Genomic DNA, 104,182 nt, shown 5'->3' with positions numbered 1-104,182 from the left:
GGTCAGACATTTTACCGCTCGTTTTTCGAACGGTGAATCACGCCACCCGGCGGAAATCAATGGGTCCTGACCCTAAGCGCCTGAAGAAGCAGGCGCGTGCGCAAATGAAACATGGGCGCGCGCATCGGGGGGCAAGGCCTGCTGCGGCCACTCGCGCTCGCTTCGGAAGGGCTGTTTTCCTGAACTGAACCGCGAGCACGGCGGGGCCATCGGTCCCGCCGTGCTTGTGTCTTGGATGGGGGCAGGCGTTGGGCTGGGTTGGTTCTGAACTCGGATCGTTGCCGCAGCGTCGCTGACGCCCGCCGGTGGAAGGCTTCGCTTTGCGCGTCGCTTTCTTTTTTCAGGCGTACGCTTGATCTTTTTTCGTTTCGCTGAAAATTTGCGCGCACAGAGCAAAGGGGTGGGTATTTTGCACTTTTTCCGTTCACTTGGGCCTGCCGTCGCGCGCGTGTCGCCGCTGGAAGCAATCCGGGCAGGCGTCGGAGCTCTTGTCGGATTGGGCATTGCCGGACTGTTTCTTCTTTCGCCAAGCATTGATCTGAAAATGGGGCTCTTTCTCGTTGCCCCTTTCGGCGCGAGCTCGGTTCTCCTTTTCGCGGTTCCGAACAGCCCGCTCGCCCAGCCTTGGTCCGCGATAGTCGGGAACACCGTTGCCGCGCTCGTCGGCGTGGCGGTATGTATGCTGGTCGAAGATGCGGCGCTTCGAATTGCGCTCGCCGTTGGGCTGGCGATCACCGCCACGATTCTTTGCCGTGCGGTTCATCCTCCCGCAGGTGCGGTTGCCATGACCGCAGCGATGAGCCCGGAAGCGATAGATCAAATGGGCTTCTGGTTCGCGCTGGCCCCAATTGCTGTTGGCACCATGATCCTTGTCGTTTTCGCCGCGATCTACGCACGGTTGACCGGCCGGCATTATCCGTTCCGCCAGTTCGATGACCCCAGCAAGCACGGCACGGCAGACCCTGACCCTACCGAGCGATTGGGATTGACCGAAGAAGAGCTGACCGGAATCCTTGAAAGCTACCGCCAATCCTTCAACCTGGGGGTGGAGGACCTTGCCCGCCTTATCGGGGCGGCGGAGCTTCAAGCCGCGACGCACAGCACCGGACCCCTGACCGCCGGGGATATCATGTCCCGCAATCTCATTACCGTTCGCCCGGAAACTGGGCTTGCCAAGGTGGCTGATCTCTTCAAGCGTCACCGTTTCAAGTCTCTTCCCGTCGTCGGGCCGAACGCGAAGTTCCTCGGGATCATTTTCCAGATACATCTCATCAGCCAGGCCAGAGATGACGCACTGCGGCTGAACCGCGGCTTTTCGTCGGCGTTCAAGCGCCTGTTGGACCGCGAAAGAGACAATTCCGTTCAGGCTGGCGACATCATGATGGTGGCAGGGCCGCGAGCCACCCCGAACACCCCGATTGGCGCCTTGCTCCCCTTGATGGCGGACGGGGAAGTCGACGCCGTGCCTGTTCTTGAACAAGGATGCGTCACTGGCATCGTTACGCGGACGGATCTCATATCGGCATTGGCGCGTGGGGCAGTGCGCAACGACTGATGGAAAGGGCGTCTGAACAGGCGTGTCGCCCAGTGTCGTGTTCGAGTTCGAAACGCGGCTTGGGGTCGCCCGGCAGCCGCAGCTCTGCCCCGCCTGAGCGATCCTGCCCAAGTGTTCGTGCATGACTGCCGCCAGCCCCGGAGACCATCGTCGCGATGGACCAAGGGCCGGACATGGACTAACACTCGAACCGGACCATTCAAGAGGGGGCTGATCACCCGGTCGGAAAAAACATGGCATTTACACTCAAGCAGCTTCGCTATTTCATCGCGGTGGCCGAAAACGGCACGGTGTCGGGGGCCGCGCAGGCGCTGGCGATTTCGCAATCGGCGGTGACCGAGGCGATCCGGGAGCTTGAGGCCGATCTGGGCGTGCCGCTGTTCATTCGCCAGCCGCGCGGGCTGGACATCACCCATAAGGGGCATCAATTCCTGCGCCACGCAAAGGGTATCCTGGCTGGCGTTTCCGATGCGCGGCATGCGCTTACGCATGACAGCGAAGACCTGACCGGGTCGCTTCACATCGGGGTGACCTCCCTGGTGGCGGGCTATGTCCTGTCCGACATTCTTGCCCGTTTCCGCCGGGCAAACCCCAAGGTCGAAGTGACCGCGCTCGAAGACAGCGGCGATTATCTCGAGCACCTGCTTGTCGGGGGCGAACTTGACGTGGCGGTGATGGTCACGACCAACATGCGCGACCGCATGGCGCTTCAGACCGAGATCATCGACGTTTCGCCCTATCAGCTTTGGCTACCGAATGGGCACGAACTGGCGACGCGGCCTTCGGTTTCGATCGAGGACCTGGTGGGCGAACCGATGATCATGCTGCGGATAGACGAGATCGAGGAAGCCACCCGCAAGCTGCTTTCCGCCTTCGGCGCCCGCCCGCGCGTCGCGTTTCGCACACGCTCGGTGGAGGCTGTGCGGTCCCTGGTGGCGACCGGAGCTGGGATCGCCCTGCTGCCCGAAATGGTCTACCGGCGCTGGTCGCTCGAAGGCGATCGGATCGTGTCCAGGGATGTGTCGGGCAGCCTGCCGGTTGTGCAGGTTGGCACCGTCTGGCGCAAAGGGGCGCCCCTGCCGCGCGTGGCGCGTGAATTTGTTGCGGCGGCGCAAGTCCATAAGAGCAATAAATAAAATTGCGGTATCTGTTTTTCCGATACCTACGACCTGATAATTGAATTTGTGAAGGCACGGGTTTTTGAACAGGCTTGTGCGCAAGGGAGTCCGAACTCCCGTTGCAACAGGGAAAAGCCAAGATGAAACAGATTTTCAATGGTTGTGTTTCGGGCCTCGCGCTCGTCGCGGCCACCGCGCTTCCGCTTTCCGCTGCCGATATGCTCACCGAACTCGGTGATGGCGAAGGCACCGTCTCCATCGTCGCATGGCCGGGGTATATCGAACGCGGCGAAACCGATAAGGCCTTCGACTGGGTGACCAAGTTCGAAGCGGCCACAAGCTGTAAGGTCGAGGTCAAGACCGCCAACACGTCCGACGAAATGGTCGCGCTCATGAACGAGGGCGGGTTCGACATGGTGACCGCGTCCGGCGACGCCTCTCTGCGGCTGATCGCGGGCGGGCGCGTGCAGCCGGTCAACACCGACCTGATCCCGAGCTGGGCGCGCGTTGACGACCGCCTGAAGGACGCGCCGTGGCACACGGTCGACGGATCGCATTTCGGTACGCCCTTCATGTGGGGGCCGAACGTGTTGATGTACAACACCGAAGTCTTTGCCGAGGCGCCGACGAGCTGGAACGTCGTGTTCGAGGAAATGACGCTGCCCGACGGGTCCAGCAACAAGGGGCGCGTGCAGGCCTATGACGGCCCGATCTATGTCGCCGATGCCGCGATGTACCTGATGGCGCACCAGCCGGACCTGGGAATCGAAAGCCCCTATGAGCTGAACGACGAACAATATGCCGCCGCGCTCGATCTGCTCCGCACCCAGCGGACGCTGGTGTCACGCTACTGGCATGACGCCTTCATCCAGATCGACGACTTCAAGAACGAGGGCGTGGTCGCTTCGTCTTCCTGGCCGTTCCAGGTCAATCTCTTGCAGGCAGGAGGGGCGCCGGTCGCCTCGACCATTCCGGAAGAGGGTGCCACCGGGTGGGCCGATACGCTGATGTTGCACGCCGATGCCGAGCATCCGAACTGCGCCTACAAGTTCATGGAGCATTCTCTGAATTCGAACCTGCAATCGGACCTGTCTGTCTGGTTCGGCGCCGTGCCCTCGGTTCCCTCGGCCTGTACCGACGGATCGGGCATGCAGACCGCCGAGGGCTGTTCGCTCAACGGTCTGGATGACTTCGACCGGATCAAGTTCTGGCGCACGCCCGTTTCCAAATGCGAAAGCCAAGGCACTTGTGTGCCCTACTACCGCTGGGTGTCCGACTACATCGGTGTGATCGGCGGACGCTGATTCATCCCAACAGCCCGGACCGGCGGTTTGGCCGGTCCGGGTTTCCTCCCCAGAAAGACAAACAATGACTGATGCCGTAACATTCCGGGGCGTTTCGCGCCATTTCGGATCCGTGAAAGCCGTGGACGAGGTCGATCTGGCCATTCAAGATGGTGAGTTCTTTGCGATGCTCGGTCCCTCCGGCTCGGGGAAAACCACCTGCCTGCGCCTGATCGCGGGGTTCGAACAGCCGACTGCGGGCCACATCGAAATCTTCGGTGAACGCGCCGATGGCGTGCCGCCGTATCTGCGCAACGTGAATACGGTGTTCCAGAACTATGCGCTTTTCCCGCATATGAACGTCCGCGAAAACGTGGCCTTCAGCCTGCGGGTCAAAGGCATGGGGAGGGCCGAACGCCACCGCGCCGCCGAAGAGGCCCTGGAACTGGTCGAGCTTGCCGGCTACGGCAACCGCCGCGCCGGGGAACTGTCGGGCGGCCAGCGCCAGCGGGTCGCGCTTGCGCGTGCGCTGGTGAACAAGCCGCGTGTGGTGCTGTTGGACGAACCGCTGGGGGCGCTTGACCTTAAGCTGCGCGAACAGATGCAGGAAGAATTACGCAGTCTTCAGCGCTCGCTTGGCCTGACCTTCGTCTTCGTGACGCATGATCAGGACGAAGCCCTCTCGATGGCCGACCGTGTCGCCGTTTTCGCCGATGGCAAGATCCAGCAGATCGGCACCTCCGAGGATATTTACCGGCGTCCATGTTCGCGTTTCGTTGCGGATTTCGTCGGGTCCTCGAACGTCATTCCCGCCGATCTGGTCGGTGCCGGTGCCGCCGGAAAATGGGCCTCCTTGCGGCCAGAAGACATCGTTCTCGATCCTGCCGGGCAGGAAGTGAAGGTGACCGGGCGGTTCTTCCACGGTCGCGTCACCAAGCTCTCTCTCGATTTCGCGGGACAGAACCTCACCGCGCTTGTGCCTGCCCACGCGGACGCGCCGGACGTAGGCGAAACCGCCCTGATCGGATGGGACCCAAGCCGCGTCCACATCATGGAGGAGGATACATGAGCGGCACGGATTTCTCTTCCACGGCGCCGGCGATCTTTGCCCCGCGCCCCGGAATTCTGGCCGGCACTGTGGACTGGATCATTCGCCATCCGCGCATGTTCGTTTTCCTTCTGGTGCTGCCGATCACGCTTTGGCTTGGCATCGTCTATATCGGCGCGCTGATCGCGCTCCTGATCCAGAGCTTCTTTTCGATCGACGAATTCTCGGGCATCGTGGTTCACGAATTCACGCTGAAAACCTACGGCGAACTGTTCCGGCCCTACAACCTCGACATCATCCTGCGCACGGTCAGCATGGCCGCCGCCGTTTCCGTCGCGGCCGCGATCCTGGCCTTTCCCATCGCCTATTTCGCGGCGCGCTACGCAAAGGGGAAATGGAAGGCGCTTTTCTACATCGGCGTGATGCTGCCCCTGTGGTCGAGCTACCTCGTCAAGGTCTATGCGTGGAAGCTGGTGCTCGCAAAAGAAGGTATTCTGAACTGGATCTTCGCCAAGCTGCATCTGACGTGGCTGCTCGATGCCGTTCTCGCGATCCCGGTGATCGGGGGCAATTCGCTTTCCGTCAGCTACATCGGGACGTTTCTAGTATTCCTCTATATCTGGCTGCCCTACATGATCATACCTGTTCAGGCCTCTCTGGAACGTGTTCCGGGGTCGCTGGTCGAAGCCGCCGCCGATCTGGGGGCCACCCCCGGACAGAGCTTCCGGTTCGTGCTTCTTCCGCTTGCGCTTCCGGGGGTCATCGCCGGGTCGATCTTCACCTTTTCCCTGACGCTCGGCGATTACATCGTGCCGCAGATCGTCGGCAATTCGCGCCTTTTCATCGGTCAGGCGGTCTACACCCAGCAAGGCACCGCAGGGAATATCCCGCTTGCCGCCGCTTTCACCGTGGTCCCGATCGTCATAATGGGGATTTACCTGTGGGGCGCACGCAAAATGGGGGCGTTCGATGCACTCTGATACCCGTGCCCCTCTGGGCCTCAAGCTCGCGGCCATCGGCGGCCTGTTTTTCCTCCTCGCCCCGATCGCGCTTATCTTCCTCTACGCCTTCTCCACGGAAGAGAAGAGCTTCCAATGGCCGCCGCCAGGCTTCACGACGCGATGGATCGGTGTCACGTTGAACCGCCCGGACGTGTGGGAAGCACTCGCCCTGTCGCTCAAGGTGGCCGCGATTTCCACCATACTCGCCTTGATCCTCGGCACGCTCACAGCCGCCGCCGTGGCGCGGTCACGCTTCTTCGGGCGGGAAACGATTTCGCTGTTGGTGATCCTTCCGATCGCCCTGCCGGGTATCATCACGGGGATTTCGCTGCGCTCGGCCTTTTCGCTGCTCGATATACCGTTCTCCACATGGACCATCGTCCTGGGGCACGCGACCTTCTGCACCGTGATCGTCTACAACAACGCGGTGGCCCGGTTCCGCCGCACATCCGAAGCGCTGATCGACGCGGCGATGGACCTTGGCGCGGACGGGTTGCAGACCTTCCGCCTGGTGATCCTGCCGAATATCGCGACGGCGCTGCTGGCCGGTGGAATGCTGGCCTTCGCGCTGAGCTTCGACGAGGTGATCGTCACCACCTTCACCGCCGGGAACCAGACCACCTTGCCGATCTGGATGCTCGAAGAACTCGTCCGCCCGCGCCAGCGTCCGGTGACCAACGTGGTCGCCATGGCCGTGGTGATCGTGACGATCCTTCCGATCCTTGCGGCCTATTACCTTACACGAGACGGCGAGCACACAGCCGGTTCAGAGAAATAACAAAGACAGGGAGACTGTTTATGGATACCCAAATGCTGATCGGCGCCAATCTCGTCAGCGGCAGCGAGAGCGAGGAGGAAATCCTCAATCCGCGCACGGGCGAGATCATCACGACGCTGCCCGAGGCCTCTCTTTCGCAGGTCGAAGAGGCAGTCACCGCTGCCGAAAAAGCGTTCGAAGGCTGGGCGCGCACGACGCCGGCGGAACGTTCGGGCTACCTGTTGAAAATCGCCGACCGGATCGAGGCGGAGGCGGAATCCCTCGCCGCGCTCGAGGCGCTCAACTGCGGCAAACCCGCACCGCTCGCCCTGGGGGATGAACTTCCGGCGATCATCGATTGCTTCCGCTTTTTCGCGGGGGCGGTGCGTTGCATGACCGGCCCGGTGGCGGGGGAATACCTTGAAGGGCATACCTCGATGATCCGCCGCGATCCGATCGGTGTCGTCGCTTCCATCGCGCCGTGGAACTATCCGCTGATGATGATGGCGTGGAAAATCGCGCCCGCGATCGGGGCAGGGAACACCGTGGTCTTCAAACCGTCCGAGCAAACCCCGCTCACGGCGCTGGCGGTGGCCAGGATCTTCGCCGACGTACTGCCCGAAGGTGTGGTGAACATCATTCTGGGCCGGGGCGAAACCGTCGGTTCCGCCCTCATCAACCACCCGAAAGTGGCAATGATTTCGCTCACCGGCGACATCGCGACCGGGCGCAAGATCCTGGATGCGGCGAACAAGACGATCAAGCGTACCCATCTGGAACTTGGCGGCAAGGCGCCGGTCATCGTTTTCGACGACGCGGATATTCCCGCGACCGTCGAAGGGCTGCGTGCCTTCGGTTATTACAACGCCGGTCAGGATTGCACCGCCGCGTGCCGCATCTATGCGCATGCTTCGGTCTACGACAAATTCGTGGCGGACCTCACCGGCGCCGTGTCCGACATTCCCTATGGCCTTGAGGATGACAGCCAGAACGAGATCGGGCCTCTCATTTCCCTGCGGCAGCGCGACCGCGTGGCGAGCTTTGTCGCACGCGCACGCGAGGCCAACCACATCGAGGTCACGACGGGCGGGGAAATTCCCGACGGGCCGGGGTTCTTCTACCAGCCGACGGTGGTGGCCGGGGCGCTCCAGACCGACGAAATCGTGCGTCGCGAGGTTTTCGGCCCGGTGGTTTCCGTCACCCGCTTCGACGACCCGGAGCAGGCAATCCAATGGGCCAATGACAGCGACTACGGTCTCGCCTCTTCGGTCTGGACCAAGGACATCTCGAAAGGCATGCAGGTCGCGGCGAAGCTGCAATACGGCTGCACATGGGTGAATACCCATTTCATGCTGACAAGCGAAATGCCGCACGGTGGCATGAAGCAGTCGGGCTATGGCAAGGATATGTCCAGCTATGCGCTCGAGGATTACTCTGCCGTGCGTCATGTCATGGTGGCGCACTGACGGAATTTGAACGACCCCGTACCCTTGATCGGTCGCCTTGTGCGACCGATCCTTTTAACTGGGCTACTGCAAGTTGCGCCCTTTCGAGACGGGCGCAGATATTTTTCACGCTTGCCCGCAAGCTGGCGCGGAAACCTGTCGTGAAAGCGTGATCCGCTATTCCCGGTCGTCTTCGAACCGTTCCCGCCCGATCCGCCCGAGATGGGTGAACTTGAACCCCTGTTCGGATTTCAGGCCGTAGCCAAGCAGCCGGTCGATACCGATATGGGCGACCCAGACCGCCGCCACCGGAAGAAGTGCTGGCTCGGAGAGCCAGGCGATCAGGCCGAAGAAAAACGGTGTGACATAGCTGTGGGCAATGTTGTAGGCGCGGGCGCCGACACGCGGGCCGGCCAGATAGCCAGCGGCTGATACGTCCGGCAACAATGCGGTGATCGCGTAGAGCCACCATCCCTCCGCCAGAGCGGCATATGCGGCGGTGGCCACGATGAAGGCGGCCCCGCCTTCAAGGCGGAGCGCGATGATGATGGAGCGGTCTTCTGTCGGGGTCACTGTGACCTCCATTTTCGGGTCTGTCCGGAACATGGACCCGAAAGCCGACAAGTGAAATTGTTGAAATCCCTATACCCTCTATAGAAATTTCTATGGCAGCCGGATGGCTGGCCCGGGCGCGACCGGCCGTCAGAGGCCGCCGCCCGGACCTGGTCCTGCAATGCTAGGCGGGAAGGGCGCCGCTTGGCAGGGATCGGAACTGCCGGTTCCAGTAGGTCAACGCCCCGGCATCCTGGGTTTCGACCACGGCGCGCACCCGGCCGATGACGATCGAGTGGCTTGCCCGGTCGATCATTTCGGTCACCTCGCAGTCGAGCGCCACCGCGGCGCCCTTGAGCAAAGGCACGCCGGTTTTCGCGGTGACCCATTCGGCCCCGTGATAGCGTTCGGCCCCGGCGATCCCGCCGAAACCCGCGAACCGTTCCGCGGTGTCCTGATGATCCGCCCCGAGAGACGACCACCCGAAACAGCGGTGCTTGTCGATGAGCGGCCAGGTCGAGGAATCGCGGTTCAGGCAGAACAGAACCTGCGGCGGTTCCGCGCTGAGCGACACGCCCGAGGTCACCACCAGCCCCGAGCGTTCCACCCCCTGGCCGGCGGTGATCACCGTGCAATGGCCGATCTGCTGGCGCATTGCACGGGTGAAGGCCTCGGTAGGATCGGCCATGCCCATCTCAGCGAATCCCGGCCTCTGCCAGCAGCGGCAGAACCTCGTCGCGGAAATAGGGGAATTCCTCGACGTAATCGACGAAGGACAGGGTGGTGCCGGCAAATCCGGTTTCGTGCAGCTTGATGATGCCGTCGGCCACCTGCCGCGGCGTGCCGACCAGGGGGAAACCTCCATGGCCAAGCGCCATCAGGTTGCGGATCTGCGCCAGCAGGTCATGCGGGAAGGATTGCGCATGGGCGAATTGCAGGTTCACCAGGTTGTCCACCGCGTCCCAGTCGATCTGGCTCATGATGTGATCGTGATAGGCCAGTGCTTCTTCCTCGGTCGGGCGGCAGATCACGTGGCTGAAGGTCAGCACGCCGACATCGCGGCCCTTGCCTGCAGCCTGTTCGCGCAATTCCTTGATCTCGTCGACGGACCGGGTCAGGTCGATCGCGGGGGTGAACAGGTAATTGGCGTTCTGGGTGGCGAATTCGCGGCCCAGTCCTGACCCCGCCGCGTTCAGGATCGGCACCTCGCCGTTGACCGGCCAGGGGTCACCCTTGATCCCTTTAAGGTTGAAGTACTTGCCGTCCCAGTCGAAATGCTCCTTACTGCTCCAGAGCTTTTCGATGACGTCGAACCATTCCTGGGCATAGCCGTAGCGGGTTTCGTGGTCCTCGGGCAGGGTCAGGCCCAGGGCTTCGTATTCCGGCTTGTTCCAGCCAGCCACGATGTTGAGTCCCGCGCGACCCTGGCCGATCTGGTCCATGGTCGCGATCTGCTTGGCGACGACGGCCGGGTGGTTGGCGGCGGTGTGGATGGTGGCAAACACCGAAATGTCCTTGGTGTTGGCCAGAAGCGCCGTTGCCCAGGTGATGGTTTCCAGAACCCCGCCGTGGAAATCGGTTTCCCCGCCATAGCCGATCCAGCGGGCGATCGGCAGCATGAAGTCGATACCGGCCTCGTCCAGCATCTTGCCCAGTTTGAGATTGTTGTCCCAGCTGTTGACCCAACGTTCGGGCAGCTTGCTCACGGTCATGCCGGAGGAGCAGTTGGACGAGAAGGTTCCGAGTTTGAAGCCCTCTTTCTTGAGCATTTTGTTCTGTGTCATGTGGTCGTCTCCCTTTGGATAGAATTTTAGATTGATTATTTATTTAAAACCTAAAGAAACTTTCTTGCTTGTGTCAAGAAAGATTGAACGCGATCATTGGCGCGGCCCCGAAACGGTCAAAAAGGAGGCGGAAGGTGAGCGAAGGTCCGGCAAAAAGCGATGAGATGGATTTCAAGTGGCACCTGGCCGCCGACGATCCCGAAATCGCGACCACGGAGATGGAATTCGCCCTGATGCGCACGTTCGAAAGCTTCGGGCGCTGGCAGGCGGAATGCCTGATCGCCGTGTCGGGGCTGACGCTGAGCGGGCCGGAAAACGCACTGTTGCACATCATCCGGATGAATGACCGCGCCAAGTCGGTCAAGGAACTGGCCCGGCTGACAAACCGTGATGACATTCCCAACATCCAGTATTCGCTCAGGAAAATGCTGTCGGAAGGGTTGATCACCAAACAGGGAACCAGCCGCACGGGTGTGACCTATGAAGCCACGGACAAGGGGCGCGAAGTCACCGATGTCTATGCGACGGTCCGGCGCCGGTTGCTGGTCGAGAAGATCGACGATATCCCGGATTTCGTTCAGCGGCTGCAAGAGGTCACGCGCACGCTCAACATCCTGTCGGGGCTTTACGAAGAAGCATCGCGCGTGGCGGCCACCCATCGGCGTTGATCGGCGGGGGCGCGCGTTTGTCCCGCGGCATCGGTGGCAGTTGACGGCAGGTTCGTCGCAGCATGTGGTCGGGTCGGCCAGCCAAGGTTTTGGTCGACTTGGCGATCGACCGGCACACCCGGCGAATCGCATCGGATGAACATCCCGCCGCGGATTTCCGAAAACATCATGCATTGTTGGGGCTTTGCCGTGGTGCGCCTTGACCGGTGTCAAGGTGAACGCCGGCCCGGGATGCCAAGCTGCAGGAAACCAACCCGCAGACAGAGGACATCCCTTGGCCCATCACCGTTTCAAACAGCTGCGCGACCTTGCAAGCGCCATGCGCCTGCATCTGCATTTCCGCGCGATCGAAAATGGGACGCGCGAAGGCCTCGCCGCCTATCAGGATGAACAGCTCAAGAAGGTAGTGCGCCACGCGCTGACCCATTCGCGCGCCTATGCGAAACTGTGCGAAGGCATCGACCTGTCGGGGGGTTTCACGCTTTCCGACCTGCCCATCACCGACAAGCGCGTGATGATGGACAATTTCGACGACTGGGTCACCGATCCGCGGCTGAAGCTGGCCGAGATCGAGCGCCAGATCATCGAAGATCCCGACGACCAGTATTACCTCGGTGAATACCGGATCGTGGCGACCAGCGGGTCAAGCGGATTGCGCGGCATATTCGTCTATGACCGGCCCGAATGGCGGGTGGTGATCGCGGGGGCACTTCGCTGGGCAGAAATGTTCGGGGTTTCGCCCATTGGGCTTTCGACCAAGAAGCTCGCCTCGGTCAAGGCCGGAAGCACCACGCACGCGACGTCGCGCCTGGGCCAGAGCATGGAACTGGGGATGCCGAACCTGCTGATGCTGGACGCCACCAAGCCTCTTGAACAGCTGGTCGAGGAACTGAATGAATTCCAGCCCAAGCTGTTCATGGGATATGCCTCGCTGATCAGCCTGCTGGCGATCGAGCAGATCGAGGGCCGGCTGAACATCGCGCCGGAAATGGTGGCCAGCTTCAGCGAGATGCTGGGACCCGACCGGGTTGCGCGCGCGCAGGAGGCGTGGGGGATCACCCCGTTCAATCACTACGGCGCCGCCGAACAGGTGATGATCGCCGCCGATTGCGACCGGCATATGGGGCTGCATCATTTTTCCGACATGTCACTGATCGAGATCGTGGACGAGAACATGAACCCCGTGCCGCCGGGCACGCCCGGGCATAAGGTCCTGCTGACCAATCTGCACCGCTACGTGCAGCCGGTGATCCGGTACGAACTGACCGACCTGGTGACCGCCAAGGCCGAAAGCTGCGATTGCGGGCGGGTTTTCCCGCTGTTGTCCGAAATCGGCGGTCGGACTGAGGATGTCATCCGACTGCCCGCCGCGGCCGGCGGCGAGGTGTCGGTTTCGCCCTTCCTGGTCGCCAACTGCCTGATCGGCGAGGCGGACGCGGCCGAATATCAGTATAATGTCGAGGGCAACCGGATGAACCTGCGCGTGGTGCCACGGCGCGGCGCCGACCGGGCGCGTCTCGAGGCGGCGTTGCGTACCAGCCTGAGCGATGCGCTGAATGTGCAGGGCGTGGGCGAGATCGAGATCGCCATCAGCTTCCACGACGCCTTCGTGCGGACCGGGGCGACGATGGGCAAGCTGAAGCTGACCGGCGCGCCAAGCTGATCAGGACGGTACCCGATCTGCCCCGGCGTCATCGCAGGGCTCAGGCCTCCATCCAGATCGTCACCGGCCCGTCGTTCAGCAATTCGACCTTCATGTCGGCGCCGAATTCGCCGGTTTCCACCGGCACGCCCGTTTCGGCCAGCTTCGCCGCGAAATATTCGTAGAGCGCCCGGCCCTCGTCCGGCGCGGCGGCGGCGGAAAAGCCGGGGCGGTTGCCGCGCGAGGTATCGGCGGCCAAGGTGAATTGCGACACCACAAGGGCCGAGCCGCCGATATCCACGACCGAACGGTTCATCTTGCCCGCCTCGTCCTTGAAGATCCGCAGCTTGGAAACCTTCGCGGCCAGCTGATCGGCCTGGGCTTCGCCATCGCCCTGCACGGCGCAGATCAGGATCAGCAGCCCGGGGCCGGTCCGTCCGATCACGTCGCCGTCTACCGTCACCGACGCGTGGCTTACCCGTTGCAGCAATGCGCGCATTTGTCCGTCCTCATCTTGTCCGCCTCATAGGTCGGCCAATCCGCGCCGGGCTGCAAGCGGATTTGACACGAGTCAAAGCGGGCAGGGGGCGATTGGGGAAAATGACGGGCATAGATGAAGAGGAGATTACCCTATGGTCGAAAAATCCCATACCGCCGGATCCTGGCCGCAATTCTACGAACCGTTCCGCAATTTCGGGCAGAAGGTGGCCGATTGGCTGGCCCCGGCATCCGAGGCGTCGTCGACCGACAACAGTTACAAGATTTCACTGGAACTGCCCGGGGTCGAGGAAAAGGACATCGACGTTTCGGTGCATGACGGTGTCGTGACCGTGAAGGGTGAAAAAAGCTCGCAACGCGAAGAGAAGGGCGAAACTTGGTTCTTTTCCGAACGGCAATACGGGTCGTTCAGCCGGTCCTTCCGCCTGCCCGAGGACGCCGATGGTGACAAGGTCGAGGCGCATCTGAAGGACGGCGTTCTGCAGGTGATCGTGCCCAAGGCCGGGCCGGAGGCCAAGCAGGGCGTCAAGGTCAAGATCAACAAGGCCTGAGCGACCGGCGCGGCATCAGCCGCGCCAATCCGCCACCTCGTCCAGGTCCGCCCGTTCGGTGCGGAAATTGTTGGCAGGGTGATCCTCGTCCTCATAGCCGAACGAAATCGCGCAAAGGATCAGCCGGTCCTCGGGTATGCCGAAATGGTCGCGCAGGGTCGGGGCAAAGGCCGCAACCGCCGCCTGCGGGATGGTCGCGATGCCCAAGGCCTGCGCCGCCAGCGTGAAGGCCGCGACGAAGCCGCCGCAATCCATCGCGCCGTAAGGTCCAAGATCGCGGTCGCTGGTCACGATCGCCACATGCGGCGCGCCGAAGAATTTGTAATTTTCCAGCATCTGCTGCCCCGACGCGGCGCGATCGCCACGCATCACCCCCACCGCATCGTAAAGCTGCAAACCGCAGGTGCGACGGCGATCCTTGTAGACACCGACATATTGGCGCGGCCATTCGAGGTCGGGCTGTGGCGTCGTGGTGGTGGCGTCGGCATAAAGGACCTCGCGGAACCGGTCGGTTTCGGCACCGCTGGTGACGATCACCTGCCAGGGCTGGGCATTGCACCAACTGGGCACCCGCTGCGCGGCGCGCAGGATCCGTTCGATGGTTTCGCGCGGCACCGGATCGGGCAGGAAGCCGCGGCAGCTGTGACGGTCGTTCAGCAGGCGGGTCAGGGTGTCGTAGTCGGTCGTCATGCTTTCCATTCCGTTCAAATCTGGCCTTCGTTCAGCGCGATCAGATACCCGATGCCGCCCGCCACGATCAGCCCGAGGATGACGGCGATGGCGATCTTCCACACCGACCAGGGCCGTTCACCGCGCACCTGTCCGGTGCGCCCGTTGACCACGAAGCGATAGGTCTTGCCCCGGTATTTATAGGCGGCGAGCCAGACAGGCAGCAGGATATGCTTGAAGGTAACATCGCTGATCTGGGTCTGGATATCGTGGATACGCTGCCGGTCGCCGCCGATATCGAAGCGCACGTCGCGTTCGATCACCCGGTCCATCTTGCGCCGCGCCTCGTCATAGCCTTCGTCGAGTTCCACCGTATACCCTTCGGCCCGGAACCCGGCGAGGTATTCGGACCGGTAGGGTTCCAGCGCCGCCAGGTCCCAGGGTTCCAACGCGTCGGTATAGGATTTCGGCAACGACCGCGACGCCAGCACCAGCACGTCGTCGAAGAACCGCGCGACCTTGCCCGAGGCGGGGTACCAGCGCACCTTCTGCACCTGTTCCTGCACCCGCTTTCCGTCGCGCATCACCGTGCGGGTTTCATAATAGACCACGCCGCGTTCGCCGCGATAGCGGCTCTTGGTGTCGGCGTCGAAGGTCCAATAGGGCACGTAGATGCCCTGCATCTTGCGGCCCTTGCGGGCGTATTCCTGCAAGCCGTTCGGCGCGAACCACAACCGGCCCAGCCAATCGGTCATCGATTTGCGCGCTTGGGTTTCGGTCAGCGCGAAAGGCAACACGCCGCGCGGCTTGATATGGCGATGCGCGCCGGTATCGGTCACCACCGGCGTGGCGCAGAACGGGCATTCGGCGGCATGGGTGGCCTCGTCCAGTTCCACCTGCGCGCCGCAGTTGGGGCATTTGCTGACCCGGGTTTCCTCTATTTCCTGGCTGGGCAGCAGGTCGTCCAGCGCACGTTTGAAATCCAGCTCGCGAATGCCGCCTTCCCACGGGCTGTCCGGGGCCAGTTCGGCCCGGTTGCCGCAATGATCGCAGACCAGCTGCCCGGCCTCGGGGTCAAAGCGGAAATCCGCGCCGCACTGGTCGCAGGGAAAACGATGTTCGGTCCGGGGCATGGTCTGGGTCCTGGCTATTTGAGGCAGATCAAGGAGTTTGGTTTCTAGGACTTTAGTACAGTCCAAATGCTCAGTTCTGTTACGATTCACACTATCCGTTCCGGCGACTATACTTTCCCGTCTTCTGCGATGGGTAGCACCCATTCGCCGGTTGCTTGCGTTATGAGGCAATCATGATGCAGATGCAGATGGCAATCACCCTGTGGAAGGAGCTGGACGTGGCCCTGCAGGAGCATGGCGCATGGAAAAAGCGCCTGCGAGACGTGGCCGTGCGCAGGGAAACCGATTTGCCGGTTGCCGACATCAGGAGCCCCGCCTGCTGCCGTTTCGGCGAATGGCTGAACGCGCTGCCGCCGATTCTGCGCATTTCGCGCGACGCCCGGAAAGTGGAGCGGCTGCATGCGGCGTTTCACGCCTGCGCCGGTGATATCGCCGAGCAGATTTCCAAAGGTGAATTCAACAAGGCCTTTGCCGCGCTGAGCGGCGAGGAATACAACGCGCTTTCGGCGGACCTGAGCAGGGCGATATCGCGCTGGCAGCTGGCCGCGGCATAATCCCCGCATTGCATCAGATCGTCCGGCAACGATGGGCCCTTGCCGGGCGGTTGGTTCCACGGGATGAAAAAGGGCATCTCAGACTCGCTATTTTGATATCTTGCTTGCCGGTAAAGTCCCGTGATTTCGGGACGTTAGTCAGAATGTAGGCTTCTTGGAAGCTGAAAGGACAACATTCATAATCAGGGTCCCGATAAAATGAATAATCAAGTTATGCGTGCCGAATTGAACGATGCACTTGGCCGTCACGCGGCGTGGAAACTGCGCCTGCGTGAAGCCGCGATCAACGGTGAAACAGATTTGCCGGTCGACATGATCAAGCGCGATGATTGCTGCAAGTTCGGCAAATGGCTGCGCTCGCTTCCGGCCGAGGCCCGCAACTCGGACGCGGCGAAGGAAGTCCATGAGTTGCACGCCAATTTCCATATCATCGTGGGTGGCGTGGCGGCCCAGATTGCCGGTGGCCAGACTGACGGGGCGCTGGCCGCGCTGGACGGGCAGGATTACAAGGACAGCACCGATCGTCTGGCCCACGCAGTGACCCGCTGGCGGATGTCGCTGTCCTGACCATTTCCCCAACACGGATCGAAAAGCCCGGCCCCTTGGCCGGGCTTTTTCGTTTTCTTGGCCGTTTTCCGGCATGGTCCGGGCCCTGGTTGCGGCAAACGCCGGGGAAGGGCGCGGCCTTCCAACGCGAGCCCGCCGGATCGGCGCGCGGCTTGCGACGTCGTCCCAGGGCGCCATTTCGCGCCTCTGCGCGTCTGTATGGGGCTCGTTTTCTATAGTTTGGGTCGAAATACATACTTAATAGTGCGAAAACAGAACTTAAGGATAGTTTCGTCCTAAAATGATTGGCGATACTGACGTAAGTGTATTCAGCACCACACGACAGCATGTAGACGGCGACCGCGAAAGGATATCGAGATGACACAACGGAATGTGACCCTGAACGTCCGTGAGATCCTCAAGCAGGCGCATGTCGCCCATTACGCCCTGGGCCTGCAGCTGCGCGCCGCCGCTTATGACGAAAACCGCGCCATTGCCGTTCGGCAGGTTCGCGATCGCAGCCAGACGCCGCTGGCGCAGCTGCTGAAATCGCTGGTGGAACGTGGCCACATCACCCCGAAGATGCGCGAAGTCGACATGCTGCACGCCGAATTTCACGACGCCGCCGGCGCCGTTGCCACGCTGATCAATGCCGGCCTGTTTGATGAGGCCATCGACGAACTGGCCACCGGGTATTTCGCAGAAACCGCGTCCGAACTGTCGCGCGCGCTGTGCTACTTCGGGGTCGAAATCGCTTGATCGCTTGATCGGCTGTGGTGAAGAAAAACGGCGCCCCGGGGGAAGGCGCCGTTTTTTTGTTCGTTTGATTGTCCCGTGTCGAGGGATCACGCGCCCGGCGGTGGCGGCGGCATGACGGTGAACAGCTGCGCCAGTTCCATCACCTCGCCTGCTTTCTTCCAGCCGTCCTGCCCGGCGGTCCAGACATAGGTGTCGCGGGTGATGCCGCCCGCCGCGGCCATCCGGCCCAGCGACGCCTTGGAAAACGGCCCCTTGGTTTCGCCGTTCTCGGCCACGTGCCAGACATGTTCGACTGGCGGCGGTGGTGGGGGCGCAGCGGCCTGCGCGGCGGGTTGCGGACGCGCCCCCCACGGACCTTGGCTGGCCATCTGCTGTGCCATCGCCATACCCATCCCCATGCCAAGCCCGGCCCCCATGCCGGACCCTCCGGAATGCTGCGCGGCCGCCGTCATCGCCTCGGCCGCGGAATACTGGGTGAATTTGCCCAGGTCGCCCGCCAGCCCCATCGAGGTGCGCTTGTCCAGCGCCGCTTCGACCGCCGGGGGCAGCGAGATGTTCTCGATGTAGAGCTCGGGCATTTCCAGCCCGTATTCGGCCAGCGTGCCGCTGATTTCCGCCGCGATCAGCTTGCCCAGATCGGCGGTATTGGCCGCCATGTCCAGCACCGGAATGCCGGACCCGGCCACCACGCGGGAAAATTCCTGCACGATGATGTTGCGGATCTGGAAGCTGATTTCATCCATGGTGAATTCGCCGTCGGTGCCGACGATTTCGGTCAGGAAGCGCGCCGGATCGGTGACCCGCACCGCATAGGTGCCATAGGCACGGATCCGCACCGGACCGAATTCCGGGTCGCGGCAGATGATCGGATTCTTGGTGCCCCATTTCAGATCGCTGAACCGGGTGGTGTTGACGAAGTAGATTTCAGACTTGAACGGCGACTGGAACGCGTGGTCCCAGTGCTGCAGCGTCGTCATCACCGGCATGTTGTTGGTTTCCAGCATGTACAGCCCGGGGGTGAAGACATCGGCCAACTGGCCTTCGTGCACGAACACGGCGGCCTGGCCTTCGCGCACGGTCAGCTTGGCGCCGTACTTGATTTCATGGCCTTCCCGTTCGAACCGCCACACCATCGTGTCGCGGGTGTCGTCGACCCAGTGAATGACGTCGATGAATTCGCCGGTGAGGAAATCGAAAATTCCCATGCAAACCTCCTTTACGAAAGGGCGACGTGCCTCGCCCGAAATGAGTGTCGGGTCCCTTGCTGGCCCCTTGTATCAATGGCCTCAACTGGGGCCGCCGGCCAGTTCCTCGGCAATTTCCCGGATCACCGGACCGGCCTCGTCCAGTGGCATGCCGGCGCGCAGGCGCCGATCATAGAGCATTTTCAGCAGCATTTCGTCATGCGAGGTCAGCAGCGCGAATTCGTCGTCGTCGTTGAAGATGGACGGCCGCGCATGCGGGCTGTCATTGGCCAGGCCCAGCCCCTGCGCCAGTTCTTCGTGAATACAGGATTTGCGCAACAGGCCGGGGTGTTCGGCCCGCACCAAGGCGATCGCTTCGCGGTAATCGCTGTCATTGCCGGTGGCCGAAAAGGCGATCACCAGGCAATGGATCGAACGGGGTATGTCGCGCAGGATGTTCAACGAGGCGGGGTTGATATTGGGCACGATCTGCCGCACCCGGGTCAGCATCTGCGCGCGGTCGTCCTCTCCCATGAACAGAACGTGGAAGTTGGGATTGCTCTCCGACACCGAAATCGGGTGGCCGGTCACCCGCGCCAGCCGCCGCGAATAGGCGCGCACGTTGGCCCGGTCGATGCGGCGCTGATCCTCGGGCACCGAAGCGCCGAATTCCACCCCGAACCGCACCGGCACGCCCCAGCGGCGCAGGAACCCCGGCCCGCCATGGGCGCCGCGCAACCCCATGCCGCGTTCGTATTCGTCGTAAAAGGCGATCATTTCGAAATTGCGCGCCAGGTCGGTCGCGGTGAAGGGCGTGTCTGGCCCGCCGCCATCGGTCCTGAGCAGCCCCTGCGACAGCAGGTCCGACTGCACCCGGTTGAAATAGGTGCTCAGCGCCTTGCTGCGACCGGAAATCCCGACCGGGGCGGGTTTGGCCATCCCGACGGGCTTGGGCTGGGGGCGGACCTGTTCCTGTTGCCCAAGGGGCGCGCATGCGGCCAGGATACTCAAACCGCCGGCCAGAACCGGTCCGATATGTCGCTTCAATCGCAAGCCCCGCCTCAGCTTTCCGGCACCGAAGTGCCAGCGGTGTCGCCAAGGCCCGTCTTGCGCGCCTTGGCCGCGGCCAGCGTGTCGCGCAACTCTGTTTCCATCTTCTTCAGCTCTTCCTCGGCGGCGGCGCGGCGCGCCTTGCCCTCATCGGCGATGGCAAGGCTTTCCTCGATGGTGGCGACCAGATCGGCATTGGCCTTTTTCACCGCCTCGATATCGAACACGCCGCGTTCCATTTCTTCGCGGATCGCCTTGTTCGACTGGCGCAGGTTTTCCGCGTTGGCTGTCAGCAGTTCGTTGGTCAGGTCACTGGCTTCGCGTACCGCCGCCGCCGCTTCGGCGCTGCGCTGAATGGTCAGCGCCTGCGCCAGCTGGGTTTCCCAAAGCGGCACGGTGTTGACCATGGTCGAATTGATCTTGGTAACCAGCGACTTGTCGTTTTCCTGCACCAGCCGGATCGAGGGCAGCGATTGCATCGTCACCTGCCGGGTCAGTTTCAGGTCGTGCACCCGGCGTTCCAGGTCGTCGCGCGCGGCGCGCAGGTCGCGCAATTCCTGCGCCGCCATCACCTGATCTTCCTCGGCCGCGGCCTTGACCGCCGCTTCCTTGGCGGGGATGTCGTTGCCATCGAGATCGGTCAGCTTGGCCGAGCCGGCGGCGATGTAGAGCGCCAGCTCGTCGTAGAAATTCAGCGTCTTTTCATAGAGCATGTCGAGCGATTTGATGTCCTTCAACAGCGTGTGTTCGTGCTTCAGAAGGTTGTCGGTGATCCGGTCGATCTGGCCCTGCACGGTTTCATAACGCGCGGTGAACTTGGCGAAGGGCGCGGCGCGGCCCAGCAGCTTTTCGAAGAAACTGCGCTTGCGCCGCACATCCAGTTCGCTGACCGAAAAGCCGCGGATTGTGGTGACGATTTCGCGTAAAGAGTCGCCCGCAGGCCCCACATCCTTGTTGCGCACGTCCGACAGCATCGCCTGGCTGATTTCCTGCAGTTCGGCCTGCGCGGCCGACCCGAAGGACACGATGGAATTGGTGTCGCCCATGTCCAGTTCGCCCATCCGCGACCGGATTTCCGCGCTCAGCGGCGCATCGGCTTGCTCCAATGATACGATGTCGTCGGCCTTGCCCGGTTCGGGCAGGGCCACGGCGGTGACTTCTTCCACCATCGCCAGGTCGGCGGCGGCTTTCTGCTGAATGGTTTGCGACATGACGTTCCCCTTGAATACAATGGCTTGCGGCGGTCAGCCCGCCCTAATACCTTCCCGTTTCAGCCGGTCGCGCAGCACCTCTATCTCGATATTCAGATCGCTGCGGTCATCCAGCAACATCTTTTGCGTGCGGGCGGCGAAGTTCTGCTCAAGATCGTCAAGTAGCGCCGCGTAATCGGCCTTGGCCTTCTCGTCATGCGACCGGCCGTAGATATCGGCGAACTTCACCGTCGCGTCGCGCGCGCCCATCAGATAGACCGACAGGTACTTGCGCGCCGCCGTCAGGTCGCGCGGGTCCTCCTCGACGGTGCGGAACAGGTCGCGGGCGGTGGCCTGAAAGGCTTCCAGCCGCACCATCATCTGCCGGTCGCCGGCGCGTTTCATCGCCTCGGTCATCGCGGTCAGGTGCTTTTCCGCTTCGTCCACCGCGCGGGCGACGCGGTCGGTCTGGAAGGTGTCGACGCCGTCCATTCCCTTGTCCTTCAGCGGGTCGATTCCGAAGGCCATCGCATGCAGCGCCGCGCCCAGCACCGCGAAGATCGCCGCCTCGATTACGCCGAAACCGGCAAACCCGGCAATCCCCAGCCCCAGCCCGGTGAGGATCGATCCGACGATCTTGCGCGGCAGGGCGGGGCGGCGGGCCACCTTGCGCGCCTCGTAGGCCTCCTGCGCCAGCAGCCCCTCGCGGGTCAGCCAGGCGGCGAGGATCAGCGCGCCGAGCGCGACCAGATATTGCGCCATGCCGACCGGGTCGGAGGTGAAGGCCTTCCAGATCAGCGGCAGCGGGATGATGAACAGAAGGTTGACGCGTCCGCCCACGCGGGTGCGTTTGGCGCCGCGATAGGCGCCTTTGACCGGTTTGCCCTCGGGGCTGAATTTGCCGCCATAGCGTTGTGCCATCACGCGCCTCCTGCGAGGACCACATAGAGGGTCAGTATGACAAGCAGGAGAAAGGCCAGTTTTTGCAATCCGGTGCCAGACATCGGGGCCTCGCGTGAAGAATACCTGTTGGGAACCGTAAGCGGGCAGGGGCGGAATGGCTAGGGGGAAGATCGCGGCAATTGCGCCAGCGCGGGCTGGCGCGGGGGTAGGGGGAGGGAAGGCCCGGTTCAACAGGAACCCCGGCCCGGAACAAGCACGCAGGCCACCGGGCCAGCGCCGGTCCGCCCTGACGGGCTGGCGCTTTGGTTCGGCTTGTCCTGTGACTGATGGGGAGCACATAGGCGGCCGGTATAAACTGCCATGCTGAGAGGTATGCGGCGCCACCCCGCGGACTGGCGCTGGCCCGGCTTTCGCCCGGTTCGTGTCGTCAGCGTTTGCGTGCCGGTCCGCCCGGCTTGCCGCCGCGCGGCGGTTTCGGCCGGTCCGCCGGACCGCGCTTGTCCCCGGGGCCGCGCTTGCCTGCCGGGCCGCGCTTGCCTTCCGGGGCCGGTCCACGCTTGCCTGCCAGCCCGCGTGTGCCTTCCGTCCCGCGCTTGTCCGTCGGGCTGCGCTTGCGCTTGCCTTCCGGGCCGCGCTTGTCGTCCGGCTTGCGCCGGACCTGCGGGCCGCGGCCGCGCGGCGTTTCCTCGCCGTCCAGCCCCAATTGATCGCGTATCACCTTGCGGCGCAGTTCCTCGACCTCGCCCGATTTCAGCTGGCCCAGCTGGAACGGCCCGTAGGACACCCGGATCAGCCGGTTCACCGTCAGGCCGATGGCCTCCATCGCGCGGCGGATTTCACGGTTCTTGCCCTCGCGCAGCCCCACGGTCAGCCAGGCGTTGGCGCCCTGCTGCCGGTCGAAGCTGACGATCATCGGCTGGAACCTCTCGCCCTCGACGGTGATGCCCTGGCGCAGCGGTTCCAGCATCTCGTCCTTCACCGCGCCCTTCACCCGCACCCGGTATTTGCGCAGCCAGCCGGTCGAGGGCAGTTCCAGCTGCCGCTTCACCGCGCCATCGTTGGTCAGCAGCAGCAAGCCTTCGGAATTGAGGTCGAGCCGGCCGATGCTCATCACCCGGGGCATGTCCTCGGGCAGGTTGTCATAGATCGTCGGGCGGCCCTGTTCATCCTTATGCGTGGTCACCAGTCCGGTGGGCTTGTGATAGAGCCAGATGCGCGCCGGTTCCGGCGCCTCCAGCGGCTTGCCGTCCACCACCACCTTGTCGGTGGGGGTGACGTTCAGCGCCGGGCTGTCGATCTTCTTGCCGTTGACGCTCACCCGCCCGGCTTCGATCAGCTTCTCGGCCTCGCGGCGGCTGGCCAGCCCTGCGCGGGCGATGACCTTGGCGATGCGTTCTCCTGCGGGTGTTTCGGGCATGGGGGAACCTTTTGGGTTTGGAGGGCCGAGGCTTAGCGCAAATTTCGCCATTGCGAAAGCGCTGATCGCAGGGCAAGGAAGAGCATGGTTTTTCGCAGCTACATGCAGATCGCGCTGGACGAAGCGCGCGCGGCGGGCGACCGCGGCGAGGTGCCGGTGGGCGCGGTGATCGTGGCCCCCGACGGCACCGTGGCGGCGCGGGCGGGCAACCGTACGCGCGAATTGAACGACCCCACCGCGCATGCCGAGATCCTTGCGATCCGCGCCGCCTGCGCCGCCCTGGGCAGCGAAAGGCTGCCCGGGCACGACCTCTACGTGACGCTGGAACCCTGTCCGATGTGCGCTACCGCGATTTCCGCCGCTCGGATCGCGCGGCTTTACTATGGCGCGGCGGACCCGAAAAGCGGCGGCGTGGCGCATGGCGCGCGCATTTTCAGCCATCCGCAATGCCACCACGTGCCCGAGGTGTACGATCATATCGACGCCAAGCCGTCCGAGGATCTGCTGAAAGCGTTCTTCGCCGGGCGGCGGTGAGGCGGTCCTTGCGGCAGCAGGTACCGTCCTGTCGTACCGTGTCCTGACCACGCCCTTCTTCTTTTCTCAAATATCCCGGGGGAGTCGCGGCTTGCCGCGGCGGGGGCAGCGCCCCCATCCCTCCTCGCCGGGGGCAGCGCCTTAAACCGTGATCGCTTCCATTACCTGCGGCTCGATCACGTCGACGCCGGCAAGCGCGTCCTTCAGCGCCTCGGCCGATTGTTCCAGCAACGGGAAGGTGCGGTAATGGCAGGGGATCACCGTCTTGAAGTCGAAGAAGGTCTTTGCGGCATAGGCCGCCCGTTTCATGTCCATGGTGAAATGCCCGCCGGCGCACAGAATCCCGATATCGGGCGCGTGCAGGTCGTTGAACACCTTCATGTCCGCCATCACGTCGGTATCGCCGGTGAAATAGATCGTGTGACCTTCGCCCGCGATCATGAAGCCCGACTCGGTGCCGGCATAGACCGGCCCGTCCTTGCCGCCAATCGACGACGAATGCACCGCATTCACCATGGTCACCGCGACATCGCCCACGCGCACCGTGCCGCCCTTGTTGAAACCGATGACCTTGGCGCCTTCGCTGGCTTCCCAGAAGCTCATCAGGTCGTAGATGCCGAGCACGGGGATATCGAGCTCCTTCGATATCGCCAGCGCGTCGGCGGAATGGTCGCCATGGCCGTGGCTGACCAGAATCGCGGTGGCGCCTGCGATCGCGGCGGCGCGGCTGTCTTCGGGGAACATCGGGTTGCCGGTCAGCCACGGATCGACCAGCAGCACCTGATCGCCGATTTCGATGCGGAAGCCGGAATGGCCAAGCCAGATGATTTTCATGATACTCCTCCTATGTGTCTTGGTGCGAAGCCTAGCACGGGGCGCATGATCCGCCAGCAGCGATTTCGCCCGTGGCGGGGCGGGCCGTTTCCGGCGCTAGCATCTGTAACAAGGCGTTGGGGCAAGAAGAAGGAACGGGCATGGATTGGTTCCGGGCGGTGGACAGCTATTGCGAACGGGTCGGGACGGAATACTGGGCCGAGCCGATCAACGCGTTGACCAACCTGGGTTTTGTTGTCGCGGCGGCGCTCCTGTGGTCGCGGGTCAGGGGATTGCCGCTGGCGCGGGCGCTGACCGTCGTGCTGGCGGTGATCGGGGTCGGGTCGTGGCTGTTTCACACCCATGCGCAGGTTTGGGCCGGGGTGGCCGACAGCGTGCCGATCCTCGTGTTCGTTCTGATCTACATCTTCGCCGCCAACCGGGATTTCTGGCGAATGCCGCAGGGCCGGGCCTTCGCCGTGATGCTGCTGTTCTTTCCCTTCGCCGCCGTCACGGTGCCGCTGTTCCGGCTGCTGCCGGGACTGGGGGCGTCGGCGGGCTATGCGCCGGTGCCGCTGCTGATCGCGATCTACGCGGTTCTGCTGCGCCATCGCGCCCCGCAAACCGCCCGGAGGCTTGGGATCGGGGCGGCGATCCTTTGTGTCTCGATCCTTTTTCGCAGTCTCGACGATCCGCTTTGCGCGGTCTGGCCTTTGGGGACCCATTTCGTCTGGCATCTGCTCAACGCCACGATGCTGGGCTGGATGATCGAAACCTATCGCCGCCATATGCTTGCGGAGCCGACGTCACGGCGCTAAACGCTGTTGCAACTGGATAACGGAGATCTGCTGATGTCGATCGACACCAAAACCGCCGCCAAGGTGGCGCATCTTGCCCGGATCAAGGTGGAAGAAGACGCGCTGCCGGCGCTGGCCAACGAATTCAACACCATCCTCGGCTTCATCGAGCAATTGAATGAAGTGGATGTCGAGGGCGTCGAACCGATGACCTCGGTCACGCCGATGCGGCTGAAGCGGCGCGAAGACGTCGTGACCGACGGCAACATGCAGGACAAGATCCTCAGCAACGCGCCCGATGCGCGCGAAGGCTTTTTCGCGGTTCCGAAGGTGGTGGAATAATGACTGACCTGAACAAACTCACCCTGGCCGAGGCCCGCGACAAGCTGCGGGCAAAGGATGTCACCTCTGTCGAGCTGACCGAAGCCTGCCTGAGCGCCATCGACAAGGCCGATGCGCTGAACGCCTTCGTGCACAAGACGCCGGAAATCGCGCTGGAACAGGCCAAGGCCGCCGACGCGCGTCTGGCCGCGGGCGACGCGCCCTCGATGTGTGGTCTGCCGGTGGGCATCAAGGACCTGTTCTGCACCAAGGGCGTGCCGAGCCAGGCCGCCAGCCGCATCCTCGAAGGCTTCACCCCGGAATACGAATCGACCGTGACCTCGAACCTGTTCGAGGCCGGGTCGGTGATGCTGGGCAAGCTGAACATGGACGAATTCGCGATGGGGTCGTCGAACGAAACCTCGTGCTATGGCAACGCGGTCAACCCGTGGCGCCGCGGCAATGACGACACCGCGCTGACCCCGGGCGGGTCCTCGGGCGGGTCCGCGTCGGCCGTTGCGGCCGATCTGTGCCTGGCCGCGACTGGCACAGATACCGGCGGGTCGATCCGCCAGCCCGCCGCCTTCACCGGCACCGTCGGCATCAAGCCGACCTATGGCCGCTGTTCGCGGTGGGGCGTTGTCGCCTTCGCCTCGTCGCTCGATCAGGCCGGGCCGATGACCAAATCGGTGCGCGACGCGGCGATCATGCTGGAAGCCATGTGCGGCCACGATGCCAAGGATTCGACCAGCGCCGACATCCCGGTGCCGGATTTCGAAGCGATGCTGACCGGTGACATCAAGGGCAAGAAGATCGGTATCCCGAAGGAATACCGCATGGACGGCATGCCCGCCGAAATCGATCAGCTGTGGGCCGATGGCCGCGCCATGCTGAAGGATGCCGGCGCCGAGATCGTCGATATCTCGCTGCCGCACACCAAATACGCGCTGCCCGCCTATTACGTGATCGCGCCCGCCGAGGCGTCGTCGAACCTGGCGCGCTATGACGGCGTGCGCTACGGCCACCGTGCCATGCTGGAGGCGGGCGACGGCATCAACGAGATGTATGAGAAGACCCGCGCCGAGGGCTTCGGCCACGAAGTGCAGCGCCGGGTCATGGTCGGCACCTACGTTTTGTCGGCCGGTTTCTATGACGCCTATTACAACCGCGCCCGCAAGGTACGCGCGCTGATCAAGAAGGACTTCGACGATGTCTTCGCCGCCGGGATCGACGCGATCCTGACCCCGGCGACGCCTTCGGCTGCCTTCGGTCTGGGCGAAATGAACGAAGCCGATCCGGTGCAGATGTATCTCAACGACGTTTTCACCGTCACGGTGAACCTGGCAGGCCTGCCGGGGATCAGCGTGCCGACGGGGCTGGACCAGCAGGGACTGCCGCTGGGGCTGCAGCTGATCGGCCGTCCCTGGGAAGAGGGCGATCTGCTGAATACCGCCTACGCGCTGGAGACCGCCGCGGGCTTTGTGGCAAAACCCGGCGAATGGTGGTAAGTCTGCGTTAAACAACCACGAGCAGGTGTTCGACATGCGGTACGTGATCCCATCTCTGGCAATGCTGGCGCTGGCGGCCTGCGATGCGACGATCCCCGACAGCGGTGTCGGGGTCGGGTTCAAGAACTATGACGACTACCAGCAGGCGCAGGCCCAGCGGGACGCGCAGCTGGCCGGTCAGCCACTGGTCGACCCGCTGGCGGTATCGCAGGAACAATCCGCGGCGGCGACGGACATGCAGGGGCCGCTGAGCACAGTGGCCTCCACCCTGCCGGAAACCGAAGCCGAGCGGCTGGCGGCGGAAACTGCGGCGGCACTGAATTCGGGGGAAACCTCGCTTCAGGCCGATCCGGCGACCCCGGCGCCGCAGGTCGCGCTGGCGCCGTCCGGGATTTCCAGGGAAAACGATTTCGAAGATGTCTCGGCGTTGCGCACGATCGAAAGCGACGCGCAGCGGATCGAACAGAACAAGGCGCAATATCAGGTGGTGCAGCCCACCGCGCTGCCCAAGCGCACCGGCCGCGAGGGCCCGAATATCGTCAGCTATGCGCTCAACAGCTCGAATGCTGTCGGGCAGCAAATGTATAAGCGCATCATCGCCAGCGAAGCCCGTGCGCAGCGCAACTGCGCCCGCTACGCGTCGCCCGATCAGGCGCAGTCCGATTTCCTTGCCAAGGGCGGACCGCAGAAAGATCGCATGGGCATCGATCCGGATGGGGACGGTTTCGCCTGCGCCTGGGACCCGGCGCCGTTCCGCAAGGTGAACGGTGGCTGACGCCGCCGCGCCGATCCCGTATCCTTCCCCGAATTTCGGGCCGCGCCGCGAAGGCGCGAGGCCCGATATGGTCGTGCTGCATTACACCGCGATGGTCAGCGCCGAGGCGGCGCTGGACCGGTTGTGCGACCCGCAGGCCGAGGTATCGGCGCATTACCTGATCGGGGAACGGGGGCAGGTCTGGCAACTGGTGGACGAGGACATGCGCGCCTGGCATGCCGGGGCCGGGCAGTGGGGCGGCGTGAGCGACATCAATTCCCGTTCGATCGGGGTCGAACTGGCCAATCTGGGCACCCATCCGTTTTCCGAACCGCAGATGGCGGTGCTTGAGGCGTTGCTGGGCGATGTCATGGTCCGCTGGGCAATCCCGCCGGAACGCGTCATCGGCCATTCCGACATGGCGCCGGAACGCAAATGCGATCCGGGGCCGCGATTCGACTGGCGCCGGCTGGCGGCGCAGGGATTGTCGGTCTGGCCCGATCCTGCGGCCCCGGGGGATTTCGCCCGCGCTGCGGCGCGGTTCGGCTATGCGATCGGAGATTTCGGCGAGGCGGCGGTGCTGCAGGCCTTCCGCGACCGGTTCCGTCCGCGCGCGGCGGGCGCGCTTGACGATACCGACCGGGCGATGATGGCCGCCCTGGCGGCGCGCTTCCCGGTTGACCCGGCCGCGCCGAATACCTAGATCAGCAGTGCGCGGAGGGCCGGATGGCCGCTTGGGCTCAGGCCCGGGAGGAAAGTCCGGACTCCACAAGGCAAGGGTGCCGGGTAACGCCCGGCGGGGGCAACCCCAGGGAAAGCGCCACAGAAAACAGACCACCCCCGTTCGCGGGGGCTAGGGTGAAACGGTGGGGTAAGAGCCCACCGCGGGACTGGCAACAGGACCGGCACGGCAAGCCCCACCCGGAGCAATGCCGAATAGGGGCCTCGCGCGGGCATGATCCGGTCCGCCGGATATCACCGCAGGGTCTGCCTTGACCCAGAGGCCCGGGTTGGCAGCTGTAGGCGGGCCGGTAACGGTCCGTTCAGAGGAATGGTCATCTCGGGCGGTTCACTCCGCCTATGACAGAATCCGGCTTACAGGCCCTCCGCGCGTTATGTCCTGATCCTGAAATCCCGAATGCAGCCCCGCCGGTGACCGTCGAAACGGACCCCGGGAAATCCAGTGTGGCAAATCCGCTATTGGTGGGAAGCCGATTCCCGCCCACAATGAGTGTATTTCCAACAAGGGGGATTCAGGGATGAGTTTCGTTCAAACGCTTGCCGCACTGACCATTGGGTTCGCCGCCGCGCGCGGGGTCGACAAGTACCGCAAAATGGGCGGCATGAAAGGCGTCAAGGACGCCATGCGCAAGGCCGGAGATGAAGAAGGTCTCGCCGGAACACTGGGCGACATGGCCGAGAAGATGGGGCTGCCAGGGGGCAAGAAAGCCGTCATCGACATGATGTCGAAGTTCGGCAATCAGGCTGCCGACACGACCGAGGCCACGGAGGCGGGGCTGGACAACATGATGAAGATGATGACGACGGCGGCGGCCACCGGCACCGGCGGGCTAAGCGAGCTTTACAGCCACCTGACCGCGGGCACGCCTCTCGGGGCCGCGAGCGAGGAAAACGCCCGCCTGATGATCCGCACGATGATCCAGTCGGCCAAGGCCGATGGCGAAATCGACGCGGAGGAACGCAAGGTCATCCTGGATCACCTGTCGGATGCCTCTGAGGAAGAAATCGCCTTCGTCGAGGCGGCGCTGGACGCGCCCGTCGATGTGAACGCGCTGGTGCAGGATGCGGGCACGACCGCCCGGTCGCAGATCTATGCCGCGGCCCTGACCCCGATCACGGTCAATACCGAGGCGGAAAAGGCCTATCTGCGGCAATTGGCGTCGGCGCTCCAGCTGTCCGATGAAAAGGTGGCGGAAATCCACGAAACGATGGATAAGGCGCCGCTCTGATCGGCAGGACCGAAGGGCGGGGCGGCGGAAACCGACTCGTTGTCGCCTGAACGTCAAATAGCTGTTGACTCGGGGCGCGGAACGCTTACAAGGCGGGCTTCAAGGATTTCCACGGGGCGGCCCGACTGACCCGTTTCGAACGAGACTGGAGATATAACAATGGCGAAGCCGACGACGATCAAAATCCGTCTGAACTCGACCGCTGGCACGGGCCACTTCTACGTGACCAAGAAGAATGCCCGCACCATGACCGAAAAAATGGTTGTGCGTAAGTACGACCCGGTTGTGCGCAAGCACGTCGAATACAAGGAAGGCAAGATCAAGTAAGATCCTGCCCGCCCGGATGATAAAAGCGCCGCGCAGCCCAAGGCCGCGCGGCGTTTTTTTATACCGGTGGCCGTCTGGGGGCGAATGACGGAATCGTGTCAACCGCCAGCCTGCTGGTCGGGGTGTTGGCTGCCGGGATGGACCGGCCTGCCATGCTGCTGACCGGGTTGGCGGGGTTGACCGCCTTGGCCTTTTCGATGGCGGCGGGGGAATACGTGTCCGTTTCGGCCCAGTCCGATACCGAAAACGCCGATCTGGCGCGCGAACGGCAGGCGCTGGAGGATGACCCGGAATACGAATTGACCGAACTCGCCGAAGGTCTGGAGGCGCGCGGCGTGTCGCCGGAACTGGCGCTGCGGGTGGCGCATGAAATGACGGAGCATGACGCGCTGGACGCCCATGCCCGCGAAGAACTGGGGCTGACCGAACTGGCCAGTTCCAATCCGCTGGAGGTGGCGTTCGCCTCGGCGCTGGCCTTTGCCGTGGGCGGGGTCGTGCCGCTGGCCGGGGCGGTGATCGCGCCGCAGGGAACCGGTGTGACGCTGATCGCGGTGATCACCATGCTGGCGCTGATCCTGCTGGGCGGCACCGGTGCGCTGCTTGGCGGCGCGCCGATCGGTCGCGGCATCGCCCGGGTGATGTTCTGGGGCGGCCTGGCGATGGGCGTGACCTTCCTGGTCGGTCTGTTGTTCGACGCGGCGATCTGAGCCGACGCTGAAATTTCCGGCAGCGGGCGGATCTGTGGTGCCCTGTCCCGACATGGGACAGGGGGAACCGTCCCGGCGCTCAGTTGCCACCGGTCCATCTGTAGCTTGAAAAATCGACGGCGCGGGCGATCGGGCTGATCGTGGAAACAGCGGGGCGGGGGGGCGGACCCGGGCAAGGCCGATATGCGTGGCCCGACGCTTTCACCCTGCATGTCGCCCGCAGCCCGCAAAGCCCCGTGGAGTTCGAATAGGGCAAGAAAAAAGGCCGGTCTTTCGACCGGCCTTTGGTGTTCGAACAGGGCTGTGCTTATTCGCGGTTGCCCAGCAGTTGCAGCAGCATCATGAACAGGTTGATGAAGTCCAGATACAGGTTCAGCGCACCCATGATCGCCGCCTTGCCCAGCCATTCGCTGTCGCCGCTATGGGCGTGCTGCAGGTAGGTGGTCTTGATTTTCTGGGTGTCATAGGCGGTCAGACCGGCGAAGATCAGAACCCCGATGATCGAGATCGCGAACATGATCGCGGGCGAACCCAGGAAGAGGTTGATGATCGACGCCACGATGATGCCGATCAGGCCCATGATCAGGAACGATCCCCAACCCGAGATGTCCTTCTTGGTGGTGTAGCCCCACAGCGACAGGCCAGCGAAGGAAATCGAGGTCACCAGGAACACCTGGGCGATCGAGAAGCCGGTGAAGGCGACGAAAATCCAGCTCAGGCTGAGCCCCATTACCGCCGCGAAGACGTAGAAGAAGGTCTGGGCGCCCGCCGCCGACAGCCGGTTCAGAGCGGCCCCGAAGGCGAAAACCATGATCAGCGGGGCGAACATGACGATATAACCCAGAATATTGGGTCTCAGTGTCATCGGATCGCGCAGGATGCCCAGCAGGTCGGGCGAGGTGCCGACGGCCCATGCCACTGCGAATGTCAGCAGCAGGCCGATCGACATCGTGCCGTACACCTTGTTCATATGGGCGCGCAGACCCTCATCAATCTGGGTCGCGCGGGCGCCCGCTGCGGTCCGGATCGTGTTGAATTCAGCCATAAAAGCCTCCGATTGGTAAACTGTGTTGCCCCTGAAAGGGGGCTTATAGTGAATATCGGTAAGCTTGGGATGTTTTTCAAGTTTCCCGGGCCATGCTTTTTACGCTTTTTCGCGTTTATTTCAGCCAGTTTGCCGGTGCATCCCAGACCGGGCGGCGCGCTTCGGTTTCCACCTGGCTTCGGGTCAGGCCCAGATCGTCAAGCATCTTGTCATCCAGGTCGCGCAGCGCGCTGCGCTGGCGCCGCAGTTCCAGGGCGTTGGCGAGGCGGGTGAAAAACGACTGTCTGGCAGGGCGGAGGGGCCGGCAGTTTGCCTTGGAATTGATCATGGTGGACATGTGATATCCTTTCTCAATCGTGATTTGTTATGTGTCTTGCATCATTTCTGTTGATGTATATGGTTGGGCGTGTATCATTTTTAAAACGAATGTTTGCTTGCATATGTATCAAGGATTGTGATGAATGCGGAATCTCGATGTCACCACGTTGCGCTCTTTCGTTGCCGTCGCGGAACTGGGGGGCGTGACCCGCGCCGCGGGGTTTTTGAACCTGACCCAGTCGGCGGTGTCGATGCAGCTGAAACGGCTTGAGGAATTGCTGGACCTGTCGCTGATCGACCGCTCCGGGCGCAGCGTCAGGCTGACCGCGTCGGGGGAACAGCTGCTCAGCTATGCCCGCAAGATGGTCGATCTGAACGACGAAGCCTTCGCGCGGCTGACCCACAAGGAATATGCCGGTGAAATCCAGCTCGGCGTGCCGCATGACATCGTTTACCCGGTGATCCCGCGGGTGCTGCAGCGCTTTGCCGCCGAAATGCCGCGGATGCGGGTGCAGCTGAACGCCAGCCATACCAACAAGCTGAAGGATATGTTCGCCCGCGGTGAACTGGACGTGATCCTGACCACCGAGGGCAAGCTGGACGAGGGCGGCGAGACGCTGAACGAAATCCCGCTTCGCTGGGTCGGGGCGCCCGGGGCACAGGTGTGGAAGCAGCGGCCGCTGCGCATCGCGCAGGGGCGTGTTTGCGCCTTTCGGCCCGATCTGATTTCCACGCTGGACGACGCCGGCGTGTCCTGGACTTCGGTCGTGGATACCGACAGCGACCGCACCATCGAGGCCACGGTCAGCGCCGATCTGGCGGTTTGCACCATGCTGGAAGGCACCGCGCCGCCGCAGCTCTGCGAACTCGATGGCACCGACCTGCCCGATCTGGGGGTCTACCTGATCAACATGTACACCGCCGGTCGGCGGCTGAGCGAACCGGTCCAGCGGCTCGCCGCGATGATACGCGCCGGGTATCAGCCGCTGCGCCAGGTCGAACAGATCAGGGCGTGATTGGGTTTATGTCGGCCTAGAAATAGCAGGTTCGGCGCCCGAACTATGCCCTTCAGTAATGTCAGCCGTGCGGACGAAGCGCGCTTTCGGGAAACCGTCTTGGCTAGCGCGGGCTGTCCATGACGAGCAGAAGCAGGGTGTCTTCAGCCAATGCTTCATAGGAATGTGCGACATCGCTGGAATATCGGTAGTAGTCTCCCGGTCCTATTTCGGCAACGTCATCGATCGGTCCCAGCCGCAACCGCCCGCAGCACAAGAAGGCATGTTCGACTGTTCCACGCGGATGCGGCTCAGACTGCCGGACCGATCCCGGTTTCAACATGATACGGTAAAGATCGCGTCGCCGGTCTGGTGGACACTTGTCCAGAAGCACCGTCGTAAAATCCGACTGCTCTGAAGAGAGGCTGACGCCCTCGGAGGCGCGAATTAGCGCGCTGTGGGACGACGCGCTCTCGAAAAGCGAACTGAACGGAATGTTCAGTGCATTGGCAATCGCCCAGAGGGTTTCGACATTCGGGTTCCCCTTGCCGGCCTCAAGCTGTGACAGAGTGGACTTCGCGAGCTGCGCTTTCTCGGCCAATGCCGAAAGGGTGAGCTGCGCAAGCTCTCTCTCTCGGCGGATGGCGGCGGCGATGATGATATTTGGTGACATGTGTTCGTTATATCAATTGTCTGTTCGATTTGACGAACGATTTTTTATTGTTCATTATGGCGAACTGAATTCATTATAATAGGTTTTTCAACATGTCAGATGAGTTTCAGAGCCCTGCAGCGGATGCCCCCCGAGAGTTCCGGCACGGTCTGCGAGACATCACTCCTTTGTCGATCGGCGTAGCCGTTTATGGTCTTGTCTTCGGGCTGTTGGCTGCGGGGCAGGGGATGGGAGCGCTGTCCACCGGATTCATGGGGGCACTGGTTTTCGCCGGCTCGGCTCAAATCGTCGCCGTGGAGCGGCTGGCCGCAGGCGCGGGGGCGGTGTTGGCGGTGATCGCTGGGCTGGCGCTCAACTTGCGCATCCTGCTGATGACAGCATCGCTGCGCGGCGAACTGAGTGGTCGGCCGCTCTGGCAAATCATGCTGGGCGTCCACCTGACATCGGACGAGAACTGGATTCTGATGCATGCGACCCGAAACAAGGGGCAGCGCGCCGGATACTGGTACCTCGTCGGCGGCGGAACCAGCCTGATCGCAATCTGGATCGTCTCGACGGCGCTTGGGGCCGCTTTCGCGCGATCCCTGCCGGATCTGGCGGGAAGCGGCATGGATTTCGCCTTTGCCGCTGCATTCATCCTGCTTCTAACAAGTCTTTGGAAAGGACGGCAAAGCCTGCAACCATGGATCATTTCGGCGACGATCGCGGCGGCCTGTGCGCTTCTGCTGCCGCTGGATCCATCCTGGGGTCTGATCGTCGGCGCCGTGTCGGGAGCCGGGTTTGCCGGGATACAACACGATGGGTGAACATCTGGTGGTCATCGTGGGGCTGGCGTTTGGCACCTTCGCAATGCGGTTCGGAGGCTACCTGCTCGGAGCGAGGATTCCGTCGAGCGGCCCATGGGCGCGCGCGCTGCAAGCCCTGCCGGGATGCCTGATTGCGGCTCTTCTGGCTGTGATCCTCGCGCAGGCGGGTCCCGCCGAATGGGGGGCGGCAGTGTTGTCGCTCGCCGCCGCTCTCTTATCGCGAAGCCTGCCGTTGACCATGTTGGCCGGGGTCAGTGCGGTCTGGTTGCTGCGCGGTCTCATCTGACTGACTTAAACGGCGGCAATGGGCTCATTGCCGCCCTTCGGTGTTTCCGATGGAGTTCCCACCCTCCTAGGTCCCCGGCCTATGGCGTGATCACCACCTTGCCTGTCGATTGCCGGGTCCGCAGCAATTCCAGCCCCTCATCGGCCCGGTCGAGCGGCAGGACATGGCTGACATGGGGTTTCAGCTTGCCCTCGTCATACCATTTGAGCAGCGTCTTCATGCTGTCGGTCAACACGTCGGGGCGGAATTTCAGGTAACCGCCCCAATAGAGCCCCAGCACCGTGAGGTTCTTGACCAGCAGGTGATTGGCCGGGATTTGCGGCACCTCGCCGCTGGCGAACCCGATGGGGATCAGCCGTGCCTCGGGCTTGCAGGCGCGGAACGCCGCCTGCCACTGTTCGCCGCCGACCGGGTCATAGACCACATCGGCGCCGCCAAGCGCCTTGACTTTTTCGCGGATGTCCTGGGTTTTGGCATCGATCAGGTGATCGGCCCCGGCGGCGCGGGCGGCCTCCAGCTTGTCGGCGCCGCGGGCGCAGGCGATCACCGTCGCGCCCATCAGTTTGCCGATTTCCACCGCCGTCAGCCCGACACCGCCGGCCGCGCCCAGAACCAGCAGGGTTTCGCCGGGCTGCATCCGGGCCCGGTGTTCCAGCGCCACGTGGCTGGTACCATAGGCGATCTGGAATGCGGCGGCGTCTTCAAAGCTCATGCTGTCGGGGATTTCCACCATCCGTTCGACTGGGAAGGCGCCACGTTCCGCCAATCCGCCTTGTCCGCTGTAGATCGCCACCCGGCTGCCCGGCGCGGGGCCGTCGGTATCCGGGCCCAGAGCTTCGACCACCCCGGCCATTTCCAGTCCGAGGGTGAACGGCGCTTGCGGCGTGTCCTGATACTTGCCTTTGATCATAAGTAGGTCGGCAAAATTCAGACCGCAGGCTTTGATTCGCACCAATGATTCGCCTTTTGCGAGTATTGGGTCGGGAAGATTGCAGAGCTGCGGCTGCGCGCCCGTTTCCGGGATGTGATAAGCTTTCATCGGTGTCCTCCGTTAAAAGGCCTTATGAGAAAGGCAAAAGCCCAAGTCAAATGGGGTTTGATCAATTCGAAGGTGTATGAAAACGCTTGTCGCTAAGATTGTGTTTTCAGGTGAAAACTTCCCCCTTTGAGTGTGTTTTTCCTTGATTGAAATGCAAATCCGGGTACAGTTCATGTTAATTATAAGCCTTACAACCCCTTGGGATGCGGCTGTGCTTAGCACAGGGCGGGTATGGTATGGTTATTGGAACGGTATGAAGGAGTCGCTTTATGGCACACCCTGTGGATGTGCATGTTGGCAAACGCATTCGGCACCGCCGTTGGCTGGTCGGCATGACCCAGCAGCAATTGGCCGAAAAAGTCGGAATCAAATTTCAGCAAATTCAGAAATACGAAACGGGTACCAACCGGGTCAGCGCTTCCCGCTTGTGGGATATCGCCGATGCGTTGGATGTCGAGGTGGGCTTTTTCTTCGCTGGTCTCGAGGAAGATGACGGCGAGGGCGAAGTTGCCCAAGTTTACCCGTCCGATCTGATTGCGGATAAGGAAGCTCTGGACCTGGTGCGCAGTTACTACGCGATCCCGGAACAGCAGCGAAAACACCTGTTCGAATTGGCGCGTTGCCTGTCGGACGTGGCTTGAGTGCCGCATGGACCTGAGTTACCCATGCGGCGACGCTGCGTGGGGGACACATGACCGACAATACGGACGCGAAAAATGTGATCGAAACCGCCCACGCGCTGGCAGATGCCGCGCGTGAGGTGATTCTGCCCCATTTCCGCTCGCCCGACCTGGATGCCGACAACAAGCTTTCGTCGGGATTCGATCCGGTGACCGCCGCTGATCGTGCCGCCGAACAGGTGATGCGCGACATACTGGCCGTCCGCCGCCCCGCCGATGCCATCGTGGGGGAGGAATTCGGAACCAAGGAAGGCAGCAGCGGCCTTTCCTGGGTGATCGACCCGATCGATGGCACCCGCGGTTTCATGAGCGGCACACCGACCTGGGGCGTTCTGATCGCGGTATCGGACGATACCGGCCCGATCTACGGTCTGATCGATCAGCCCTATACCGGTGAAAGGTTCGAAGGCGGGCTTGGCATCGCAAGGATGACGGGGCCGCGCGGCGAAGCGGCGCTTGCCGCCCGGTCCGATCGCCCGCTGTCGGAAGCGATCCTGTTCACCACATTCCCGGAAGTCGGGACCAACGCGGAAATGCTGGGATTTCAGCAGGTTGCAGAGAAGGCCAAGCTGACCCGCTATGGCATGGATTGCTATGCCTACGCGCTTGTCGCTGCCGGTCAGGTCGATCTGGTGATCGAGGCGGGGCTTTCCAATTACGACATCCAGGCGCCGATCGCGGTGATCGAGGCCGCCGGCGGCATCGTCACCGACTGGCAGGGCGGCCCGGCGGATCAGGGCGGCCGGGTGCTCGCCGCCGCCTCCAAGCAGCAGCACGCCGAAGCGCTGGAAATCCTGTCGCGCGTTCCGCTTGAATAAATCCCCCGATCTGGCACTTTAGCGGCGCAGCGCGAGTCCTTCGCCCCTTTCTGTCGCGCATGTTCCACACACACCGAAAGGGGCCAAACTGTGTGTGGGGACCGACGTGACCGAATTCACCATCCGAAATGCCGACACCATCCTGACCATGGATGACGACCGCCGCGAATTGCGCGGCGCCGATATTCACCTGAAAAACGGCGTGATTGCCGAGATCGGGCAAAACCTGCCGCAGCGTGGCGAACTCGTTCTGGCCACGGGCTGCGTGGTGACGCCGGGACTGGTGAACACCCATCACCACCTGTACCAGACGCTGACCCGCGCGGTGCCGGGCGGGCAGGACGCGTTGCTGTTCGGCTGGCTGCAGACGCTGTACCCGATCTGGGCCCGCTTCGGCCCCGAGGAAATGCGCGTTTCGGCCCAGATTGGGCTGGCGGAACTGGCGCTGTCGGGCTGCACGCTCAGTTCCGACCACCTGTATCTCTATCCCAACGGCGCGCGGCTCGACGACACGATCGAGGCGGCGGCGGAAATCGGGTTGCGCTTTCATCCGACCCGCGGCGCGATGAGCATCGGCGAAAGCGATGGCGGCTTGCCGCCCGACAGCCTGGTCGAACGCGAGGCGGCCATTCTCGACGACTGCATCCGCGTCATCGACCGGTTCCACGACGCGTCAGAGGGATCGATGTGCCGGGTCGGCGTCGCCCCCTGTTCGCCGTTTTCGGTCAGCCGCGAATTGATGCGCGACGCCGCGCTGCTGGCGCGCGACAAGGGCGTGATGCTGCACACGCATCTGGCTGAAAACGACGAGGACATCGCCTATTCACTGGAAAAATTCGGCTGCCGACCGGGTCGGTACGCCGAGGATCTGGGCTGGACCGGTTCGGACGTATGGCATGCCCATTGCGTGAAGCTGGACGGGCGGGAAATCGATCTGTTCGCACGTTCCGCCACCGGTGTCGCCCATTGCCCCTGTTCCAACTGCCGGCTTGGTTCCGGCATCGCGCCGGTGCGCGCGATGCGCGATGCCGGGGTGAAGGTGGCGATGGGTGTCGACGGGTCGGCAAGCAATGACAGCGGCAACCTGATAACCGAGGCGCGGCAGGCAATGCTGCTGCAGCGGGTGGCCAATGGTGCCGACGCGATGAGCGCCCGCGAGGCGCTGGAAATTGCCACCCGTGGCGGCGCCGACGTGCTGGGTCGGCCCGATTGTGGCCGGATCGCCGTGGGCAAGCGCGCCGATATTGCCATCTGGGATGTCACCGGCATCGAAAGCGCCGGCAGCTGGGACCCCGCAGCACTGCTCCTGGCCGGTCCGACACGGGTTCGCGATCTCTTCGTCGAGGCGCGACAGGTGGTGCGTGGCGGTAATCTGCTGACTATTCAGATGGAGAATACCCTGCGGGCGCAGCAGCGGTTACTGTCGGCGCTGATGGCATGACAGGAGGTCGCGGATGCTGCGGCGCAGATTGATCGTATTGGTCGCCCTGGCGGGGCTGATGGCTTCGGGCGCGGTGGAATTGCCGGCCGGGCAGGTATCGCGCGCCGAAGCCGCGAATGCCTCCGTCGTGGCCACCGTGACGTCACTGCTGAACGCGGAACGGGCAAAGCGCGGGCTGGGAGCGCTGCAGCCGGATTCCAAGCTCAACCGGGCAGCGGCAGCGCATGCACGGGACATGGCCAACCGTAACTATTTCGCGCATCAAAGCCCCGATGGCAAAAAATCCCGCGATCGCATGCGGGCCGCCGGCTACTGCCGTGCCTCGACGGCGGAAAACATCGCCAAGGGCTATCGCTCGGCGGCAAAGGTGATGGCCGGCTGGATGGCGTCGCGGGGGCACCGCAAGAACATGCTGAACCGGAAATACATCCGGTTCGGCATCAGCGAATACAACGGTTACTGGGTGATGACGCTGGGCGGTCCCTGCGTCTGATCGCCGGCAACCCAGGTCGCCGTCACCGCCCGGTCATCGCCCATCATGATGGTGGGGAACACCGCTTCCCAGATGTCATCGGCCCGTGCCGCCCGCTGTGCGATGTCCGGGGTCGATTCGAGATCCAGAACCACTAGGTCGGCCTCCATTCCCGGTGCCAGATTGCCGATCCTATCGTCCATCCGCAGGCTGCACGCCGACCCGGCGGTGGCCAGCCACAGCAATTGCGCCGGGTGGATCGGGTTATGGCGCAACTGGCCGATCTCATAGGCCGCCGCCATCGTCCGCAGCATCGAAAAGCTCGACCCGCCGCCTGTATCGGTGGCCAGGCCGATCCGGTGCCCCGCTGCCATCAGCCCGGCCATGTCAAACAGGCCCGAGCCGATGAACGTGTTCGAGGTCGGGCAATGGATCAGCGACGCGTCGACCTCTTTCAACCGGTCCTTTTCGCGCTCCTCAAGGTGGATCGCGTGGCCGTAAAGCCCGCCCTCGCGCAGCAGCCCGTAGGCTTCGTAGGTGTCCAGGTAATCGCGCGCCTGCGGGTAAAGCGATTTTACCCATTCGATTTCGTCGACCTGTTCCGACAGGTGTGTCTGCATCAGGCAATCGGGGTGTTCGGCCCAAAGCGCGCCAAGCGCCTGCAACTGCTCCGGCGTCGAGGTCGGCGAAAACCGCGGCGTGATCGCATAGCTCAGCCGCTCCACCCCGTGCCATTTTTCCAGCAACGCCTTGCTGTCGTCATAGGCCGATCGCGCGCTGTCCCGCAGTCCGTCCGGCGCGGTGTCGCGATCCATGCAGGTCTTGCCCGCCACCACCCGTTGCCCGCGCGCCTGCGCGGCGGTGAAGAACGCATCCACGCTTTCGGGGTGGATGGTGCAGTAACTCGCCACCGTGGTGGTGCCATGGGCCAGCGTCAGGTCCAGGTAGCGGCCTGCGATCTCAGTGGCATAGGCGGGATCGCCGAAGCGCATTTCCTCGGGGAAGGTGTAGCTGTTGAGCCAGTCGATCAGCCGCTTGCCCCAGCTGGCGATGATCCCGGTCTGCGGATAATGCACGTGCGGGTCGATGAAACCCGCCATGATCAGCCCCTTGCCGTAATCGGTGACCTGCGCCTGCGGGTGCGCCTGCCGCAGCGAATCGGCCGGGCCGGTTTCGGCGATCCGGCCTGCGCGGATCAATACGCCGCCGCGGCCGTCATGCCGTGCCGCCTCGACGCCCGCCTCGAACGGATTTCCCGCGAATCCCAGTGTCTGCCCGATCAGCAACGTGTCTTGCGTCATATGCAAATTCCTTTCCCCGCCACATTATTCTGACCAAAAAGGAGGGTAAATCGCCAATCCCCCATTGTTTCCTTGAAGCAGCTTCCGCTAAGAGATGAAAAAGGCGAAGGGGGGCGGCATGAGCGACGAATTCGATCACAATGACACGCATTCCGACGGCCTGACCGAAGGCGATTACAGCCTGCAGCGCCGCGATATCGCCGCGATCCTCTACGCCGTGGACGCCAACGATCAGGCCAAGTTGATCGCACTGATGGAACCGCTGCACGCGGCCGACATCGCCGACCTTCTGGAACAGCTCAACACCTATGACCGCTGCCGGCTGGTGCGGCTTTACGACCGTGAATTCGACGGCGAAATCCTGTCGGAACTCGAAGAAGGCCTGCGCGAGGAAATCATCGCCATCCTGCGACCCGATGTCCTGGCCGATGCGGTTCGGGACCTGGAATCGGACGACGTGGTCGACCTTGTCGAGGACCTCGACGAACCGCAGCAGGAAGCCATCCTCGGCGCGCTGGAAGATGCCGACCGGGTCGCGGTCGAACAGGCGCTGACCTATCCCGAAACCTCTGCCGGGCGCCTGATGCAGCGCGAAGTGGTGGTGGCGCCGGAACACTGGACCGTGGGTGAAGCGATCGATTTCCTGCGCCGGGCCGAGGAATTGCCGGAACAGTTCTACCACGTTGTGCTGGTCGATCCGCGCATGCACCCCAAGGGCAACGTGACGCTGGGCAAGCTGATGAGCTCGCGCCGAAACACCAAGCTGACCGAGATCGTCGAGGACGTGTTCCAGGTCTTTCCGGTGCTGCAGGACGAAGCCGATGTCGCCTATGCGTTCAACCAGTATCACCTGATTTCCGCCCCGGTGGTCGATGAAAGCAACCGGCTGGTCGGGGTTATCACCATCGACGACGCGATGACAGTGCTTGACGAGGAACACGAGGAAGACATCCTGCGCCTCGCCGGTGTCGGCGACGAGGCAAGCCTGACCGACACCATCTTCGAGGCCGCGAAGGGCCGGGCGCTGTGGCTGTTCGTCAACCTGCTGACCGCGATCCTCGCCTCGCTTGTCATCGGGGTGTTCGCCGAAACCATCAACCAGATGGTGGCGCTGGCGGTGCTGATGCCGATCGTCGCCTCGATGGGCGGCAATGCCGGCACCCAGACGATGACGGTGACGGTGCGGGCGCTGGCCACCCGCGACCTGACCGCGCAGAACGCGATGCGGGTGGTGCTGCGGGAAGTTTCCGTGGGCGCGGTCAACGGGGTGATCTTCGGCTGCCTGATGGCGCTGGTCGCCGCCTTTTGGTTCGGCGTGCCGATGCTGGCGCTGGTGATCGCGCTGGCGATGCTGGGCACCCAGGTCGCTGCGGCCCTTGGCGGGATCGTGATCCCGATGGCGCTCGACCGGGCGGGGATCGACCCGGCGCTCGCCTCCGGGCCTTTCGTGACCACGGTGACTGACGTGGTGGGTTTCTACGCCTTCCTTGGACTCGCAGCATGGGTGTTGATGTGATGGATCTGACAGAACAGAAAGCGGCGGCGCGCAAGGCTGCCTTCGCCCGCCGCAAGGCCGCGCACGAGGCCGGTCTGTCCGGCAGCGCCTCCTTCCTGTCGGAAGTCATCGCCGGCTATCGTGGGGTCCCGCTGTCGGGATACATGCCGATCCGCACCGAAATCAGCCCGCTGCCGGCAATGGCGGAAGCCGCCGCTTACGGACCCGTCGGCTTGCCGGTCATCCAGGGCGCGGGCCTGCCGTTGAAATTTTCCCGCTGGGAACCGGGCTGCGCAATGATCAAGGGTCCGTTCGGCGCCGAGATTCCGGCGCGGGAGGATTTCATCACCCCCGAAATCATGATCGTGCCGCTCGTCGCCTTCGACCGGCGCGGCGGCCGGCTCGGCTATGGCGGCGGTTTCTACGACCGCACGCTGGAAATCCTGCGCGCCAACGGTCCGGTGCTGGCCATCGGTTTTGCATATGCCGCGCAAGAGGCTGAGGGCCTGCCGCTCGAAGCCACCGATCAGCCGCTCGACATGATCGTCACTGAACAGGGTGTCCTCAGCTTCTGATTTTCTCCTTTTTGAAAATATCCCGGGGGAGTCGTGGCTTGCCACGACGGGGGCAGCGCCCCCCCCAAGCGCCCCCGGTGGTAGGATTCGAACCCGGAAGAAACCGGATTTGCGTCCTGTCTCTTGCACCTTTCCGCGCGGCGGCCTAGGCAAGCGGTATGAGAATTCTATTCCTAGGCGATGTGATGGGGCGCGCGGGCCGGCGCGCCGTGAGTGAAAACCTGCCGCGCTTGCGTGAAGAATGGCGGCTGGATTTCGTCGTGGTCAACGGCGAGAACGCCACTGGCGGCATGGGCTTGTCGGGTGGTCATGCGAAACTGCTTTTCGATGCCGGGGCCGATTGCGTGACGCTGGGCGATCACGCCTTCGATCAGAAGGACATGCTGAGATTCATCGAGGGCGAACCGCGCCTCATTCGCCCGATCAATTTTGCCAAGGGCGCGCCGGGACGCGGCCACCGGGTGTTCACCGACCATCGCGGCCGCAAGGTTCTGGTGGCGCAGGTTCTGGGCAACGTGTTCATGAAACGCGCCTTCGACGATCCGTTTTCCGCCATTGACTCCGTGCTGCGCCAGCACGTTCTGGGCGGTGCGGTGCAGGCGGCGATCGTCGACATGCATTGCGAGGCGACCAGCGAAAAGATGGGCATGGGCCATTTCTGCGACGGCCGCGCCAGCCTGGTGGTCGGCACCCACACCCACGTGCCCACCGGCGATGCGCAGATTCTGCCGGGCGGCACCGGATTGCTGAGCGATGCCGGCATGTGCGGCGATTACAACAGCGTCATCGGCATGGAAAAGGCCGAACCGATGCGCCGCTTCGTCACCGGCATGCCGAAAGAGCGCTTCACTCCGGCGCTGGACGAAGCCACCCTGTCGGGCGTTTTCATCGAAACCGACGACAGGACGGGCCGGGCGACCGACATCCGGATGATCCGGCAGGGCGGGCGGCTGCAGCAGGCCGGGCTTTGAACGGCTGTATGGCATTGCGGTGACGACGCGGTGTCGTGTTGCGCTGTGCCGTGACAAAGCCCTTGTTGTGGCCCGCGTGCTGGGCGAAACTGCCGCGGATTGTCACCAAGCGAGCGGATCTGAATGCTGCTGATTGAGTTGTCCCAGACCGGACAGGCCGTGTTGACCCTGTGCGTCGTGCTGGGGATGTTCATCCTATTCGTCAAGGAAGTGCTGCCCACCGAGGTGGTGGCGATTACCGGCGTTGCGGTGTTGCTCGTGCTGGGGCTGCTGCCGTACGAAGCGGGGCTGGAGGTGCTATCGAACCCCGCCCCCTGGACCATTGCCGCCATGTTCATCGTGATGGGGGCGCTGGTGCGCACCGGGGCGTTGGACGCCTTCACCGCCGCGGCCGACCGCAAGGCGCAGAAAAGTCCGAAGATAGCGCTGGCGATGCTGCTGGCGGTGGTGGTGGTCGCCTCGGCGATCATGAACAACACGCCGGTGGTGGTGGTGATGATCCCGGTCTTCGTGCAACTGTCCCGCACGATGGGGGTGTCGTCGTCCAAGCTGTTGATACCCCTCAGTTACGCGGCGATCATCGGCGGCACTCTGACGCTTGTCGGAACCTCGACCAACCTGCTTGTCGACGGGGTGGCGCGGGCACAGGGGATGAAAGGCTTCTCCATTTTCGAAGTCACGCCTCTGGCGGTTGCGCTGGTGGCCTGGGGGATGATCTACCTGCTGCTTTTCGGGCGCAAATTGATACCTGACCGGACCTCGATGGCCTCGATGCTGTCGGACCGCTCGAAGATGAAATTCTTTACCGAGGCGGTGATCCCGCCCGAATCCAACCTGATCGGGCGCGAAGTGCTGGGTGTGCAGTTGTTCAAGCGCGAAGGCGTGCGGCTAATCGACGTGATCCGCGGCGACACGTCGCTGCGGCGCAATCTCAAGGACGTCAGGCTGCAGGTCGGCGACCGGGTCGTCCTGCGCACCCAGATGACCGAACTTCTGAGCCTGCAGCGCGACAAAAGCCTGAAGCGGCTGGACCAGGTCGGCGCAGTGGAAACCTCCACCGTCGAGGTGCTGATCACGCCGGGGTGCAAGATGGTCGGGCGGTCGCTGGGGTCGCTGCGTCTGCGCCGCCGCTATGGCGTTTACCCGCTCGCGGTGCATCGGCGGAACCAGAATATTGGCCTGCAGCTCGACGAACTGGTGGTGCGGGTCGGCGATACCCTGCTGCTGGAAGGCGCGCCCGAGGACATTCAGCGCCTCGCCCGCGACATGGAAATGGTCGATGTGAGCCACCCGTCCGCGCGTGCCTTCCGCCGGGGGCACGCGCCGCTGGCGGTGATCGCGCTGTTGTCGGTGGTGGTGCTGGCGGGCCTGGGCGTGGCGCCGATCCTGTACCTGGCGATGATCGCGGTCGGCGTGGTCCTGGTCACCCGATGCATCGATTCTGACGAGGCTTTTTCCTTTATCGACGGCAGGTTGCTGGCGCTGATCTTTGCCATGCTGGCGATCGGGGCGGCGCTGGATCATACCGGGGCGGTGGCGCTGATCGTTGACGCGGTGGCGCCCCACCTGACCGGCCTGCCGCCGTTCCTGATCATCTGGGGCATCTACCTGCTGACCTCGGTGCTGACCGAAATGGTGTCGAACAACGCGGTGGCCGTGGTGGTGACGCCGATCGCCATCGGGCTGGCCGGTGCGATGGGGATCGACCCGCGCCCCTTGGTGGTGGCGGTGATGGTGGCGGCGTCCTGCAGTTTCGCCACCCCGATCGGGTATCAGACCAACATGCTGGTCTACGGGCCGGGCGGGTACAAGTTCACCGATTTCCTGCGGGTGGGCATTCCGCTGAACCTAAGCATGGGAATCCTCGCCTCGGCGCTGATCCCGTTGATTTGGCCGCTCTGAGGCGCTTCATTTCCGGGCCGGAGGCTTGCAGCCCCCCGCCCGGGTGCAATATAGAACATCGCAAACCAAGCGAAATCGATCGGAGGCATCATGGCCGGCCATTCAAAATGGGCGAATATTCAGCACCGCAAAGGGCGCCAGGACGCCGCGCGGTCGAAGCTGTTTTCTAAACTGTCGAAGGAAATCACCGTCGCAGCGAAGATGGGCGATCCCGATCCCGACAAGAACCCGCGCCTGCGGCTGGCGGTGAAGGAAGCAAAGTCGAATTCGGTGCCCAAGGACGTGATCGACCGCGCGATCAAGAAGTCGCAGGCGGGCGAGGGCGACGAATACGAAGAAATCCGCTACGAGGGCTACGGCCCCAACGGCGTGGCGGTGATCGTCGAGGCGATGACCGACAACCGCAACCGCACCGCGTCGAACGTGCGCTCGACCTTCACCAAGAACGGCGGCAACCTGGGCGAAACCGGGTCGGTCGGCTTCATGTTCGAACGCAAGGGCGAAGTGTCCTATCCGGCGGAAGTGGGCGATGCCGACACCGTCATGATGGCGGCGATCGAAGCGGGCGCCGAGGACGTGGAAAGCTCCGAGGACGGCCACATCATCTATTGCGCCGATACCGACCTGAACGAGGTGTCGAACGCGCTTGAGGGCGAACTGGGCGAGTCGGAGTCGACCAAGCTGGTGTGGAAACCCACCACCACCACCGAGCTGGACCTCGAAGGCATGCAGAAGCTGATGAAGCTGGTGGATGCGCTGGAAGACGACGACGACGTGCAGCGGGTCACCACCAACTTCGAAGCCTCGGACGAGGTGATGGAACAGCTGTAAAAAGCGGTTCACAGAGCGAATTCGGCGTCCCTCGGGGCGCCGTTTTGCATTTTGGGCGACGAGGAAGCGGCTTTCGGCGTGCGAAAAGATGTCTCATTGTGATGTGTTTGTTGCGATTGGACGGGAGTTTCTATCAAAAGTTTGTCTTTTTGAGATGTTTCCGCCTTGTTTGGGACTTGGGTGGGTAAGAGCCCAATAAGCCGGCGTTTCCGGGGCGTGGCAGCCACAAACAGCCCCGCTCGCTAGGAGAGGGGCGTCTGCGACAACTGCGGAAAGCCCACGGTGGAAAAGTCTGGGGACGCAAGAGGCCTGTGGATAAGCGCGGGATAACTTTTAGGTCGTGCTGTGGATAACTGTGTGGATAAAGCATTTATTCCGCATTATATCAAGTGCTTACATGTTGTCTTGCTGGATGAGTTCATCCCGCGCAACGCGCCGGATCGACCGTTCCAGCGGGGTAAGCGCGCGGGCCATCAGCCGACTGGACTGCCAAAAGAGCGGGATATCATACTCGGCGTCCGGAATCAGCGGCACCAGGGCGCCGGATCGCAGGTGATCGCGCACCAGTGGCTCGGGATTTAATCCCCAGCCCATCCCCAGCAAGGCCGCGTCGACGAAGCCCTGAGTGGACGGAATGAGATGCGATTTCGGTCTGTGGATAACTTGGAAATATTCTTTCAACCAAGTATATTGAAGATCATCCTTCATGTTGAAAACTAGCATGGGGGCCTGCAGCAGATTCACCGGTGTGACGCCTGTGGATAAGTATCTGGACATGAAATTCGGGCTCGCCGTGGCGATATAGCGGAATTTTCCCAGCTTCACGCTGTCGCAACCTTTCGGCGGACGCGCGACCGAAGTCACTGCGGCGCTGACGTCGCCGCGTTTCAACCATTCGGCGGAATGATCCTGATCGTCCACCACCAGATCGAAGTAATGCGACGGGTGTTCGGCCAGCGCCGGTAGCACCCAGGTCGCCAGGCTGTCGGCATTCACCGCGATACGCAGCCGGGCCGAGGGCCGCGGCAGCGTATCGCTGACCCGGCTTTCCAGCAGCGCGACCTCTTCGGCATGGCGCGCCAGCCGCATCCCGGCTTCGGTGCCGCTGCAGGGCTGGCCGCGCAGCACCAGCGGCGATCCGATCCGTTCTTCCAGATGGCGGATCCGCTGCGACACGGCGGATTGGGTCACATGCAACTGTGCCGCCGCCGCTTCGAAGCTGCCGGTGCGCAACACCGCAGCCAAGGTTTCCAGCTGGTCATAGTCGAACATTAGGAAATTTTATGAAAGTGAAGTTTCTTTAATTTGAATATCCAACCTGCCGGCGCTAGTCAAAACCCGAAAGCGAATGAGGGTGAAATGGACGCATGGACCGCGGGATACGGGCTTGGCCTGTCGCTGATCGTTGCGATCGGGGCGCAGAATGCCTTTGTCCTGAAACAGGGGCTGTTGCGCGAACATGTTCTGCCGATCGTACTGATCTGTGCGATCAGCGACGCGGCCCTGATCGCGGCCGGGGTGGCCGGGTTTGGCGGGCTGGCGCTTGCGCTGCCGTGGCTGGAACCGGTGATGCGGTGGGGCGGGGCGGCCTTCCTGTTCCTTTACGGCGCCAAGGCCTTCTTCGCCGCATGGCGCGGGGCAGGGGCGCTCAAGGGCGGCGGCGCGGCCGCGCCGTCGCTCTGGGCCGCGGTCGCCACCTGCCTGCTGTTCACCTGGGCCAATCCGCATGTCTATCTCGACACGGTGGTTTTGCTCGGCTCGGTGTCGTCGCAGTATGACGACCGGCTGTCCTTTGCCTTGGGCGCCAGCGCCGCCAGCCTGACGTTCTTTTTCGCCCTCGGGTACGGCGCCCGCATCTTGGCGCCGGTTTTCGCCAAGCCCCGCGCCTGGCAGGTTTTCGAGGCGATGGTGGGTGCGATCATGTGGGCGGTGGCCGCGACTCTGCTGTTCTGACCCGATCATGGCTTGCGGATCGGTGCGGTTCGTGAATTCATGCTGCGCATGAGTACAGAAAGAACTTCTCGACCGGTGGTTGGCGTCTTCTGGATGCTGGTGACCGGGGTCCTGTTCGTCTGCGTGACGGCACTGGTCAAGCTGCTGGGCCCGCGTGTCCCGGCCCCCGAGGCCGCGTTCCTGCGCTATGTCATGGGATTGATCTTCGTGATCCCGATGCTGCGGCCGCTGCTGCGATCGGGGCTGACCCGGCGTCAGTGGGGGCTGTTCGCGGCGCGCGGGCTGGCGCATTCCTTCGGCGTGGCGCTGTGGTTCTTTGCGATGGCGCGCATCCCGATCGCCGACGTGACGGCGATGAACTACATGTCGCCGATCTATGTCACGCTGGGCGCGGCGTTGTTCCTGGGGGAAAAGCTGGCGGCGCGGCGTATCTTCGCGGTGATCATGGCGCTGGTCGGGGCCTTTATCATCCTGCGACCGGGATTCCGCGAAGTCGGCCCGGGGCATCTGGCGATGCTGGTCACGGCGCTGGTTTTTGGTGCCTCTTACCTGCTGGCGAAGGTTCTGGCCGAAGAGGTCAACGCCGCCGTCGTGGTGGCGATGCTGTCGATCTTCGTGTCGATCGGACTGGCGCCGCTGGCGATCCTGAACTGGGTTACGCCGGACGGCACCGCCCTGTTCATCCTGTTCTGCGTCGCCTGCGCGGCCACGGCGGGGCATTACACGATGACGCTGGCCTTCGCGGCGGCACCGGTGGCGGTGACCCAGCCGGTATCGTTCCTGCAACTGCTCTGGGCGGTCCTGCTGGGTTATTTCGTGTTCGACGAAGGGGTCGATATCTGGGTTGTCGTCGGCGGTTTCGTGATCGTCGGGTCGGTCACCTTCATCACCTGGCGCGAAGCGGTGCTGAAGCGGCGCATGGTGACGCCGCCGGCGCTGGCGACAAAGGTGTGACCCAAGGCGCGGCGGATCAGCCGCCGCGCGGATCCAGCAGTTTCGACAGCACCTGTTCGGCGGTGATCTGGCCGATGACCTGCCCCTGATCGCGCACCCCGACCGGGCCGTTGCGGACATGCTCCATCACCTCGCGGATGCTGGTATCGGCGCTGACATGGGTCGCGTGGGCGCCGCTGGCCGGTTCCATCACGTCGCGGGCGCACAGCACGCCCAGCGGGTTCATGTAGGCGACGAATTCGGCGACATAGTCGGTGGCCGGCGCGGTGAAGATTTCCTGCGGCGTGCCGCATTGCACGATCCGGCCGCCTTCCATGATGGCGATGCGGTTGCCGATCTTGAAGGCCTCGTCCAGATCATGGCTGACGAAGATTATGGTGCGGTTGAGTTCCTTCTGCAGGTCCAGAAGTTCGTCCTGCAATCGGGTGCGGATCAGCGGGTCGAGCGCCGAGAACGGTTCGTCCATCAGCAGGATCGGCGCATCGGTGGCAAAGGCGCGGGCCAGCCCGACGCGTTGCTGCATGCCGCCCGACAGGTCGGACACCTTGCGATCGGCCCAGTCCGACAGGCCGACGAGCTTCAGCTGCTCCTCGGTCTTGGCGGCGCGGTCGGGCTTGGACATGCCGGCCAGCTCCAGCCCTAGCCAGACGTTTTCGCGCACCGTGCGCCAGGGCAGAAGGCCGAATTGCTGGAACACCATTGCGACCGATTTCTGCCGGATGCGGCGCAGGGTCTTGGCGTCCGAATGGGTGACGTCTTCCATGCCGGTTTCGGTCGCGACCTCGACATTGCCGCGCACCACCGGATTCAGCCCGTTGACCGCGCGCAACAGGGTCGACTTGCCGGAGCCCGACAGGCCCATAAGGACGAGGATTTCGCCCTCTTCGACCTCAATCGAACAGTTGTGCACGCCCAGCACCTGGCCGGTTTCGGACTGGATGTCAGGGCGGCTTTGGCCGGCATCCATCAGCGGCAGCGCCTGGTCGGGCCGGTCGCCGAAGACGATGGAAACGTTGTTGAAGGATACGGCGGTTGTCATTTGCGGTCCAATCTCAGCATGCGGTCGAGAAGGATGGCCAGAACCACGATGACGAAACCGGATTCGAAGCCAAGCGCGGTGTTGACCTGGTTGAGCGCGCGCACCACCGGCACGCCGAGCCCATCGGCCCCCACCAGCGCGGCGATGACGACCATCGACAGCGACAGCATGATGGTCTGGTTCAGCCCGGTCATGATCTGCGGCAGCGCGTAGGGCAGTTCCACCTTCACCAGCGTCTGGTGCGGCGTCGCGCCAAAGGCCTGTGCCGCCTCGAGCAGGGCTTGCGGCGTCGAGGTGACGCCGAGATGGGTCAGCCGGATCGGTGCCGGCAGCACGAAGATCACCGTGGCGATCAGCCCCGGCACCATGCCGATGCCGAAAAACACGATGGCCGGGATCAGGTAGACGAAGGTGGGCAGGGTCTGCATCAGGTCCAGCACCGGGCGCATCGCGGCATAGAGCCGGGGCCGGTGCGCGGCGGCGATGCCGACCGGCACGCCCAGCCCCATGCAGACGACACAGGCCGACAGCACCAGGGTCAGCGACTCGGTGGTTTCTTCCCAGTAATCCTGATTGAGGATGAACAGGAAGCCGAGGGCCACCAGAAGCGCGGTTTTCCAGTTCCGGTGCAGCGCGAAGGTCAGCGCGGCAAAGATTGCGATGATGATCAGCGGATGCGGGGTTTGCAGTACCCACAGGATCGCGTTGATCAGCGCCTCAAGCGCTTCGGACAACGCGTCGAAGAAGACGACGAAATTGGACTGCAGCCAGTCGAAGACGGCGGCGGCCCATTTGCCCACGGGGATTTTGCTTTCGGTGATCCAGTCCATTCGGGTCCTGCCCAGATTCTAGGGGGTTGCGGGGGCGATGCGCGAATTCATTGTCAGGGCGCTGCCCTGTCAGGTCGCATCGGCCCCCTCCTGTCCTCCCCCCGGTCCGGGGGAAGGGACCTTACGGAGAGGAAGGGTCAGAGCCCGAGAGCGCCCTTGACGGCCGCCATCGCGTCGCCGCCATCCTTGGTGGTGACGCCGTCAAGCCAGCCTTCCAGCGGTGCCGGGTTGGCCTTCAGCCAGGCGCTCGCCGCTTCGGCCGGATCCTCGCCGTCATCCAGGATCGCGCCCATGATTTCGTTTTCCATCGCCAGCGAGAAGTCCAAGTTGGTCAGCAGCTTGCCGACATTGGGGCATTCGCTGACATAGCCCGCGCGGGTGTTGGTATACACCGTCGCGCCGCCCAGATTGGGGCCGAACCAGTCATCGCCGCCGGTCAGGTAGGTCATGTCGAAATTGGCGTTCATCGGATGCGGTTCCCAGCCCAGAAATACCACCGGTTCGCCCTTGCGGTCGGCCCGTGCGACCTGCGCCAGCATTCCCTGTTCGGAACTTTCCACCACCTCGAACCCGTCGAGGCCGAACGCGTTTTCGCCGATCATGTCCATGATCAGCCGGTTGCCGTCATTGCCCGGCTCGATGCCGTAGATCTTGCCGTCCAGCGCGTCCTTCTGTGCCGCGATGTCGGCGAAATTCTTGATCCCCAGATCGGCCGCGGCCTTGTTCACCGAAAGGGTGTATTTCGCGCCTTCCAGATTGGCGCGCACGGTGTCGACGGTGCCGGCGTCGCGATAGGGCGCGATATCGGCTTCCATCGTCGGCATCCAGTTGCCCAGGAAGATGTCCACGTCGCCGCCGGCGAGCGACGTATATGTCACCGGCACCGACAGCACCTTGATGTCGGTGTCATAGCCCAGGGCCTCCAGCACCACGGTGGTGGCGGCGGTGGTGGCGGTGATGTCGGTCCAGCCCACATCGGAGAAAGTGACCTCTCCGCAATCGGCCAATGCGGGGGTGGCGGCCATGAGGGCCAGCACGGAAAGCGTCGATTTGATGGTCATTGATATCTCCCAGCGTTTTTTCTTGATTGACGAGTCAATAAAAATACTTTCTAGCTTCATAAGGCAAGGAGTTTCGACATGCCTAAGCTGGGAATGGAGCCTATACGCCGCGCCGCGCTTGTAAAAGCGACAATCGCGGAGATCGGCGAAAGCGGCACTTTGGACGTGACGGTCAGCCAGATCGCCAAGCGTGCCGGCATGTCCAGCGCGCTGGCGCATCATTATTTCGGCGGCAAGGAACAGATTTTCCTCGCGGCGATGCGCCATACGCTGACGCTCTATGCCGCCGAGGTGCGGGGCGCGCTCGGCATGGCGACGACACCGGCGGAACGGGTCGAGGCGATCGTCAGGGCCAGTTTCAGCCAGACCAATTTTCGCCGCGAAGTGGTGGCGGCTTGGTTGAACTTCTACGTCCTGGCGCAGGTTTCGGACGAAGCGCAGCGGTTGCTCAGGGCCTATCAGAATCGGATCCGGTCAAACCTCAGCTACAGCCTGCGGCCCTTGGTGGGCACGCGGGCCGTGGAAGTGGCCGATCGCATCGCGGCGCTGATCGACGGGGTTTATCTGAAGCACACGCTGGGCCATGACCAACCCGACCGCGATCATGCGGTGGAGCAGGTTCTGCGGTGTTTCGAGCTGGAAGCGGCAAGGGGGTCGGTATGAGCAGACCCAATATCCTGATCCTGATGGTGGACCAGCTGACCGGCACCCTGTTTCCCGACGGGCCGGCCGACTGGCTGCACCTGCCCAACCTGAAGAAGCTGGCCGAGCGATCAACCCGCTTCCGCAACGCCTATACCGCCTCGCCCCTCTGCGCGCCGGGGCGGGCGTCGTTCATGTCGGGGCAATTGCCCTCGGCCACGCGGGTCTATGACAATGCCGCCGAATTCGCCTCCTCGCTGCCGACCTACGCGCATCACCTGCGCCGGGCCGGATATCAGACCGCGCTGTCGGGCAAGATGCATTTCGTCGGTCCCGATCAGCTGCACGGGTTCGAGGAACGTCTGACCACCGACATATATCCCGCCGATTTCGGCTGGACCCCGGATTACCGCAAACCGGGCGAGCGGATCGACTGGTGGTATCACAACATGGGATCGGTGACCGGTGCCGGCGTGGCCGAGATCAGCAACCAGATGGAATATGACGACGAGGTCGCCTATCACGCCACCCGCAAGGTCTACGATCTGGCGCGCGGCCATGACGACCGCCCGTGGTGCCTGACCGTCAGCTTCACCCATCCGCACGATCCTTACGTCGCGCGGCGCAAATACTGGGCCCTTTACGAGGATTGCGACCACCTGCTGCCCGAAGTCGGCCCGATCCCCTACGAGGATCAGGACCCGCATACGCAGCGCATTTTCGACGCCAATGACTGGCGCTCCTACGACATCACCGAAGGTCACGTGCGCCGAGCGCGCCGCGCCTATTTCGCCAACCTCAGCTATCTCGACGACAAGATCGGCGGCATCCTGGAAGCGCTGGAAACCACCCGGCAGGACAAGGGCACGATCATCTTGTTCGTGTCCGATCACGGCGACATGCTGGGCGAGCGGGGCCTGTGGTTCAAGATGAGCTTTTACGAGGGATCGTCGCGCGTGCCGATCATGATCGCGGCGCCTGATATGGAACCGGGCCTCGTTACCGCGCCAGTGTCGAACATCGATATCTGCCCGACGCTGTGCGATCTGGCAGGCGTCAGCATGGACGAGGTGATGCCATGGACCACCGGCGAAAGCCTTGTTCCGATGGGGCAGGGGGGCGAACGCACCTCCCCGGTGGCGATGGAATACGCCGCTGAGGCGTCCTATGCGCCGATGGTGTCGCTGCGCTACGGCAAGTGGAAATACAATCGCTGCGCGCTGGATCCCGACCAGCTATTCGATCTGGAAACCGACCCGCATGAGTTGACCAACCTGGCGGATGCCCCGGCCCATGCCGGGACGCTGGCCAGCCTGCGCGCGAAATCCGAGGCGCGCTGGAATCTCGACCGTTTCGATGCCGAGGTGCGCGAAAGCCAGGCCCGCCGCTGGGTTGTCTACGAGGCGCTGCGCCAGGGCGGTTATCACCCGTGGGATTACCAGCCGCTGCAAAAGGCCAGCGAACGCTTCATGCGCAACCACATGGACCTCAACGAGGTCGAGGAAGGCCAGCGTTTCCCGAGGGGCGAATGATGGATACCGAACGCGCCCATACCTTCAGCACCCGGCACAAGGCCAGCCTGCTGCAAAGCGCGCAGGCCGGGTGTTTCCATTGCTGCGCGATCTTCGATCCGGCCGAGATCGACGAATGGATCGAGGAGCCGCCCTACAAGGAGCGCCCGGCGGGCGAAACCGCCATCTGCCCCCGTTGCGGCATCGACGCGGTTCTGGCCGGGGCCGACATGCCGCTGACGCCCGAATTCCTGAAACAGATGAACAAACGATGGTTCCGAGAATGAAACTGCAACCTGAAGCCAGCCATTTCGTGAACGGCCGTTATGTCGAGGACAAGGCGGGGGCAGAGATGAAGGTGATCTATCCCGCCACCGGCGAGGTGATCGCGCGTCTGCACGAAGCCACCCCGGCGGTGATCGAGGAGGCGATCACCTCGGCCCGCGCCGCGCAGGCCGACTGGGCCGCGAAGAGCGGCACCGAGAGAGGCCGAGTGCTGCGCCGCGCTGCCGATATCATCCGCGAACGCAATCGCGAATTGTCGGTGCTGGAAACTCACGACACCGGCAAGCCGTTGCAGGAAACGCTGGTCGCCGATGCCACCAGCGGCGCCGATGCGCTGGAATATTACGGCGGGCTGGCGGGCAGCCTGACCGGCGATCACATCCCGCTGGGCGATGGCAACTGGGCCTATACGATCCGCGAAGCCCTGGGTCTGTGCGTCGGCATCGGGGCGTGGAATTATCCGACGCAAATCGCCTGCTGGAAGGCCGCGCCCGCGCTGGCCTGTGGCAATGCGATGGTGTTCAAGCCGTCCGAAACCACGCCGCTGTCGGCGCTGAAAGTGGCCGAGATACTGGTCGAGGCCGGGCTTCCGGCGGGGCTGTTCAACGTGGTGCAGGGGGCTGGGGCCGTCGGCGCGCCGCTGGTCACCGACAGCCGCGTCGACAAGGTGTCGCTGACCGGATCGGTGCCGACCGGGCGCAAGGTCTATGCCGCCGCGGCGCAAGGCATGAAACACGTGACGATGGAACTGGGCGGCAAGTCGCCGCTGGTGATCTTCGATGACGCCGATCTGGACGGCGCGGTCAGCGGCGCAATCAACGGCAATTTCTATTCCTCCGGGCAGGTCTGCTCCAACGGTACGCGCGTTTTCGTGCAGAAGGGCATCAAGGACGCCTTCCTTGCCCGTCTGGCCGAACGGCTGCGGGACGCCGTCATCGGCGATCCGCTGGACGAGGCGACGAATTTCGGCCCGATGGTCAGCGAAGGCCAGCTTGGCATTGTCGAGCGCTACATCGCCAAGGGCGTCGAGGAAGGCGCGCGGCTGGTGACAGGGGGGAAAAGGATCGACCGCGACGGGTTCTATATCGAACCTACCGTTTTCGCCGATGTCACCGACGACATGGTGATCGCGCGCGAGGAAATCTTCGGCCCCGTCATGTGCGTTCTGGATTTCGAGGACGAGGACGACGTGCTGGCGCGCGCCAACGATACCGAATTCGGCTTGGCGGCGGGCGTGTTTACCGCCGACCTGACCCGGGCGCACCGGGTGGTCCAGCGCTTCGAGGCGGGCACCTGTTTCATCAATTCCTACAACGATGCGCCGGTCGAGGTACCGTTCGGCGGGGCCAAGATGTCGGGCGTGGGCCGGGAAAACGCCCGCGCCGCGATCGAGCATTACAGCCAATTGAAATCGGTCTTCGTGCGTATGGATGCCTGCGAGGCGGCGTTCTGAGTTTCAAGGGCAGGGGCTGCCGCCTCGGCGTGCCGCCCGCCCACCCACCCCGGCCCGCCGAGGCGGCTTCGGGGACGTTCCTGAAGGTGTGAAAAATGGAAGCGGATTTTGTGATCGTGGGCGCAGGCTCTGCCGGCTGCGCCATGGCGTACCGGTTGAGCGAAGCCGGGGCGAGCGTTCTGGTGATCGAATATGGTGGGTCCGATGCCGGGCCGTTCATCCAGATGCCGGCGGCGCTGAGCTACCCGATGAACATGGGGCTTTACGACTGGGGCTACCAGTCCGAACCGGAACCGCATCTGGGCAATCGCCGCCTGGTCTGCCCGCGCGGCAAGGTGATCGGCGGATCGTCCAGCATCAACGGGATGGTCTATGTCCGCGGTCATGCCTGCGATTTCGACCATTGGCGCGACAGCGGCGCCGAGGGCTGGGGCTATGCCGACGTGCTGCCCTACTACAAGCGGATGGAAAGCTGGCACGACAGCGGTCATGGTGGCGATGCCGCGTGGCGCGGGACAGACGGGCCGCTGCATGTCACCCGCGGCCCGCGCCGCAACAAGCTCTACCATGCCTTCGTCGAGGCGGGGAAACAGGCCGGGTACGAGCTGACCGATGATTACAACGGCGAGAAGCAGGAAGGCTTCGGCCCAATGGAACAGACCGTGTGGAAAGGACGGCGCTGGTCGGCGGCGAATGCTTACCTGAAACCGGCGCTACGGCGGGACAATTGCGACCTCGTGCGCGGGCTGGCGCGCCGGGTGGTGATCGAAAACGGCCGCGCCGTCGGGGTGGAAATCGACCGTGGCGGCAAGACGCAGGTCATCCGCGCCCGGCGCGAGGTGGTGATCGCCGCCTCCTCGATCAATTCGCCGAAGCTGCTGATGCTGTCGGGGATCGGCCCGGCGCGGCAGCTTGCCGAACATGGCATCGACGTGGTGGCGGACCGGCCCGGCGTCGGCGCCAACCTGCAGGATCACCTTGAGGTCTATTTCCAGATGGCCGCCAGCCAGCCGATCACGCTCTATCGCTACTGGACCCTGTTCTGGAAGGGCGTGATCGGGGCGCAATGGCTGTTCACCAAGACCGGGCTGGGCGCGTCGAACCAGTTCGAAAGCGCCGCCTTCATCCGGTCGCGCGCGGGCGTCAAATACCCCGATATCCAGTATCACTTCCTGCCCCTCGCGGTGCGCTACGATGGCAAGGCGGCGTCGGAAGGCCACGGGTTCCAGGCCCATGTCGGTCCGATGCGCAGCGAGTCGCGGGGGTCTGTCACCCTGCGCAGCGCCGATCCCAAGGACGCCCCGGTGATCCGCTTCAACTACATGAGCGAGGACAGCGACTGGCGCGATTTCCGCGCCTGCATCCGGCTGACCCGTGAAATCTTCGGGCAGGAAGCGTTCAGGCCCTATGTCCGCAACCCGATCCAGCCCGCCGCCGAACTGCAAAGCGACGACGAGATCGACGGCTTCATCCGCGAACACGCCGAAAGTGCCTATCACCCCTGCGGCACCTGCCGGATGGGTGCCGCGGACGACCCGATGGCGGTGGTCGATCCGCAAGCGCGGGTGACCGGCGTCGCGGGCTTGCGGGTGGCGGACAGTTCGATTTTCCCGCGCATCACCAATGGCAATCTGAACGCGCCCTCGATCATGGTTGGAGAAAAGGTCAGCGATCACCTGCTGGGGCGCGGCATGCTGCCCCCGGCCAATGAAACCCCGTGGGTGCATCCGAACTGGCAGACGCAGCAGCGCTGAGACAGGCCGCAACGCTACGGAATCGTTGCCCTGTCGGCGTGCCTCTTCGTAGGCTTGCCGGAAAGGGAGGGGAGTCCATGCAATTTCCAGATAACCTTGCGGCCTGGCACGATCAGGTCCGGGAAGACATCATCGACCCGGATCGTGAAATCACCGATCCGCATCACCATCTCTGGGCCGACCGTCTGGGCAGCACTTACGAACTGGACGAGCTCTGGGGCGATACCCAGGCGGGGCACAAGGTCACGCGCACCGTCTTCATCGAATGCGGTTCCGGCTATGATCGCGGATCGTCCAAACCCTTCGCGCCGGTGGGCGAAACCCGCTATGTCGCCGCCATCGCCGCCGAGGCCGCGAAATATCCCGGCAAGGCGCAGATCGCGGGGATCGTGGCCCATGCCAACCTGCGGCTTGATCCTGAGGTCCTGAACCAGGTGCTCGATGCGCATGAGGCGGCCTCGGATCGCTTCCGCGGAATCCGCCATGCCGGTGCCTGGGACGAGGAACGCAAGGGCTTCATGTTTCAGGGCCAGCCGGTGCCGCATCTTTACGTCGATCCGGATTTCCAGCGCGGGGTGCGGCTGCTTGGCGAACGCGGACTGACCTACGATACCTGGCATTTCCATCCGCAGAACGGTGAATTCCTCGATCTTGCCAGGGCCTGCCCGCAAACCACGCTGGTTCTCAACCATTTCGGCACCCCGATCGGCACGCACCGTTTCGCCGGCAAGCGCGAAGACCGCTTTGCCGAATGGCAGGATGAGATGGCCGCGATCGCCCGCTGCCCCAACGTGGTGGCCAAGCTGGGCGGACTGGCCATGCCGGTGAACGGGTTCGGCTGGGACGGGCGCGACATGCCGCCGACGTCGGATGAACTGGTCGAGGCGCAGGCACATTATTATCACCACATGATCGACGTCTTCGGCCCCGAACGGGCGATGTTCGAAAGCAACTTCCCGGTGGACAAGCTGTCGGTCGGTTATGTCACCTATTGGAACGCGATGAAGAAGATCGCGGCGCGCTATGACGAAGCCGCGCAGCAGGCGCTTTTCGCGGGCACGGCGAACCGGATTTACCGGCTTTAGGGGTGGGGGCGGAAAATCACCGGAAAACCGACATCTCTGCTGTTCTATTGATCCGTGTCAAAGTTGCCGCGCTGCAGCGCGTCTAGGCTCATCATGACAGAATCAAAGGAGACCGCGCGATGTCGAATACCCCTCACGAACTTCACGATGAATTCCCCGAATTCGTCGAAAAAATCCACGCCCTCAAGGTCAGCGACAACCACTTCGCCAAGCTGGCCGAGGATTACCACGAACTGAATCGCAAGGTGCACCGGGCCGAGACCAATGTCGAACCGCGTGAGGAACTGGCCGAGGTCGACCTGCGCAAGCGGCGCTCGGCCCTGAAGGACGAGATTTACGCCTATCTGAAGGAAAACGCGTAAACACCGAAATGCCCTGGGCGGGCAGGGGCTAAACAGCCCGCCGCGCCCGGGGCTCAAGAGGTGCGGTACGAGTGATTTCCCTCGGGGGAGGGCGGCGGCGCAGGCTGCCGCCCTTTTTCATGCCTGCCGCTCATTCCACCTTGTAGGGCAGCAGGTCACGTTCGTTGGTGTCGATGGTCAGCCGCCGTTCCAGCGGCGGCACCGACCGCTGATGGCATTCGGTGCGTTCGCAGATGCGGCAGGAAATGCCGATCGGTTCGTAGGCCAGCGGATTGTTCAGGTCCAGGTCGTCGGCATAGACCAGTTCGGCAGCATGGCGCACCTCGCAGCCCAGCGAAATTGCGAACCGGCGCACCGGCGCGCCGAACGACCCGCCGGATTTCGACACGTCGCGGGCAAGGCTGATGTAACGCACCCCGTCGGGCGTTTCGGCCAGCTGACGCAGGAACCGGCCCGGGCTTTCGAACGCCCGGTGCACGTTCCACAGCGGGCAGGCGCCGCCGAAGCGGGCGAATTGCAGCCGGGTCGCCGAATGGCGCTTGGTGATGGTGCCAGCCTGATCGACGCGGACGAAAAAGAACGGGATGCCCTTGGCGCCGGGGCGCTGCAGCGTCGACAGCCGGTGCGCCACCTGTTCGATCGAGGCGCCGAAGCGGTGCGACAGCAGTTCCAGATCGTGCCGGGTGTCCTGCGCCGCCGACAGGAAGGCGCCATAGGGCATCAGCGCGGCGCCCGCGAAGTAATTGGCCAACCCGATCTTGGCGATGGTGCGGGCCTCGTCCGACTGGAACTTGGCCAAATCGAGCGTCGCCTCCAGCAGCTTGTCCTGGCTCATCAGGGCGATCTGCAGCAACAGCTGGAAGGTCTGGGTTTCCGGCGCCATCCGCGACGACAGCATCAGGGTGCGGGTTTCGGGGTCGAAACTGCGCAGCTTTGCCTTGTCGTTGAAATTGATCGTCAGCCCGGCGGATTTCAGCGTTTTCAGCGCATGCAGCCGAATGCCACCCGGCCCGGCCCGATCGGCGAAATGTTCCGCCGCGCGGTCCACCGCGTCGATGTAGTTGTCGCAATAATGGAAGAAATCGCGCACTTCTTCCCAGGGGGAAGGTTGGGTGCGGCTGTCTTCGCGGCCCAGGGCTTCGTCCAGCGAAGCCAGCCGTTCATGGGTCTGCCGGTAGGCCCGGTGCAGGTCCAGGAACGCCCGCGCCAGCGCCGGCGCGTTCGACGCGGTCAGCCGCAGGTCGGCCAAGGGCGGCATGTTGTCGGCGAAGACCGGGTCGGCGATCGCTTCGCGCATGTCGCTGACCAACCGTTCGCTGTCGCCGGTCGACAGCTCGGTCACGTCGAAACCGAATTCCTGCGCCAGCGCCAGAACGACCGTGGTCGATACCGGGCGGTTGTTGTTTTCCATCTGGTTCAGATAGGGCAGCGACACGCCCAGCTTGGTGGCGAATTCCTTCTGCGTCAGGCCCAGCCGCAGCCGGGTTTCGCGCAGCTTTGCGCCGGCATAGAGTTTTTGAGTAGCCATGATGCGGACCGGATGGGTTTACAGGTTTGCGATTCCTGAATCGTAAGTTTGCAAATCCGCGGGCGCAAGGGGTCAGATTCCCACCAGCCGTTCGCGCCGGATCACCAGGCTGATGCACAGGATCGATGCGATCGATGTCGTGGCCATCAGCCCGATCAGCGGAATCTCGGTCGATCCCGGCACCAGCAGCACCCCGGCAAGCGCCGACAATGCGGCGCCGCCGCCGATCATCATCGTGCCGCCCAGACCCGAAGCGGTGCCGGCCAGGTGTGGCCGCACCGACAGCATCCCTGAGGTGGCATTGGGGATCGTCATACCGTTTCCGAGGCCGACAAAGACCATGGTGCCGTAGAACAGCACCGGGTGATGGAACCCGGCCAGATTGATCAGCAGTGACGCGATCAGCCCGGCCGAGGTGATCATCGTGCCGCGCAAGACCATCGGGTTGATGCCGATACGGGCGGAAAACCGGCCGGAAACGAAATTACCGGCAAAATAACCCAATCCGGGCGCGGCGAAATAAAGGCCCAGTTTTTCCGGTGTCAGGTGGAACACCTCGGTGCCCACGAACGGCCCGCCGCCGAGATAGGCAAAGAACGCACCGGCATTCAGCGCCGCGGCCAGGCAATAGCCCCAGAACCGCGGTGAGGTCAGCAATTCGGGATATTCGCGGAACTGCTGACCGATCGTGTTGCCGCTTTTCTGCGCCGTTTCGCCAAGGTCCAGCCAAACCAGAACGAACAGCGTCATGCCGCAGCCCAGCAGCAGGACGAAGGACGCCTTCCAGCTGAACAGCGTTTCAAGGTAGCCGCCAAGCGCCGGGCCCAGCATCGGCACCAAGGACATGCCCATGGTGACATAGCCCATCATCGAGGCGGCCTTTTCCGCCGGGAACATGTCGCGCACCACCGCGCGCGACAGCACGATCGCCACCGCGATCACTGCCTGCAGCATGCGGAACACAAGGAACATGACGCCGCTGGTCGACAGCAGGCAGCCCAGCGTGGCGAGGCAGAACAGCCCCGTGCCCCACAGCACGATGGGGCGGCGGCCGTACTTGTCGGAAAGCGGGCCGACGAAAATCTGCAGCGACGCGTTGATCGCGAGATAGAGCGCCACCGAAAGCTGCATCACCGAGTATTCGACGTCGAAATACTCGGCCATGCCCGGAAGCGAGGGCAGAAAGATATTCATAGCCAGGGCAGACATGCCGGCCAGGAGAATCAGGGTCGCGATGTGTGGTGCTGTGCTACGGTCCAGGAACCGAACATTCGTCGTTCTCGTCATGGATGAAAGTTATGTGGCGATGACACCCAGTGTCCAGCGACGTCGATTTGTTTACGTAGCGTTAGTTTGCTGGTTTGCAATTAGCATTCGGTGTGCTGCCAAGTATTTGCAAATTTGCCGGATTTTGCTTTGAGACATGCCCCCGAATGCCTATACCTAGCCCAAATCATAAGAGGTCTGCCATGAAAGATATTCTCCAGGAATTGGAAGAACGCCGCGCAGCCGCCCGTCTGGGTGGCGGTCAGCGCCGTATCGACAGCCAGCACAAGAAGGGCAAACTGACCGCGCGCGAACGGATCGAGCTTCTGCTCGACGAGGACAGTTTCGAAGAATTCGACATGTTCAAGGCGCATCGCTGCACCGATTTTGGCATGGAGCAGGAAAAGCCCGCGGGCGACGGCGTGATCACTGGCTGGGGCACGATCAACGGCCGCATGGTCTATGTGTTCAGTCAGGACTTCACCGTCTTCGGCGGATCGCTGTCGGAAACCCATGCCGAAAAGATTTGCAAGATCATGGATATGGCGGTGCAAAACGGCGCCCCGGTGATCGGTCTGAACGATTCGGGCGGCGCCCGGATCCAGGAAGGGGTGGCCTCGCTCGCCGGTTACGCCGAAGTGTTCCAGCGCAACATCATGGCCTCGGGCGTGGTGCCGCAAATCTCCGTCATCATGGGGCCCTGCGCAGGCGGCGCGGTCTATTCCCCCGCGATGACCGATTTCATCTTCATGGTCAAAGACAGTTCCTACATGTTCGTCACTGGCCCCGACGTGGTGAAAACCGTGACCAACGAACAGGTCACGGCCGAGGAACTGGGCGGCGCATCGACCCATACCAAGAAATCCTCGGTCGCCGACGGCGCCTTTGAAAACGACGTCGAGGCGCTGGCCGAGGTTCGCCGGCTGGTCGATTTCCTGCCGCTGAACAACCGCGAAAAACCGCCCGTGCGCCCGTTCTTCGACGAACCTGGCCGGGTCGAGATCAGCCTCGACACGCTGATCCCGGAAAATCCCAACACGCCCTATGACATGAAGGAACTGATCCACAAGGTCGCGGACGAGGGCGATTTCTACGAGATCCAGGAAGATTTCGCCAAGAACATCATCACCGGTTTCATCCGGCTGGAAGGCCAGACCGTGGGCGTGGTGGCGAACCAGCCGATGGTGCTGGCAGGCTGCCTCGACATCGACTCGTCGCGCAAGGCGGCCCGCTTCGTGCGCTTCTGCGACGCGTTCGAAATCCCGATCCTGACCCTGGTCGACGTTCCGGGCTTCCTGCCGGGGACCTCCCAGGAATACGGCGGCGTCATCAAGCACGGCGCGAAGCTGCTGTTCGCCTATGGCGAAGCCACCGTGCCCAAGGTCACCGTGATCACCCGCAAGGCCTATGGCGGCGCCTATGACGTGATGGCGTCCAAGCACCTGCGCGGCGATTTCAACTATGCCTGGCCGACCGCCGAAATCGCGGTGATGGGCGCCAAGGGCGCGACCGAGATCATCCACCGCGCGGATCTGGGCGATGCCGACAAGATCGCGGCGCATACCAAGGATTACGAAGATCGTTTCGCCAATCCCTTCGTCGCCGCCGAACGCGGCTTCATCGACGAGGTGATCCAGCCGCATTCGACCCGTCGCCGCGTGTCCCGGGCCTTTGCTTCGCTTCGCAACAAGAAGCTCAGCAACCCGTGGAAGAAGCACGACAACATTCCGTTGTAAGGGCGTCGTGCTGCTGGTGTCCGCATATCCTGATGGCCAAGCCGCCATGCGCATTGCCCGGCGAAAGGCGCGTTCATGACGCGCCCAGCCTGGCATATCCTGCGCGAAGACGGGGCGCTGACGCTGGCCCGCCGTTTGCCCGCGCGCTTCGACTTCGGCGCCGAAGCGGCCTTTCCGCGCGTCGGGCGGTTGCGGCTGGCGCGGCAGATCCGGCAGGACATGTGGCGCGCGCTGCAATCGCTCAGGGGCTTTGCCCCGGTGGTCCGCGTCGAAATCACCGGTGACGGCGTGCAGGTGCGCGCGGGCGGACAGGTCGATGGCAATTTCCCCCGGCAACGGGCCAGCGACACGGTGGCGGCATTGCTGCAGGACCCGGCGCATCGCGCCCGCTGGATCGCCCATGCGGACGGGGGGCGCCATGGGTAAGCCGGTCACGAAATTCGCCGCGTATGGGGCAGCCCTGATCTGGGCCGGCGCGGCCACGGCGGTAGGACAAGAGGAGGCCCTGACCGCCGTGCCCTCAGGATTGCATCTGGAACCGCTGGACCAGTTCATCGAGGCCCGGCCCGACGGCACCGCCTGGGCGCGGTTCCGCTTTGTCGTGCCGGAACTGGCTGACGGGGTGGGGTTCGACCGGGTGGAGCCCGATTTCGCCCATCTGTGCGCCGAATATGCGCTGCCGCTGCTTGGGGAGGTGGAGGAAACCATTTCGCAGGTGGTGATCTCGATGTCGTCGCAGGCGCTGGAGTTCGGCACCTCTGCGCCCGATATCGTCCAGTATTTCGAAGCGTTCAGCATCGAAAACGACCGCTGCATCTGGGAGGCTTTCTGATGTCCCCGCACGCTGCCGCAAATTTCCCGCAGCGCCGCAGGAAGTCGGCGACATTCCGGCTGGGCCGGTCTATACCGGCGACCCCACATAACCGGCGCGCCGGTTTGGCGGCACGGGAACCGGCGATCCGGCCCGTTCCGGCCCGCCCGTGCGCCTGCAGACACGAATGGAGCGCATCATGCTGAAACATCGCGGCTTCCCGGGCCGGATGCCCGGCACCGATTATCAATTCACCATCCGCCGCGCCAACCCCAAGGGGGTGACGCCGCTGACCCGCCGCGAACGGTTTCGCGACCGTAAGTCGGTGGACCGGCAGGTCGATGCCACCTTCATGAAGGCGCTGTGGGAACATTTTGGCGATCAGCCTTTCGAGCGCGGCAACCTCGATGCCGGGCGGCTGAGCTGGCTGTTCGGCCGCGAGGTGATCGCGGCCGAGGATCCGTTCGATTCCGCCAGCTACGAGGCGCTGCTGGTCATCGACGAAGCGGCGGCGCGGGCATCGTTCCCCGAAGCGTTCGAGGAGTGATCGGCATGAAGTTGCACAACGCTATTCAAGTTGAGCGGGAACCGGCTGATTTTGCCGGCGTCCCGATTGACCGCTTGGCGTCGTGCAGCGGTTGCGCCACGCTGGTCCCCGCAGCGCCGTTTCCCGATGCGTGGGCCGGTGCTGATGTTCTGAACCATACCCCTTCCCCTTTTGGGCGGATCGGCCATGTCCCCGGCCGACCGTCCATTTTTTTGCGCCGGGGCATCGGCGGAAAAACGCTTAATAAGCAAGGATTTGCGCAAATTTCGCATTTTGCGAACCGCGACTTGGATTCATCGCGCGGCTTGGTCAGATTGCTGCCGAAAACAGCATCGAAGAAAGAAAGCCAACCGATATGCGAGCCAGAAACTGGATCCTTACCCTCATTGCCTGCGGCGGACTTGCAGCCTGCGGCGACACGTTCGAACAACAAGCGCTCTTCGGGGCAGGGACGGGTGCTGCGGGCGCGGCTGTCGTCAACGGCAATCTTCTCGGTGGCGCGCTTGTTGGCGCGGCGGCCAATGTCGCTTATTGCCGGCAATACCCATCGCGCTGCAACTAAGCGCGCATCCTCGGCTATCGCGCCGATCGAAATTTTACACCCCATCACGGCCGCGTGCCGTGGTGGGGTTTTTGTTGCCATTGCCCCGGGGTCGGTCCCCGGTGGCCAAGAACCGGAAGGGACGACACATGTTCAATAAGATCCTGATTGCGAACCGGGGCGAAATCGCCTGCCGGGTGATCAAGACCGCCCGCAAAATGGGTATCCAGACCGTCGCGATCTACTCGGATGCCGACAAGCAGGCGCTGCATGTCCAGATGGCGGACGAAGCGGTTCATATCGGCCCGCCGCCGGCGAACCAGTCCTATATCGTCATCGACAAGGTGATGGAGGCGATCCGCGCCACCGGCGCCAAGGCGGTGCATCCCGGTTACGGCTTCCTGTCGGAAAATTCCAAGTTCGCCGAGGCGCTGGCCGCCGAGGGCGTGGCCTTCGTCGGACCGCCGGTCGGCGCGATCGAGGCGATGGGCGACAAGATCACCTCGAAGAAGATCGCCCAGGAAGCGGGCGTTTCCACTGTTCCCGGCTACATGGGCCTGATCGAGGACGCCGACGAGGCGGTGAAGATTTCCAACGAAATCGGTTACCCGGTGATGATCAAGGCGTCCGCCGGGGGCGGCGGCAAGGGCATGCGCATCGCCTGGAACGACGAGGAAGCCCGCGAAGGATTCCAGAGCTCGAAGAACGAGGCGGCGTCGAGCTTCGGCGACGACCGTATCTTCATCGAGAAATTCGTGACCCAGCCGCGCCACATCGAGATTCAGGTCCTGTGCGACTCCCATGGCAACGGCATCTATCTGGGCGAACGCGAATGTTCGATCCAGCGCCGCAACCAGAAGGTCGTCGAAGAGGCCCCCAGCCCGTTCCTGGACGAAGCCACCCGCAAGGCGATGGGCGAACAGGCCGTGGCACTGGCGCAGGCGGTGGGCTATGCCAGCGCCGGTACGGTGGAATTCATCGTCGACGGCGAAAAGAACTTCTACTTCCTCGAAATGAACACCCGCCTGCAGGTGGAACACCCGGTGACGGAACTGATCACCGGTGTCGATCTGGTGGAACAGATGATCCGGGTCGCCGCCGGCGAAAAGCTGTCGATCAGCCAGGACGATGTGAAGCTGACCGGCTGGGCGATCGAAAACCGTCTCTATGCCGAAGATCCCTATCGCAACTTCCTGCCCTCGATCGGCCGTCTGACCCGTTACCGTCCGCCGGTGGAAATCGCTGCCGGGCCGCTGCAGATCAATGGCAAATGGCAGGGCCAGGCGCCTAACGGCGACCACGCGGTGCGCAACGATACCGGCGTCTATGAAGGCGGCGAAATCAGCATGTATTACGATCCGATGATCGCCAAGCTGTGCACCTGGGGCCCGACCCGGGCCGAGGCGATCGAGGCGATGCGCAACGCGCTGGACGGGTTCGAAGTGGAAGGCATCGGTCACAACCTGCCGTTCCTGTCGGCGGTGATGGATCACCCGAAATTCATTTCCGGCGACATGACCACCGCCTTCATCGCCGAGGAATATCCCGAAGGCTTCGAAGGTGTCGAACTGCCCAATGACACCCTGCGCCGGATCGCCGCCGCCGCTGCCGCCATGCATCGCGTCGCGGAAATCCGCCGGACCCGCGTGTCGGGCCGGATGGACAACCACGAACGCCGTGTCGGCACCGATTGGGTGGTGACGTTGCAGGGGCACGAATTCCCGGTTCACATCGACGCCGACCACGACGGATCGACGGTGAAATTCGACGACGGCAGCGCGCTGCGGGTGGCCAGCGACTGGACCCCGGGCGATCAGCTGGCCGAGATTTCGTTCGACGGTCACGAAGGGCTGGTGCTGAAGGTCGGCAAGATCTCCGGCGGATTCCGCATCCGGTCGCGCGGCGCCGACCTGAAGGTGCATGTGCGCACCCCGCGTCAGGCCGAACTGGCCAAGCTGATGCCGGAAAAACTGCCCCCAGACACCTCGAAACTGCTGCTGTGCCCGATGCCCGGCCTGATCGTGAAGATCGACGTGGCGGAAGGCGACGAGGTGCAGGAAGGCCAGGCGCTGTGCACCGTTGAGGCGATGAAGATGGAAAACATCCTGCGCGCCGAGAAGAAGGCGGTGGTCAAGAAGGTCAACGCAGGCCCCGGTGACAGCCTCGCCGTGGACGACGTGATCATCGAGTTCGAGTGATCGGATAATGGCCGTTCCGGATCATATCCTGCGCCCGGCCCGGCGGGGAGGGTGCGAAGCGCCCGCCCTGCGGGGGGCGTGCCGGAACGGCTATTCCTTGCCCAGCTCTTCGCGAATCTCCTGCTGTCGGGTCGGCCACTTGTCGATCGAGCGGGTGATTTCGCGCACCGTCCACGGGGCGGGTTTGCGCAGCTTGACCTGCCCGTCCTTGTCGACCAGCGCCAGCATGAAACCGCGCGGGCGCAATTCCTTGCGCAGCGCACTTTTGCCCTTGGGATCGGTGTCGGTCAGAACGACCACGTCGCGCAGCTCCAATCCGGGCGCATCCGCCGCCAGGTACCGCATCTGTTCGACGAAGCGCGGATCGGCGGGGCTGTCGGCAAACACCACGATGGGCCGCTTGACCCACAGGAACTGTTCCAGCGTGACCTCGCCGCTCTCGGCCGGGATCGTTTCGGGCAGGGTTGCGTCGGCCGCCATGGCCCAGCCGGGCAGGGCGATAAATACTGCAATTCCAAGCATTCGCGTGATCATGGGACCTCCTGTTGATCAAGATATAGGCATCCCGACGCCGAATGCGAATGACAATTTCACGGGGGCCGCGCAGAAGCGCCGGACCCACGCCAAATCTCCCCACGGTGCCGCCCCCGCGCGGCGCGCAGACAAGAGGACAAACCCATGAGCCAAGGCAAGGATGACTGGCGCAAGCTGGCGGAAAAGGAACTCCGCGGCCGGCCGCTGGAGGACCTGAACTGGAACACCCTGGAAGGGATCGAGGTTCAGCCGCTTTACACCGAAGAAGACACCTCCGATCTGGATCACATGGGATCGCTGCCCGGCTTCGGCCCGTTCACCCGCGGGGTGAAGGCCACGATGTATGCCGGCCGCCCCTGGACCATCCGGCAATATGCCGGTTTCTCGACGGCCGAGGAATCCAACGCCTTCTACCGCCGCAACCTCGCCGCCGGTCAGCAGGGCGTATCGGTGGCCTTCGACCTGGCCACCCACCGGGGCTATGATTCCGATCACCCGCGCGTCGTGGGGGACGTCGGCAAGGCGGGCGTCGCCATCGATTCAGTCGAGGACATGAAGATCCTGTTCGACGGCATCCCGTTGGACAAGGTGTCGGTGTCGATGACGATGAACGGTGCGGTAATCCCGATCCTCGCCAACTTCATCGTCACGGGCGAAGAACAGGGCCATGACAAGGCGCTGCTGGCGGGCACCATTCAGAACGACATTCTGAAGGAATTCATGGTCCGCAACACCTATATCTATCCGCCCGAACCGTCGATGCGGATCATTTCGGACATCATCGAATACACCTCGAACGAGATGCCGAAATTCAACTCGATCTCGATTTCCGGCTATCACATGCAGGAAGCGGGCGCGAACCTGGTGCAGGAACTGGCCTACACGCTGGCCGACGGGCGCGAATACGTGCGCGCCGCGATCGAGGCCGGGATGGACGTGGACAAATTCGCCGGGCGTCTGTCCTTCTTCTTCGCCATCGGCATGAACTTCTTCATGGAAGCCGCCAAGCTGCGCGCCGCGCGCCTGCTGTGGCACCGGGTGATGACAGAATTCGGGGCGCAGAACGAACGATCCAAGATGCTGCGTACCCACTGCCAGACCTCGGGCGTGTCGTTGCAGGAACAGGACCCCTACAACAACGTGATCCGCACCGCCTACGAGGCGATGAGCGCGGTTCTGGGCGGCACGCAAAGTCTGCACACCAACGCGCTTGACGAAGCGATCGCGCTGCCCACCGATTTTTCGGCCCGGATCGCGCGCAACACGCAGCTGATCCTGCAGGAAGAAACCGGCGTGACCAACGTGGTCGATCCGCTGGCCGGGTCCTATTACGTCGAAAGCCTGACCGCGGAACTGGCCGACAAGGCCTGGGCGCTGATGCAGGAAGTCGAGGACATGGGCGGCATGACCAAGGCGGTGGCCAGCGGCATGCCGAAGCTCAGGATCGAGGAAACCGCTGCCCGCCGCCAGGCGATGATCGACCGCGGCGAGGAAGTGATCGTCGGCGTGAACAAGTACCGCAAGGACAAGGAAGACCCGATCGACATCCTCGACGTCGACAACGTCAAGGTGCGGGAAAGCCAGATCGCCCGGCTGCAGAAAATCCGCGCCGAGCGGGACGAGGCCGCGTGTCAGGCGGCGCTCGATGAACTCACCCGCCGCGCCAAGGAAGGCGGCAACCTGCTCGAGGCGGCGGTCGAAGCCGCCCGCGCCCGGGCCAGTGTCGGAGAAATCAGCATGGCAATGGAAAAGGAATTCGGCCGTCACCGCGCCGAGGTGAAGACCCTGGCGGGCGTCTATGGCGCCGCGTACGAGGGCGATGAAGGCTTTGCCAAGATCCAGAAATCGGTCGAAGATTTCGCCACGGAAGAAGGCCGCCGCCCGCGCATGCTGGTGGTGAAGATGGGCCAGGACGGGCACGACCGCGGCGCCAAGGTGATCGCGACGGCCTTTGCCGATATCGGCTTCGACGTCGACGTGGGGCCGCTGTTCCAGACCCCGGACGAAGCGGCGCAGGACGCGGTGGACAACGACGTGCACGTTGTGGGCATCTCGTCCCAGGCGGCGGGGCACAAGACGCTGGCACCGCAGCTGATCAAGGCGCTGGAGGAAAAGGAGGCCGGCGACATCATCGTGATCTGTGGCGGCGTCATCCCGCAGCAGGATTACGATTTCCTGAAAAAGGCGGGCGTGAAGGCGATCTTCGGGCCGGGGACCAATATTCCCGAGGCGGCCGAGGATATCCTGCGCCTGATCCGCGAGGCGCGCGGCTGATTGGACCGGGCAGGGGGGCTGTCTGCCCCCCTTGGCCTGCGGCCAATTCCCCCCGAGGATATTTCTGAAAAGAAGAAGGGCCCGGCGTCGCTCGTGACGCGCGGGCCCTTTTCCCGGGGAGGATTAGTCCGCCGTTTGCAGCGGGGCAGGTTGCTTCTGACGGCTGGCCAGCGTCAGCGCGCCATAGCCCAGCAATGCCGAGATCAGCGACCCCGCCAGCACGCCCAGCCGCACCTGGTTCATCAGGTCCGGGGTGTCGAAGCTGAGCCCGCCGATGAACAGCGACATGGTGAAGCCGATGCCCGCCAGGCAGGCGATGCCGTAGATATGCATCCAGTTCGCCCCGCCCGGCATCCGCGCCATGCCGGATTTCACCATGATCCAGGTCACGCCGAAGACGCCGATCTGCTTGCCCGCGATCAGGCCGAGCGCGATGCCCAGAGGCAGCGGCGCGGCGAGGTCGGCGAAAGTGATCCCGGCCAGCACCACGCCGGCATTGGCGAAGGCGAAGATCGGCACGATGAGGTAGAGCACGTAAGGCGCCAGCCCGTTTTCCAGCGCATGCAGCGGCGACTTGCCCCACTTGTCGGTGAGCGGGATGAAAAAGGCGGTGATGACGCCCGCCAGCGTCGCATGGACGCCCGACTTCAGCACGAAGAACCACAGGATCGCGCCGAGCAGGATCATCGGCGCCACCCGGTGCGTGCGCTTCATGTTCAGCCAGATCATCGCGCCCAGCGGCAGCAGCGACAGGAACAGGTAATCGACTTTCAGGTCGGCGGTGTAGAACAGCGCGATGATCACGATCGCGCCGAGGTCGTCGAGGATCGCCAGCGTTAGCAGGAACACCTTGAGCGAAGCCGGCGCGCGGGTGCCCATCAGCGCCAGGATGCCGAGCGCGAAGGCGATGTCGGTGGCCGCCGGAATGGCCCAGCCGGACAGGCTGGGTTCGCCCCAGTTCAGTGCCGCATAGATCAGCGCTGGCACCGCCATGCCGCCCACCGCCGCCATGCCGGGCAGCATCACGTCCTTGGGGTTCTTCAGCTTGCCTTCGAGTATCTCGCGCTTCAGTTCCAGCCCGATCAGGAAGAAGAAGACGGCCATCAAGCCGTCGTTGATCCACAGGATCAGCGGCTTCGCCAGCCCCTCGCCGTTGAGCGTGATCGCCAGCTTGGCGTTCAGAAAGGTGTCGTAGAAGCCCGAGAACGAGGAATTCGCCACGATCAGGGCGGCGACGGCCGAGAGCATCAAAAGGATACCGCCGGACGCCTCATGGCGGAAAAATCGATCTATGGTTCGAAGCAGCATTGCGTTTCCCTGTTGCCGGAGTCAGATTTCCTGACGAAATGGGTTATATTTGTCCCGCTTCAAGCGAGCGGGGCCGGAGGATGCGCGAAATGTTGCAATTGGATCACATTGTCGTGTCGGCGGAAACGCTGGAGGAGGGGCGCGAATATGTCGAGGGGGGACTCGGCGTGCCGGTGCAGCCGGGCGGCAAGCATGTGCTTTTCGGCACCCATAACATGTTGCTGGGTCTGGACAACGGGATTTACCTGGAAATCATCGCCATCGATCCCGATGCCCCCGATCCGGGGCGGGCACGGATGTTCGACCTGGGCCGGTTCGATGGCGCGCCGCGGCTGACCAACTGGGTGTGCCGCAGCGATGCGTTGGAGACCGACATGGCGCGCGCCTTCGGGCCGGACCTGGCGCCGCTGGCGTTGCAGCGTGGTGATCTGAGCTGGCGCATGGGGATGCCCGGGGACGGCACGTTGCCCTTTGCCAACCTGTTCCCGGCGATGATCGACTGGGGGCAGGGACCGATGGCGGCGGACCGGCTGGCGCCGTCGGGCTGCCGGCTGAAGGAACTGGTGATCGGCCATCCCGACAGCGCAGGGTTTTCGGTGGCGCTGCAGGGGCTTCTGTCCGAAGGCAGGGTCAGGATCGAGCCAAGCGAGGTTCCGGAAATGACGGCGATATTGGAAACCCCGAACGGAGAGGTGGCGCTGCGATGAATATCCGCCAAGCCGAACCGCGGGACGCCGCCGCAGTGGCCGACATCTGGAACCACATCATCCGCGACACCGCCGCGACCTTTTCGACGCTGGAAAAGACCGAAGCCGACCTGATCGCCGACTTCGCCGCGAAACGGGCCGAGGGCAAGGCCTTCCTGGTGGCCGAGGAGGCGGGCGAGGTGACCGGTTTCGCGACCTATTTCCAGTTCCGCGGCGGGCCGGGATACCGCCACACGATGGAACACACCATCCATATCGCGCCGCGGGCGCGGGGGTGCGGGCTGGGCCGCGACCTGATGGCGGCGATCGAGGATCATGCCCGTGCCGCCGGGGTGCATTCGCTTTTCGCCGGCGTCAGTGGCGACAATCCGTCCGGCGTCGGCTTCCATGCCGCGCTCGGGTATCGCGAAATCGCCCGGTTGCCCGAGGTCGGGCGCAAGTTCGACCGCTGGATGGACCTTGTGCTGATGCAGAAAATCCTTTGATCCGCGCGCCGCATCTGCTTTATGCGCCATGACTTTGACACCGGCGCGGGCTAGGATGGGATCATGTCGATCTGGAAACGCATAGGCGATGCGATCTCGGCCCTTGCCAATGGCGAGGGGCTGAGCGCGATCTTCGATCATCTGCGCACGCCGCCCGAACGCAGCGTGGCCTTCACCATCGCGGTGATCGCGCTGTCGGCCAAGATGGCCAAGGCCGACGGCCTGGTCACTCGCGACGAGGTCAGCGCGATGCGCGAAGTGTTCCAGATCGCGCGCGAGGACGAACCGGGCGCGGCGCGGGTGTTCAACCTGGCGCGCAAGGACGTGGCCGGGTTCGAAGAATACGCCCGCCGTATCCGGGCGATGTTCGGTGATGGCCAGGACTGCCTGTGCGACCTAATGGAAGGGCTGTTCCACATCGCGATGGCCGATGGCACCTATCATCCGGCCGAAGACGCCTTCCTGGCACGGGTGGCTGAAATCTTCGGCATGGGCGAGGCCGAGTTTCGCGGATTGCGCAGCCGCTTCGTGCCCGATGCCGCCCCCGATCCCTTCGCGGTGCTGGGGGTGACGCCGGGAACGCCGATCGAAGACATCCGGCGCGCATGGAAACAGCTGGTGCGCGACACGCACCCGGATGCGATGGTCGCCCGTGGCGTGCCGGCAGAGGCGGTGAAAATGGCCGAAAAGCGCATGATCGACCTCAACAACGCTTGGGAAGAAATCAGCGCCTCAGAAGACGCGTGATGGGAGAGGGCGTGATGCGGATCGCCACCTATAACGTCGAATGGTTCAACAACCTCTTTGATGACGACGGCAACCTGCTGGACGATGACCACTGGTCGGGGCGGCAGGATGTAAGGCGGGGCGAACAATTGGCCGCGCTTGGTATCGTGTTCACGGCGATCGACGCCGACGCGGTGATGGTGATCGAAGCCCCGGATGAAAATCACAAACGCACCACTGTCAGCGCGCTGGAAAGCTTCGCCCGCGCCTTCGACCTGCGCTGCCGCAAGGCGGTGGTGGGGTTTTCCAACCATACCCAGCAGGAAATCGCGCTGCTCTACGATCCCGACCGGCTGACCGTCTGGCACGATCCGCTGGGCGAACCGACCGGCAAGAAGGGATCGACCGAAGCGCCGCGTTTCGACGGGGTGTTCCGCATCGATCTGGATATCGACGCGACCGAGGATCTGGTCAGTTTTTCCAAGCCGCCGCTGGAACTGGGGATGCGTACCGCGGACGGGTTCGAATTCCGCATGATCGGGGCGCATCTGAAATCCAAGGCGCCGCATGGGGCGCGCGGCCGCGACGCGATCATGCGCGCCGCCATCACCAACCGGCGCAAGCAGCTGGCGCAGGCGATCTGGCTGCGCCGCCGGATCGAAACCCACCTCGCGGCGGGCGAGCCATTGATCATGCTGGGCGATTTGAACGACGGTCCGGGGCTGGACGAATACGAAGACCTGTTTGGCCGCTCATCGGTCGAAATCGTGATGGGCGACCCGGACGGACCCTGCCTTTATGATCCGCATGCGCGACAGGCGCTGCGCCACCCCTGGGCGCAGATCAGCACCGCCCGGTTCTATATCGCGCCGGAAAAGCGCTATCTGCAGGCGCTGCTGGACTACATCATGGTGTCGCCCGACCTGCGCGCGCGCAACCCGCAATGGCGCATATGGCACCCATTCGACGACGCCGGGTGCTTCAGGGTGCCGGAATTGTGCCATGCGCTGCAGACCGCGTCGGATCATTTCCCGGTCACGCTGGATATCGACCTGGATTAGGGCGCCGATTCCTCCGATCCGCGGGAAACGGCCTAAATCGCATGGGCCTCTAAAAAATGTCATCGAACTGGACTATCTTATGGTCATGAAACACGTTCTTGCCACCGCCCTGACCTCCGCCCTGCTGGCGCAGCCTGCGCTCGCCAATGATCAGGGCGCGGAACAACCGAAGACGGAAGAGGAAGGCTTTTCCCTGATGGAGGAAGGCGCCCGGCTGTTCTTCAGAGGGATCATGCAGGAAATGGAACCGGCGCTGGAAGACCTGCAGGACCTGACCGAGGAAATGGAACCCGCGCTGCGCCAGTTCGCGCAGGAAATGGGGCCGGCGCTGCGCGACCTGATGGGCAAGGTGGACGATATCACCATGTATCACCCGCCCGAACTTCTGCCCAACGGCGATATCATCCTGCGCCGCAAGCAGCCCCTGCCGCCGGAAACCGATCCGCTGCCGGAAAAGGAAGACGGTCAGATCGACCTGTAATCGACGGCCCCGATAATCCGCTTCAGGCCGTTCGCGACCGGCCCACGCGGCGGATCTTCACATCGGTTTCCGCCTCCAGCGACCGGGCCAGCGATTTGAACCGCGCCTCGGCCACCTCTCCGAACAGCGGTTCGGAGTTCTGCGCCAGGATCAGTTGCAGATTCTTCTTTTTCGGGAACCAGCGCAATTCGCCGACGGCTTCATCCTTCTGCGGCCACAGCATCGCGCCAAGCCGCATCGCCTTGCCCAGGATTTCCGCCTCTTTCACCGCTCTGTCGTCCAGCAGGTCGAACATCGGTTCGAACCGCGTCCCCGAGCGCGAATTGCGATAGCGGTGCAGCAGCGACAGCCCCAGGAACACCCGTTCGGAATGGCGCAGCCCGCCCAGGTTGGCCCGCGTCACGTTGTCGAAACAGACTTCGGCGCGGTAATCGGGATGGGCCCGCCAGCTGACGTCATGCATCAGGCAGGCGGCCTTGATCAGGCGCTTGCGTTCCAGCGGCGCGGATTTGAACAGCGGCAGCACGAATTGGTACAGGCGGCGGCCGAACCCGGGCATGCGGGCATCCTTGGTTTCGGAAAAGTAGCTCGCCTCGATCAGCGGGTCGCGTTCGCGCAGCTTCTGCGGCATCTGTTCGTAAAGCATGCCTTCGCGGATGCCATAACTGGAAATCGCAATGTCATGTGGCTTGAAGGTCCGGATCACCTGCTTGAGAACCTCGCCCGCCAGGGGCACCAGCGCCATCCGCTGCCCCGACAGCCCGCAGCGCTTGCGCAATTCGTCCGGGTCGGTTTCGGCGATATAGGCCAGCGTGGCATTCACCGATTTCTTGGTCATCCGGTATTCGTGCAGCACATGCAGCGGATAACCGCGCCGTTCCATGTCGATCCGGGCGATCGCCCGCCACGATCCGCCGACCAGGAACAGCCGGTTGCGCTGCGGCCCCATGGTATCGGCCAGCGCCGCGACGGTTTCGGCGATATAGGCCTTGCGGCCCTTCTTGCCGCCAGCCACGTCCTTCAGCTTCAGCGGCCCCAGTTTCGACGTCACCCGCCGCTTGACCTCGCCGCCGGCGATTTCGGCCAGTTCCATCGACGACCCGCCGATATCGCAGACCAGCCCGTAAGATCCCGGCCAGCCCAGCAAGACGCCCTGGGCCGATAGCCGGGCTTCTTCCTCGCCGTCGATGACGAAGATCCTGATGCCGGTTTCGCGTTCGACCTCGGCGACGAAATCCGGCCCGTCCTCGGCTTCGCGCACCGCCGCCGTGGCCACCGCGGTCAGCGGCGGCATGTCCATGCCCTCGGCCAGCCTTCGGAACCGGCGCATCGCCGCCAGCGCCCGCACCCGGCCCTCGGGGTTCAGCCGCCCGGTTTCGGACAGTCCGGCACCAAGCGCACACATGATCTTTTCGTTGAAGAAATAGGCCGGTGACCGGGCGGCGCCGTCGAACACCACCATCCGGACCGAGTTCGACCCGATATCGACCACGCCGACGCGCGACAGCGCCCGCGACGAGGGGTCGTTGAACAACGGCCGGCCAAACGGATCCCAATCCTGTGACGCCGGGCTGCGCGGATCGTCCATCGAAATCTTCCTTCGTAATCCCCGGCTTTCATGCCCAAGCCGGGGGGCTTGGTCAATCGTTGGTATGCGTCAGTTTCGGCACATCCTTGGCGCCGGCCGATCCGCGGCCAGACAGCGAAGGATTTTCCATGAAGAACCTGTGGCAATTGAACGCAAAGGCGCCTTCGTCCCAGGTCGCGCGTTCGAAATGCCCGTCGGGTTTCATCACCCAGCTTTGCGCCACGTCCGCCATGTTCGCCGCCATGATCTGGCTGACGATCTGGGCCTTCACGGTGGGATTTTCGATCTGCACCAGGGTTTCGACCCGGCGGCTCAGGTTGCGCCCCATCCAGTCGGCCGAGGAAATATAGACCTTGGCCTGTTTGCTGGGCAGCCCGTGGCCGTTGCCGAAACAGGCGATGCGGGAATGTTCCAGGAACCGGCCCACGATAGATTTGACCCGGATGTTTTCGCTCAGCCCCTTGATGCCGGGGCGGATGCCGCAGATGCCGCGGATGACGAGGCTGATCTTCACCCCGGCCTGGCTGGCCTTGTACAGCGCGTCGATGATTTCCGCGTCGATCAGCGAATTCATCTTGGCCCAGATTTCCGCCGGCCGCCCGGCGCGGGCATGTTCGATTTCGTTCTCGAATTCCTCCAACAGCTTTTTCTTCAGCCCGCTGGGGGAAATCGACAGCTTTTCCAACCCTTCCGGTTCGACATACCCGGACAGGTAATTGAACACCTTGGTCGCGTCGCGCCCAAGGCCCGGGTCGCAGGTGAAGAACGACAGGTCGGTGTAAATCTTGGCGGTGATCGGGTGGTAGTTGCCGGTGCCGTAATGGGTATAGGTGACCAGCTTGTCGCCTTCGCGGCGCACCACGGTGGAAATCTTGGCATGCGTTTTCCAGTCGGTGAAACCGTAAACCACATGCGCCCCGGCGCGTTCCAGCCGCCGCGACTGGCGGATATTGGCGGCCTCGTCGAAACGTGCCTTCAGTTCGACCAGCGCGGTGACCGATTTGCCGTCCTCGGCGGCCTCGCACAGCGCCTCGACGATGGGCGAACGTTTCGAGGTCCGGTACAGCGTCTGCTTGATCGCCACCACGTCCGGGTCGCGTGCCGCCTGCTGCAGGAAGCGCACCACCATGTCGAAGGTTTCATAAGGATGATGCAGCAGCATGTCCTTCTGCTTGATCGCTTCGAACATGTCGCCGTCGTGGTCCTGCACCCGTTCCGGCACCCGCGGGGTGAAATTCGGCCACAACAGGTCGGGCCGGTCGTCGATCACCAGCTCCTTGACGTCGGCAATGCCGATCATGCCCTCGACTTCGACGATTTCATCGTCGGCGACATGCAATTCCCCCATGATCACCGATGTCAGCGCCGCTGGGGCGCCGGACGAAATCTTCATCCGCACCACTTCGCCGCGGCGGCGGCGCTTCAGCGCCACCTCGAATTCGCGCACCAGGTCTTCGGCCTCGTCCTCGACCTCCAGGTCGCTGTCGCGCAGCACCCGGAAGGTGCAATGGCCCTTCATCACGTAGCCGGGAAACAGCTTTTCGTTGAACAGCAGCAGCAATTCTTCCAGCGGCAGGAAGCGATGCCAGCCCTCGGAGGTCGGCAGCCGCACGAACCGGTCGATCTGCTGCGGGATCGGCAGCAGCGTGGTCAGTTCCCGTTTGTCGCGGCGCCGTTCCATCCGCAGCGCCAGCGAAAATCCGGTGTTCGGGATGAACGGGAACGGGTGCGCCGGGTCCACCGCCAAAGGCGACAGCACCGGGAATACCTGGTTGAGGAAAATGTCCAGCAGGTAGGGCTTGTCCTCGTCCGGCACGTCGTCGCGGCCCAGGATGAAAATGTTCTCCGTCGCCATTTCCTGTCGCAACACGTCGAAGATTCGCTGCTGTTCCTGCATCAGGTTGCGGGCGTCTTCGTTGATCAGAACCAGCTGTTCGGCGGGCGTCAGCCCGTCCTGTGCCGGCGCGGTGTGGCCTTCGCGCTTCAATTCGCGCAGGCCGGCGACGCGCACGGTATAGAATTCGTCCAGGTTGGTGGCCGAAATCGACAGGAACCGCACCCGTTCGAGCAGCGGCACGCGGGGATTCGTCGCCTCTTCCAGAACCCGCCAGTTGAAACCCAGCCAGCTGAGTTCGCGATTGTAAAATCGGCCCGGTCCGGAGAAATCCAGATCGGGAAGTTCGATCGGCTCCGAGAACGGAGCTTGGAGAAAATCTGCTTGCAACATAAGGCGCTTATGCTTGGAACCTGTAACGCTATGGTGACAGAGAGTGCCTCTGCGCGGGGCGATTGTCCAGCGCGTTGCCGCGGCAGCGCCTAGGTCGACCCGTCCAGGAAATCGGGCAGTTCGCTCTGGCCCAGAACCTCCGCCGCCAGCCGCCGGGTGATGGGGCGTTTCTGCGCCAAGGCCTCGCGGTCGACCCGCGCCACCAGGTCGCGCGCGGCCTGCATCGACCGGTCCATCCGCGCCACCAGATAGGAAATCACGTCCGGCCCCGGCGCCAGTTGCCGGTCGGCGAACAGCTTCGCCACCACGGCTGACAGCAGCTGATCGTCAGGCTGGTCCAGCCTGACCGCCTGGGTGCCCTGCATCCGGCTCATCAGGTCCGGCAGGGTCAGCCCCCACAGATGCGGTTCGCGGTCGGCGGTGACCAGCATGTGATGGCCCTCGGCCAGAACCAGGTTGTGCAGGTGGAACAGCGCCTCTTCCGCGTTGCGGTTGCCGGCGATCTTCTGCACGTCCTCGACCACTACGGGGCCGGCCGCCAACGCCGGGATGTCGGCCGTGACCAGGTCGCGCGCCGGTACGATCCGCGCGCCGCTTGCCGCCGCCCAGACATGCGCCAGGTGGGTCTTGCCCGATCCCGCCGGTCCGATCAGGGCGAGCTTGCGCCCGGCCCAGCTTTGCCAGCTTTCGATCAGGACCACCGCCATCGCATTGGCGGGCGAGACGAAGAAATCGTCACGGCCCAGTGCGGGGCGCACCGGCAGGTCGAAACTCAGCTGCTGTCCTTTCACGCGTCGTCTTTCCCGGCTTGTCCGGCATGGCCACGATACAGGCGGCTGCCCTTGTATTCCCGGATCAGGAAACGGGTGACGACGCCGATCGCGGCGGCCACCGGAACCGCCACGAGCATGCCGATGAAGCCGAACAGCGCGCCGAACACCGACAGAGCCAGGATCAGCCAGACCGGGTGCAACCCGACCGAGCTGCCGACCAGTTTCGGGGTCAGGACATTGCCCTCGGCCACCTGGCCCAGCACGAAAATCCCGGCCACCAGCCCGATCGAAATCCACTCGCCCCAGAACTGGAACAGCGCCAGCCCGATCGCCAGCACGCCGCCGACGAAGGCGCCAACGTAAGGAATGAAGGTCAGCGCCCCGGCGACGAAACCGACGACCAGCCCGAATTGCAGCCCCACCAGCATCAGCGCCACCGCGTAATAGGTGCCCAGGATCAGGCTGACGGTGCCCATGCCGCGGATGAAACTGGCCAGGGTTTTGTCGATATCCGCGGCGACGCTGCGGATCACCGGCGCATGATCACGCGGCAGCAATTCGTCGACCCGCGCCACCATGTTGTCCCAGTCGTACAGCAGGTAGAACGCGACCACCGGCACGATGACCAGAAGCGCCACCATGTTGATGATCGACATCGCCGAACTGAGCACCGTGTTGAGCAATTCGCCGCCGCGCGACTTGATCGTTTCCCCGACCGAGGCCAGCGATTGGTACAGGGTCGAGTTCTCGTCCATCAGATCGGGGAAACGCCCGGTCAGGAAACTGCGCAGATCGTTGAACAGGTCGGGCACCGTATTGAACAGCGACACCGCCTGCTGGATCAGGGTCGGCAGCACCAGCAGCACCAGGATGACGAAGATCAGGATCGCGGCCAGGGTGATCACCGCCGTCGCCGCCGCCCGGCTCAATCCCGCACGTTCCAACCTGTCGGCCACCGGATCGAGGAAATAGGCCACCGCGCCGCCCAGCACGAAGGGCAGCAGCACGTCGCCCAGATACCACAGAACCAGGGCAAAGACCGCCGTGGCGATCCCCCAGTATTTCACCTGATCCCTGGCCGGCAGAGCCATGCGCTTTCCCCCGTTTTCCCCTTATGTCGTCTGTTGCGGGCGTTTGTGCAAGGGGGGTTTTTGGCCTGGCCCGGGTTCAGGCGGCGGGTGGCGGCGGCGGGGAATAGGCCTCGGGGCCGGCGCGCCAGGCGTTCCACTGGGTGGGGAAATCGTTGGTGTCGGCAATGCCCACCGGCAATTCCCATTGCGGCCAGTGCCCGGGCCAGTCGTTGGCGCCCGGCGTGACATGCCCCGGCAGGATGACCGAGGCGTCGCCGAAGCTCGACGTGATCTGCTCGGCGGCGATTTTCACGACGGAAAAATCCATTTCGCGCAGCGCCGCGCCCTGCATGTTGGCGGCACTGAGCGCGGTGTCGGCGTCCATCCGCGCCCGGGTGATAAAGGCCCCGGCCATCCGTGCGCCGCGCAGATCGGCGCCCTGCAGCCGGGTTTCGAACAGGCTGGCCTTGTCCATGTGGGCCTCGAACAGGTTGGCCACCTCCATATGAGCTTCGAACAGGCTCGATCCTTCCAGCCGCGCACCGGTCAGCTTCGCGCCTTCCAGCCGCGCCTCGCCCAGATCCGCCGCCTCCAGATGCGCGTCGCGCAGGTCGGCCCCCTGCATCCGCGCCCGGTAGAGCAGCGCGCCTTCCATCCGTGCCTCGTGCAGCAGCGCGCCTTCCAGCCGCGCCCGCCGCAGGTAGGCGCCTTCCAGCCGCGCCCCGAACAGCCGCGCGCCTTCCATCCGCGCCTCGAACAGGTTGGCGCCCTCGAGCCGGGCGGCATCCATGTGCGCGCCTTCCAGCCGCGCCCCGGCGAGCTTCGCGCCTTCCAGCCGCGCCTCTTCCAGCCGCGCGCCGCACAGAAGCGCCCCGGCCAGGTCGGCCCCCTGCAGGTTGGTGCGGCGCAGGTCGATCCGGTAACCCGGATAGGCCCAGATGATTTCCCGCCACCCGGTCAGGCGGCGCAGGAACGTCTTGACCGCGTCCGCCGGGATCGCCTCGGCCGGGTCCCCGTCGGGCAGCGCGTCGTAGGTTTCGGTGTCGAAGACCCAGTTCGGGGCTGCGCCGGGCGCGGTGCTCCATTCCGCCTCGGCCAGCCGCTGCGCCGGATTGCGCCGCGCCAGGATGTCCAGCGCCATCTGGATATCCACCCGCGGCCCGCGTAGCGATTGCGCCCAGTCGCGGGCATTGTTGTCGAACTGCGGGGAAAAACGGGCCCGGCGCCACATCTCGTGCTGCCGCCGCATGGTGTCATCGGCCTGTTCCGGCAACGGTTCCCAGTCGGGCAGCGGGAAATCCGTCGCGTCGCGGGCCGGGGCGTTTTCGCGGATATAGGCGCAGAGGATTTCCATCACCCGCACATGGTCGCGGCTGCGCCCGTGGATCACCGAATCCCGCGCGATCCGTTCCAGCGACAACAGTGCGCCGGTGCGTACTTCGATATTGGGCACAGATTGATCGATTGTGACCGGCACACCCCGCGGATCCCGCCCGGTCGTCTGCACCGTCTTGACGGTGGCCAGCAATTCCACCGCGTTGGAAATCAGTTCGGTGATCCGGCCTTCCTGCTGTACCCACAGCGCCCGGCGGCTGACCGCCGCGGACCAGATCAGCAAGGGCGCGGCCAGGATGCCGGTCACCACGATCCCGCTGCCGGCATCGATCCCGGCCGGGAACGCGATCACCCGCAGCAGGATGAGAACGCTGGCGGCCAGCGCCAATGCAAACAGCAGCAGGGACCCCACTGCAAAGGCAGGCCGCAACCGGGTGGCCGTCGGAGAACGCTGCGCGTCGGCCAGGACGAACCAGTAGGGAAGGCTTCTATGTGCGTCTTCTTCACGATCAGTCATGAAAAAGTCTTAGCGGCAAAATGCTTGCGAAAGACTTAACCCCCGGCTGCATCGCGGTGAAACCGCTTCGCGCCTCAACGGGCTTGTCTGCCCGCCCGACACCTTCTAAACCGTCGTTCAACTCGATTTTCCAAGGCCAAAGGGGTCATTCATGCGTCTGTCGCGCTATTTCCTGCCCGTTCTGAAAGAAAACCCGTCCGAAGCGCAGATCGTCAGCCACCGGCTGATGTTGCGCGCAGGCATGATCAAGCAGCAGTCGGCAGGCATCTATGCCTGGCTGCCCTTGGGCTTCAAGGTGCTGCGCAAGCTGGAAAACATCGTGCACGAAGAACAGATCCGTGCCGGTCACATCCCGATGCTGATGCCGACGCTGCAATCGGCCGACCTGTGGCGCGAATCCGGCCGTTACGACGGGTACGGCGAAGAAATGCTGCGGATGCAGGACCGGCACGGGCGCGACATGCTCTACAGCCCCACCGCCGAGGAAATGTTCACCGACGTGTTCCGCGCCCATGTGAATTCCTACAAGGACCTGCCGCTGACGCTCTACCAGATCCAGTGGAAATTCCGTGATGAAATCCGCCCGCGCTTCGGCGTGATGCGGGGCCGCGAATTCTACATGAAGGACGGCTACAATTTCGACCTGTCGAAAGAAGATGCGCTGCACGCCTATAACCGCCACCTGGTCAGCTACCTGCGCACCTATGAGCGGATGGGGCTGCAGGCGATCCCGATGCGCGCCGACAGCGGCCCGATCGGCGGCGATTACACCCACGAATTCCTGGTTCTGGCCGAAACCGGCGAATCGGAGGTGTTCTATGACAGCGAAATCACCGATCTGAGTTTCGGCGACCGCGAAATCGATTACGACAGCGTCGAACAGTGCCAGGCGGTGCTGGAGGAATTCACCTCGCGCTATGCCCGCACCGACGAAACCCATGACGAGGCGCTGTTCAACCAGATCCCCGAGGAACGCCGCCGCACCGCGCGCGGGATCGAGGTCGGGCAGATCTTCTATTTCGGCACCCAGTATTCGGACGCGATGAACGCCGCCGTGCAGGGCCCCGACGGCAAGCCGGTGCAGATTCACATGGGATCGCACGGCATCGGCGTGTCGCGCCTCTTGGGCGCGATCATCGAGGCCAGCCATGATGAAAACGGCATCATCTGGCCCGAGGGCGTGACGCCCTTCCACGTCGGCATCGTCAACCTGAAACAGGGCGACGAGGAAGCCGACGCCGCCTGCGAAGCGCTTTACGACAGCTTCACCGCCGCCGGTCTGGAACCGCTTTACGACGACCGCAAGGAACGCGCGGGCGGCAAGTTCGCCACCATGGACCTGATCGGGCTGCCCTGGCGCATCACCGTCGGGCCGCGCGGGCTGAAGAATGGCGTCGTGGAACTGACCAGCCGCCGCACCGGCGAAAGCGAGGAACTGCCGCCCGAACAGGCGGTGGAAAAGATCATCAAGATCTACGCCAACCACCGCGTGACCGGGCTCTGATCCGTTCACCGTTCTGGCAAGCGCATGCGCCGGTCATCAGGCCGGCGCGGCACATCCGGCTGGGTTGGTTATGGCGTGGTGGAAGTGACCTGCCGTCGCGGTGGCGAATGCGAAGCGCCGCGCCCGGAACCGGCCGGCTGTTGCGCGGGGGCGGCGGGGATTTATCGGCGCCTTGATCCCCAAGGGCGCCGTCTCCGGCAAACTGCTGGCGAAATGGCTGGTCACACCAGCCCCCGAAGGGCAAAGGTCAGTAGCGCCAGCAATCCCGCCCCGTTCAAAACCGTGAAGACCAGCGCGATGCGACGGCGCAGCGGCTGGCGCGAGAGCCACCTAGTCATAGCTGAACCTTTCCGACAGGATTTTTCCCGAGGGAACACCGAGAGCCATCAGAGTGTTTTCGATTGATTCTATCATGGCAGGCGGGCCACAGAGCACGTAGAGCCAATGCTTATGCTCCTCCCCCCCGAATTCCGCGCGCAGCAGGTCAGGCGAAACCATGCCGGTCTCGCCCGACCAATCCTCGGGCGGTTCCGACAGGACGTGGATCAGGTGGGTGCCGTGATCGCGGGCCAGGCTCTCCAATTCGTCGGGGTAGACGATCTGATCTTCGCTCCGGTTGCCGTAAAGCAACGTCGTGGGACGGGTGTCGCGGGTGGCCCGAAGATCGCGCAGGATGCTCAGCAGCGGCGCGATGCCCACCCCGCCGGCGATCAGGGCGATGCCGGGGGCTGGATGATCTTTTATCGTCAGGTGCCCGTGCGGCCCGTCCAGGTAAGCGCGGGACCCGGGCTGTACCTGGCCGATGGTCCGGGTGAAATCGCCTTGTTCCTTGATGATAAAGCCGACTTCCGATCCGGACGCGGGCGATGAACTGATCGAAAAGGGATTTTCCTGCAGGCTGAACGGATTGTGCCCCAGGTTCAGCCAGGCGAACTGCCCGGCGCGATAGTGAAAGGCGGTGTCGCGTTCGGGGCGCAGCGTGACTTCCCAGGTCTTTTTCGCAATGGGCCGGACCGCTGCCACCCGCCAAGGGCGCCGCAGTTGTGCGGCGGGGGTCAAGACGTAGACATAGGCAAAGGCAAACAGCACCCCCCCCAGCAGGACAAGCCACACATAGACCATCACCGGGTCGGCGCTGTAGCGGCCCGCGCGCAATGCGTGCAGTACGCCGAATACGGCGATCAGCGCCGCGCCCAGCCCATGCACCAATCGCCATGTCTCATAGCGGTATGCCAGTGCGTTTCGGCCGATCGCCATCAGCACCAGCGTGGGTAGCAGCAGCCACGCGATGATGCCTGGCCAGATTGCCGAGAAGTCATGCGTCACCGAGAATTGCCGGCTCACGTCCCAGTCGGGCGCCGGCGCACGGCGGGTAGTGTAGAAGAAGGGATGGATCACCGCCAGAACGGCCGCGCTGCGGGCCAGCAGCTGGTGCATCCGCATCACGATATCGGTGCCGGCCCTGCGCGTCACGAACCGATAGCGGCCCAGCAGCACGAACTCGGCCAGAATGACGGCCAGAGCCAGGCTCCCTGCGCCCGATGCGAGTTCATCGGCGATGGACCGTGGCGCAAGCCCCTGCAGCCAAGCAGAGCACAGGGGGAGCAAGGTGGCGAACAGATAAAGAATGATCAGCAGCCGTACCGGCATGATCCGTAACTCCCTGTCTCTTGGGTATGGCTACTGCGACGGTCTCCGGAAAACCAGCAAAATACGCAGGGAACTGTGCCCGGTGCGATCCCGCCCGGCAAGTTGAAACTTGACCTCCGCCCGCCGCTGGGCCACCTCTGGGAAAACCAAGCAAGGGCCGGATGATGGCGGGCAGCACAGCACCTTTTTCACGTTTCGAATGGATGATCGCCTGGCGCTACCTGCGCGCGCGCCGCGCCGAGGGCGGGGTCAGCGTGATGACCTGGATTTCGCTCATCGGCATCACCCTGGCGGTTTTCGCGCTGATCGCCACCTTGGCGGTCCGTTCGGGGTTCCGCGCCGAGTTCGTCGATACCATCCTCGGCGCCAATGCCCATGCGACGGTCTACAATATCGGCCGGGTCGATCCGGTCACCGGCCGTATCGACCGCACCATCCCCGATTACGCCGACATGGCCGGGAAGATCCGGCAGGTGCCCGGCGTGACCCGGGTGGCGCCGCTGGTCAAGGGGCAGGTGATGGCCAACGCGCGCGGCCGCAATGCCGGGATCGAGGTGTTCGGCATCGCGCTCGACGATCTGAAAACCATTCCCCGCATCGTCGCCGCCGACACCGGCATGGGCGATATCGACCGTTTCGCCGAGGGCATCGCCATCGGGTCGGGCGTGGCACGCGAACTGGGCGTGTCTTTGGGCGACAAGGTCAAGGTAATCTCTCCCAACGGGGTCAAGACCGCCTTCGGCACCTCGCCGCGGGTGAAGGCCTATGAAGTCGTCTATGTCTTCTCTGCCGGGCGCTACGACATCGACCGTGTGCGCGTCTACATGCCGTTCGACGAGGCGCAGTCCTACTTCAACCGCGAAGGCGTCGCCGACGAGCTGGAAGTGATGGTGGCGGAGCCGGAGAAGATCGACGACATGGCGCTGTCGCTGATGCGGGCCGGCGGCGACGGGGTGCAGGTCTGGACTTGGCGCGACGCCTCGGGCGGGTTCCTGCGTGCGCTCGATATCGAGGACAACGTGATGTTTGTGATCCTGTCGATCCTGGTGCTGATCGCGGCGATGAACATCGTGTCGGGGCTGATCATGCTGGTCAAGAACAAGGGCCGCGATATCGGCATCCTGCGCACCATGGGGCTGACCGAGGGATCGGTGCTGCGGGTGTTCTTCATCTGTGGCGCCTTCACCGGGCTTATCGGCACGCTGTTCGGCGTGCTGTTTGGCTGCCTGTTCGCGGTCTACATCGACCCGATCTTTTCGATGGTGAACTACCTTGCCGGCGGCGGTGTCTGGGACCCGTCGGTGCGCGGTATCTACAACCTGCCGGCCAAGCTGCAACTGGGCGACGTGCTGAGCGCGGTGTCGCTGTCGCTGGGTCTGAGTTTCATCGTCACCATATTTCCGGCGCGGCGCGCGGCGCGGATGAACCCGGTGGAGGCGCTGCGCTATGAATGATCCCGTGCTGGCCCTGTCGGGCATCACCAAGACCTACAACAAGGGCCTGCCAAATGCCGTCGAGGTGCTGCGCGGCGCCGATTTGACCATCGCGCATGGCGAAGTGGTGGCGCTGGTCGCGCCCTCGGGGGCGGGCAAGTCGACGCTGCTGCACATCGCCGGGCTGCTGGACACGCCCGATGCCGGATCGGTGCGGATTTGCGGCCGCGAAATGGTCGGGTTGTCCGACCGCAAGCGGACCGCCGCGCGGCGCGAGGACATCGGCTTCATCTACCAGTTCCACCACCTGCTGCCGGAATTCACCGCGCTGGAAAATATCGTGCTGCCGCAACTGGCTCACGGCTGCAATCAGCGCGAAGCCGTGACGCGGGCGGCCGACCTGCTGGCGCGGGTCGGCGTGGGGGGGCGTGCCGATCACCGTCCCGGCGCCCTGTCGGGCGGCGAACAGCAGCGGGTGGCCTTCTGCCGGGCATTGGCGAACGAACCGGCGCTGCTCCTGGCGGATGAGCCGACCGGCAACCTCGATCCCGGTACCGCAGATCAGGTGTTCGGGACGCTGATGGAACTGGTGCGCGACACCGGAATGTCGGCGCTGATCGCGACCCACAACCTGGAACTGGCGGCACGGATGGACCGGGTGTTGCACATGGACAACGGCACCCTGACCGAGGCGTGAGCGGGCAGGCGCCGCGCCGCCGTCATATCGCCCGTCCGGCGGCGCTTCGGGCGGCCTACGGTCCGACCGCCAGAACGATCAGACCTTGCGGGCCAGGAACACGCCGAGGCACATCAACGCGATTCCCAGCGTGCGCTTGATCGTCAGCGGGCTTTGCAGCGCACCGAACCAGCCGAAGTGGTCGATCGCGGCGGCACAGAACAATTGCCCCAGCAACACGAAGAAGATCGCGTTGCCGATGCCGAATTTCGGCGCCACGATGGTCACGGACAGAACGTAGAAGGCAACGAAAAGCCCGGCGAGGAACAGGTGCTTGGGGGCGCTTGCGGCCTTGGCCAGCGGCGCCGCCCCGGTGGTGAGCAGCAACACCGCGACCGCGACCCACGCCACCGTGAACAGGATCGCGGCGGCTGCCACCGGCGATCCGATCCGGCCGCCAAGCGCCGCGTTCAGCGCCGCCAGAATCGGGATTCCGACGCCTGCGGCGAACATGGTCAGGGCGTAAATGGTCGTCTGGGGCAAGGCGCGTCCTCCGGGTTGCTTCGGCGGCAGGATGGTGAAAACCGTCCTGCTTGTCACCCCGATAGTCGCGGCATCGTCGTGGCGGCGGAACCGGTAACCGGGCCGCTCATCACGCGGGGCAGGGGGTGGCGGTCAGGGCGCGGCCCGCAAAGCCCCGGCCGGTGCGTTCCGGGGCTATCGCCGCGAACATGATACGTGTCAAAGTGGCATTGCGCCGGTTCTGTCAAACTGCCGGAAACCGCGACACGCAGGGAAGGAGAAGCCGGATGGTAAGAACGATTCTCGCAGCACTTTGTTTCACCGCGCTGGCCACAACGGGCCAGGCGCAGGAAATCGACAATTCCGCCCAGATCGCGGCGGGGCGCGATCTTTACATGCGCCACTGTGCCACCTGCCACGGGCTGGAAGCCAGGGGCGACGGGCCGATGGCGCCGATTCTGCTGGTGCAACCCGTCGCCTTGTCGAAGCTGGCGGCGGACAATGGCGGCGATTTCCCGCTGCTCCGGGCGATCCGGCGCATCGACGGGCGCGACCCGCTGGTCAGCCATGGCAGTTCGATGCCGGTCTACGGCGAGTTCTTCGAAGGAAACGATTCCGCGATGAAAGCCGCCAACGGTCAGCCGGTCATGACCAGCCGACCGATTGCCGATCTGGTGACTTATCTGCTAACCATTCAGGAAGAATGACAAAACGGACGGAGGCGCAGATGAAACCCCATATGATCCTGGCCGGACTGGCGGGCGTGGCGCTGTTGGTCGCCTGTGCCAATGAAACGATGCCCGAAGCCGGCGAAGGGGCTGCGCTCTATGCCGAGAATTGCTCGATCTGCCACGGCGCGACGGGACGCGGCGATGGCGAATTCGCCAAGGGCCTGCGCCCGGCCCCGGCGGACCTGACCGCGATCACCCGCCGCTATGACGGCCAGTTCCCGCGCGCGCATGTGCTGTCGGTGATCGATGGCTATACCCGGATGGACACCCCGGGTGAAAACATGCCGGAATTCGGGCTGCTGCTGGAAGGCAGCACCGTGCCGGTGGATGTCGGCGACGGGAACCTTTCGCCGGTGCCGCGGCCGCTGGCGGCGCTGATGGTCTATCTCGAAAGCATTCAGCGCTAGGCCCCGTACAGGTCCGGCCCGGCGCGCGTCATGCCCCGGTCCCCGGCTTGAGGCCTCAATCGCAGATGCCGCGCGTATCGGCCCCTGTCCACGGCACCGCCGCGATCGCGTCGATCCGGCTTTGCATCCGGTCCACCGGCAAGGCCTGAGACAGCATTTCGTGCAGCCGCCCGGTGCGCGCCGCGTTCGGCGCCAGCGCCCGGCAGCAGACGTATTCCTCGACGATCGAGGCCTGCTGTTCGTAGGAATAGTCGAGGAACCGCGCAGAGCTTTGCAGGTCGAACAGGTAGGGATCTTCACCGGTGCCATGTTCCCGCGCCGCCTTCATCGGGTGATAGCCGGTTTCGCTGCGGTTCTGCCATTGCCAGATATGGGCGGTTTCATGGGCGAACAGCATCAGCGCGTAAAGATCGGTGCCAGGCTTGTATTCCCGGGTGAAATCGTCCCGGTAGAGGTCGTCGCGCAGCAACACGGTGTTGAAGATCGTGGTGGCTGCCGGCGACCATTTGATGGTGTCGGTTTGCACCGGTGGAAATACCCGTTCCTGACAGGTCACCCGCGGCCGCGCCGGATAGCTGAAGGTGAAGCTGCGGGCGAAATGCCCGTCCGCCAGCCGCACCCTTCTGGTGTCAAGATCGTCGCCGTAAAGCGTTGCGGCGAATGATTTTTCCCCCTCGGTCAGGGGGCGGCCGCAGGCGGCGAGGAACAGCAGAAGGATCGGGGCAAAGCGCATGGCGCGATTAGGCATGCTGACGCCGTCCGGGTCCAGCCCCTTTTGCGCAGGCGGGGCGGTTCGTCAGGCCGCGAATAGCGTCGCCGTGGCGGTGGCCACCGACTTGCCCGAGCTTTCCTCGCTCATCGTGGCGCGCACGAAGGTCAGCGCGCGGCCCGCGCGGATGATCTCGGCCCGGCACAGGATCGCTGTGCCCTTGCCGGGGCGCAGGAACTGGGTGTCCATGTTGGTGGTGGCAAAGGGATGAAAGCCGCCGCGCGCGGCGCAGGCCGCCAGAACCATCGTGGTGTCCGCCATCGCCATCAGCGCCTGCCCCGACACGATGCCGCCCACCCGTGCCAGCCGGTCGGTCAAAGGCATCCTGGTGGTCAGTTCCTCGGGGCTGACGGCCTCCACCGTCAGTCCCAGATCAAGCACCCAGGGTGCGAAATTGTCTTGCAGCAGGTTCGTGATGTCTTGCGAATTCATGGGCGGCTCCTCGCGGGTTGCGGTGCCGGGACGGTATGGAAAACGCCCCCGCGCTGCAAGCGTCGTGGGGTCCCGATTTCCCGCGCGGCCGCGTCGTTTTCGGCCTGAAAACAGCAGAAGGCCCGCAAATCTGAAAAAAGTTGCAATATAGTGCGAAATATGAAATGAAAATCTTGGCTGGCCGCGGATGATCGGTCGGCTCCCAGCAATGCGCTGGCAATATAATGCCTCAATAGCGAGGCAACGGGAGGAAATATGACTACACGTAGAAAGCTTTTCGGCTTTGCTGGTGCGGCCGCCGTCGCCATTGCCACCAGCATGACCGCGATCCCCGCAATGGCTGCGGAGGTGACCCTGAGCCTGCATCACTTCCTGCCGCCGCAGGCCAATGTGCCGCGGCTGGTGCTGGATGTCTGGGCCGACAATGTTGAACGGGATTCCGGTGGCCGCATCGAGGTCGATCGCTTTCCCTCGATGGCACTGGGGGGCAAGCCGCCGGAACTGATCGATCAGGCCATCGATGGCGTCGCCGACGTTGTCTGGACGGTGGTCGGCTATACGCCGGGACGTTTCCCGCGCACCGAGGTGTTCGAACTGCCTTTCTTCGTCGAAGATGCCCGCGCGGCGTCCTACGCCTATTGGAAACTGTTCGAATCCGACATGCAGGACACCGACTTCAGGGATGTGAAGATTCTCGCGACCTGGGTGCACGGGCCCGGCATGTTCCACACCAACAAGCCGGTTCATGTGCCCAGCGACCTGGAAGGCATGAAGATCCGCGGCGGTTCGCGTCTGGTCAACGACCTGCTGAACCGCGTCGGCGCGACCCCGGTCGGCATGCCGGTGCCCGCCGTGTCCGAGGCCCTGGCCAAGGGCGTGCTGGATGGCACCACCATTCCGTGGGAAGTGACCACCGCGCTGAAGGTGCCGGAACTGGTGAGCAACCACACCGAGTTCGACGGTCCGGCGCTGTATGACCTGACCTTCGTCCTGGCGATGAACAAGGACAAGTACGAATCGCTTCCCGATGACCTGAAGGCCGTAATCGACAAGAATTCGGGCCTCGAGTTCTCCATCTTCGCGGGGGGCACGCAGGCCGATGCCGACGGCCCGGCCCGCGAAATCGCGGTGAAGCGGGGCAACAACGTCTTTACCGTCAGCGAAGAGGCCGCCGCCGAATGGTCGGCTCTGGTCGAACCGATCTATGCCGATTGGGTCGCGGATCTGGAATCCAAGGGCATCGACGGTCAGTCGCTGATCAATCGCGCCCGCGCGCTGATGGCGGAATATCCCGGCGCCAACTGACCCCGGGAACGACAGGAATGGGCCGTGGCGGGGATCGCCGCGGCCCATTTCTTATGCGCCAAGGGCTATTTTCCGGGATGCGGCTGCGCCCTGATCGTGGCCGCAGGAGCAGCAGGGGGATGTTCCATCCGCTCGGGATCGCGAAATGTGCAATAAAATGCAAAAAGCGGCGCAAAATATTTGCAATACCGTTGGTCGTGATGCAGGATAACGCACAAATCGACTCGTATTTTGGGAGGAATAGGTGTCACAGCAGCAATTCATGGAATTGATGGGAAAGGTGGCCGACGGCATTGCCGGGCTGCCGCTTGATCAGGCGCTCGAGGACAAGCTGAACGCGGAGTTCCCGGCCGGGGGCGAAGATTTCCGCGCCCTTGCGCGGCTCTGCGCCGAGGGTGAGGCGGAGGGCTGGCTGATGGCGCGCGAAGCGGGCGGCATCAAGTTCGGTCGCGCGGTCAAGCCGGGCGCGGAGGCGGGCGATTTCAGCGTCGACGTGGTGCGCATGAAGGATGTGCGCGGCCCGCATCACGTCCACACCACCGGCGAAATCGGGGCGATCATGCCGCTGTCGGGCGATCCGCATTTCGATGGCCGGCCCGAGGGCTGGTACGTCTACGGACCCGGGACACAGCATCACCCGACGGTATCGGGCGGCGACGCTTACATCCTGTATCTGCTGCCGGAGGGCGCAATCGAATTCACCGGCAAGTGAGCCGGGGCGAGGGAGGACGCCATGAAAGACAATGAAAACGCGGCGGTCTGGTTTGTCGACCGTCATATCGCCGAAGGCCGGGCCGACAAGCTCGCCTTCCGCGAAGCCGACGGCGAACGGCGCGACCTGAGCTATGGTCGGCTGGCGCAGGAAACGTCGACATTCGCCGGGGCGCTTTACCGTCACGGCGTGCGCCGGGAAGAACGGGTCGCCATGGTGGTGCGCGACCAGATCGAATTTCCGGTGGTGTTCTGGGGCGCGCTGAAGGCCGGTGCCATCCCGGTGCCGATCAACACGCTGCTGTCCAGCCAGATCTATGAAGACATCCTGACCGACAGCCGCGCCTCGGTGCTGGTGGTGTCCGAGGACCTGTGGGACACGGTCAGGCCCGCGCTTGACGGCAATCCCTTCCTGCGCTCGGTGGTGGTGATCGGCGACGCGCCCGAGGGAACCGAAAGCTACACCGATTTCATCGCCGGGGCCGATCCGGTCGACACGGTGCAGGCAAGCGGCGACGAACTGGCCTTCTGGCTTTATTCCTCGGGGTCCACCGGTATGCCCAAGGGGGTGCGCCATGTGCATTCCAGCCTGCAGGCGACGGCCGAGCTGTTCGGCCAGGGTGTCGTCGGGATCGGCGAGGATGACGTGGTCTATTCGGTGGCCAAGATGTTCTTCGCATACGGGCTGGGCAATGCCATGTCCTTCCCGATGTCGGTGGGCGCGACGACGATCCTGATGGGCGGGAGGCCGACGCCGGACGGTGTGTTCGATCTGTTCGCTACCCACAAGCCGACGATTTTCTGCGGCGTGCCCACGCTGTTCGCCGCCCTTGTCGCGGCGCAGGAAAAAAACGGCGGCAAGCCCGAAACCGCGCTGCGGCTCTGCACCTCGGCGGGCGAGGCGCTACCGCGCGATGTCGGCGAGCGCTGGAAGGCGCTTTGGGGCGTCGACATCATCGACGGTGTCGGGTCGACCGAGATGCTGCACATCTTCCTGTCGAACCGACCCGGCGACATCGCCTATGGCACTTCCGGCCTGCCGGTGCCGGGGTACGAGGTGCGGCTGGTCGACGAACATGACGAAGATGTCGGTGACGGCGAGGTGGGTGAACTTCTGGTGCGCGGGCCGTCTTCGGCCGAAGGCTACTGGAACCGCCGCCACAAGAGCCAGGCGACCTTCCAAGGCCACTGGACCCGCACCGGCGACAAGTACGAACGCACCGCCGAGGGCCGCTTCGTCTACTGCGGCCGAACCGATGACATGTTCAAGGTGTCCGGCATCTGGGTGTCGCCCTTCGAGGTCGAACAGGCCCTGATCGAACATCCTGCCGTTCTCGAGGCGGCGGTGGTGCCGTGGCCGGACGAAAAGGGTCTGGAGAAGCCAAAGGCCTACGTCGTGCTGAAGGACGGCAACAACGAGGCGGAGATTGGGAATCTGAAGGATTTCGTCAAGGAACAGATCGGCATGTGGAAATATCCCCGCTGGGTCGATGTGGTGCCGGACCTGCCGAAAACCGCCACCGGTAAGATACAGCGCTTCAAATTGCGGGGGCCGGAACGATGCTGATCGATTGGAAGGACGGGCAAACCGGGGCGCTGACCGCCGGGGGCAAGTCGCTGGAATATGCCTGTTTCGGCCCCGCGCCGGAGCAGGCCCCTACCATCGTCATGCTGCATGAAGGCCTGGGATGCGTGGCGCTATGGCGCGATTTTCCGCAGCGGGTGGCGCAGGCCACCGGCTTCGGCGTCTTCGTCTATTCCCGCGCGGGCTATGGCCAATCCGATCCCGTCGACCTGCCGCGGCCGCTCGATTACATGACCCGCGAGGCGCTGGACGTGCTGCCCGGGGCTCTCGACGTGATCGGTTTTCAGAACGGGATCTTGTTCGGACATTCCGACGGTGCCACGATCGCCGCGATCTATGCCGGTTCGGTCGAGGATTTCCGCGTCCGCGGGCTGATCCTGATGGCGCCGCATTTCTTCACCGAAGACATGGGGCTGGCCGAGATCGCCAAGGCGAAGGAACTCTATGAGACCGGCGATCTGAGGGACAGAATGGCCCGCTATCATCGCGATCCCGATAATGCCTTCCGCGGCTGGAACGACAGCTGGCTGGCGCCGGGCTTCAAGGACTGGAATGTGGGCGAGGTGATAGATTACCTGCGCATCCCTGTTCTGGCGATCCAGGGGCGCGACGATCAATACGGCACCCTAGCGCAGATCGAGGAGATCGACAGTCGCTGCTACGCGCCGGTCGAAATCGCCATTCTCGACGATTGCCGCCATGCGCCGCATCTGGATCAGCCGGAGCGGACACTGGCGGAAATCGCGGAATTCGCCGACCGGCTGGAACGGATCGAGCACGAAAGCGTGCCGGTCACATAGTCCCGCAGGCGGAGGAACGGATGATGGACCGGGCTGCAAGCGAAGCGGATTTGTTCGCCTGGCGGCCGCCCCATGCCTATCTGCCGGGGCGGACGCCACGCCACCCGCGCGATCTGTTCGATCCGATCAGGGCCACGGTGACGGAAGCCATGCCAGACCCCGGTGGCAGTCCTGCCTGGCGGATCGGGCTTGATCTGCTGCGCGAAGGTTTCTTCTGGGAGGCGCATGAAGTGTTGGAGCCGGTCTGGATGGCCTGCCCGCCCAACAGCGCCGAGAAACTGCTGGCGCAGGCGGTGATACAGTTCGCCAATGCCGCGCTGAAGCGTGTCATGGACCGGCCTGCCGCCGCGCAGCGTCTGCTGCGCCTGGCGGACGATCTGACGGAAGAAGCCTTCGGTCGCGGCGGCGCGCTGATTCTCGGGCTGGGTCGCGCGGATCTGGCGGGGGTTCGAGCGGTGGTGTCGATCGAGTCTGATGGAAAAAATATGCATCATAATGCATAGTACGAAGATTGAAATGCGATTGTTGCGGAAAAATTGCCAATAATTGAAATAGCTTGGCTGAATATCTGCAATATCCTGCTTTACGATGATGAATAGAGCACTATAGTGCACTTAACGAGATGAAAGGAGACCGTCCATGACCAAGGTCATCGACTTCCAGACCGACCCCAGCAAGTACCGCCACTGGCGGGTGGAGTATGACGGGCCCGTCGCCAACCTCTACATGGATGTGGACGAAGACGGCGGCCTGTTCGACGGCTACAAGCTGAAGTTGAATTCCTACGATCTGGGGGTGGATATCGAACTGTCCGATATCGTTCAGCGGATGCGGTTCGAACATCCCGAGGTCAAGGTCGTGGTGATGAAGTCGGCCAAGGACAAGGTGTTCTGCGCCGGCGCCAATATCCGCATGCTGGGTGGCGCGGCGCATGGTCACAAGGTTAACTTCTGCAAGTTCACCAACGAAACCCGCAACACCTATGAGGCGGCCGAGGAAGATTCCGGGCAGAAATACATCGCCGCCGTCAAGGGATCCTGCGCCGGCGGCGGCTACGAACTGGCGCTGGCCTGCAACCATATCATGCTGACCGATGACAGTTCGTCCGCCGTCGCGCTGCCCGAGGTGCCGCTGCTGGCGGTGCTGCCCGGCACCGGCGGCCTGACCCGGGTCACCGACAAGCGCAAGGTGCGCCGTGACCGCGCCGACATCTTCTGCTCGATCGAGGAAGGCGTGCGCGGCAAGCGGGCCAAGGACTGGCGACTTGTCGACGAGGTGATCCCGAATTCCAAGTTCGACGACACCGTGCAGAAACGTGCCCGGGAATTCGCGGCGGCTTCGTCCAAGCCGGATGTGGAGCAGGGGATCGCGCTGACCCCGCTGAACCGCACCATCGCCGAGGACGGTTCGCTCACCTATTCCGCGGTCGAGGTCGTGGTCGATCGCAAGGGACGCACCGCCACCATTACCATTCACGGCCCTGAGGCCGACGCCCCCGCCGACATGGATGCCTTCACCGCTGAGGGCGATCAGGCTTACATGTTGCGGGTCGCCCGCGAACTGGACGACGCGATCCTGCACCTGCGTCTGAACGAAATGGAACTGGGCCTGCTGGTGTTCCGCACCCAGGGCGATCCGGAACGGTTGGTCTCGCATGAAGCGCTGTTGATGCAAAACGCCGATCACTGGCTGGCCAATGAGGTGCTGAAATACTGGAAGCGGATCCTCAAGCGGATCGACGTGACCTCGCGCTCGATGGTGGCGCTGGTCGAACACGGGTCCTGCTTTACCGGCATCTTTGCCGAAATCCTGTTCGCGGTGGATCGCAGCTACATGATGGAGGACGAATTCGAAGGCGATAACCGTCCGCTTGCCACCGTCACCCTGACCGACGCCAATTTCGGCCCGTTCCCGATGGGCAACGACCTGACCCGCCTGCAGACCCGTTTCCTCGGGGAACCCGAAGCGGTGGACAGGGCCGCGGGTGCCAAGGGCGATGCGCTGGAGGCGCAAGAGGCCGACGATCTGGGACTTGTGACCATGATCCTCGACGATATCGACTGGGAAGACGAAATCCGCGTCTTCATGGAAGAACGCGCCAGCTTCTCGCCCGACGCGATGACCGGGATGGAAGCCAACCTGCGCTTCGCCGGGCCGGAAACCATGGAAACCCGCATCTTCGGCCGGCTGACTGCCTGGCAGAACTGGATATTCAATCGCCCCAACGCGGTCGGCCCGGACGGCGCCCTGCAGCGCTACGGCACCGGCATCCGGGGCGACTACAATATGGAACGTGTGTGACAGAATGGTGGGGTGATCCGGCCCTGCTTAAGCCGGCAGGGTGGGGCTGCAACCCACCTCCCAGAGGAGGAAACAAATGCTCGACCTGATCAATGTCAGCTATGACACCCAGATACCCAACAATGTCGGCCTCAGCTCCGACAAGCGCGTGCTCAAGGCGCTGGAAAAATGGCATCCGGGCTACATCAACTGGTGGAACGACCTGATCCCCGACAATTTCCAGCAATCGCTGGTCTATCTTCGGACCGCCGTTTCGGTCGATCCGAAGGGCTGGGCCAAGTTCGACTATGTGAAAATGCCGGAATACCGCTGGGGCGTCCTGCTGGCTCCCGAGGTCGAAGACCGCCGCATCCCCTGCGGCGAACATGCCGGCGAACCGGCCTGGCAGGAAGTGCCGGGCGAATACCGCAACCTGCTCAAGCGCCTGATCGTGATCCAGGGCGACACCGAACCGGCATCGGTCGAACAGCAGCGGTTCCTGGCGCTGTCGGCGCCGTCGCTTTACGACATGCGCAACCTGTTCCAGGTCAACGTGGAAGAGGGCCGTCACCTCTGGGCGATGGTTTACCTGCTGCACAAGTATTTCGGCCGCGACGGCCGCGAAGAAGCCGATGATCTGCTGCGCCGTTCCTCGGGGTCGGAAGAAGCGCCGCGCATGCTGGGCGCCTTCAACGAGGAAACCCCGGACTGGCTGTCCTTCTTCATGTTCACCTATTTCACCGACCGCGACGGCAAGATGCAGCTGGAAAGCCTGGCGCAATCGGGTTTCGACCCGTTGTCGCGCACCTGCCGCTTCATGCTGACCGAAGAGGCGCACCACATGTTCGTGGGCGAAACCGGCGTCGGCCGCACCATCCAGAAGACCTGCGAGGTGATGAACGAACACGGTATCGAAGATCCCTACGATATCGACAAGATCCGCAGCTACGGCGTGATCGACCTGCCGACGATCCAGAAGAAGCTGAACCTGCACTACACCCTGTCGCTGGACCTGTTCGGCCAGGAAGTGTCGACCAATGCCGCCAACGCCTTCAATGCCGGGATCAAGGGCCGCTACCAGGAACACCGGCTCGACGACGACCACATGCTGAAGAACGACACCTACACGGTGTGGGATCTGGAAGACGGCAAGGTGGTGCGCAAGGACGTTCCGGCGCTGACCGCGATCAACATGCGCCTGCGCGACGATTACACCCGGGACGCCTCGGGCGGTGTCGGCCGCTGGAACAAGATCATCGAAAAAGCCGGGATCCAGTTCGAACTGAAACTGCCGCATGAATCCTTCCACCGCCAGATCGGCGTCTTCTCGGGGCATAACTTCAATCCCGACGGCGTGCTGGTGTCCGGCGCGGAATATGACGAGGGCGTGAAGAACTGGCTGCCGACCCATGCCGATGGCGACTACATCCAGTCGCTGATGAAACCGGTCTACGAACCGGGCCAGTACGCCAGCTGGATCGCTGCGCCGAAAGTCGGCATCGACAACAAGCCGGGCGATTTCGAATACGTTAAACTGCACATGGCGTGAGCCTCACGCGAAAAGACGGGCAAGGCGGTGCGCCGCCTTGCCGGCACGGAATGGACGAAGGACCAACAGCAGGAGACCGACCATGGAAGCGCAACGACTTTCCGGCTACGCCCCGCGCACTGCGGAGATCGGCCAGCAACTGATCAAGATGGACGGCCCCTGTATCGGATGCACCGGCTGCCAGGGCCTGTGCCGGGTCCTGATCGACATGATGACGGTCCCAGATGCCCTGCTGAAGCGGGAGAGCGCGGAATGAACAAGCCGGTCAAACAACATCTGATCGACCCCGAAATCTGCATTCGCTGCTACACCTGCGAAATGACCTGCCCGCTGGGCGCGATCCACCATGACGACAACAACGTGGTGGTGGATGCCGAGGCCTGTGATTTCTGCATGGATTGCATCCCGGTCTGCCCGACCGGGTCGATCGACGAATGGCGGGTGGTGGCGACCCCCTATTCGATGGACGATCAGTTTTCCTGGGACGAATTGCCCGGGCAGGACGATCTGGGGCTCGACGAGGCCGCCACCTCGGTCGAGGCGCTGGACGATGCGATGGCCGCGCTGCTGGCCGATGCGCACAAGGGGGCAGGGGGCAAGGCCAGGGCGCCTGCGACCGCCGCCAAGCCCAGCGTCAACATGTACAATCTGGGCAAGCCCGCCATCGCCCGGGTGCAGGGCAATTACAGCCTGACCGACGACCCCGGTCACGACGTGCGCCACATCATCCTTGATCTGGGCGCGACGCCGTTCCCGGTGCTGGAAGGTCAGTCGATCGGGATCATCCCGCCGGGCGCGGACGAAAACGGCAATCCGCACCTGCCGCGGCTTTACTCGATTTCCAGCCCGCGCGACGGCGAGCGGCCGAATTTCAACAATCTCTCGCTGACGGTGAAACGGGAAGAAAACGGGCTGTGCTCAAACTATGTCTGCGACCTGAAGCCGGGCGACGAGGTCAGGATAACCGGCCCGTTCGGCGCCACCTTCCTGATGCCCGACGATCCGCAGGCACGGTTGCTGATGATCTGCACCGGCACCGGATCCGCGCCGATGCGCGCCTTCACCATGCGCCGGCAGCGCACGGTCGGCGGCAAATCGGGCGGCATGACCATGTTCTTCGGCGCCCGGGCACCCGAAAGCCTGCCCTATTTCGGGCCGCTGAAAAAGGTGCCGCAGGACCTGCTGGACCAGCACCTGGTCTATAGCCGGCTCGAAGGGGAACCGAAGGAATACGTGCAGGACCGGATCGTTCAGGAACAGGATAAGGTCGCCGACCTGCTGCTGGACCCGAAAACCCATATTTATATCTGCGGCTTGCGCGGCATGGAGGACGGGGTCGACAGGGCCTTCGCCTCGATCGCCGAAAGCCTTGGTGAACAATGGGTCGCCCTGCGCGACGTGATGCGCGAAGAAGGCAGGTACCACGTTGAAACCTACTGACACGGGCCGTCCCGAAACCGCGTACCGGCACGAAATCCGGGTGACTTGGGGGGATTGCGACCCGGCCCGGATCGCCTATACCGCGCGCATCCCGTGGTTCGCGCTCGATGCGATCAATGGCTGGTGGGAACATCACCTTGGGGGGGACGGCTGGTTCCAGATGGAACTGGACCGCAATATGGGCACGCCCTTCGTGCATATGTCGCTCGATTTCACCGCCCCGGTGACCCCCCGGCACCGGCTGATTTGTCACGTCTGGCCGACCCGGCTGGGCGACACCTCGGTCGAATTCCGGGTCGATGGGGTGCAGGATGGCGTGACCTGTTTTTCCGGCCGCTTCGTCAACGTGTTTACAATAGCCGACAAGTTCCGTAAGTCGCCCCCGCCCGAAGAAATCCGCCGGATCGTGGAAGCCCGGATTCCCGCGGCGCAGTCCGGCTAGGAAACCGGGCGCATTGATGGGCTGGATGATTGATTTGCGCCGTCATTCACCTATGATATGCATTATATTACACTCGAGGTCGGCATGGCGGAAATCACCACATTCAGCGGCAAAGTGACCGGTCCCGACACTGTGAAATCCGCCGAAGAGGCCGCCGCGGAACTGTTGTCCCAAGTCGGGCAGCGGGTGCGCCGGGTGCGCGAACGCAAGGGCATCCCGCGCCGCGTGCTGTCCGAACTTTCCGGCGTGTCGCCGCGCTATCTGGCGCAGCTGGAAAGCGGCGCGGGCAATATCTCGATCGGGTTGCTGAAACGGGTGGCCGATGCTCTCGATCACCGCATCGAATGGCTGGTGGGCGAAGAGGACCCGTGGAATTCCGACGTGCAGAGGATCGCCGAACTCTACCGCTCGGCCGACCGGGAAACGCGCAAGGCGGTGACCCGGCTGCTGTCCTATGAAGCCGAGGGATCGTTGCGTGCGTCGCGGATTTGCCTGATCGGTCTGCGCGGGGCGGGCAAATCGACGCTGGGGCGCCGCGTTGGCGATGACCTGGGCATCCCGTTCCTGGAACTGAACCGCGAAATCGAGGATCACGCCGGCATGCCGGTGTCCGAGATCATGGCGCTGTACGGGCAGGAAGGGTACCGCAAACTGGAAACCGACGCGCTGGACCGGGTGGTGGCGACCCATGACAAGGTGGTGCTTGCCGTCGCAGGCGGCATCGTTGCAGAACCGGGCACCTACGGCAAGCTGCTGTCGCGCTTCCACACGATCTGGCTCAAGGCCACCCCCGAGGAACACATGGACCGGGTCCGCGCCCAGGGCGACGAACGTCCGATGGCCGGCAATCCCGAAGCGATGGCGCAGCTGAAATCGATCCTGCAAAGCCGCGAGGTGCTGTACGAGCGGGCCGAGGCCATGCTCGACACCTCGCACGTGTCCGAGGATGTCGCGCTGCGCCGCCTGCTGACGCTGATCGAAGAGCGCGGTTTCATCGAATGACCCGCCGCGCCGCGGATCGCGCGGGGCAGGGGGGCAGGATACCACGGCGCAGCTCGGCGACGACGGGGCCGGATGGCCGGGCACTGCGCCACATCGACCGGGCCGAACGGGCCGCCACGGCGCCGGACGGGCTGCGAGCCGACCCGGTGGCGCTGGACACCGTCGCGGTGCTGGGCAGCGGCATGATGGCGGTGGGCATTGCCCGGGAACTCCTCGGGGCCGGGCTCAGCGTGCTGTTGCTGGATGACGACGCCGCGGATCTGCAGCGGGCCCGCGACCATCTTGACCGCCGCGCCCGGATCGAACGCGAAAGCGGCGTGACCGGCGCGGCGGAGGCCACCGCCCGGCTACGCACCGGCAACGACATCGCCGCGGCGGCTACCGCGATGCTGGCAATCGTGGCCTGTCCCGAAAACCCGGCGGACGAGCCGGGGATGTTCCGGACGCTGGAACGGCACATGCCGGCGGGCGCGATCCTTGCCTCCGGCAGCGCCACGACCGATTTCGCCGCTATCGGGGCAGGCCTGAACGATCCCTCGCGCCTGCTCGGGTTGCATTTCTCCATCCCCGCCGATCGGACGACGCTGGTGGAAATCGCCCGCGCCCCGGCCACCTCGGGCACCGCGCTGGCCACCGGTTTGGCGCTGGTGCGGCGGCTGGGAAAGATCCCGGTGCCGGTCCGCCCCGGCAAGGGCGGCATCGGCGACCGCCTCACCGCGCGCTGCCTCGAGGTGGCCGATATCCTGCTGATGGACGGCACCAATCCGTGGGAACTGGACGAAGCGATGGAGGCGTTCGGTTTCGCGATGGGCCCTTACGAGGCGCAGGATCAGGTCGGGCTCGACATCGCCTATGCCGAAAGACGCCGCGCCGATGCCCACCGCGATCCAGCGCGCCGCTACATCCCGATTTCCGACCGCATGGTGCAGGAGGGCCGGCTGGGCCGCAAGGTGGGGGTGGGCTGGTACCGCTACCCGGGTGGCGGCGGCAAGGTGATCGACCCACTGCTCGAGGATCTGGTGCTGGAGGAAGCCTATTTCGCCAAGGTCACCCGCCGGGCCTTCAGCGACGACGAAATCCGCGAACGCCTGCTGCTGGCGATGATCAACGAGGCGGCGGAAATCCTGCGCGACGGCACCGCGCGGCGGGCCAGCGACATCGACCTGGTCAGCGTGCACGGCTTGGGCTTCCCGCGCGCGCGCGGCGGGCTGATCCATTACGCCGACACGCTGGGCGCGGCGCATATCGTCGCGCGGCTGCAGGCCTTCGCCGCCGAAGACCCGGCCGAATGGCGGATCAGCCCCCTGTTGCTGGACGCCGCGAAAACCGGCCGGAAACTGGCGGATTGCGGGTAGGGAACTCCCCGTGCCGCCCATCCCAAAGCCTGATGCAAAGCATCAGGCTACGCGCCCGACCCGCCCCATGGGCGGGCGCGTTCCGCACCCACCCCGGACCGGGCGCGTTCCGCACCCACCCCGGACCGGGCGCGTGGGCTATGGTTGGCAGTGTATTTGTAGAAATGGATAGGGTTTCTAGGTGCCTAGGGTCAGGACCCATTGATTTCCGCCGGGTGGCGTGATTCACCGTTCGAAAAACGAGCGGTAAAATGTCTGACC

The 104,182-nt window shown here is 63.7% G+C and carries 106 protein-coding genes and 1 other RNA gene; 73 read left to right on the top strand and 34 right to left on the bottom strand.

What is annotated here, in order from left to right; translation table 11 throughout:
• Positions 1 to 409 precede the first annotated feature (409 nt).
• From IT775_RS15615 to IT775_RS15585, 7 genes are all read left to right on the top strand, one after another.
• Positions 410 to 1,555 (top strand): HPP family protein, encoded by a 1,146-nt coding sequence (locus IT775_RS15615; RefSeq protein ID WP_212702158.1) that lies wholly within the window; start codon positions 410 to 412, stop codon positions 1,553 to 1,555.
• A 233-nt stretch (positions 1,556 to 1,788) separates the two neighbouring features.
• On the top strand, positions 1,789 to 2,691 hold the full coding sequence (locus IT775_RS15610; RefSeq protein ID WP_212702145.1) for a LysR family transcriptional regulator: 903 nt from the start codon (positions 1,789 to 1,791) through the stop codon (positions 2,689 to 2,691).
• Between the two features lie 122 nt (positions 2,692 to 2,813).
• Positions 2,814 to 3,977 carry an ABC transporter substrate-binding protein gene (locus tag IT775_RS15605; RefSeq protein ID WP_212702144.1) on the top strand — a complete coding sequence of 388 codons (1,164 nt, stop codon included), beginning with the start codon at positions 2,814 to 2,816 and terminating at the stop codon, positions 3,975 to 3,977.
• 64 nt (positions 3,978 to 4,041) lie between these two features.
• Complete coding sequence (locus IT775_RS15600; protein ID WP_212702143.1) at positions 4,042 to 5,025, top strand: ABC transporter ATP-binding protein; 984 nt, start codon at positions 4,042 to 4,044, stop codon at positions 5,023 to 5,025.
• Positions 5,022 to 5,984: an ABC transporter permease gene (locus IT775_RS15595; protein WP_212702142.1), complete on the top strand. Its 963-nt coding sequence runs from the start codon at positions 5,022 to 5,024 to the stop codon at positions 5,982 to 5,984. Before IT775_RS15600 ends, IT775_RS15595 begins: the two co-directional genes overlap by 4 nt.
• A complete protein-coding gene (locus IT775_RS15590) occupies positions 5,974 to 6,783 on the top strand; it encodes an ABC transporter permease (protein WP_212702141.1) in 810 nt (269 codons plus the stop codon). Before IT775_RS15595 ends, IT775_RS15590 begins: the two co-directional genes overlap by 11 nt.
• A 20-nt stretch (positions 6,784 to 6,803) precedes the next feature.
• Positions 6,804 to 8,228: a gamma-aminobutyraldehyde dehydrogenase gene (locus tag IT775_RS15585; protein ID WP_212702140.1), complete on the top strand. Its 1,425-nt coding sequence runs from the start codon at positions 6,804 to 6,806 to the stop codon at positions 8,226 to 8,228.
• Between the two features lie 156 nt (positions 8,229 to 8,384).
• Here the strand turns inward: IT775_RS15585 and IT775_RS15580 are convergent, their stop codons facing one another.
• The 3 genes from IT775_RS15580 to IT775_RS15570 all read right to left on the bottom strand — a co-directional run bounded on the left by IT775_RS15580 (position 8,385) and on the right by IT775_RS15570 (position 10,543).
• The gene (locus tag IT775_RS15580) at positions 8,385 to 8,780 is read right to left on the bottom strand and encodes a DUF4260 domain-containing protein (RefSeq protein WP_212702139.1); all 396 of its coding nucleotides are present in this window, start codon (positions 8,778 to 8,780) and stop codon (positions 8,385 to 8,387) included.
• A gap of 163 nt (positions 8,781 to 8,943) precedes the next feature.
• On the bottom strand, positions 8,944 to 9,447 hold the full coding sequence (locus IT775_RS15575) for a flavin reductase family protein (protein WP_212702138.1): 504 nt from the start codon (positions 9,445 to 9,447) through the stop codon (positions 8,944 to 8,946).
• A 7-nt stretch (positions 9,448 to 9,454) separates the two neighbouring features.
• Positions 9,455 to 10,543, bottom strand: a complete 1,089-nt coding sequence (locus IT775_RS15570; protein ID WP_212702137.1) for an LLM class flavin-dependent oxidoreductase — start codon at positions 10,541 to 10,543, stop codon at positions 9,455 to 9,457.
• 134 nt (positions 10,544 to 10,677) lie between these two features.
• Between IT775_RS15570 and IT775_RS15565 the strand changes: the two genes are divergently transcribed.
• On the top strand, positions 10,678 to 11,211 hold the full coding sequence (locus IT775_RS15565) for a winged helix DNA-binding protein (RefSeq protein WP_343231151.1): 534 nt from the start codon (positions 10,678 to 10,680) through the stop codon (positions 11,209 to 11,211).
• 319 nt (positions 11,212 to 11,530) lie between these two features.
• Complete coding sequence (locus IT775_RS15560) at positions 11,531 to 12,874, top strand: phenylacetate--CoA ligase family protein (RefSeq protein ID WP_212702136.1); 1,344 nt, start codon at positions 11,531 to 11,533, stop codon at positions 12,872 to 12,874.
• A 40-nt stretch (positions 12,875 to 12,914) separates the two neighbouring features.
• Here the strand turns inward: IT775_RS15560 and dtd are convergent, their stop codons facing one another.
• On the bottom strand, positions 12,915 to 13,352 hold the full coding sequence (gene dtd / locus IT775_RS15555; RefSeq protein WP_212702135.1) for a D-aminoacyl-tRNA deacylase: 438 nt from the start codon (positions 13,350 to 13,352) through the stop codon (positions 12,915 to 12,917).
• Positions 13,353 to 13,485: 133 nt separating this feature from the next.
• Here dtd and IT775_RS15550 point away from each other — a divergent pair, with 133 nt between their 5' ends.
• On the top strand, positions 13,486 to 13,902 hold the full coding sequence (locus IT775_RS15550) for an Hsp20/alpha crystallin family protein (RefSeq protein WP_212702134.1): 417 nt from the start codon (positions 13,486 to 13,488) through the stop codon (positions 13,900 to 13,902).
• Positions 13,903 to 13,917: 15 nt separating this feature from the next.
• On the opposite strand, the gene IT775_RS15545 is transcribed toward IT775_RS15550, so the two are convergent.
• Together IT775_RS15545 and IT775_RS15540 are read right to left on the bottom strand one after the other, a co-directional pair.
• Positions 13,918 to 14,592: a nitroreductase gene (locus IT775_RS15545; RefSeq protein WP_212702133.1), complete on the bottom strand. Its 675-nt coding sequence runs from the start codon at positions 14,590 to 14,592 to the stop codon at positions 13,918 to 13,920.
• A gap of 14 nt (positions 14,593 to 14,606) precedes the next feature.
• On the bottom strand, positions 14,607 to 15,704 hold the full coding sequence (locus IT775_RS15540) for a TFIIB-type zinc finger domain-containing protein (RefSeq protein ID WP_212702132.1): 1,098 nt from the start codon (positions 15,702 to 15,704) through the stop codon (positions 14,607 to 14,609).
• A 173-nt stretch (positions 15,705 to 15,877) separates the two neighbouring features.
• Between IT775_RS15540 and IT775_RS15535 the strand changes: the two genes are divergently transcribed.
• The 3 genes from IT775_RS15535 to IT775_RS15525 all read left to right on the top strand — a co-directional run bounded on the left by IT775_RS15535 (position 15,878) and on the right by IT775_RS15525 (position 17,563).
• Positions 15,878 to 16,258 carry a CZB domain-containing protein gene (locus IT775_RS15535; RefSeq protein ID WP_212702131.1) on the top strand — a complete coding sequence of 127 codons (381 nt, stop codon included), beginning with the start codon at positions 15,878 to 15,880 and terminating at the stop codon, positions 16,256 to 16,258.
• 198 nt (positions 16,259 to 16,456) lie between these two features.
• On the top strand, positions 16,457 to 16,825 hold the full coding sequence (locus IT775_RS15530) for a CZB domain-containing protein (RefSeq protein WP_212702130.1): 369 nt from the start codon (positions 16,457 to 16,459) through the stop codon (positions 16,823 to 16,825).
• A gap of 357 nt (positions 16,826 to 17,182) precedes the next feature.
• The gene (locus tag IT775_RS15525) at positions 17,183 to 17,563 is read left to right on the top strand and encodes a hypothetical protein (protein ID WP_212702129.1); all 381 of its coding nucleotides are present in this window, start codon (positions 17,183 to 17,185) and stop codon (positions 17,561 to 17,563) included.
• A gap of 86 nt (positions 17,564 to 17,649) precedes the next feature.
• On the opposite strand, the gene IT775_RS15520 is transcribed toward IT775_RS15525, so the two are convergent.
• The 5 genes from IT775_RS15520 to IT775_RS15500 all read right to left on the bottom strand — a co-directional run bounded on the left by IT775_RS15520 (position 17,650) and on the right by IT775_RS15500 (position 23,307).
• Complete coding sequence (locus IT775_RS15520; RefSeq protein WP_212702128.1) at positions 17,650 to 18,768, bottom strand: SPFH domain-containing protein; 1,119 nt, start codon at positions 18,766 to 18,768, stop codon at positions 17,650 to 17,652.
• 81 nt (positions 18,769 to 18,849) lie between these two features.
• The gene (locus IT775_RS15515) at positions 18,850 to 19,686 is read right to left on the bottom strand and encodes a DUF2927 domain-containing protein (RefSeq protein ID WP_212702127.1); all 837 of its coding nucleotides are present in this window, start codon (positions 19,684 to 19,686) and stop codon (positions 18,850 to 18,852) included.
• Between the two features lie 122 nt (positions 19,687 to 19,808).
• A complete protein-coding gene (locus IT775_RS15510; protein WP_212702126.1) occupies positions 19,809 to 21,008 on the bottom strand; it encodes a toxic anion resistance protein in 1,200 nt (399 codons plus the stop codon).
• A gap of 33 nt (positions 21,009 to 21,041) precedes the next feature.
• Complete coding sequence (locus tag IT775_RS15505; protein ID WP_212702125.1) at positions 21,042 to 21,908, bottom strand: 5-bromo-4-chloroindolyl phosphate hydrolysis family protein; 867 nt, start codon at positions 21,906 to 21,908, stop codon at positions 21,042 to 21,044.
• 409 nt (positions 21,909 to 22,317) lie between these two features.
• Positions 22,318 to 23,307 carry a pseudouridine synthase gene (locus tag IT775_RS15500; RefSeq protein ID WP_212702124.1) on the bottom strand — a complete coding sequence of 330 codons (990 nt, stop codon included), beginning with the start codon at positions 23,305 to 23,307 and terminating at the stop codon, positions 22,318 to 22,320.
• A gap of 84 nt (positions 23,308 to 23,391) precedes the next feature.
• Here IT775_RS15500 and IT775_RS15495 point away from each other — a divergent pair, with 84 nt between their 5' ends.
• Complete coding sequence (locus IT775_RS15495) at positions 23,392 to 23,841, top strand: nucleoside deaminase (RefSeq protein ID WP_212702123.1); 450 nt, start codon at positions 23,392 to 23,394, stop codon at positions 23,839 to 23,841.
• Between the two features lie 141 nt (positions 23,842 to 23,982).
• Here the strand turns inward: IT775_RS15495 and IT775_RS15490 are convergent, their stop codons facing one another.
• Complete coding sequence (locus IT775_RS15490) at positions 23,983 to 24,675, bottom strand: metal-dependent hydrolase (RefSeq protein ID WP_212702122.1); 693 nt, start codon at positions 24,673 to 24,675, stop codon at positions 23,983 to 23,985.
• Positions 24,676 to 24,815: 140 nt separating this feature from the next.
• Between IT775_RS15490 and IT775_RS15485 the strand changes: the two genes are divergently transcribed.
• The 9 genes from IT775_RS15485 to IT775_RS15445 all read left to right on the top strand — a co-directional run bounded on the left by IT775_RS15485 (position 24,816) and on the right by IT775_RS15445 (position 31,038).
• Positions 24,816 to 25,472: a ceramidase domain-containing protein gene (locus IT775_RS15485; protein ID WP_212702121.1), complete on the top strand. Its 657-nt coding sequence runs from the start codon at positions 24,816 to 24,818 to the stop codon at positions 25,470 to 25,472.
• Positions 25,473 to 25,505: 33 nt separating this feature from the next.
• Positions 25,506 to 25,793, top strand: a complete 288-nt coding sequence (gatC, locus tag IT775_RS15480; protein ID WP_212702120.1) for an Asp-tRNA(Asn)/Glu-tRNA(Gln) amidotransferase subunit GatC — start codon at positions 25,506 to 25,508, stop codon at positions 25,791 to 25,793.
• Positions 25,793 to 27,280, top strand: coding sequence for an Asp-tRNA(Asn)/Glu-tRNA(Gln) amidotransferase subunit GatA (gene gatA / locus IT775_RS15475; RefSeq protein ID WP_212702119.1), 1,488 nt, complete (start codon positions 25,793 to 25,795; stop codon positions 27,278 to 27,280). The genes gatC and gatA overlap by 1 nt, the downstream gene beginning before the upstream one ends.
• A gap of 34 nt (positions 27,281 to 27,314) precedes the next feature.
• Positions 27,315 to 28,055, top strand: coding sequence for a hypothetical protein (locus IT775_RS15470; protein ID WP_212702118.1), 741 nt, complete (start codon positions 27,315 to 27,317; stop codon positions 28,053 to 28,055).
• A gap of 67 nt (positions 28,056 to 28,122) precedes the next feature.
• The gene (locus tag IT775_RS15465) at positions 28,123 to 28,737 is read left to right on the top strand and encodes an N-acetylmuramoyl-L-alanine amidase (protein ID WP_212702156.1); all 615 of its coding nucleotides are present in this window, start codon (positions 28,123 to 28,125) and stop codon (positions 28,735 to 28,737) included.
• Positions 28,738 to 28,748: 11 nt separating this feature from the next.
• Positions 28,749 to 29,148: RNase P RNA component class A (gene rnpB / locus IT775_RS15460), an RNA gene on the top strand.
• A gap of 145 nt (positions 29,149 to 29,293) precedes the next feature.
• Positions 29,294 to 30,004 (top strand): DUF533 domain-containing protein, encoded by a 711-nt coding sequence (locus IT775_RS15455; protein WP_212702117.1) that lies wholly within the window; start codon positions 29,294 to 29,296, stop codon positions 30,002 to 30,004.
• 159 nt (positions 30,005 to 30,163) lie between these two features.
• Positions 30,164 to 30,331 carry a 50S ribosomal protein L33 gene (gene rpmG / locus IT775_RS15450; RefSeq protein ID WP_007814563.1) on the top strand — a complete coding sequence of 56 codons (168 nt, stop codon included), beginning with the start codon at positions 30,164 to 30,166 and terminating at the stop codon, positions 30,329 to 30,331.
• 74 nt (positions 30,332 to 30,405) lie between these two features.
• On the top strand, positions 30,406 to 31,038 hold the full coding sequence (locus tag IT775_RS15445) for a VIT1/CCC1 transporter family protein (protein WP_212702155.1): 633 nt from the start codon (positions 30,406 to 30,408) through the stop codon (positions 31,036 to 31,038).
• Positions 31,039 to 31,345: 307 nt separating this feature from the next.
• On the opposite strand, the gene IT775_RS15440 is transcribed toward IT775_RS15445, so the two are convergent.
• Together IT775_RS15440 and IT775_RS15435 are read right to left on the bottom strand one after the other, a co-directional pair.
• A complete protein-coding gene (locus tag IT775_RS15440) occupies positions 31,346 to 32,083 on the bottom strand; it encodes a Bax inhibitor-1/YccA family protein (RefSeq protein WP_212702116.1) in 738 nt (245 codons plus the stop codon).
• Positions 32,084 to 32,198: 115 nt separating this feature from the next.
• Positions 32,199 to 32,420 carry a YjiS-like domain-containing protein gene (locus IT775_RS15435; protein ID WP_246525638.1) on the bottom strand — a complete coding sequence of 74 codons (222 nt, stop codon included), beginning with the start codon at positions 32,418 to 32,420 and terminating at the stop codon, positions 32,199 to 32,201.
• A gap of 124 nt (positions 32,421 to 32,544) precedes the next feature.
• On the opposite strand from IT775_RS15435, the gene IT775_RS15430 reads away from it, so the two are divergent.
• A complete protein-coding gene (locus IT775_RS15430) occupies positions 32,545 to 33,417 on the top strand; it encodes a LysR family transcriptional regulator (RefSeq protein WP_212702115.1) in 873 nt (290 codons plus the stop codon).
• Between the two features lie 103 nt (positions 33,418 to 33,520).
• On the opposite strand, the gene IT775_RS15425 is transcribed toward IT775_RS15430, so the two are convergent.
• Entirely contained in the window at positions 33,521 to 34,069 is a 549-nt protein-coding gene (locus tag IT775_RS15425; RefSeq protein WP_212702114.1) for a helix-turn-helix domain-containing protein, read from the bottom strand.
• 92 nt (positions 34,070 to 34,161) lie between these two features.
• Here IT775_RS15425 and IT775_RS15420 point away from each other — a divergent pair, with 92 nt between their 5' ends.
• Both IT775_RS15420 and IT775_RS15415 read left to right on the top strand, forming a co-directional pair.
• Positions 34,162 to 34,875, top strand: coding sequence for an AzlC family ABC transporter permease (locus tag IT775_RS15420; protein ID WP_212702113.1), 714 nt, complete (start codon positions 34,162 to 34,164; stop codon positions 34,873 to 34,875).
• Positions 34,868 to 35,161, top strand: coding sequence for an AzlD family protein (locus IT775_RS15415; RefSeq protein WP_212702112.1), 294 nt, complete (start codon positions 34,868 to 34,870; stop codon positions 35,159 to 35,161). The genes IT775_RS15420 and IT775_RS15415 overlap by 8 nt, the downstream gene beginning before the upstream one ends.
• Before the next feature lie 79 nt (positions 35,162 to 35,240).
• Here IT775_RS15415 and IT775_RS15410 read toward each other — a convergent pair whose 3' ends face one another.
• Positions 35,241 to 36,200, bottom strand: a complete 960-nt coding sequence (locus IT775_RS15410) for an NADPH:quinone oxidoreductase family protein (RefSeq protein ID WP_212702111.1) — start codon at positions 36,198 to 36,200, stop codon at positions 35,241 to 35,243.
• Positions 36,201 to 36,469: 269 nt separating this feature from the next.
• On the opposite strand from IT775_RS15410, the gene IT775_RS15405 reads away from it, so the two are divergent.
• From IT775_RS15405 to IT775_RS15390, 4 genes are all read left to right on the top strand, one after another.
• The gene (locus tag IT775_RS15405; protein WP_212702110.1) at positions 36,470 to 36,841 is read left to right on the top strand and encodes a helix-turn-helix domain-containing protein; all 372 of its coding nucleotides are present in this window, start codon (positions 36,470 to 36,472) and stop codon (positions 36,839 to 36,841) included.
• A 50-nt stretch (positions 36,842 to 36,891) separates the two neighbouring features.
• Positions 36,892 to 37,698 (top strand): inositol monophosphatase family protein, encoded by an 807-nt coding sequence (locus tag IT775_RS15400; RefSeq protein ID WP_212702109.1) that lies wholly within the window; start codon positions 36,892 to 36,894, stop codon positions 37,696 to 37,698.
• 106 nt (positions 37,699 to 37,804) lie between these two features.
• The gene (locus tag IT775_RS15395) at positions 37,805 to 39,139 is read left to right on the top strand and encodes an 8-oxoguanine deaminase (RefSeq protein WP_212702108.1); all 1,335 of its coding nucleotides are present in this window, start codon (positions 37,805 to 37,807) and stop codon (positions 39,137 to 39,139) included.
• A 13-nt stretch (positions 39,140 to 39,152) separates the two neighbouring features.
• Positions 39,153 to 39,632: a CAP domain-containing protein gene (locus IT775_RS15390; RefSeq protein ID WP_212702107.1), complete on the top strand. Its 480-nt coding sequence runs from the start codon at positions 39,153 to 39,155 to the stop codon at positions 39,630 to 39,632.
• On the opposite strand, the gene guaD is transcribed toward IT775_RS15390, so the two are convergent.
• Positions 39,596 to 40,912 carry a guanine deaminase gene (gene guaD, locus IT775_RS15385; protein WP_212702106.1) on the bottom strand — a complete coding sequence of 439 codons (1,317 nt, stop codon included), beginning with the start codon at positions 40,910 to 40,912 and terminating at the stop codon, positions 39,596 to 39,598. The genes IT775_RS15390 and guaD overlap by 37 nt on opposite strands.
• 118 nt (positions 40,913 to 41,030) lie before the next feature.
• Between guaD and mgtE the strand changes: the two genes are divergently transcribed.
• The 5 genes from mgtE (at position 41,031) to IT775_RS15360 (ending at position 46,686) form a co-directional block, all read left to right on the top strand.
• Positions 41,031 to 42,428 carry a magnesium transporter gene (gene mgtE, locus IT775_RS15380; RefSeq protein ID WP_212702105.1) on the top strand — a complete coding sequence of 466 codons (1,398 nt, stop codon included), beginning with the start codon at positions 41,031 to 41,033 and terminating at the stop codon, positions 42,426 to 42,428.
• The gene (locus tag IT775_RS15375) at positions 42,428 to 42,982 is read left to right on the top strand and encodes a 5-formyltetrahydrofolate cyclo-ligase (protein WP_218958633.1); all 555 of its coding nucleotides are present in this window, start codon (positions 42,428 to 42,430) and stop codon (positions 42,980 to 42,982) included. The genes mgtE and IT775_RS15375 overlap by 1 nt, the downstream gene beginning before the upstream one ends.
• 158 nt (positions 42,983 to 43,140) lie before the next feature.
• Positions 43,141 to 43,953: a TIGR00282 family metallophosphoesterase gene (locus IT775_RS15370; RefSeq protein WP_212702104.1), complete on the top strand. Its 813-nt coding sequence runs from the start codon at positions 43,141 to 43,143 to the stop codon at positions 43,951 to 43,953.
• 123 nt (positions 43,954 to 44,076) lie between these two features.
• Positions 44,077 to 45,855, top strand: a complete 1,779-nt coding sequence (locus IT775_RS15365) for an SLC13 family permease (RefSeq protein WP_212702103.1) — start codon at positions 44,077 to 44,079, stop codon at positions 45,853 to 45,855.
• Between the two features lie 90 nt (positions 45,856 to 45,945).
• The gene (locus IT775_RS15360) at positions 45,946 to 46,686 is read left to right on the top strand and encodes a YebC/PmpR family DNA-binding transcriptional regulator (protein ID WP_212702102.1); all 741 of its coding nucleotides are present in this window, start codon (positions 45,946 to 45,948) and stop codon (positions 46,684 to 46,686) included.
• A gap of 393 nt (positions 46,687 to 47,079) precedes the next feature.
• On the opposite strand, the gene IT775_RS15355 is transcribed toward IT775_RS15360, so the two are convergent.
• Positions 47,080 to 47,958 carry a LysR family transcriptional regulator ArgP gene (locus IT775_RS15355; RefSeq protein WP_212702101.1) on the bottom strand — a complete coding sequence of 293 codons (879 nt, stop codon included), beginning with the start codon at positions 47,956 to 47,958 and terminating at the stop codon, positions 47,080 to 47,082.
• A gap of 87 nt (positions 47,959 to 48,045) precedes the next feature.
• Between IT775_RS15355 and IT775_RS15350 the strand changes: the two genes are divergently transcribed.
• A complete protein-coding gene (locus IT775_RS15350; RefSeq protein WP_212702100.1) occupies positions 48,046 to 48,639 on the top strand; it encodes a LysE/ArgO family amino acid transporter in 594 nt (197 codons plus the stop codon).
• Positions 48,640 to 48,687: 48 nt separating this feature from the next.
• The gene (locus IT775_RS15345; RefSeq protein WP_212702099.1) at positions 48,688 to 49,593 is read left to right on the top strand and encodes a DMT family transporter; all 906 of its coding nucleotides are present in this window, start codon (positions 48,688 to 48,690) and stop codon (positions 49,591 to 49,593) included.
• A gap of 16 nt (positions 49,594 to 49,609) precedes the next feature.
• Here IT775_RS15345 and choV read toward each other — a convergent pair whose 3' ends face one another.
• The 3 genes from choV to IT775_RS15330 form a co-directional block, all read right to left on the bottom strand.
• Complete coding sequence (gene choV, locus IT775_RS15340; protein ID WP_212702098.1) at positions 49,610 to 50,632, bottom strand: choline ABC transporter ATP-binding protein; 1,023 nt, start codon at positions 50,630 to 50,632, stop codon at positions 49,610 to 49,612.
• Positions 50,629 to 51,462 carry a choline ABC transporter permease subunit gene (choW, locus tag IT775_RS15335; RefSeq protein WP_212702097.1) on the bottom strand — a complete coding sequence of 278 codons (834 nt, stop codon included), beginning with the start codon at positions 51,460 to 51,462 and terminating at the stop codon, positions 50,629 to 50,631. The genes choV and choW overlap by 4 nt, the downstream gene beginning before the upstream one ends.
• Positions 51,463 to 51,599: 137 nt before the next feature.
• Positions 51,600 to 52,523, bottom strand: coding sequence for a choline ABC transporter substrate-binding protein (locus IT775_RS15330; RefSeq protein ID WP_212702096.1), 924 nt, complete (start codon positions 52,521 to 52,523; stop codon positions 51,600 to 51,602).
• Positions 52,524 to 52,601: 78 nt separating this feature from the next.
• Between IT775_RS15330 and betI the strand changes: the two genes are divergently transcribed.
• From betI to IT775_RS15295, 7 genes are all read left to right on the top strand, one after another.
• Positions 52,602 to 53,186, top strand: coding sequence for a choline-binding transcriptional repressor BetI (betI, locus tag IT775_RS15325; RefSeq protein WP_212702094.1), 585 nt, complete (start codon positions 52,602 to 52,604; stop codon positions 53,184 to 53,186).
• Positions 53,183 to 54,697, top strand: coding sequence for a choline-sulfatase (gene betC / locus IT775_RS15320; protein ID WP_212702093.1), 1,515 nt, complete (start codon positions 53,183 to 53,185; stop codon positions 54,695 to 54,697). Before betI ends, betC begins: the two co-directional genes overlap by 4 nt.
• Positions 54,697 to 54,963, top strand: coding sequence for a cytoplasmic protein (locus tag IT775_RS15315; RefSeq protein WP_212702091.1), 267 nt, complete (start codon positions 54,697 to 54,699; stop codon positions 54,961 to 54,963). Before betC ends, IT775_RS15315 begins: the two co-directional genes overlap by 1 nt.
• On the top strand, positions 54,960 to 56,414 hold the full coding sequence (gene betB / locus IT775_RS15310) for a betaine-aldehyde dehydrogenase (RefSeq protein WP_212702085.1): 1,455 nt from the start codon (positions 54,960 to 54,962) through the stop codon (positions 56,412 to 56,414). Before IT775_RS15315 ends, betB begins: the two co-directional genes overlap by 4 nt.
• 95 nt (positions 56,415 to 56,509) lie before the next feature.
• Positions 56,510 to 58,168: a choline dehydrogenase gene (gene betA / locus IT775_RS15305; protein WP_212702084.1), complete on the top strand. Its 1,659-nt coding sequence runs from the start codon at positions 56,510 to 56,512 to the stop codon at positions 58,166 to 58,168.
• 77 nt (positions 58,169 to 58,245) lie between these two features.
• Entirely contained in the window at positions 58,246 to 59,253 is a 1,008-nt protein-coding gene (locus IT775_RS15300; protein ID WP_212702083.1) for an amidohydrolase family protein, read from the top strand.
• A 119-nt stretch (positions 59,254 to 59,372) separates the two neighbouring features.
• Positions 59,373 to 59,615 carry an HP1242/YdcH family protein gene (locus IT775_RS15295; protein ID WP_212702082.1) on the top strand — a complete coding sequence of 81 codons (243 nt, stop codon included), beginning with the start codon at positions 59,373 to 59,375 and terminating at the stop codon, positions 59,613 to 59,615.
• Between the two features lie 130 nt (positions 59,616 to 59,745).
• Here the strand turns inward: IT775_RS15295 and IT775_RS15290 are convergent, their stop codons facing one another.
• Complete coding sequence (locus IT775_RS15290; protein WP_212702081.1) at positions 59,746 to 61,143, bottom strand: helix-turn-helix domain-containing protein; 1,398 nt, start codon at positions 61,141 to 61,143, stop codon at positions 59,746 to 59,748.
• Positions 61,144 to 61,215: 72 nt separating this feature from the next.
• Entirely contained in the window at positions 61,216 to 62,430 is a 1,215-nt protein-coding gene (locus tag IT775_RS15285) for a multidrug effflux MFS transporter (RefSeq protein ID WP_212702079.1), read from the bottom strand.
• Between the two features lie 182 nt (positions 62,431 to 62,612).
• Here IT775_RS15285 and IT775_RS15280 point away from each other — a divergent pair, with 182 nt between their 5' ends.
• The 6 genes from IT775_RS15280 (at position 62,613) to IT775_RS15255 (ending at position 68,242) form a co-directional block, all read left to right on the top strand.
• Positions 62,613 to 64,145, top strand: coding sequence for an acyl-CoA carboxylase subunit beta (locus IT775_RS15280; protein ID WP_212702077.1), 1,533 nt, complete (start codon positions 62,613 to 62,615; stop codon positions 64,143 to 64,145).
• Between the two features lie 75 nt (positions 64,146 to 64,220).
• Positions 64,221 to 64,571, top strand: coding sequence for a hypothetical protein (locus IT775_RS15275; protein WP_212702068.1), 351 nt, complete (start codon positions 64,221 to 64,223; stop codon positions 64,569 to 64,571).
• Positions 64,564 to 64,977: a DUF6497 family protein gene (locus tag IT775_RS15270; protein WP_212702059.1), complete on the top strand. Its 414-nt coding sequence runs from the start codon at positions 64,564 to 64,566 to the stop codon at positions 64,975 to 64,977. Before IT775_RS15275 ends, IT775_RS15270 begins: the two co-directional genes overlap by 8 nt.
• Before the next feature lie 178 nt (positions 64,978 to 65,155).
• Positions 65,156 to 65,503, top strand: coding sequence for a hypothetical protein (locus IT775_RS15265; protein ID WP_212702050.1), 348 nt, complete (start codon positions 65,156 to 65,158; stop codon positions 65,501 to 65,503).
• 5 nt (positions 65,504 to 65,508) lie between these two features.
• Positions 65,509 to 66,204 carry a hypothetical protein gene (locus IT775_RS21665; RefSeq protein WP_212702048.1) on the top strand — a complete coding sequence of 232 codons (696 nt, stop codon included), beginning with the start codon at positions 65,509 to 65,511 and terminating at the stop codon, positions 66,202 to 66,204.
• Complete coding sequence (locus IT775_RS15255) at positions 66,194 to 68,242, top strand: acetyl-CoA carboxylase biotin carboxylase subunit (RefSeq protein ID WP_212702046.1); 2,049 nt, start codon at positions 66,194 to 66,196, stop codon at positions 68,240 to 68,242. The genes IT775_RS21665 and IT775_RS15255 overlap by 11 nt, the downstream gene beginning before the upstream one ends.
• 90 nt (positions 68,243 to 68,332) lie before the next feature.
• Here the strand turns inward: IT775_RS15255 and IT775_RS15250 are convergent, their stop codons facing one another.
• Positions 68,333 to 68,776, bottom strand: a complete 444-nt coding sequence (locus tag IT775_RS15250; protein ID WP_212702045.1) for a DUF4174 domain-containing protein — start codon at positions 68,774 to 68,776, stop codon at positions 68,333 to 68,335.
• 144 nt (positions 68,777 to 68,920) lie between these two features.
• Here IT775_RS15250 and scpA point away from each other — a divergent pair, with 144 nt between their 5' ends.
• Complete coding sequence (scpA, locus tag IT775_RS15245) at positions 68,921 to 71,050, top strand: methylmalonyl-CoA mutase (protein ID WP_212702043.1); 2,130 nt, start codon at positions 68,921 to 68,923, stop codon at positions 71,048 to 71,050.
• Positions 71,051 to 71,173: 123 nt separating this feature from the next.
• Here scpA and nhaA read toward each other — a convergent pair whose 3' ends face one another.
• Positions 71,174 to 72,358, bottom strand: a complete 1,185-nt coding sequence (nhaA, locus tag IT775_RS15240; RefSeq protein ID WP_212702041.1) for a Na+/H+ antiporter NhaA — start codon at positions 72,356 to 72,358, stop codon at positions 71,174 to 71,176.
• Between the two features lie 89 nt (positions 72,359 to 72,447).
• Between nhaA and IT775_RS15235 the strand changes: the two genes are divergently transcribed.
• From IT775_RS15235 to IT775_RS15215, 5 genes are all read left to right on the top strand, one after another.
• A complete protein-coding gene (locus IT775_RS15235) occupies positions 72,448 to 73,065 on the top strand; it encodes a VOC family protein (protein WP_212702038.1) in 618 nt (205 codons plus the stop codon).
• The gene (locus tag IT775_RS15230) at positions 73,062 to 73,550 is read left to right on the top strand and encodes a GNAT family N-acetyltransferase (RefSeq protein WP_212702036.1); all 489 of its coding nucleotides are present in this window, start codon (positions 73,062 to 73,064) and stop codon (positions 73,548 to 73,550) included. The genes IT775_RS15235 and IT775_RS15230 overlap by 4 nt, the downstream gene beginning before the upstream one ends.
• 63 nt (positions 73,551 to 73,613) lie before the next feature.
• On the top strand, positions 73,614 to 74,297 hold the full coding sequence (locus IT775_RS15225) for a molecular chaperone DjiA (RefSeq protein ID WP_212702034.1): 684 nt from the start codon (positions 73,614 to 73,616) through the stop codon (positions 74,295 to 74,297).
• Between the two features lie 14 nt (positions 74,298 to 74,311).
• The gene (locus IT775_RS15220) at positions 74,312 to 75,337 is read left to right on the top strand and encodes an endonuclease/exonuclease/phosphatase family protein (protein ID WP_212702152.1); all 1,026 of its coding nucleotides are present in this window, start codon (positions 74,312 to 74,314) and stop codon (positions 75,335 to 75,337) included.
• Between the two features lie 85 nt (positions 75,338 to 75,422).
• Complete coding sequence (locus tag IT775_RS15215) at positions 75,423 to 75,818, top strand: hypothetical protein (protein WP_212702032.1); 396 nt, start codon at positions 75,423 to 75,425, stop codon at positions 75,816 to 75,818.
• A gap of 22 nt (positions 75,819 to 75,840) precedes the next feature.
• On the opposite strand, the gene IT775_RS15210 is transcribed toward IT775_RS15215, so the two are convergent.
• The 5 genes from IT775_RS15210 to IT775_RS15190 form a co-directional block, all read right to left on the bottom strand.
• Positions 75,841 to 77,406 carry a Ppx/GppA family phosphatase gene (locus IT775_RS15210; protein ID WP_212702030.1) on the bottom strand — a complete coding sequence of 522 codons (1,566 nt, stop codon included), beginning with the start codon at positions 77,404 to 77,406 and terminating at the stop codon, positions 75,841 to 75,843.
• 52 nt (positions 77,407 to 77,458) lie between these two features.
• Positions 77,459 to 79,633 carry an RNA degradosome polyphosphate kinase gene (locus IT775_RS15205; RefSeq protein WP_212702028.1) on the bottom strand — a complete coding sequence of 725 codons (2,175 nt, stop codon included), beginning with the start codon at positions 79,631 to 79,633 and terminating at the stop codon, positions 77,459 to 77,461.
• Between the two features lie 89 nt (positions 79,634 to 79,722).
• Complete coding sequence (locus tag IT775_RS15200) at positions 79,723 to 80,424, bottom strand: DnaA ATPase domain-containing protein (RefSeq protein WP_343231150.1); 702 nt, start codon at positions 80,422 to 80,424, stop codon at positions 79,723 to 79,725.
• The gene (locus tag IT775_RS15195) at positions 80,421 to 81,497 is read right to left on the bottom strand and encodes an AI-2E family transporter (RefSeq protein ID WP_212702027.1); all 1,077 of its coding nucleotides are present in this window, start codon (positions 81,495 to 81,497) and stop codon (positions 80,421 to 80,423) included. Before IT775_RS15195 ends, IT775_RS15200 begins: the two co-directional genes overlap by 4 nt.
• A gap of 76 nt (positions 81,498 to 81,573) precedes the next feature.
• Positions 81,574 to 83,328: a pentapeptide repeat-containing protein gene (locus tag IT775_RS15190; protein WP_212702024.1), complete on the bottom strand. Its 1,755-nt coding sequence runs from the start codon at positions 83,326 to 83,328 to the stop codon at positions 81,574 to 81,576.
• Between the two features lie 151 nt (positions 83,329 to 83,479).
• Between IT775_RS15190 and proS the strand changes: the two genes are divergently transcribed.
• Positions 83,480 to 84,832: a proline--tRNA ligase gene (proS, locus tag IT775_RS15185; protein ID WP_212702022.1), complete on the top strand. Its 1,353-nt coding sequence runs from the start codon at positions 83,480 to 83,482 to the stop codon at positions 84,830 to 84,832.
• 330 nt (positions 84,833 to 85,162) lie between these two features.
• On the opposite strand, the gene IT775_RS15180 is transcribed toward proS, so the two are convergent.
• A complete protein-coding gene (locus IT775_RS15180) occupies positions 85,163 to 86,482 on the bottom strand; it encodes a ferredoxin reductase family protein (protein WP_212702020.1) in 1,320 nt (439 codons plus the stop codon).
• 164 nt (positions 86,483 to 86,646) lie between these two features.
• Between IT775_RS15180 and IT775_RS15175 the strand changes: the two genes are divergently transcribed.
• Together IT775_RS15175 and IT775_RS15170 are read left to right on the top strand one after the other, a co-directional pair.
• The gene (locus tag IT775_RS15175) at positions 86,647 to 87,936 is read left to right on the top strand and encodes a lipoprotein-releasing ABC transporter permease subunit (RefSeq protein WP_212702012.1); all 1,290 of its coding nucleotides are present in this window, start codon (positions 86,647 to 86,649) and stop codon (positions 87,934 to 87,936) included.
• Positions 87,929 to 88,612, top strand: coding sequence for an ABC transporter ATP-binding protein (locus IT775_RS15170; RefSeq protein WP_212702004.1), 684 nt, complete (start codon positions 87,929 to 87,931; stop codon positions 88,610 to 88,612). The genes IT775_RS15175 and IT775_RS15170 overlap by 8 nt, the downstream gene beginning before the upstream one ends.
• A 78-nt stretch (positions 88,613 to 88,690) precedes the next feature.
• Here IT775_RS15170 and IT775_RS15165 read toward each other — a convergent pair whose 3' ends face one another.
• Entirely contained in the window at positions 88,691 to 89,104 is a 414-nt protein-coding gene (locus tag IT775_RS15165; RefSeq protein WP_212702150.1) for a DMT family transporter, read from the bottom strand.
• Between the two features lie 296 nt (positions 89,105 to 89,400).
• On the opposite strand from IT775_RS15165, the gene IT775_RS15160 reads away from it, so the two are divergent.
• Positions 89,401 to 89,820, top strand: coding sequence for a c-type cytochrome (locus IT775_RS15160; RefSeq protein WP_212702002.1), 420 nt, complete (start codon positions 89,401 to 89,403; stop codon positions 89,818 to 89,820).
• Entirely contained in the window at positions 89,817 to 90,251 is a 435-nt protein-coding gene (locus tag IT775_RS15155) for a c-type cytochrome (RefSeq protein ID WP_246525632.1), read from the top strand. The genes IT775_RS15160 and IT775_RS15155 overlap by 4 nt, the downstream gene beginning before the upstream one ends.
• A gap of 55 nt (positions 90,252 to 90,306) precedes the next feature.
• Here IT775_RS15155 and IT775_RS15150 read toward each other — a convergent pair whose 3' ends face one another.
• Together IT775_RS15150 and IT775_RS15145 are read right to left on the bottom strand one after the other, a co-directional pair.
• Positions 90,307 to 90,999, bottom strand: a complete 693-nt coding sequence (locus IT775_RS15150; protein WP_246525630.1) for a hypothetical protein — start codon at positions 90,997 to 90,999, stop codon at positions 90,307 to 90,309.
• A gap of 48 nt (positions 91,000 to 91,047) precedes the next feature.
• A complete protein-coding gene (locus IT775_RS15145; protein ID WP_212701993.1) occupies positions 91,048 to 91,452 on the bottom strand; it encodes a PaaI family thioesterase in 405 nt (134 codons plus the stop codon).
• A 255-nt stretch (positions 91,453 to 91,707) separates the two neighbouring features.
• On the opposite strand from IT775_RS15145, the gene IT775_RS15140 reads away from it, so the two are divergent.
• From IT775_RS15140 to IT775_RS15085, 12 genes are all read left to right on the top strand, one after another.
• The gene (locus IT775_RS15140) at positions 91,708 to 92,757 is read left to right on the top strand and encodes a TRAP transporter substrate-binding protein (RefSeq protein ID WP_212701992.1); all 1,050 of its coding nucleotides are present in this window, start codon (positions 91,708 to 91,710) and stop codon (positions 92,755 to 92,757) included.
• A gap of 244 nt (positions 92,758 to 93,001) precedes the next feature.
• A complete protein-coding gene (locus IT775_RS15135; RefSeq protein WP_212701989.1) occupies positions 93,002 to 93,469 on the top strand; it encodes a 4-hydroxylaminobenzoate lyase in 468 nt (155 codons plus the stop codon).
• Positions 93,470 to 93,490: 21 nt separating this feature from the next.
• Positions 93,491 to 95,035 carry a benzoate-CoA ligase family protein gene (locus IT775_RS15130; RefSeq protein WP_212701987.1) on the top strand — a complete coding sequence of 515 codons (1,545 nt, stop codon included), beginning with the start codon at positions 93,491 to 93,493 and terminating at the stop codon, positions 95,033 to 95,035.
• Positions 95,029 to 95,853 (top strand): alpha/beta fold hydrolase, encoded by an 825-nt coding sequence (locus IT775_RS15125; protein WP_212701977.1) that lies wholly within the window; start codon positions 95,029 to 95,031, stop codon positions 95,851 to 95,853. Before IT775_RS15130 ends, IT775_RS15125 begins: the two co-directional genes overlap by 7 nt.
• 23 nt (positions 95,854 to 95,876) lie before the next feature.
• On the top strand, positions 95,877 to 96,356 hold the full coding sequence (locus tag IT775_RS15120) for a DUF309 domain-containing protein (RefSeq protein ID WP_212701968.1): 480 nt from the start codon (positions 95,877 to 95,879) through the stop codon (positions 96,354 to 96,356).
• Positions 96,357 to 96,492: 136 nt separating this feature from the next.
• A complete protein-coding gene (boxC, locus tag IT775_RS15115) occupies positions 96,493 to 98,154 on the top strand; it encodes a 2,3-epoxybenzoyl-CoA dihydrolase (protein ID WP_212701966.1) in 1,662 nt (553 codons plus the stop codon).
• Positions 98,155 to 98,230: 76 nt separating this feature from the next.
• On the top strand, positions 98,231 to 99,682 hold the full coding sequence (gene boxB, locus IT775_RS15110; RefSeq protein ID WP_212701964.1) for a benzoyl-CoA 2,3-epoxidase subunit BoxB: 1,452 nt from the start codon (positions 98,231 to 98,233) through the stop codon (positions 99,680 to 99,682).
• 82 nt (positions 99,683 to 99,764) lie between these two features.
• Entirely contained in the window at positions 99,765 to 99,938 is a 174-nt protein-coding gene (locus tag IT775_RS15105; RefSeq protein WP_212701962.1) for a hypothetical protein, read from the top strand.
• Positions 99,935 to 101,122 (top strand): benzoyl-CoA 2,3-epoxidase subunit BoxA, encoded by a 1,188-nt coding sequence (gene boxA / locus IT775_RS15100; protein WP_212701960.1) that lies wholly within the window; start codon positions 99,935 to 99,937, stop codon positions 101,120 to 101,122. Before IT775_RS15105 ends, boxA begins: the two co-directional genes overlap by 4 nt.
• A complete protein-coding gene (locus IT775_RS15095; protein WP_218958632.1) occupies positions 101,109 to 101,564 on the top strand; it encodes an acyl-CoA thioesterase in 456 nt (151 codons plus the stop codon). Before boxA ends, IT775_RS15095 begins: the two co-directional genes overlap by 14 nt.
• A gap of 57 nt (positions 101,565 to 101,621) precedes the next feature.
• Positions 101,622 to 102,566 (top strand): helix-turn-helix transcriptional regulator, encoded by a 945-nt coding sequence (locus IT775_RS15090; RefSeq protein ID WP_246525628.1) that lies wholly within the window; start codon positions 101,622 to 101,624, stop codon positions 102,564 to 102,566.
• Positions 102,563 to 103,921 carry a 3-hydroxyacyl-CoA dehydrogenase gene (locus IT775_RS15085; RefSeq protein ID WP_212701958.1) on the top strand — a complete coding sequence of 453 codons (1,359 nt, stop codon included), beginning with the start codon at positions 102,563 to 102,565 and terminating at the stop codon, positions 103,919 to 103,921. The genes IT775_RS15090 and IT775_RS15085 overlap by 4 nt, the downstream gene beginning before the upstream one ends.
• Positions 103,922 to 104,182 lie beyond the last annotated feature (261 nt).

This window comes from Thalassovita aquimarina, assembly GCF_018219815.1.
Classification (GTDB): Bacteria; Pseudomonadota; Alphaproteobacteria; order Rhodobacterales; family Rhodobacteraceae; genus Thalassobius; species Thalassobius aquimarinus.
The sequence above is the reverse complement of the archived record's forward strand: the minus strand, read 5'-3'. Positions and strand labels throughout refer to the sequence as shown.

What these genes read in the sequence shown, in the direction of transcription:
- dtd (WP_212702135.1), bottom strand. Translation starts at nt 13,352, where the DNA reads ATGCGCGCATTGCTGCAACGGGTAAGCCACGCGTCGGTGACGGTAGAC.
- IT775_RS15400 (WP_212702109.1), top strand. Translation starts at nt 36,892, where the DNA reads ATGACCGACAATACGGACGCGAAAAATGTGATCGAAACCGCCCACGCG.
- IT775_RS15425 (WP_212702114.1), bottom strand. Translation starts at nt 34,069, where the DNA reads ATGTCACCAAATATCATCATCGCCGCCGCCATCCGCCGAGAGAGAGAG.
- IT775_RS15605 (WP_212702144.1), top strand. Translation starts at nt 2,814, where the DNA reads ATGAAACAGATTTTCAATGGTTGTGTTTCGGGCCTCGCGCTCGTCGCG.
- proS (WP_212702022.1), top strand. Translation starts at nt 83,480, where the DNA reads ATGCGTCTGTCGCGCTATTTCCTGCCCGTTCTGAAAGAAAACCCGTCC.
- IT775_RS15585 (WP_212702140.1), top strand. Translation starts at nt 6,804, where the DNA reads ATGGATACCCAAATGCTGATCGGCGCCAATCTCGTCAGCGGCAGCGAG.
- rpmG (WP_007814563.1), top strand. Translation starts at nt 30,164, where the DNA reads ATGGCGAAGCCGACGACGATCAAAATCCGTCTGAACTCGACCGCTGGC.
- IT775_RS15235 (WP_212702038.1), top strand. Translation starts at nt 72,448, where the DNA reads ATGTTGCAATTGGATCACATTGTCGTGTCGGCGGAAACGCTGGAGGAG.
- IT775_RS15390 (WP_212702107.1), top strand. Translation starts at nt 39,153, where the DNA reads ATGCTGCGGCGCAGATTGATCGTATTGGTCGCCCTGGCGGGGCTGATG.
- IT775_RS15405 (WP_212702110.1), top strand. Translation starts at nt 36,470, where the DNA reads ATGGCACACCCTGTGGATGTGCATGTTGGCAAACGCATTCGGCACCGC.
- IT775_RS15355 (WP_212702101.1), bottom strand. Translation starts at nt 47,958, where the DNA reads ATGTTCGACTATGACCAGCTGGAAACCTTGGCTGCGGTGTTGCGCACC.
- IT775_RS15105 (WP_212701962.1), top strand. Translation starts at nt 99,765, where the DNA reads ATGGAAGCGCAACGACTTTCCGGCTACGCCCCGCGCACTGCGGAGATC.
- IT775_RS21665 (WP_212702048.1), top strand. Translation starts at nt 65,509, where the DNA reads ATGAAGTTGCACAACGCTATTCAAGTTGAGCGGGAACCGGCTGATTTT.
- boxA (WP_212701960.1), top strand. Translation starts at nt 99,935, where the DNA reads ATGAACAAGCCGGTCAAACAACATCTGATCGACCCCGAAATCTGCATT.
- boxC (WP_212701966.1), top strand. Translation starts at nt 96,493, where the DNA reads ATGACCAAGGTCATCGACTTCCAGACCGACCCCAGCAAGTACCGCCAC.
- IT775_RS15550 (WP_212702134.1), top strand. Translation starts at nt 13,486, where the DNA reads ATGGTCGAAAAATCCCATACCGCCGGATCCTGGCCGCAATTCTACGAA.
- IT775_RS15505 (WP_212702125.1), bottom strand. Translation starts at nt 21,908, where the DNA reads ATGGCACAACGCTATGGCGGCAAATTCAGCCCCGAGGGCAAACCGGTC.
- IT775_RS15410 (WP_212702111.1), bottom strand. Translation starts at nt 36,200, where the DNA reads ATGAAAGCTTATCACATCCCGGAAACGGGCGCGCAGCCGCAGCTCTGC.
- IT775_RS15270 (WP_212702059.1), top strand. Translation starts at nt 64,564, where the DNA reads ATGGGTAAGCCGGTCACGAAATTCGCCGCGTATGGGGCAGCCCTGATC.
- IT775_RS15590 (WP_212702141.1), top strand. Translation starts at nt 5,974, where the DNA reads ATGCACTCTGATACCCGTGCCCCTCTGGGCCTCAAGCTCGCGGCCATC.
- IT775_RS15195 (WP_212702027.1), bottom strand. Translation starts at nt 81,497, where the DNA reads ATGGCTCTGCCGGCCAGGGATCAGGTGAAATACTGGGGGATCGCCACG.
- mgtE (WP_212702105.1), top strand. Translation starts at nt 41,031, where the DNA reads ATGAGCGACGAATTCGATCACAATGACACGCATTCCGACGGCCTGACC.
- boxB (WP_212701964.1), top strand. Translation starts at nt 98,231, where the DNA reads ATGCTCGACCTGATCAATGTCAGCTATGACACCCAGATACCCAACAAT.
- IT775_RS15595 (WP_212702142.1), top strand. Translation starts at nt 5,022, where the DNA reads ATGAGCGGCACGGATTTCTCTTCCACGGCGCCGGCGATCTTTGCCCCG.
- IT775_RS15540 (WP_212702132.1), bottom strand. Translation starts at nt 15,704, where the DNA reads ATGCCCCGGACCGAACATCGTTTTCCCTGCGACCAGTGCGGCGCGGAT.
- IT775_RS15490 (WP_212702122.1), bottom strand. Translation starts at nt 24,675, where the DNA reads ATGAAAATCATCTGGCTTGGCCATTCCGGCTTCCGCATCGAAATCGGC.
- IT775_RS15120 (WP_212701968.1), top strand. Translation starts at nt 95,877, where the DNA reads ATGGACCGGGCTGCAAGCGAAGCGGATTTGTTCGCCTGGCGGCCGCCC.
- IT775_RS15360 (WP_212702102.1), top strand. Translation starts at nt 45,946, where the DNA reads ATGGCCGGCCATTCAAAATGGGCGAATATTCAGCACCGCAAAGGGCGC.
- IT775_RS15300 (WP_212702083.1), top strand. Translation starts at nt 58,246, where the DNA reads ATGCAATTTCCAGATAACCTTGCGGCCTGGCACGATCAGGTCCGGGAA.
- IT775_RS15315 (WP_212702091.1), top strand. Translation starts at nt 54,697, where the DNA reads ATGGATACCGAACGCGCCCATACCTTCAGCACCCGGCACAAGGCCAGC.
- IT775_RS15175 (WP_212702012.1), top strand. Translation starts at nt 86,647, where the DNA reads ATGGCGGGCAGCACAGCACCTTTTTCACGTTTCGAATGGATGATCGCC.
- IT775_RS15160 (WP_212702002.1), top strand. Translation starts at nt 89,401, where the DNA reads ATGGTAAGAACGATTCTCGCAGCACTTTGTTTCACCGCGCTGGCCACA.
- IT775_RS15330 (WP_212702096.1), bottom strand. Translation starts at nt 52,523, where the DNA reads ATGACCATCAAATCGACGCTTTCCGTGCTGGCCCTCATGGCCGCCACC.
- IT775_RS15600 (WP_212702143.1), top strand. Translation starts at nt 4,042, where the DNA reads ATGACTGATGCCGTAACATTCCGGGGCGTTTCGCGCCATTTCGGATCC.
- IT775_RS15265 (WP_212702050.1), top strand. Translation starts at nt 65,156, where the DNA reads ATGCTGAAACATCGCGGCTTCCCGGGCCGGATGCCCGGCACCGATTAT.
- choW (WP_212702097.1), bottom strand. Translation starts at nt 51,462, where the DNA reads ATGGACTGGATCACCGAAAGCAAAATCCCCGTGGGCAAATGGGCCGCC.
- betC (WP_212702093.1), top strand. Translation starts at nt 53,183, where the DNA reads ATGAGCAGACCCAATATCCTGATCCTGATGGTGGACCAGCTGACCGGC.
- IT775_RS15370 (WP_212702104.1), top strand. Translation starts at nt 43,141, where the DNA reads ATGAGAATTCTATTCCTAGGCGATGTGATGGGGCGCGCGGGCCGGCGC.
- betB (WP_212702085.1), top strand. Translation starts at nt 54,960, where the DNA reads ATGAAACTGCAACCTGAAGCCAGCCATTTCGTGAACGGCCGTTATGTC.
- nhaA (WP_212702041.1), bottom strand. Translation starts at nt 72,358, where the DNA reads ATGCTGCTTCGAACCATAGATCGATTTTTCCGCCATGAGGCGTCCGGC.
- IT775_RS15500 (WP_212702124.1), bottom strand. Translation starts at nt 23,307, where the DNA reads ATGCCCGAAACACCCGCAGGAGAACGCATCGCCAAGGTCATCGCCCGC.
- guaD (WP_212702106.1), bottom strand. Translation starts at nt 40,912, where the DNA reads ATGACGCAAGACACGTTGCTGATCGGGCAGACACTGGGATTCGCGGGA.
- IT775_RS15230 (WP_212702036.1), top strand. Translation starts at nt 73,062, where the DNA reads ATGAATATCCGCCAAGCCGAACCGCGGGACGCCGCCGCAGTGGCCGAC.
- IT775_RS15345 (WP_212702099.1), top strand. Translation starts at nt 48,688, where the DNA reads ATGAGTACAGAAAGAACTTCTCGACCGGTGGTTGGCGTCTTCTGGATG.
- IT775_RS15495 (WP_212702123.1), top strand. Translation starts at nt 23,392, where the DNA reads ATGGTTTTTCGCAGCTACATGCAGATCGCGCTGGACGAAGCGCGCGCG.
- IT775_RS15610 (WP_212702145.1), top strand. Translation starts at nt 1,789, where the DNA reads ATGGCATTTACACTCAAGCAGCTTCGCTATTTCATCGCGGTGGCCGAA.
- IT775_RS15250 (WP_212702045.1), bottom strand. Translation starts at nt 68,776, where the DNA reads ATGATCACGCGAATGCTTGGAATTGCAGTATTTATCGCCCTGCCCGGC.
- IT775_RS15225 (WP_212702034.1), top strand. Translation starts at nt 73,614, where the DNA reads ATGTCGATCTGGAAACGCATAGGCGATGCGATCTCGGCCCTTGCCAAT.
- gatA (WP_212702119.1), top strand. Translation starts at nt 25,793, where the DNA reads ATGACTGACCTGAACAAACTCACCCTGGCCGAGGCCCGCGACAAGCTG.
- IT775_RS15085 (WP_212701958.1), top strand. Translation starts at nt 102,563, where the DNA reads ATGACCCGCCGCGCCGCGGATCGCGCGGGGCAGGGGGGCAGGATACCA.
- IT775_RS15125 (WP_212701977.1), top strand. Translation starts at nt 95,029, where the DNA reads ATGCTGATCGATTGGAAGGACGGGCAAACCGGGGCGCTGACCGCCGGG.
- IT775_RS15255 (WP_212702046.1), top strand. Translation starts at nt 66,194, where the DNA reads ATGTTCAATAAGATCCTGATTGCGAACCGGGGCGAAATCGCCTGCCGG.
- choV (WP_212702098.1), bottom strand. Translation starts at nt 50,632, where the DNA reads ATGACAACCGCCGTATCCTTCAACAACGTTTCCATCGTCTTCGGCGAC.
- IT775_RS15205 (WP_212702028.1), bottom strand. Translation starts at nt 79,633, where the DNA reads ATGTTGCAAGCAGATTTTCTCCAAGCTCCGTTCTCGGAGCCGATCGAA.
- IT775_RS15365 (WP_212702103.1), top strand. Translation starts at nt 44,077, where the DNA reads ATGCTGCTGATTGAGTTGTCCCAGACCGGACAGGCCGTGTTGACCCTG.
- IT775_RS15155 (WP_246525632.1), top strand. Translation starts at nt 89,817, where the DNA reads ATGACAAAACGGACGGAGGCGCAGATGAAACCCCATATGATCCTGGCC.
- betA (WP_212702084.1), top strand. Translation starts at nt 56,510, where the DNA reads ATGGAAGCGGATTTTGTGATCGTGGGCGCAGGCTCTGCCGGCTGCGCC.
- scpA (WP_212702043.1), top strand. Translation starts at nt 68,921, where the DNA reads ATGAGCCAAGGCAAGGATGACTGGCGCAAGCTGGCGGAAAAGGAACTC.
- betI (WP_212702094.1), top strand. Translation starts at nt 52,602, where the DNA reads ATGCCTAAGCTGGGAATGGAGCCTATACGCCGCGCCGCGCTTGTAAAA.
- IT775_RS15430 (WP_212702115.1), top strand. Translation starts at nt 32,545, where the DNA reads ATGCGGAATCTCGATGTCACCACGTTGCGCTCTTTCGTTGCCGTCGCG.
- IT775_RS15435 (WP_246525638.1), bottom strand. Translation starts at nt 32,420, where the DNA reads ATGTCCACCATGATCAATTCCAAGGCAAACTGCCGGCCCCTCCGCCCT.
- IT775_RS15180 (WP_212702020.1), bottom strand. Translation starts at nt 86,482, where the DNA reads ATGCCGGTACGGCTGCTGATCATTCTTTATCTGTTCGCCACCTTGCTC.
- IT775_RS15190 (WP_212702024.1), bottom strand. Translation starts at nt 83,328, where the DNA reads ATGACTGATCGTGAAGAAGACGCACATAGAAGCCTTCCCTACTGGTTC.
- IT775_RS15575 (WP_212702138.1), bottom strand. Translation starts at nt 9,447, where the DNA reads ATGGCCGATCCTACCGAGGCCTTCACCCGTGCAATGCGCCAGCAGATC.
- IT775_RS15415 (WP_212702112.1), top strand. Translation starts at nt 34,868, where the DNA reads ATGGGTGAACATCTGGTGGTCATCGTGGGGCTGGCGTTTGGCACCTTC.
- IT775_RS15215 (WP_212702032.1), top strand. Translation starts at nt 75,423, where the DNA reads ATGAAACACGTTCTTGCCACCGCCCTGACCTCCGCCCTGCTGGCGCAG.
- IT775_RS15560 (WP_212702136.1), top strand. Translation starts at nt 11,531, where the DNA reads ATGCGCCTGCATCTGCATTTCCGCGCGATCGAAAATGGGACGCGCGAA.
- IT775_RS15090 (WP_246525628.1), top strand. Translation starts at nt 101,622, where the DNA reads ATGCATTATATTACACTCGAGGTCGGCATGGCGGAAATCACCACATTC.
- IT775_RS15220 (WP_212702152.1), top strand. Translation starts at nt 74,312, where the DNA reads ATGCGGATCGCCACCTATAACGTCGAATGGTTCAACAACCTCTTTGAT.
- IT775_RS15420 (WP_212702113.1), top strand. Translation starts at nt 34,162, where the DNA reads ATGTCAGATGAGTTTCAGAGCCCTGCAGCGGATGCCCCCCGAGAGTTC.
- IT775_RS15295 (WP_212702082.1), top strand. Translation starts at nt 59,373, where the DNA reads ATGTCGAATACCCCTCACGAACTTCACGATGAATTCCCCGAATTCGTC.
- IT775_RS15275 (WP_212702068.1), top strand. Translation starts at nt 64,221, where the DNA reads ATGACGCGCCCAGCCTGGCATATCCTGCGCGAAGACGGGGCGCTGACG.
- IT775_RS15150 (WP_246525630.1), bottom strand. Translation starts at nt 90,999, where the DNA reads ATGCCTAATCGCGCCATGCGCTTTGCCCCGATCCTTCTGCTGTTCCTC.
- IT775_RS15465 (WP_212702156.1), top strand. Translation starts at nt 28,123, where the DNA reads ATGGTCGTGCTGCATTACACCGCGATGGTCAGCGCCGAGGCGGCGCTG.
- IT775_RS15290 (WP_212702081.1), bottom strand. Translation starts at nt 61,143, where the DNA reads ATGGCTACTCAAAAACTCTATGCCGGCGCAAAGCTGCGCGAAACCCGG.
- IT775_RS15515 (WP_212702127.1), bottom strand. Translation starts at nt 19,686, where the DNA reads ATGGCCAAACCCGCCCCGGTCGGGATTTCCGGTCGCAGCAAGGCGCTG.
- IT775_RS15440 (WP_212702116.1), bottom strand. Translation starts at nt 32,083, where the DNA reads ATGGCTGAATTCAACACGATCCGGACCGCAGCGGGCGCCCGCGCGACC.
- IT775_RS15165 (WP_212702150.1), bottom strand. Translation starts at nt 89,104, where the DNA reads ATGTTCGCCGCAGGCGTCGGAATCCCGATTCTGGCGGCGCTGAACGCG.
- IT775_RS15530 (WP_212702130.1), top strand. Translation starts at nt 16,457, where the DNA reads ATGAATAATCAAGTTATGCGTGCCGAATTGAACGATGCACTTGGCCGT.
- IT775_RS15375 (WP_218958633.1), top strand. Translation starts at nt 42,428, where the DNA reads ATGGATCTGACAGAACAGAAAGCGGCGGCGCGCAAGGCTGCCTTCGCC.
- IT775_RS15280 (WP_212702077.1), top strand. Translation starts at nt 62,613, where the DNA reads ATGAAAGATATTCTCCAGGAATTGGAAGAACGCCGCGCAGCCGCCCGT.
- IT775_RS15510 (WP_212702126.1), bottom strand. Translation starts at nt 21,008, where the DNA reads ATGTCGCAAACCATTCAGCAGAAAGCCGCCGCCGACCTGGCGATGGTG.
- IT775_RS15130 (WP_212701987.1), top strand. Translation starts at nt 93,491, where the DNA reads ATGAAAGACAATGAAAACGCGGCGGTCTGGTTTGTCGACCGTCATATC.
- IT775_RS15570 (WP_212702137.1), bottom strand. Translation starts at nt 10,543, where the DNA reads ATGACACAGAACAAAATGCTCAAGAAAGAGGGCTTCAAACTCGGAACC.
- IT775_RS15525 (WP_212702129.1), top strand. Translation starts at nt 17,183, where the DNA reads ATGACACAACGGAATGTGACCCTGAACGTCCGTGAGATCCTCAAGCAG.
- IT775_RS15210 (WP_212702030.1), bottom strand. Translation starts at nt 77,406, where the DNA reads ATGGACGATCCGCGCAGCCCGGCGTCACAGGATTGGGATCCGTTTGGC.
- IT775_RS15520 (WP_212702128.1), bottom strand. Translation starts at nt 18,768, where the DNA reads ATGGGAATTTTCGATTTCCTCACCGGCGAATTCATCGACGTCATTCAC.
- IT775_RS15350 (WP_212702100.1), top strand. Translation starts at nt 48,046, where the DNA reads ATGGACGCATGGACCGCGGGATACGGGCTTGGCCTGTCGCTGATCGTT.
- IT775_RS15470 (WP_212702118.1), top strand. Translation starts at nt 27,315, where the DNA reads ATGCGGTACGTGATCCCATCTCTGGCAATGCTGGCGCTGGCGGCCTGC.
- IT775_RS15535 (WP_212702131.1), top strand. Translation starts at nt 15,878, where the DNA reads ATGATGCAGATGCAGATGGCAATCACCCTGTGGAAGGAGCTGGACGTG.
- IT775_RS15285 (WP_212702079.1), bottom strand. Translation starts at nt 62,430, where the DNA reads ATGACGAGAACGACGAATGTTCGGTTCCTGGACCGTAGCACAGCACCA.
- IT775_RS15545 (WP_212702133.1), bottom strand. Translation starts at nt 14,592, where the DNA reads ATGACGACCGACTACGACACCCTGACCCGCCTGCTGAACGACCGTCAC.
- IT775_RS15455 (WP_212702117.1), top strand. Translation starts at nt 29,294, where the DNA reads ATGAGTTTCGTTCAAACGCTTGCCGCACTGACCATTGGGTTCGCCGCC.
- IT775_RS15485 (WP_212702121.1), top strand. Translation starts at nt 24,816, where the DNA reads ATGGATTGGTTCCGGGCGGTGGACAGCTATTGCGAACGGGTCGGGACG.
- IT775_RS15170 (WP_212702004.1), top strand. Translation starts at nt 87,929, where the DNA reads ATGAATGATCCCGTGCTGGCCCTGTCGGGCATCACCAAGACCTACAAC.
- IT775_RS15145 (WP_212701993.1), bottom strand. Translation starts at nt 91,452, where the DNA reads ATGAATTCGCAAGACATCACGAACCTGCTGCAAGACAATTTCGCACCC.
- gatC (WP_212702120.1), top strand. Translation starts at nt 25,506, where the DNA reads ATGTCGATCGACACCAAAACCGCCGCCAAGGTGGCGCATCTTGCCCGG.
- IT775_RS15140 (WP_212701992.1), top strand. Translation starts at nt 91,708, where the DNA reads ATGACTACACGTAGAAAGCTTTTCGGCTTTGCTGGTGCGGCCGCCGTC.